88 protein-coding genes (2 of these 88 cut by a window edge) are annotated in these 115,343 nt (G+C 49.1%); 52 read left to right on the top strand and 36 right to left on the bottom strand.

The annotated features are described in order from the left end of the window. The 17 genes from ACN0YH_RS20155 to ACN0YH_RS20235 all read left to right on the top strand — a co-directional run. Nucleotides 1–2,366, top strand: partial view of a glycosyltransferase family 2 protein gene (locus ACN0YH_RS20155; protein WP_417381385.1) — the 3' portion only. Its footprint begins 346 nt before the window's first position; 2,366 of the gene's 2,712 nt are visible here — the last part of the coding sequence; the start codon falls outside the window, past its left edge; the stop codon is at nt 2,364–2,366. Continuing rightward, nucleotides 2,359–3,651: a hypothetical protein gene (locus tag ACN0YH_RS20160; RefSeq protein WP_417381386.1), complete on the top strand. Its 1,293-nt coding sequence runs from the start codon at nt 2,359–2,361 to the stop codon at nt 3,649–3,651. The genes ACN0YH_RS20155 and ACN0YH_RS20160 overlap by 8 nt, the downstream gene beginning before the upstream one ends. A gap of 80 nt (nt 3,652–3,731) precedes the next feature. Further along, nucleotides 3,732–4,646, top strand: a complete 915-nt coding sequence (locus ACN0YH_RS20165) for a glycosyltransferase family 2 protein (protein WP_417381387.1) — start codon at nt 3,732–3,734, stop codon at nt 4,644–4,646. Next, nucleotides 4,646–6,856 carry a hypothetical protein gene (locus tag ACN0YH_RS20170; protein ID WP_417381388.1) on the top strand — a complete coding sequence of 737 codons (2,211 nt, stop codon included), beginning with the start codon at nt 4,646–4,648 and terminating at the stop codon, nt 6,854–6,856. The genes ACN0YH_RS20165 and ACN0YH_RS20170 overlap by 1 nt, the downstream gene beginning before the upstream one ends. A gap of 753 nt (nt 6,857–7,609) precedes the next feature. Continuing rightward, entirely contained in the window at nt 7,610–9,151 is a 1,542-nt protein-coding gene (locus ACN0YH_RS20175; protein WP_417381389.1) for a hypothetical protein, read from the top strand. A gap of 44 nt (nt 9,152–9,195) precedes the next feature. Next, entirely contained in the window at nt 9,196–10,122 is a 927-nt protein-coding gene (locus tag ACN0YH_RS20180; protein ID WP_417381390.1) for a glycosyltransferase family 2 protein, read from the top strand. Nucleotides 10,123–10,731: 609 nt separating this feature from the next. Next, entirely contained in the window at nt 10,732–11,802 is a 1,071-nt protein-coding gene (locus ACN0YH_RS20185) for an NAD-dependent epimerase/dehydratase family protein (RefSeq protein WP_417381391.1), read from the top strand. 94 nt (nt 11,803–11,896) lie between these two features. Continuing rightward, complete coding sequence (locus ACN0YH_RS20190; RefSeq protein WP_417381392.1) at nt 11,897–12,766, top strand: glycosyltransferase family 2 protein; 870 nt, start codon at nt 11,897–11,899, stop codon at nt 12,764–12,766. Between the two features lie 164 nt (nt 12,767–12,930). Then, nucleotides 12,931–13,971, top strand: coding sequence for an NAD-dependent epimerase/dehydratase family protein (locus ACN0YH_RS20195; protein ID WP_417381483.1), 1,041 nt, complete (start codon nt 12,931–12,933; stop codon nt 13,969–13,971). A 170-nt stretch (nt 13,972–14,141) separates the two neighbouring features. Next, the gene (locus ACN0YH_RS20200) at nt 14,142–14,807 is read left to right on the top strand and encodes a class I SAM-dependent methyltransferase (RefSeq protein WP_417381393.1); all 666 of its coding nucleotides are present in this window, start codon (nt 14,142–14,144) and stop codon (nt 14,805–14,807) included. An 867-nt stretch (nt 14,808–15,674) separates the two neighbouring features. Further along, nucleotides 15,675–17,150 (top strand): nicotinate phosphoribosyltransferase, encoded by a 1,476-nt coding sequence (locus tag ACN0YH_RS20205; RefSeq protein ID WP_417381394.1) that lies wholly within the window; start codon nt 15,675–15,677, stop codon nt 17,148–17,150. 44 nt (nt 17,151–17,194) lie between these two features. Continuing rightward, nucleotides 17,195–19,195 (top strand): NAD(+) synthase, encoded by a 2,001-nt coding sequence (gene nadE, locus ACN0YH_RS20210; protein ID WP_417381395.1) that lies wholly within the window; start codon nt 17,195–17,197, stop codon nt 19,193–19,195. Between the two features lie 10 nt (nt 19,196–19,205). Next, nucleotides 19,206–19,895 carry an NUDIX hydrolase gene (locus ACN0YH_RS20215; protein ID WP_417381396.1) on the top strand — a complete coding sequence of 230 codons (690 nt, stop codon included), beginning with the start codon at nt 19,206–19,208 and terminating at the stop codon, nt 19,893–19,895. Nucleotides 19,896–19,908: 13 nt separating this feature from the next. After that, the gene (gene pncA / locus ACN0YH_RS20220) at nt 19,909–20,508 is read left to right on the top strand and encodes a bifunctional nicotinamidase/pyrazinamidase (RefSeq protein WP_417381397.1); all 600 of its coding nucleotides are present in this window, start codon (nt 19,909–19,911) and stop codon (nt 20,506–20,508) included. A gap of 49 nt (nt 20,509–20,557) precedes the next feature. Next, the gene (locus tag ACN0YH_RS20225) at nt 20,558–21,103 is read left to right on the top strand and encodes an RNA 2'-phosphotransferase (protein WP_417381398.1); all 546 of its coding nucleotides are present in this window, start codon (nt 20,558–20,560) and stop codon (nt 21,101–21,103) included. Between the two features lie 174 nt (nt 21,104–21,277). Next, nucleotides 21,278–21,949: a hypothetical protein gene (locus tag ACN0YH_RS20230; RefSeq protein WP_417381399.1), complete on the top strand. Its 672-nt coding sequence runs from the start codon at nt 21,278–21,280 to the stop codon at nt 21,947–21,949. Nucleotides 21,950–22,073: 124 nt separating this feature from the next. Next, a complete protein-coding gene (locus tag ACN0YH_RS20235; protein ID WP_417381400.1) occupies nt 22,074–22,562 on the top strand; it encodes a hypothetical protein in 489 nt (162 codons plus the stop codon). A 13-nt stretch (nt 22,563–22,575) separates the two neighbouring features. On the opposite strand, the gene ACN0YH_RS20240 is transcribed toward ACN0YH_RS20235, so the two are convergent. The 11 genes from ACN0YH_RS20240 to ACN0YH_RS20290 form a co-directional block, all read right to left on the bottom strand. Beyond that, entirely contained in the window at nt 22,576–22,998 is a 423-nt protein-coding gene (locus ACN0YH_RS20240) for a hypothetical protein (RefSeq protein ID WP_417381401.1), read from the bottom strand. 172 nt (nt 22,999–23,170) lie between these two features. Continuing rightward, nucleotides 23,171–23,662 (bottom strand): hypothetical protein, encoded by a 492-nt coding sequence (locus ACN0YH_RS20245; protein ID WP_417381402.1) that lies wholly within the window; start codon nt 23,660–23,662, stop codon nt 23,171–23,173. Between the two features lie 71 nt (nt 23,663–23,733). Beyond that, nucleotides 23,734–24,708 carry a DUF1559 domain-containing protein gene (locus ACN0YH_RS20250; RefSeq protein WP_417381403.1) on the bottom strand — a complete coding sequence of 325 codons (975 nt, stop codon included), beginning with the start codon at nt 24,706–24,708 and terminating at the stop codon, nt 23,734–23,736. Between the two features lie 489 nt (nt 24,709–25,197). Continuing rightward, nucleotides 25,198–26,268: a TRAP transporter substrate-binding protein DctP gene (gene dctP, locus ACN0YH_RS20255; RefSeq protein ID WP_417381404.1), complete on the bottom strand. Its 1,071-nt coding sequence runs from the start codon at nt 26,266–26,268 to the stop codon at nt 25,198–25,200. 17 nt (nt 26,269–26,285) lie between these two features. Next, nucleotides 26,286–27,548, bottom strand: coding sequence for a TRAP transporter large permease (locus ACN0YH_RS20260; RefSeq protein WP_417381484.1), 1,263 nt, complete (start codon nt 27,546–27,548; stop codon nt 26,286–26,288). Between the two features lie 56 nt (nt 27,549–27,604). Continuing rightward, entirely contained in the window at nt 27,605–28,135 is a 531-nt protein-coding gene (locus ACN0YH_RS20265; RefSeq protein WP_417381405.1) for a TRAP transporter small permease, read from the bottom strand. A 175-nt stretch (nt 28,136–28,310) separates the two neighbouring features. Next, the gene (locus tag ACN0YH_RS20270; RefSeq protein WP_417381406.1) at nt 28,311–28,706 is read right to left on the bottom strand and encodes an ectoine synthase; all 396 of its coding nucleotides are present in this window, start codon (nt 28,704–28,706) and stop codon (nt 28,311–28,313) included. A gap of 67 nt (nt 28,707–28,773) precedes the next feature. Next, nucleotides 28,774–30,066 carry a diaminobutyrate--2-oxoglutarate transaminase gene (gene ectB, locus ACN0YH_RS20275; RefSeq protein ID WP_417381407.1) on the bottom strand — a complete coding sequence of 431 codons (1,293 nt, stop codon included), beginning with the start codon at nt 30,064–30,066 and terminating at the stop codon, nt 28,774–28,776. Then, complete coding sequence (ectA, locus tag ACN0YH_RS20280; protein WP_417381408.1) at nt 30,063–30,596, bottom strand: diaminobutyrate acetyltransferase; 534 nt, start codon at nt 30,594–30,596, stop codon at nt 30,063–30,065. The genes ectB and ectA overlap by 4 nt, the downstream gene beginning before the upstream one ends. Before the next feature lie 498 nt (nt 30,597–31,094). Continuing rightward, nucleotides 31,095–31,607 (bottom strand): MarR family winged helix-turn-helix transcriptional regulator, encoded by a 513-nt coding sequence (locus ACN0YH_RS20285; RefSeq protein ID WP_417381409.1) that lies wholly within the window; start codon nt 31,605–31,607, stop codon nt 31,095–31,097. Between the two features lie 148 nt (nt 31,608–31,755). Continuing rightward, nucleotides 31,756–32,583, bottom strand: a complete 828-nt coding sequence (locus ACN0YH_RS20290) for a glycerophosphodiester phosphodiesterase (RefSeq protein ID WP_417381410.1) — start codon at nt 32,581–32,583, stop codon at nt 31,756–31,758. Nucleotides 32,584–32,851: 268 nt separating this feature from the next. Between ACN0YH_RS20290 and ACN0YH_RS20295 the strand changes: the two genes are divergently transcribed. Next, entirely contained in the window at nt 32,852–33,826 is a 975-nt protein-coding gene (locus ACN0YH_RS20295; RefSeq protein ID WP_417381411.1) for a transporter, read from the top strand. A gap of 286 nt (nt 33,827–34,112) precedes the next feature. Here the strand turns inward: ACN0YH_RS20295 and yaaA are convergent, their stop codons facing one another. The 5 genes from yaaA to ACN0YH_RS20320 all read right to left on the bottom strand — a co-directional run bounded on the left by yaaA (nt 34,113) and on the right by ACN0YH_RS20320 (nt 40,433). After that, nucleotides 34,113–34,904, bottom strand: a complete 792-nt coding sequence (gene yaaA / locus ACN0YH_RS20300) for a peroxide stress protein YaaA (RefSeq protein WP_417381412.1) — start codon at nt 34,902–34,904, stop codon at nt 34,113–34,115. A 90-nt stretch (nt 34,905–34,994) separates the two neighbouring features. Then, the gene (locus ACN0YH_RS20305; RefSeq protein WP_417381413.1) at nt 34,995–36,116 is read right to left on the bottom strand and encodes a hypothetical protein; all 1,122 of its coding nucleotides are present in this window, start codon (nt 36,114–36,116) and stop codon (nt 34,995–34,997) included. A gap of 73 nt (nt 36,117–36,189) precedes the next feature. Next, entirely contained in the window at nt 36,190–37,065 is an 876-nt protein-coding gene (locus ACN0YH_RS20310) for a hypothetical protein (protein WP_417381414.1), read from the bottom strand. A 19-nt stretch (nt 37,066–37,084) separates the two neighbouring features. Further along, nucleotides 37,085–39,547 carry a heme-binding protein gene (locus ACN0YH_RS20315; RefSeq protein WP_417381415.1) on the bottom strand — a complete coding sequence of 821 codons (2,463 nt, stop codon included), beginning with the start codon at nt 39,545–39,547 and terminating at the stop codon, nt 37,085–37,087. 52 nt (nt 39,548–39,599) lie between these two features. Continuing rightward, nucleotides 39,600–40,433, bottom strand: a complete 834-nt coding sequence (locus ACN0YH_RS20320; RefSeq protein ID WP_417381416.1) for an endonuclease/exonuclease/phosphatase family protein — start codon at nt 40,431–40,433, stop codon at nt 39,600–39,602. Nucleotides 40,434–41,104: 671 nt separating this feature from the next. Between ACN0YH_RS20320 and ACN0YH_RS20325 the strand changes: the two genes are divergently transcribed. The 3 genes from ACN0YH_RS20325 to ACN0YH_RS20335 all read left to right on the top strand — a co-directional run bounded on the left by ACN0YH_RS20325 (nt 41,105) and on the right by ACN0YH_RS20335 (nt 45,509). Continuing rightward, nucleotides 41,105–42,091, top strand: coding sequence for a DUF1559 domain-containing protein (locus ACN0YH_RS20325; protein WP_417381417.1), 987 nt, complete (start codon nt 41,105–41,107; stop codon nt 42,089–42,091). Between the two features lie 515 nt (nt 42,092–42,606). Continuing rightward, nucleotides 42,607–43,596, top strand: coding sequence for a DUF1559 domain-containing protein (locus tag ACN0YH_RS20330; RefSeq protein WP_417381418.1), 990 nt, complete (start codon nt 42,607–42,609; stop codon nt 43,594–43,596). A 272-nt stretch (nt 43,597–43,868) separates the two neighbouring features. Beyond that, on the top strand, nt 43,869–45,509 hold the full coding sequence (locus tag ACN0YH_RS20335; protein ID WP_417381419.1) for a calcineurin-like phosphoesterase C-terminal domain-containing protein: 1,641 nt from the start codon (nt 43,869–43,871) through the stop codon (nt 45,507–45,509). An 82-nt stretch (nt 45,510–45,591) separates the two neighbouring features. Here the strand turns inward: ACN0YH_RS20335 and ACN0YH_RS20340 are convergent, their stop codons facing one another. Then, nucleotides 45,592–46,050, bottom strand: a complete 459-nt coding sequence (locus ACN0YH_RS20340) for a hypothetical protein (RefSeq protein WP_417381420.1) — start codon at nt 46,048–46,050, stop codon at nt 45,592–45,594. Between the two features lie 257 nt (nt 46,051–46,307). On the opposite strand from ACN0YH_RS20340, the gene ACN0YH_RS20345 reads away from it, so the two are divergent. Then, nucleotides 46,308–47,750 carry a sulfatase-like hydrolase/transferase gene (locus ACN0YH_RS20345; RefSeq protein ID WP_417381421.1) on the top strand — a complete coding sequence of 481 codons (1,443 nt, stop codon included), beginning with the start codon at nt 46,308–46,310 and terminating at the stop codon, nt 47,748–47,750. 10 nt (nt 47,751–47,760) lie between these two features. On the opposite strand, the gene ACN0YH_RS20350 is transcribed toward ACN0YH_RS20345, so the two are convergent. Next, the gene (locus tag ACN0YH_RS20350; RefSeq protein ID WP_417381422.1) at nt 47,761–49,818 is read right to left on the bottom strand and encodes a hypothetical protein; all 2,058 of its coding nucleotides are present in this window, start codon (nt 49,816–49,818) and stop codon (nt 47,761–47,763) included. Between the two features lie 869 nt (nt 49,819–50,687). On the opposite strand from ACN0YH_RS20350, the gene ACN0YH_RS20355 reads away from it, so the two are divergent. The 12 genes from ACN0YH_RS20355 (at nt 50,688) to ACN0YH_RS20410 (ending at nt 59,617) form a co-directional block, all read left to right on the top strand. After that, nucleotides 50,688–51,221 carry a DUF2975 domain-containing protein gene (locus ACN0YH_RS20355; RefSeq protein ID WP_417381423.1) on the top strand — a complete coding sequence of 178 codons (534 nt, stop codon included), beginning with the start codon at nt 50,688–50,690 and terminating at the stop codon, nt 51,219–51,221. A gap of 77 nt (nt 51,222–51,298) precedes the next feature. Continuing rightward, nucleotides 51,299–51,538, top strand: a complete 240-nt coding sequence (locus tag ACN0YH_RS20360) for a helix-turn-helix domain-containing protein (RefSeq protein ID WP_417381424.1) — start codon at nt 51,299–51,301, stop codon at nt 51,536–51,538. A 15-nt stretch (nt 51,539–51,553) separates the two neighbouring features. Next, nucleotides 51,554–51,964 (top strand): VOC family protein, encoded by a 411-nt coding sequence (locus ACN0YH_RS20365; RefSeq protein WP_417381425.1) that lies wholly within the window; start codon nt 51,554–51,556, stop codon nt 51,962–51,964. 540 nt (nt 51,965–52,504) lie between these two features. Further along, nucleotides 52,505–52,807 (top strand): hypothetical protein, encoded by a 303-nt coding sequence (locus tag ACN0YH_RS20370; protein ID WP_417381426.1) that lies wholly within the window; start codon nt 52,505–52,507, stop codon nt 52,805–52,807. A 183-nt stretch (nt 52,808–52,990) separates the two neighbouring features. Continuing rightward, nucleotides 52,991–53,470, top strand: a complete 480-nt coding sequence (locus ACN0YH_RS20375) for a hypothetical protein (RefSeq protein ID WP_417381427.1) — start codon at nt 52,991–52,993, stop codon at nt 53,468–53,470. 157 nt (nt 53,471–53,627) lie between these two features. Further along, complete coding sequence (locus ACN0YH_RS20380) at nt 53,628–54,227, top strand: RES family NAD+ phosphorylase (RefSeq protein WP_417381428.1); 600 nt, start codon at nt 53,628–53,630, stop codon at nt 54,225–54,227. 92 nt (nt 54,228–54,319) lie between these two features. Continuing rightward, complete coding sequence (locus tag ACN0YH_RS20385) at nt 54,320–54,724, top strand: hypothetical protein (RefSeq protein WP_417381429.1); 405 nt, start codon at nt 54,320–54,322, stop codon at nt 54,722–54,724. A 201-nt stretch (nt 54,725–54,925) separates the two neighbouring features. Beyond that, nucleotides 54,926–55,234: a hypothetical protein gene (locus tag ACN0YH_RS20390; protein WP_417381430.1), complete on the top strand. Its 309-nt coding sequence runs from the start codon at nt 54,926–54,928 to the stop codon at nt 55,232–55,234. Nucleotides 55,235–55,396: 162 nt separating this feature from the next. Beyond that, on the top strand, nt 55,397–56,761 hold the full coding sequence (locus ACN0YH_RS20395) for a sulfatase (RefSeq protein ID WP_417381431.1): 1,365 nt from the start codon (nt 55,397–55,399) through the stop codon (nt 56,759–56,761). Next, nucleotides 56,727–58,160: an arylsulfatase gene (locus tag ACN0YH_RS20400; protein ID WP_417381432.1), complete on the top strand. Its 1,434-nt coding sequence runs from the start codon at nt 56,727–56,729 to the stop codon at nt 58,158–58,160. Before ACN0YH_RS20395 ends, ACN0YH_RS20400 begins: the two co-directional genes overlap by 35 nt. Before the next feature lie 13 nt (nt 58,161–58,173). Further along, entirely contained in the window at nt 58,174–58,647 is a 474-nt protein-coding gene (locus tag ACN0YH_RS20405; RefSeq protein WP_417381433.1) for a hypothetical protein, read from the top strand. Between the two features lie 445 nt (nt 58,648–59,092). Next, complete coding sequence (locus tag ACN0YH_RS20410) at nt 59,093–59,617, top strand: hypothetical protein (protein ID WP_417381434.1); 525 nt, start codon at nt 59,093–59,095, stop codon at nt 59,615–59,617. 70 nt (nt 59,618–59,687) lie between these two features. Here the strand turns inward: ACN0YH_RS20410 and ACN0YH_RS20415 are convergent, their stop codons facing one another. The 5 genes from ACN0YH_RS20415 to ACN0YH_RS20435 all read right to left on the bottom strand — a co-directional run bounded on the left by ACN0YH_RS20415 (nt 59,688) and on the right by ACN0YH_RS20435 (nt 66,791). Next, nucleotides 59,688–60,119 carry a hypothetical protein gene (locus ACN0YH_RS20415; RefSeq protein ID WP_417381435.1) on the bottom strand — a complete coding sequence of 144 codons (432 nt, stop codon included), beginning with the start codon at nt 60,117–60,119 and terminating at the stop codon, nt 59,688–59,690. Nucleotides 60,120–60,291: 172 nt separating this feature from the next. Then, nucleotides 60,292–62,964, bottom strand: a complete 2,673-nt coding sequence (locus tag ACN0YH_RS20420) for a cation-translocating P-type ATPase (protein ID WP_417381436.1) — start codon at nt 62,962–62,964, stop codon at nt 60,292–60,294. Nucleotides 62,965–63,161: 197 nt separating this feature from the next. Further along, nucleotides 63,162–63,941, bottom strand: a complete 780-nt coding sequence (locus tag ACN0YH_RS20425) for a class I SAM-dependent methyltransferase (protein ID WP_417381437.1) — start codon at nt 63,939–63,941, stop codon at nt 63,162–63,164. An 81-nt stretch (nt 63,942–64,022) separates the two neighbouring features. Next, a complete protein-coding gene (locus tag ACN0YH_RS20430; protein ID WP_417381438.1) occupies nt 64,023–65,516 on the bottom strand; it encodes a deoxyribodipyrimidine photolyase in 1,494 nt (497 codons plus the stop codon). Between the two features lie 9 nt (nt 65,517–65,525). Next, nucleotides 65,526–66,791, bottom strand: coding sequence for a PQQ-binding-like beta-propeller repeat protein (locus ACN0YH_RS20435; RefSeq protein ID WP_417381439.1), 1,266 nt, complete (start codon nt 66,789–66,791; stop codon nt 65,526–65,528). A gap of 466 nt (nt 66,792–67,257) precedes the next feature. Between ACN0YH_RS20435 and ACN0YH_RS20440 the strand changes: the two genes are divergently transcribed. Beyond that, nucleotides 67,258–69,534, top strand: a complete 2,277-nt coding sequence (locus ACN0YH_RS20440) for a bifunctional SulP family inorganic anion transporter/carbonic anhydrase (protein WP_417381440.1) — start codon at nt 67,258–67,260, stop codon at nt 69,532–69,534. On the opposite strand, the gene ACN0YH_RS20445 is transcribed toward ACN0YH_RS20440, so the two are convergent. From ACN0YH_RS20445 to ACN0YH_RS20455, 3 genes are all read right to left on the bottom strand, one after another. After that, nucleotides 69,520–70,818, bottom strand: coding sequence for a leucine-rich repeat domain-containing protein (locus ACN0YH_RS20445; RefSeq protein ID WP_417381441.1), 1,299 nt, complete (start codon nt 70,816–70,818; stop codon nt 69,520–69,522). The genes ACN0YH_RS20440 and ACN0YH_RS20445 overlap by 15 nt on opposite strands. Nucleotides 70,819–71,160: 342 nt before the next feature. Further along, entirely contained in the window at nt 71,161–71,415 is a 255-nt protein-coding gene (locus tag ACN0YH_RS20450; RefSeq protein ID WP_417381442.1) for a hypothetical protein, read from the bottom strand. A 182-nt stretch (nt 71,416–71,597) separates the two neighbouring features. Continuing rightward, nucleotides 71,598–73,406 carry a DUF3300 domain-containing protein gene (locus ACN0YH_RS20455; protein ID WP_417381443.1) on the bottom strand — a complete coding sequence of 603 codons (1,809 nt, stop codon included), beginning with the start codon at nt 73,404–73,406 and terminating at the stop codon, nt 71,598–71,600. Between the two features lie 664 nt (nt 73,407–74,070). Here ACN0YH_RS20455 and ACN0YH_RS20460 point away from each other — a divergent pair. From ACN0YH_RS20460 to ACN0YH_RS20470, 3 genes are all read left to right on the top strand, one after another. Next, nucleotides 74,071–75,525, top strand: coding sequence for a DUF1501 domain-containing protein (locus tag ACN0YH_RS20460; protein ID WP_417381444.1), 1,455 nt, complete (start codon nt 74,071–74,073; stop codon nt 75,523–75,525). Beyond that, a complete protein-coding gene (locus ACN0YH_RS20465; RefSeq protein WP_417381445.1) occupies nt 75,522–77,474 on the top strand; it encodes a DUF1549 and DUF1553 domain-containing protein in 1,953 nt (650 codons plus the stop codon). The genes ACN0YH_RS20460 and ACN0YH_RS20465 overlap by 4 nt, the downstream gene beginning before the upstream one ends. 137 nt (nt 77,475–77,611) lie before the next feature. Then, on the top strand, nt 77,612–79,267 hold the full coding sequence (locus ACN0YH_RS20470) for a LamG-like jellyroll fold domain-containing protein (RefSeq protein WP_417381446.1): 1,656 nt from the start codon (nt 77,612–77,614) through the stop codon (nt 79,265–79,267). Nucleotides 79,268–79,350: 83 nt separating this feature from the next. Here ACN0YH_RS20470 and ACN0YH_RS20475 read toward each other — a convergent pair whose 3' ends face one another. From ACN0YH_RS20475 to ACN0YH_RS20495, 5 genes are all read right to left on the bottom strand, one after another. Further along, nucleotides 79,351–80,679, bottom strand: a complete 1,329-nt coding sequence (locus ACN0YH_RS20475) for a hypothetical protein (RefSeq protein ID WP_417381447.1) — start codon at nt 80,677–80,679, stop codon at nt 79,351–79,353. Then, the gene (locus tag ACN0YH_RS20480) at nt 80,676–82,472 is read right to left on the bottom strand and encodes an ABC transporter permease (RefSeq protein WP_417381448.1); all 1,797 of its coding nucleotides are present in this window, start codon (nt 82,470–82,472) and stop codon (nt 80,676–80,678) included. The genes ACN0YH_RS20475 and ACN0YH_RS20480 overlap by 4 nt, the downstream gene beginning before the upstream one ends. Before the next feature lie 110 nt (nt 82,473–82,582). Beyond that, entirely contained in the window at nt 82,583–83,488 is a 906-nt protein-coding gene (locus ACN0YH_RS20485; RefSeq protein WP_417381449.1) for an ABC transporter ATP-binding protein, read from the bottom strand. Between the two features lie 375 nt (nt 83,489–83,863). Then, the gene (locus ACN0YH_RS20490) at nt 83,864–83,995 is read right to left on the bottom strand and encodes a hypothetical protein (protein WP_417381450.1); all 132 of its coding nucleotides are present in this window, start codon (nt 83,993–83,995) and stop codon (nt 83,864–83,866) included. 80 nt (nt 83,996–84,075) lie between these two features. After that, nucleotides 84,076–84,972 carry a DUF58 domain-containing protein gene (locus ACN0YH_RS20495; protein WP_417381451.1) on the bottom strand — a complete coding sequence of 299 codons (897 nt, stop codon included), beginning with the start codon at nt 84,970–84,972 and terminating at the stop codon, nt 84,076–84,078. Between the two features lie 557 nt (nt 84,973–85,529). Between ACN0YH_RS20495 and ACN0YH_RS20500 the strand changes: the two genes are divergently transcribed. The 4 genes from ACN0YH_RS20500 to ACN0YH_RS20515 all read left to right on the top strand — a co-directional run bounded on the left by ACN0YH_RS20500 (nt 85,530) and on the right by ACN0YH_RS20515 (nt 92,153). After that, nucleotides 85,530–87,155: a hypothetical protein gene (locus ACN0YH_RS20500; protein ID WP_417381452.1), complete on the top strand. Its 1,626-nt coding sequence runs from the start codon at nt 85,530–85,532 to the stop codon at nt 87,153–87,155. A 452-nt stretch (nt 87,156–87,607) separates the two neighbouring features. Continuing rightward, on the top strand, nt 87,608–89,518 hold the full coding sequence (dnaG, locus tag ACN0YH_RS20505) for a DNA primase (protein WP_417381453.1): 1,911 nt from the start codon (nt 87,608–87,610) through the stop codon (nt 89,516–89,518). Between the two features lie 32 nt (nt 89,519–89,550). Further along, on the top strand, nt 89,551–91,236 hold the full coding sequence (gene rpoD, locus ACN0YH_RS20510; RefSeq protein WP_417381454.1) for an RNA polymerase sigma factor RpoD: 1,686 nt from the start codon (nt 89,551–89,553) through the stop codon (nt 91,234–91,236). A 206-nt stretch (nt 91,237–91,442) separates the two neighbouring features. Beyond that, on the top strand, nt 91,443–92,153 hold the full coding sequence (locus ACN0YH_RS20515; RefSeq protein WP_417381455.1) for a zinc ribbon domain-containing protein: 711 nt from the start codon (nt 91,443–91,445) through the stop codon (nt 92,151–92,153). A gap of 32 nt (nt 92,154–92,185) precedes the next feature. Here ACN0YH_RS20515 and ACN0YH_RS20520 read toward each other — a convergent pair whose 3' ends face one another. Further along, nucleotides 92,186–93,118: a prenyltransferase/squalene oxidase repeat-containing protein gene (locus ACN0YH_RS20520; RefSeq protein ID WP_417381456.1), complete on the bottom strand. Its 933-nt coding sequence runs from the start codon at nt 93,116–93,118 to the stop codon at nt 92,186–92,188. An 818-nt stretch (nt 93,119–93,936) separates the two neighbouring features. Between ACN0YH_RS20520 and ACN0YH_RS20525 the strand changes: the two genes are divergently transcribed. Both ACN0YH_RS20525 and ACN0YH_RS20530 read left to right on the top strand, forming a co-directional pair. After that, entirely contained in the window at nt 93,937–97,779 is a 3,843-nt protein-coding gene (locus tag ACN0YH_RS20525) for a beta strand repeat-containing protein (RefSeq protein WP_417381457.1), read from the top strand. Between the two features lie 71 nt (nt 97,780–97,850). Next, nucleotides 97,851–99,158, top strand: a complete 1,308-nt coding sequence (locus ACN0YH_RS20530; protein WP_417381458.1) for a BBP7 family outer membrane beta-barrel protein — start codon at nt 97,851–97,853, stop codon at nt 99,156–99,158. A gap of 6 nt (nt 99,159–99,164) precedes the next feature. Here the strand turns inward: ACN0YH_RS20530 and ACN0YH_RS20535 are convergent, their stop codons facing one another. Both ACN0YH_RS20535 and ACN0YH_RS20540 read right to left on the bottom strand, forming a co-directional pair. Further along, nucleotides 99,165–100,100, bottom strand: coding sequence for a PmoA family protein (locus ACN0YH_RS20535; RefSeq protein ID WP_417381459.1), 936 nt, complete (start codon nt 100,098–100,100; stop codon nt 99,165–99,167). Nucleotides 100,101–100,204: 104 nt separating this feature from the next. Further along, nucleotides 100,205–101,608 carry a GntP family permease gene (locus tag ACN0YH_RS20540; RefSeq protein ID WP_417381460.1) on the bottom strand — a complete coding sequence of 468 codons (1,404 nt, stop codon included), beginning with the start codon at nt 101,606–101,608 and terminating at the stop codon, nt 100,205–100,207. A 214-nt stretch (nt 101,609–101,822) separates the two neighbouring features. Between ACN0YH_RS20540 and ACN0YH_RS20545 the strand changes: the two genes are divergently transcribed. Continuing rightward, the gene (locus ACN0YH_RS20545) at nt 101,823–103,280 is read left to right on the top strand and encodes a pectate lyase (protein WP_417381461.1); all 1,458 of its coding nucleotides are present in this window, start codon (nt 101,823–101,825) and stop codon (nt 103,278–103,280) included. 46 nt (nt 103,281–103,326) lie between these two features. Here ACN0YH_RS20545 and ACN0YH_RS20550 read toward each other — a convergent pair whose 3' ends face one another. Then, nucleotides 103,327–104,142, bottom strand: a complete 816-nt coding sequence (locus ACN0YH_RS20550) for a sugar phosphate isomerase/epimerase family protein (RefSeq protein ID WP_417381462.1) — start codon at nt 104,140–104,142, stop codon at nt 103,327–103,329. A gap of 250 nt (nt 104,143–104,392) precedes the next feature. Here ACN0YH_RS20550 and ACN0YH_RS20555 point away from each other — a divergent pair, with 250 nt between their 5' ends. The 4 genes from ACN0YH_RS20555 (at nt 104,393) to ACN0YH_RS20570 (ending at nt 109,442) form a co-directional block, all read left to right on the top strand. Then, the gene (locus ACN0YH_RS20555) at nt 104,393–105,967 is read left to right on the top strand and encodes a hypothetical protein (protein WP_417381463.1); all 1,575 of its coding nucleotides are present in this window, start codon (nt 104,393–104,395) and stop codon (nt 105,965–105,967) included. Between the two features lie 83 nt (nt 105,968–106,050). Continuing rightward, nucleotides 106,051–106,956: a sugar phosphate isomerase/epimerase family protein gene (locus tag ACN0YH_RS20560; protein WP_417381464.1), complete on the top strand. Its 906-nt coding sequence runs from the start codon at nt 106,051–106,053 to the stop codon at nt 106,954–106,956. A 153-nt stretch (nt 106,957–107,109) separates the two neighbouring features. Further along, the gene (locus ACN0YH_RS20565) at nt 107,110–108,411 is read left to right on the top strand and encodes a Gfo/Idh/MocA family protein (RefSeq protein WP_417381465.1); all 1,302 of its coding nucleotides are present in this window, start codon (nt 107,110–107,112) and stop codon (nt 108,409–108,411) included. A gap of 128 nt (nt 108,412–108,539) precedes the next feature. After that, entirely contained in the window at nt 108,540–109,442 is a 903-nt protein-coding gene (locus ACN0YH_RS20570) for a hypothetical protein (protein WP_417381466.1), read from the top strand. A gap of 15 nt (nt 109,443–109,457) precedes the next feature. Here the strand turns inward: ACN0YH_RS20570 and ACN0YH_RS20575 are convergent, their stop codons facing one another. Then, the gene (locus tag ACN0YH_RS20575; RefSeq protein WP_417381467.1) at nt 109,458–110,924 is read right to left on the bottom strand and encodes a hypothetical protein; all 1,467 of its coding nucleotides are present in this window, start codon (nt 110,922–110,924) and stop codon (nt 109,458–109,460) included. 455 nt (nt 110,925–111,379) lie between these two features. Here ACN0YH_RS20575 and ACN0YH_RS20580 point away from each other — a divergent pair, with 455 nt between their 5' ends. The 3 genes from ACN0YH_RS20580 to glmS all read left to right on the top strand — a co-directional run. Continuing rightward, complete coding sequence (locus ACN0YH_RS20580) at nt 111,380–112,438, top strand: ATP-grasp domain-containing protein (protein WP_417381468.1); 1,059 nt, start codon at nt 111,380–111,382, stop codon at nt 112,436–112,438. Between the two features lie 14 nt (nt 112,439–112,452). Further along, nucleotides 112,453–113,496, top strand: coding sequence for a hydantoinase/oxoprolinase family protein (locus ACN0YH_RS20585; RefSeq protein WP_417381469.1), 1,044 nt, complete (start codon nt 112,453–112,455; stop codon nt 113,494–113,496). Between the two features lie 283 nt (nt 113,497–113,779). Further along, nucleotides 113,780–115,343 carry the 5' portion of a glutamine--fructose-6-phosphate transaminase (isomerizing) gene (glmS, locus tag ACN0YH_RS20590; RefSeq protein ID WP_417381470.1) on the top strand. Its footprint extends 299 nt past the window's final position, so the window shows 1,564 of its 1,863 coding nt (coding positions 1–1,564); the start codon lies at nt 113,780–113,782; its stop codon lies beyond the right edge, outside the window.

Genomic DNA, 115,343 nt, shown 5'->3' on the forward strand with positions numbered 1-115,343 from the left:
CGCATAAGTCCAGTGATATTATCGCTTCTTTTAATCGCTACTTTCCCTACCTGGAAAACAATGGTGTGTATGTCGCGGAAGACTTGCACTGCAGTTATTGGAATGAATTTGGAGGAGGTTTATTTGACCCCTTTTCCTCCATGGCTTTCTTCAAACGCCTGGCTGATATCATCAATCATGAGAGCTGGGGCATTGATAAAAATCGGGTTGATCTCCTGCAAAGCTTTGAAGAGCATTATCAGCTTTCATTTAGTGAAGACATCCTGAGAACAATCCATTCCATCGAGTTCATGAATTCGATGTGTGTGATTCACAAAGCCTCGCCAGAGCAAAATCTCCTTGGCGAGAGAATCATTACGGGGCAATCGGATGAAGTTCTTTCACTGAGTAATATGCCTCGCGATTTCGAGAATTTTGTGCCGGATGAATCCACCAACAAGTGGTCAACCCTGACACTCGGTATGGAACTGACATTAAGTTCCAAACTAAAAGAGATCGATCAACTGAAGGAAAAAACTTCAACTTATGAAGCAGAAATTGAAAATTTAAAGCAAGCAAATACGGATTTAAATCAATTGGTTCAGAATCTTGTAAGCAGCCATTCCTGGTTGATCACAAGACCACTCAGAGGCTTTGGGCGTGCAGCCCGTTCATTGAAGAAGCTGATCGATCCCCGCAGATATCAGGACATGAGCACTAATTATAATGTATGGAGCAGAGTGACTGGATTGAAAGAAGCCGAGGGAATCCTGTCGCGTCTCCCGGATTTAGAGGCTCCTTTGATTTCAATTATTTTGCCTACCTATAATACGAATGAGAAAATTCTTCGCTCCTGTATCGAGTCTGTTCTGGCACAGACATATTCTAATTGGGAACTTTGTATTGCAGACGATGCGTCGACAAAAAGTCGTGTCCGCGAAGTAATTAATGAATATTCCAAACAGGATTCAAGAATCAAATTCGTATTTAGACCTGAAAATGGCCATATATCAGAGGCGATGATCAGTGCAGCGGAACTGATGGAAGGGGACTATATCTCGTTCCTGGATCACGATGATGAACTCAATAAAAATGCCCTGTTATTCATTGTTGATGCGATAAACCGATCTCCTGAATCAGAGTTCTTTTACTCAGATGAAGATCACATCAATAAACATGGTAAACATCAGAGTCCATTCTTTAAGCCTGACTGGTCTCCCTCTCTACTGTATTCACAAAATTACATTGGCCATTTCTTGTGCTTGTCGAAATCGTTATATGAGCGGATTGGTGGCATTCGAAGAGGCTTTGATGGTGCTCAGGACTATGATCTGGTGTTAAGGGCCGGTGATGCGGCAAAAAATGTGTATCATATTCCTAAGGTACTTTATCATTGGAGAGAGCACGAAAATTCTACTTCAAGCAATTCTGAATGTAAGCCGTACGCACATGAGGCAGGCAAAGCGGCGGTTGCTGATTTTCTCAAACAGAAATACAGTTCCAGACTGATTGATGTCTGTGATGGTGAAGGGCTCTTTACCTATTCACCAAAATTCCGGTTTGACAGCGAACATCGGGTTTCAATTATTATACCAACCAAAGACAAAATTGATTTGCTGGATGACTGTATCGAGTCAATCAGAAGTCGGTCTTCGCATCTCAACTGGGAAATTATTATTGTTGACAACCGCTCGGAAGAAGCTGCGTCCCAAGAATATTTTTCCACAGTTGTGCAGGACAGCAGGATTAATGTCGTACAGGCTGATGTAGAGTTCAACTGGTCGATGATAAATAACATTGGGGCGCAAGCCGCTACCGGTGATGTATTTGTGTTTTTAAATAACGACACATTAGTCATTACATCAGACTGGATCGAAAAACTGGCTTCCTGGGCCAGCTTACCTGAAGTTGGCTTAGTCGGCCCTCAATTACTTTATGAGGACAATACAATTCAACATGCAGGCGTTGTTGTCGGCATGGGAGGTTGGGCCGATCATGTATTCAAGAATCAGCCACCTGTTCATCGTTCAAGTCCGTTTGTTTCTCCTATGCTCAATCGAAATGTGCTGGCTATTACGGGTGCATGCCAGGTAATCGAACGAGCGAAGTTCGAACAACTGGGTGGATTTGATGAACAGTTCATTATCTGTGGCAGTGACGTCGACATCTGCATTCGCGCTCATCAACAGGGGCTACAGACTGTCTACTGTGCTGATGCAGCTTTGCACCACCTGGAATCGAAAAGCCGATCCTCGTTCATTCCCAAACAGGACTTTCTCATGTCCGAAATCAGATATGCTCCCTATCGAAAGGAAAAAGGCGATCCTTATTACAATGAGAATCTCGACTTGATGTCAACAGTGCCCAGGATGCTGACGAATGCTTAAGTGGTTTCTCAAAACAGGCCTGAAGAATAGATATCTCTATGATCTTGCCAAGCAGGTTCACCAGGAATCGTCTACCCGGGTGAGTCTGAATCAGGATATCCAGATTCCCGAAATTACACCGTTTGAATTTCAATCGAGTAAGTTAAAGGGAAAACGAATCAACTTACTGGTACCCGCGCTCTCCGAAAAGCATATTTTCGGCGGGATCGCGACGGCCCTGCGCCTGTTTCGAGAAATGATCAAAGCGTTTCCTTCTGTCAGAATCATCGTTACAGACGAAGCCTCAGTCATACTGCCTGAAAATGAATTCTTTTCAGACTGGACTGTGAAAGAAGTCGATACGGAAGATTCAGAAGGAAACTCAATTGTCGTCTCTGGGAATCGCTACGGAAAAACGCTTCCGATTCGCGAAGAAGATTACTTTGTGGCTACTGCCTGGTGGACTGCCTTCAATGCGTTCAGAGCGATGGAGTGGCAACAGGAAGCATATTCGACACCAAAACGAAAAATGACTTATCTTGTTCAGGACTTCGAACCAGGATTTTATCCCTGGTCGACAAGATTTGCTCTCGCCGATTCCACTTATCGCCATCCGGAACTGACAATTCCGGTTTTCAATACAGGGCTACTGTTCGACTTTTTTAAACAGCAGAATTATCAATTTGAGCAGGCCTATTACTTTGAGCCCAAGTTTAACCCGGTTCTCAATGACTGGAGAGGGAAAAAAGGGGATGCGGCCAAGAAGAAACAAATTCTGGTGTATGGAAGACCCAGTGTTGAACGTAATCTGTTTCCCCTGATTGTGCAGACGATTGCAATCTGGAGTCAAAAATACAGCAACGCAGCCGAGTGGGAAGTGATTTCCGCGGGGGAATGCCACGATGACATTCCTGTGAATGCGACAACAGTACTTAAGTCGGTGGGAAAAGTTTCTTTAGAAGAGTATGCCACTATTTTATCGGAAACTTCCATTGGTGTTTCCCTGATGCTTTCTCCCCACCCGAGTTACCCACCTCTAGAAATGGCCATGTATGGTGTGAAGGTGGTTACCAATAAATATGCCAATAAAGACCTGTCACAGCTCAGCCCACTGATCAAATCCGTTGATTCACTGGATCCGAATGTGCTGGCTGATCAACTGATCGAACTTTGTGAATGCCGATCGACTGAAATCAAGACAGGTCTTGAGTTAAAAGATGCCTGCGATGAGCGATGTGAATCATTATTTAATCAGGGAACCGGTCCCGAGTTCGAATTTGTTCACGAACTGATTCAGCAAATGTAAAAATCAACGGGAAGTGAATTGAGCCGACTGGAAATGAAGTGCTCAATCATTAGCCTGTATCAATTATCGATCGATTACTTATGGCATCGAAATTCGACTCATCTGATTCTGTGGTTTCTATCGTAGTGACCTACTTTCCCGATCCGGGGGGATTGAAAAATCTGTTAGCAGAATTGAGCCATCAAACAGATACCGTCATTACTGTAGATAACAGCAATGACCAGAACACACTGGCCATGATATCTGAGTGTATTCCTGAGAATGGTATATTAATCGATCAGAAAGAAAACTCTGGTATCGCTGCTGCAATTAATTGCGGAATCAGGCAGGCGCAAAAGCAGAACGCCGGCTATGTCGTGTTGTTTGATCAGGACAGTCTGCCCGGCCCGGGGATGATCCAGACCCTGCATTCTGAATTACAGAGACATGCTCAATCGGGTGATAAAATTGCCGCCGTCGGACCGAAATATAATGATATTAAAGGCGAGCTCAAATCGCCTTTTGTCCGACTGGATGGCAGAAAACTGTTAAGGGTAGATTGTGCAGAAGATGAAGTCGTCCAGGTGGATCATCTCATTTCCTCGGGTTGCTTAATTTCGATGGCTGCTTTGCAGGACATCGGCGAGATGGAAGAAGAACTGTTTATCGATTATGTTGACACAGAGTGGTGTTTAAGAGCGATTAACAAAGGTTACTTGCTGTATGGTGTCGGGGCGGCTCAGATGCAACACAGCCTGGGCGATCAATTGACAACATTGTTCGGGCGATCTCATCCAGTACGTGGTTCACTGCGATATTACTATCTGATTCGAAATGGGATCTGGGTTTTACGTCGCCCCTGGATTTCACAATCCTGGCGAATTATGGATCGACGGCGATTGTTGCTTATCTATATCGGTTGTTCATTATTTCTCGGAACTCGATTTGCTAACTGGAAAATGATGACCAAAGGAATCTGGCATTCTTTAACTGGAAAAATGGGGAAGTATCAATAATGATCCTGGCTAACTTTGCGGTAATGAGCGATTCTTTAAAAATTACTCCTTTGAGTAAGAATACGAACTCGATCATTTTATCCAAAAAAACAAAATTCCTGAATCTATATCTTGCGTCTGTTAGTTTGCTGGTTTTTTTAACGACGCTCTGGGGGATATATTCAAATTATTCGCCAGTCCCTTTTTGGGATATGTGGGATGGTGGAATTAATTTTTATTTGCACGTTCTGGATCAGGATCACTCAGTCTGGTTAGCCCAACATCTGGAACACCGAATCTTAATACCAAAGATGTTATTCTGGTTAGACATGAAGTTTTTCAACGGAATAGGTGTGTTTCTGTTGTGGATGCAACTGATTATACAACTTGGAACTGCATCTGTATTTATTGCCGTTGTTTCTAAGAAAATAAAATCAGACCCCAATAAAATAGCAATTTACTCATTCATACTCTGCCTGTTATTTTCATGGGTTCAAAATGAAAATTTTACATGGACTTTTCAGAGCTCATTCTTGTTGGTCTATATGTTTTCAATTTTAGCTTTTGAATGTATGGGAAGATTCTCAAGCTCAAACAATAAGAATTATTTTGTGTGTGCCCTCTTATGTGGATGTGCTGCAACTTTTTCAATGGCAAATGGACTTTTAGTATTTCCCTTATTGTGCATTCAGGCCCTTATTCTACGCGCTTCCAAACTATCGATCCTTGGGATTATTGTATCAGGGGTTTTTGTTACTTCGAGCTATTTTTATGACTACCATAAGATTCAGTGGCAAGAAACTTCTTCATTTGAAAATATCTTAATGCACCCGTTGTTTGTAATTCAGTTTATGCTTACTTATTTAGGTTCACCATTTGCACCCGTATTGAGGAACTTACATTTTGTCACAGCAGCTGGTTTTTTGTTTATGGGTATGACTGTGGCTTCCTTTTATCTTATTGTGAAAAAGCGGAATCTGAATACAGTAAATCTAACACTAGCTGTTTTTCTGCTCTTCATCCTTGGAACCGCATTTGTTACAGCAGCTGGAAGAATCCATTTTGGTCTTGGTGGAGCAGTAGTAAGTCGCTATACAACTCCTGCTTTTCAAGGATGGGTTACTTTAGTTCTGATTGGTTTCCTCAATCGCGCGATACTTCCAAACGTTTTCTTTAGGTTTGTAAAAGGGACTATGATTTGTGCTCCCTTACTATTACTACCTCCGCAATTAACAGCTTTTGACGATCATTCTAAAACGCTTTTTGATCGAAAGATGGTCATTCTAGGTTTGGCACATCAACATTACGATGCTGAATATGTCGAACAGATTTATCCCAATAAAGAAATAATGCTAAATCTCAGGGACCAGTTGGTTGATAAACGTCTTACGGCTTTTTCATCAGATTGGATAAAATATGAGTACGATAAGATCCCTTTAGATTCAATTCAAGTTGAACCATGCATGGGAGATATAGAAGCAACTGAAGTCTTTTATTCAGAAAATTCTTCAGCTTATCGTGTGTATGGTTGGGTGTGGGATCCGAAAACAAAGACCGTTCCTGAAATAATTCTATTGGTAGATGAAGAATTTAATACTGTCGGTTATGGACTCAGTGGGAAACCACGGGTTGACATTGCTTCTACCAATTCAGGGAGCCCTCTTAATACCGGTTGGATCGCATATGTTGACAAACAAAACTATAAAGGGCGGCTTTCCGCATATGCATTGACTGATTTAGGTTTATTACGAATTCCGGGCAACCCAATAAATATAGATGATGTAATCAGAGTGTCGAATGTTTCTAAATGGGACGGCGAGTCACCTTCAGAATATAGACTTGTTAATAATGAATGGAAAGAAGGGGCAGTTCCTCCACAAGCCAGTATCAGTGAAAATCTAAAAGTATATGGCTCTTGGGTGAATGGAGACGAGTCTGAGGGAAAGATTGAACTTGAGATTCAACCTACCAAAGATTCAGTAAATTTAATTTATATGACCGGACCTGATGCAAATTTCCAAGAAATCAGATTTTATAGCAAGGACGAACTTTTACTGGATCGAATTAATTTGCCAGACACGAAGCAGGAGTGGAATAAAATTACTCTGCGATTGAATACAGATGAAATAATCAAAGTTGTCCTTGTTGATGATGGAAACTCCTGGGGGCAATGGTGTGCACTGATGGCTCCCCAAAATGCTGCTTTAGCCACGGGACTTTCTGGTAACTGAGAGAAAAGATCTTATTAACCTCTCAGTTTCTGATGATTAACAAATCGAATCTAAAATCAGCTGATAAAAGGCTCCATCGCTTTCAAATGGATAAGGTGAGAGAAGCACAACAAGGGTCTTCTTTTATTAATGTTGATCGTTACAACTTGTTTTCTTGTTTAAGAAATTCGATGTCTCCCCGTTAAGTACTTCACTATGTTTTTAAAAGAACAATCAAAAATAATAAACTTCTATATATCAGTTGTTGGATTATTCATTTTCATGACAACTCTTTGGGGAGTCTCTACGCATTTCTCCCCGGTTCCTTTCTGGGATATGTGGGACGGATATTTACGGTTCTATTTACAGATCTTGAATCACGATCATTCCGCCTGGTTACAGCAGCATAATGAACACAGAATCTTTATGTCCCGCATTATGTTCTGGATTGATATCAGGTTTTTCAACGGTACTGGGGCTTTTCTTCTGTGTGTCAACTTACTGATCCAGTTGGGAACCGCGTGTGTTTTCTCATCGATTATTTCAAAGAGAATGAAATCGGACCCCTATAAATATGCCATTCACCTTTTTCTGATTTGTCTGCTTTACTCATGGGTCCAGAATAACAATTTTACCTGGGCATTTCAGAGCCAGTTCTTATTCGTTTATATGTTCTCACTATTATCATTCTGGAACCTGGGTCAGTATTCCACTGAGAAGAAAGTGTTTTACCTGGTTTGTTCTCTGCTCTCTGCCTGCTGTGCGGCATTTTCGATGGCAAACGGACTTTTAGTCTTCCCTCTCCTGTTCGTTCAGGCTTTATTTCTCCGCACTTCAAAGCGGTCTCTACTGGCGATCATGGTAGTAGCCCTGGGAATATTTGCAGTTTATTTTAACAATTACCAAAAACCTTCGGGGCACGCCTCTTCGGTAGACAGTCTGTTACAGCACCCGTTTCTGGTAATACAGTTCATGTTTACGTTTTTAGGTTCGCCCTTTAATTCAGCGTTAAAAAATATCCATTGCGTGACAGCCGCTGGTGTTTTGTTGATGTCGGGAGCCGGCAGCTACTTGTATTTCATTATAAAGAAACGCAATCTTGACAGTGTGAATCTGACATTATTTACTTTCCTCCTGTTCATCTTCGGGACAGCTCTTGCGACAGCCACAGGCAGGATCAATTTCGGTCCCCAGGCCGCCATGGAAAGTCGCTATACTACACCTGCATTAATGGGGTGGATCACATTTATTATCATTGGTTTTGTAAACCAGATCACTGTTCCCAAATTCTTCTTCCAGGCGATGAAAGTGGCTTTGATCTGCGTTCCCCTGCTATTACTGCCGCCACAACTAAAAGCGTTTGAAGATTTCTCCGGGACGGCCTTCACTAGAAAACTGGCGGCCTTTGGGTTGGCCCGTCATCACTATGATGAAAGCTATGCCCGGCAGGTGTATCCCTTTAAAGAGGTCTTATTGGACATTGTAGATCAATCACTGGATAAACAGCTATCAGTCTTTGGTACTGACTGGTTCCAATACGACCACGAGAAGCTTTCGACTGATTCCATTTCAAAAAAAAACTGCATGGGCAATATGGAAAGTGTGAGGCCTTTTCAATCAGGTTCTACAATTGCGTATCGAGTCAAAGGCTGGGTCTGGGACCCTCAAACAAAATCGGTTCCTGAATATATTGTTCTGACAGACAGCAGTCATCAGGTTGTGGGGTTGGGAATAAGTGGCGAACCACGCCCCGATGTCACAGCGGCGATAGAAGGCCACCCCACCAATACGGGCTGGCGCGCTTACGTGGACAAGTCCAGTATCAAGGGCCCCATTTATGCTTTTGCGCTAACCGATTCCGGAATACTACCTGTGCCTGGAAAACCGATCGAACTGGCAGAGAATACACTCATCGCAGGTATCTCAGACTGGGATGGCAAACCACCTTCAAAGTTTAAAATTCTGAATTCGGATTGGACCGAAGGAAAGCTGCCGCCGCATGTGAAGGTGGATGATCCAAACCAGGTTTTAACATCCGGAAGTCAGGGTGATGAGTTCGAAGGAAAGGTTGAGATTGAATTTGAACCTGATCACGAACCCATCAATATCACTTACATGACCGGACCAGATTCTACGGCACAGAAAATTCAAGTATTCGATTCCGATGGGAAGTTATTAACACAGTTTGAAATCCCTGAAAGTACGCATCGCTGGTCTAATATCAGATTTGATCTGAATGCTCAGGAAAAAGTCAAGGTAGTCGTATCTGACCAGGGAAAATCCTGGGGGCAATGGTCTGTCCTGTTAATTCCATAAAACCAGAAATCATTGATCACTTTATTTAGAACTTGTGGTACAAAATGATGGGAGAAGTAAACAGCGAGGGCATTTTGGTCTCAGTCATTATCGTCAACTATAACTCGGGTGAGAAATTGGCCCTGTGCGTTGGTTCGATTTTTGAGACCAACTCACATACAGAGGTCGTGATCGTTGATAACGCTTCGTCTGACAACAGTCTTGCAGAGTTGAACTCCCGCTTTCCTGATGACCCCCGCATTCAATTCGTTCAAAATCAGGAGAACCTTGGTTTTGCAGTGGCCTGTAATCAGGGGGCGCGTCTCGCAGGGGGAGAGTATCTGCTGTATCTGAATCCCGACTGTAAGTTGCATGATAATGCGATCACAATCATGATTGATTGCTTAAACGATAATCCCAAAGCCGGAATGGTGGGGGGGCAGATATTGAACAGTGATGGTTCAGAGCAGGTCGGCGGGCGACGCACAGTTCCCACTCCCTGGCGAACCCTCGTCCGTGTCTTCCGATTGTCTTTTCTCTCGAAACGTTACCCCGGCCTTTTTTCTGACTTTAATTTGCATCAACAGCCTTTGCCAGATCAGCCGATTGAAGTGGAAGCCATTTCTGGAGCCTGCATGCTGGTTCCTCGAAAAGTCTACGAACAAGTGGGCGGACTGGATGAGAATTACTTTCTACACTGCGAAGATTTAGACTGGTGTATGAGTTTTCGTCAGCAGGGATGGAACGTGATGTTTGTTCCCGATGCTAAAATATCTCATTTTCAGGGAGCTTGTAGCCGTTCGCGGCGCGTGTTTGTGGAATGGTACAAACACAAAGGGATGCTGCGCTTTTACAGAAAGTATTTTCGCCATCAGTATCCGGGAGTACTGATGTGGCTGATCGCGTTTGGAGTCTGGCTTCGATTCGGTTTGCTCGCCTGCTACTTCTCAATACGACAATTTTTAAGATGGATAAAATATGCCCGGACATGAATCGCTGTCGGTTAGGTTCGTATCAGACATTAAAAGTATCTTTTTATGGCTGGTCGAATCGGAGCAGTAGAGTCTATTTTGCATTTCTAAATCAGGCCGTGAAGAGATTCAATATTCAATATTTCCTTGTCAGGTATTCCCTCTGGAAGTAAGACATTAGAAATATAAAAATCTTCATTTTACTCTAAATCGCTCAGTTGTTTGGCTTTTGGTGCCCGGGTGATTCGAAGTAGGGACAAAAACAAGTATTCTGTCTCGCTCTATAAATCTGAAAATCCTACATGGACTAAAGTGATTCAGTGAACCAACAGCTGGATTTATGCGCGAAGTGAGAAAGATATTGTGTTGTTCGCTTGAATACAGAAATATTTTTCAATCAAAGTAGCCTGAGCCAGAATATGCCTAAATATGAGACCAGAATTGGTCTTTTATGATTTTATTAATATCAGTAATATCCTGACTCAAATGAAATGAATGAGATCTGTTAAACAGATGTCTGTTATCCAAATCAGTTTTCCTTTGAGCTCAAAACTGCTTCTGAGAAACAATTGCTGTTTCTGGAAAATCTAGCGGTTTATGGCTGTATTAAAACGATTTAAATTCTGAATTATGATCGAACACAAAACTATCGTTGTGACTGGTGGTGCCGGCTTTGTTGGCTCCAGCATCATTCATGCCCTGCATCAACAGACGGATTCACGCATTATCGCATTTGATAACTTGCGTCGGCGTGGCAGTGAACTGAACCTGGAACGTTTTAAAGATTTAGGAGTGGAATTTATCCACGGGGATGTGAGACTGCCCAGTGACTGGGAATCTTTACCTGCCTTTGATCTTCTGATTGACTGTTCTGCAGAACCTTCCGTGCATCAGGGAACAACCGGCAGCGGTTGGCCACTCATCGAAAATAATCTGGTTTCTACTGCCCATTGCCTGGAAGCAGCCAGAAAGCATAACGCGGCGCTCATGTTATTGAGCACCAGTCGAATCTATCCCATTGAGACACTGGAAAGCTTAGCCTGGGAAGAACGGGAGACCCGTTACGAATGGTTAGACGACCAGGCGGTTCCAGGCGTCAGTTCCCAAGGGGTGACGGAGTCTTTTCCACTACCAGGGGCACGATCCTTATATGGGGCTACCAAGCTGGCCAGCGAGTATTTACTCCAGGAATATCATTACCTGCACAACATGCCTGTCATGGTCAATCGGTGTGGTGTACTTGCCGGGCCGTGGCAAATGGGCAAGGTCGATCAGGGAGTCGTTTCGCTATGGGTGGCACGACATTATTTTGAAAAGCCACTTTGTTACAAAGGCTTTGGTGGTACAGGGAAGCAGGTTCGTGATGTCTTGCACATTGACGATTTCACAGATCTACTGTTAAAGCAGCTCCAGCACAAAGAGCTGTGGAATGCCAAACCTTACAATGTTGGCGGTGGGCGCGAAGCTTCGACTTCACTACTCGAATTGACAAAACTATGCCAGGAAATTACGGGACGATCAGTCCCCCTCTCAAAAAAGGAAGAAACATCTTCTGTCGATCTCCGTATTTATTTAACTGATAACTCTCGCGTCAATCAGGATTTTAGCTGGAAGCCTCAACGCAAAATGAAGGATACGGTTGAATCGATCTATAACTGGATAGATCAAAGTCCTCCAGGCCTGCAGAAAATATTGGGTTAACCAGTGGCACTCAGATTAAATCTTCTGCTGTATCTCGTATCACCAGTAATCTTTACGCATAAGTGAATAGTCCGTTTTTTCAAGAGGTTTCATTATGTTGCTGTCGGTTGTAATTCCAGCTTATAACGAAGAAAAAAACATTGGCGCGACAATTCACGCATTAGTCAGTGAGTTGGACAGGAATGAGATTTCATTCGAAATAGTTGTCGCCAATGATAACAGTAAGGACCGAACTGAAGCGGTACTGCAGGAACTGTCCGCAGATGACGCACGGGTGCGCTATATCAACTGTTCGCCGCCGAATGGCTTCGGACGCGCGATTCGTACGGGGCTGAGTGCAGCACGCGGAGATTACATTGTGGTCTATATGGCAGACCTGTCCGATCATCCTGATGACGTTGTGGCCTACTACAGAAAACTGGAAGAGGGTTATGACTGTGTCTTTGGATCACGATTCATTGAAGGCAGTAAGGTTGAGGATTATCCTCGCGTTAAATATGTCGTCAACAGGATCGTCAATTATTCACTGAAGTGGTTGTTCTGGTGTAAATACAATGACTTGACCAATGCTTTCAAAGGTTATCGTCGCGAAGTGATTGAAGCCTGCGGACCGTATTGTGCAAGCCACTTTAATATTACAGTTGAGATGTCTCTGTCCGCGCTCGTTAGAAATTACACAATTGCACAGGTGCCCATTAAGTGGTCGGGACGAACATGGGGAGTCTCCAATCTGCGTTTGACTGAAATGGGAAGGCGTTATCTCAGTACCTTTATTAAGATATTTGCAGAACGTATCTTGATTCTGGATGATGTTATTGCTGAGAAACTTGCCTCAAAAAGAACAGTTCTAAAGAACGAAGAAATTCTGAATTATCGACTGTTCAATCTGGAAGGAGAAGTTCAGGAAGTCGCTTCTCGTCTTGAGAAAATTGAAAGAAATGACAAAATCAGGAAGGCGGCCTAATGACTTTCAACCGAAGTTCTCGGAGATGATGAAAGTGAGGCAATCTATGAGGCAGGCATCCTTTTGGTGAAAAAGAATGGGATTCATTCTCTAGCTTCATTGTGTAAAGCAGGAAGCAGATAAGACTGATTAGAATAAAAGAAAGTAGAACCTTGACAAAAAAAATGTTAGTAACAGGATCAAGTGGCCTGATTGGATCAGAGGCCGTTACTTATTTTGACCAGCGAGGATGGGAAGTTGTTGGCGTTGACAACAACATGCGCGCTGAATTTTTTGGGCAGGCGGGTGATACCAGCTGGTCATTAAAACGTTTGCAGGACGGAACTAAAAATTTCCGCCACTTAAATCTCGACATTCGCAATGTTGACAGCATTATGGATCTGTATCAAACAGAAAAGTTCGATGCCACCGTACATTGTGCAGCCCAGCCTTCTCACGATAAAGCGAGAGATTTCCCTTTAACCGACTTTTCCGTCAATGCGGTCGGGACGATTAACCTGCTGGAGGCAAATCGCCTTCACAGTCTGGAAAGTCCCTTTATCACAATGAGTACCAACAAGGTTTATGGCGACGCTCCTAACGAAATCAAACTGAAAGAATTAGAAACCCGCTGGGAATACGATGATCCTGCATTCGCAAATGGAATTGATGAATCAATGCGAATTGACGCATCAAAACACTCTATTTTTGGAGCATCAAAAGTAGCAGCCGACGTGATGGTTCAGGAATATGGCCGCTATTTTGACATGCCTACCTGTTGTCTGCGGGGGGGCTGCCTGACGGGCCCGAATCACTCCGGAGTAGAACTGCACGGCTTCCTCAGTTTTCTCGTAAACTGTAATCTGCAGGAACGGGAATATACTGTATTTGGATACAAGGGCAAGCAGGTGCGGGATAACATCCATTCGCTGGATGTGATCCGCTTTATTGAACAATTCATTGAAAAGCCTCGATCTGCAGCCGTATACAATATTGGTGGTGGAAAACAGAACAGCCTGTCCATCCTGGATGCATTTAATCGTGTCAGTGAATTGACTGGAAAAGAAATGCGCTGGAAATATTCCGACGAAAATCGGTCCGGCGATCATATCTGCTATTATTCTAATCTGGATCACATGAAAAGTGATTATCCGGAATGGGGAATCACAAAATCACTCGATGACATTTTTTCAGAAGTGGTTCAATCCTGGAAGCAGCGCGCGTGAAAGTGATTCCCGATGGGTGGTCATATACCATGTTCTCAGGGGGTATTTCAACCGCTCACCGATATTATGTACAAGAATCTAAAATGGAAAAAAATATATGATTTCCTTTTTGCGATACTAACATTAACTTAGTCTTCTTCCACCCATGGGCAGAATTGGGATATATTTACATGAGCATTACTCCTGAACTACTTCAAAAAGAATATCAATTACGATTCGGAACACTCGGTGAGTATCGTAATGCAGTCTGGAAATTACTATGTACTGAATTCTTCTCGAAATACATTTCACCTGATGCTCGGGTGCTTGACCTTGGAGCAGGTTGGTGTGAATTTATTAATAACGTGAATGTCAGCGAGAAGTATGCAATGGATCTTAATCCTGATACTGAATGGCGACTATCTCCCGGTATTCGTTTTTTACATCAGGACTGTTCGGATGAGTGGGATTTGGAACCTGGATCTCTGGATGTAGTTTTTACGAGTAATTTTCTGGAACATCTACCCGATAAGGCTGGTGTGACACAGACTATTTCTCATGCTTATGAGTGCCTGGCTCCTGGAGGATATTTGATTTGTCTGGGCCCGAATATCAAATACTTGAATGGATCCTACTGGGACTTCTACGATCATTATGTGCCACTCACTGAACTTGCAGTGGAAGAATTGCTCCGATTGGAAGGATTCGATGTTGAGCTGAGTGTTGGTCGATTCTTACCTTACTCAATGTCGCAGGGAAAAACTCCCCCATTATTTCTTTTGCGATTGTATTTGAGATTTGAGTTTCTATGGCGATTTGGTGGCAAACAATTTTTAGTGATAGGTCGAAAGAAATAGTAGATTCTATAATTGAGGACCTGAAGTATGAACTATCCCAGGAATATCGAGTAATCTCTCGTTACCAAGATGAATGAAGCGTAGTGTCATTCATAATAGAAGTTCTAATAGGTATGGCTCTGGTTGACTGCCGATTCTGATCGATTCAGGTGAGTTAGTTTTGCTGGACCATTTATCAAAATAATTGCGATTCAAATTCAGAAATCGCAAGATACGGGATAGTATTATTCGATTGTGCTGGTTCGCTTGCCTGGCGAAGATGTTTCTTCAGGTATCTGTCAGCATCGATGAAGTATCTGTAATGCAGAGTGATGCGTTTAAGTCTAGCCTGACGTTTCATGTGGAAGTCGTCGGATTGCCTTCTCATGACGGGCGCTATTTGAAATCGAATTATTAGAGCAGGGAAAAGTACTCGATTCGCATGAGTCTTTCTATCAGGCGGATGTCAAAATGAATCGTATGCATCTTGACTTAAATCCATACGTAGGCAAATAAATCAGCATTCAACTCTCAAGCTATTCTGATCCTATCGAAAATAAAGACGGGGTCTGCTGTCTGTGGGGCGCTCCCAAAATCGTCTCAGAACCGGTTAGTAATTTGAATGCTGCATTCAGGAATCTGCAGAATATTCGCCCGGCGGGTACCATTCCTGTCTGACGGGCTGCATCGCCGCGAGCGTTGTGTACCCCTCACAAGCCAGACTGCAGTCGGATTCCATTGACACTTGCTATCTGGTAATCAGGGCTTTTCGCCAGCATTGTTTGAGCGAAACGTTCAACTGCCGTGTCAAAAACAATAATAAATCATCAAAGGCTGCTTGATTTTCTCCTAGATAGTGTCGATAATACACTAACGAGGAGAAAAGATATGTCAAAATTATCACAAATCTATCAGACACCTCTGGCTCTGCTGACAGATCTGTATCAGCTGACGATGGCGCAGGGGTACTGGAAATCAGGTCGTTCAGAACAGGAAGCGGTTTTTCATCTGTTCTTTCGTAAAAATCCCTTTCAGGGAGGATTTACGATTGCGGCCGGGCTGGAGTATGTGATCAACTACCTGAATCAGTTTCGATTCACGGACTGTGACGTTGATTATCTAGCCAGTCTAGAGGGCAATGATGGCGCGCCTCTCTTTTCTGCTGAGTTTTTAACTTACCTGACCCGCCTCGAACTCTGCTGCGATCTCGATGCAGTGCCGGAAGGCACAGTCGTCTTTCCTCATGAACCACTGGTGCGGGTGAAAGGGCCCATTCTACAGTGTCAGTTACTGGAAACGGCGCTCCTGAATCTGGTCAATTACCAGTCGCTGATTGCCACCAAGTCCGCCCGTATCTGTGCCGCAGCCGGATCTGACCCGGTGTTGGAGTTCGGCCTGAGACGCGCGCAGGGCATCGATGGCGGACTGGCCGCCAGTCGCGCTGCCTATCTGGGGGGATGTGCCGCCACGTCAAATGTGCTGGCGGGAAAGCTGTTTTCGATTCCCGTCAAAGGCACACACGCTCACAGTTGGGTCATGTCGTTCAATGATGAGCTGGCTGCATTTGAAGAGTATGCGGAGGCGATGCCCAATAATTGTGTCTTCCTGGTAGATACCTATGACACATTAGATGGTGTTCGTAATGCAATTCGTGTTGGGCTCCAGTTACGGGAAGCTGGACATGAGATGGTAGGGATTCGGCTGGACTCGGGAGATTTGGCTTATCTGAGCATCGAAGCGCGGCAGTTACTCGATGATGCCGGGTTAACAAAGGTTGCCATTGTGGCCAGCAATGATCTGGATGAAGGGATCATTACCAGTCTCAAAACCCAGGGAGCAACGATTGCTGTATGGGGCGTGGGGACAAAACTGGTGACCGCTTACGATCAGCCGGCGCTGGGAGGCGTTTACAAACTCGGGGCGATTCAGAGTGAAACCGGGGACTGGGAACGCAAACTTAAGCTCTCTGAACAGGCTATCAAAACATCCACGCCCGGCATACTGCAGGTGCGCCGCTTCTTTAATTCAGAAGGTGCGATTGCAGATATGATCTATGATGAATTAAACCCGCAGCCTGTCAGTGATATTGTGGTGGATCCCCTGGATCCGACACGACGTCGTCTGCTGAGTCGTGATTTGAGAGCAGAAGATCTGCTGATCCCTATCGTCAGGGCGGGACAGGTTGTGAGGGAATGTGAAGCACTCGGTGAGATTCGGCAGCGTGTCCAGCAGCAATTGACACAGTTCCATACCAGTATTCGCCGCCATACGGCTCCCCATCAATACCCCGTGGGACTCGAGCAGGAGCTGCATGATTTTAAAACAGCCGAAATTCTCAGAGCTCGACATCCCCATCCGATGTGACAGAATTGTGAAATATCAAAGTCAATAAAGGGAGATAAGCGGTCATGCAACTGATTCAGGTCGCTGCCGTTGCACTTAACCAGACGCCATTAGACTGGGCAGGTAATACGGAGAATATTCAGGCAGCCATATCCACAGCGCGCGATCAGGGAGCCAGTCTGATCTGTCTACCTGAATTATGTATTACCGGCTATGGTTGTGAAGATGCTTTCTTTTCACCCGATGTTCAACGGAGAGCTCTGCACGCATTGCAGGAAATACTTCCCTTGACGGAAGGGATCATCGTTTCGGTGGGACTTCCCCTGTTCCATGGTGGCGGGCTATATAACTGTGCCTGCCTGATTGCCAATCAACAGATACAGGGCTTTGTGGCTAAAAATCATCTGGCGGGAGACGGAATCCATTACGAACCACGCTGGTTCAAGGCCTGGAATTCACCGCATGTGAGCCAGGTGGAAATCGAAGGTCAATCTTACCCACTCGGAAATCTGATTTTTGATTGTGGAGGAATTCGGATCGGATTTGAAATCTGTGAAGATGCCTGGGCCGCCCGGCGTCCCGGACGGGATCTGTCCCAGGCGGCCGTCGATCTGATTCTGAATCCCAGCGCCAGCCACTTCGCTTTTGACAAGCAGGAAATTCGCCGTCGGCTCGTCCTGGAAAGTTCACGGGCCTATGGGGTCAGCTACATCTATTCCAATTTACTGGGCAACGAAGCCGGTCGCATCATTTATGATGGAGCGGCATTGATTGCCAGTAATGGTTCTCTGCTGGCAGAAGGCCCCCGGCTTTCATTTCAAGATGTCGTGGTGACTTCTGCCGTAATCGATATCGACTTAACACGCATGAATCGTGCCCGCCTGATGAGTTTTCAGCCAGATCAACTCGGGCAGAGCGAAAGCCGAATCGTCGCACTGTTCCGTTTTCCGAAGATTGATCCCCAGTTCGGCACCCGGTCAGCAGAAACCTGGGAGGATTCGAAGGCTATCAAATCAGAAGAGTTTTCCCGGGCAGTCGCCTTGGGCTTGTTTGATTATCTGCGCAAAAGTCGTGCACAAGGTTTTGTGATTTCTCTGAGTGGCGGAGCCGATTCCTCTGCCGTGGCGACGCTGGTCTGGTTACTGGTGAACCTGGGGGTGGCTGAACTGGGTCTTCAAACATTTCAGTCGAAGCTGTCCCATATTCCAGAGCTCTCACAACAGAAAACAGCAGCAGACCTGGTGGCCCGACTTCTGACCTGCGTCTATCAGTCAACACGCAACAGTTCCGAAACTACAGAACAGTCGGCAGCAAAGCTGGCAGCAGCAATTGGCGCGGACTATCGCAAACTGGATGTCGATGCGATCGTCGAGGGTTATGTAGAGCTTGTCTCAAACGCCCTGGGGCGGGAATTGAACTGGAATTCCGACGATATCGCGCTGCAGAATATCCAGGCGCGAGTGCGTGCGCCGGGAGTCTGGATGATCGCAAATATACGGAATGCGCTTCTGCTGGCGACCAGCAACCGTTCCGAAGCCGCAGTCGGTTATACTACGATGGACGGCGATACGTGTGGCGGTCTCTCTCCCATTTCCGGAATTGATAAAGCATTCTTAAGGCAGTGGCTACTCTGGATGGAGAAATCAGGGCCGCCGGGAACCGGAAATCTTCCGGTTCTGCAATTGGTGAATCAACAGGAGCCGACCGCCGAACTGCGTCCTCAGGCTTCTCACCAGACAGACGAAACTGACCTGATGCCTTATAAGCTGCTGGACTGGATTGAGCGGGCTGCCATCAGGGATAAACATGGCCCCGTTGATCTATATCGATTGGCTCAGGTTCGGTTTCCAGCCTATCAATCTACGCAAGTATCTGCCTGGATCATTCGCTTCTTTCAACTCTGGTCACGAAATCAATGGAAGCGTGAGCGGTATGCTCCTTCCTTTCATCTGGACGATGAGAACCTGGACCCCAAAACCTGGTGTCGTTTCCCGATTCTCTCAGGCAGCTATCAGCGTGAACTTGAAGAGCTCCGCGCACTTGTTGACGAGGAAAGTACAAACTGAAGGATTGACAATGAAATTTAGCTATGAATATCCACGAGCAGCATTGACGGTTGACTGTGTCGTGTTTGGCCTCGACGATGAAGATCTGCAGGTGTTGTTGATTCAGCGCGATCTGCCACCGTTTGAAGGGGACTGGGCTTTGCCGGGAGGCTTTGTTCGGCTGGAAGAATCACTGGAAGAAGCCGCCCGCCGGGAACTACAGGAAGAGACGGGCATCGAAAACGTCTACCTGGAACAGCTCTATACGATTGGGGATGTGGATCGTGACCCACGTGAACGAGTCGTCACAGTTGCCTATTATGCATTGGTCAATCTTGCCGATCACCGTGTTCAGGCAGCGACAGACGCCCGGAATGCCGCCTGGTTCGCCTTGGATGATGTGCCCGCGCTCGCATTTGACCATCCGAAGATTTTAGAAATGGCCTACGAACGCCTGCGCGGCAAAGTCCGCTATCAGCCGATCGGATTTGAACTCCTGCCCCCTAAATTCACGCTGCGGCAGATTCAGCATCTGTATGAAGTCATTCTGGATCGTCAGTTGGACAAACGCAACTTCCGCAAAAAAATTCTCAGTATGGGAATTCTGATTGAACTCGATGAAGTGGAGACAGACGTGGCTCATCGAGCTGCCCGACTCTACAAATTCGATCATCGCAAATACAAACGCCTGACAAAACAGGGTTTTCATTTCGAGGTCTGAGAAAGCAGGAACAATGAATGCTTTAATACTGGTTGATTTGCAATATGATTTTATGCCCGGCGGTTCGCTGGCGGTTCCCGAGGGAGACCAGGTGGTGCCGATCGCCAATCAGTTGATGTCTGATTTCGATCTGATCGTCGCGACCCAGGACTGGCATCCGACCGATCATCAGAGTTTTGCCAGCCAGCATCCCGATCGAAAGATCGGAGAGCAGGTTGAACTGGCGGGCCTGGAACAGATCCTCTGGCCCGATCATTGTGTGCAGGGCACGCGTGGCGCGGAATTTCATGCGAATCTGAATCAAGACCAGATCGACAGGATCTTTACCAAGGGGACAGACCGTCTGGTCGATAGTTACAGCGGCTTTTATGATAACGGTCATCAGAAGTCGACTGGTCTGGGAGAGTATTTGCAAGAGCAGCAGGTGAAATCGGTGACAGTACTGGGCCTGGCGGCTGATTACTGTGTGAAATGGACGGCGCTGGATGCTGTGAAACTTGGCTTCGAAACCAGACTAATCCAGCATGCATGTCGAGGCGTCAATCTTTCGCCTGGGGATGTGGATCGCGCCTACCGGGAAATGCAGAACGCGGGTGTGAAAATAATTGAATGAATCAAATTAGAAACAACGGATCTGAAATCCAAAGAACAAAAAAGAAAAAATGAACGAACAAGAATTAAAAAAGAAAAGCAAATTCCTGAGTCTGATTCTCAGGCACCAGCCGGAGACGGTGGGGATCACACTGGACGAGTCAGGCTGGGTCGATGTTAATGTATTACTGGCAGCGATGTCACTGCAGGGAAAAGGCATGTCGCGTGCGACACTCAACACCGTCGTGCAGTCCAATGACAAACAGCGGTTTTCCTTCAACGCAGAAGGTACTCGCATTCGTGCCAACCAGGGGCATTCGATTTCCGTCGATCTGGGATATACCACAGCGGTTCCCCCCGAGATCCTGTTTCATGGCACCCCCGAGAAATTCATCGAACCCATTTCCCGGGAAGGACTCAAAAAAATGAATCGCCATCATGTGCATCTGCACGTGGACGAGCAGACCAGCATCGCCGTCGGCCGCCGACGCGGCAAACCGGTATTGATGAAAATCCGGGCGCGGGAAATGCATCAGGCAGGCTGCAAGTTCTTTGTCACGCCAAACCAGGTCTGGCTGACAGACAGCGTACCCGTTGTGTACATCGACTTTCCTTAAAGGGCCGTCGGCCCTGAGGTGTAAGTCCCGACCGGGCAACAGAATAAACTGATTTCTTGCCTGGGCGAAATGTTTCTGGATGCCGCAAAAACCAGAATATCTCTTAATCCTTCAGAGCATGGGACACGTTTCTTCTCCTACAAAGCATCCAATTCTGTAGGAAAGAAATCAGACGTGAAAAACTCAGCCGCTGAACTGCAGGAATTCAGAGCCAACTTCGAACAGGCTTCATGGGACGAGGAAAAGAAGTCGAAGGGGGCAATTTGTCTGCTCTTCAGTTCATGGCTTTTCGAATTGGCATTGTTCTGGATCTGGATCAAGTACAGTGGGACTCCCACCGATAAATGCATGAGTCCTGTTCAGATCGCAATCTTTATGGCGCTGTATCTGTTACCGGTGATTCTCTTTGTCTGGTATCTCATCAGGTTGAGCAGGAATCCCTGGTTGAAGTGCCCGCTCTGTTTCAAACCATTGAACGTACAGCGGAAGGAGCACCTGTTAACGACGGGAATGTGTCTGCACTGCAGGCAGATCATTATTGCAGGGACTCTGTCTTCTGAAGAAGCAGCACATGAATACTATGCGGAGCAGAAACTAATCAGGGAACGTGAAGACATCAGTACTTCAAAAGAGCTTGCTCGTACCACGTTCTGGATGGCGTTTCTCATTTTACCACTCTCGATTCCCCTGTATTACTGGATGAAAAGTCTGGAAGAAGTGCTGGGGCAGGAGACCTCTTATGGAGGCGTGAAAGCGATTCTCTTTATGTCGGCGGTCTTGATACTTCTGTCCGTCTTTTGCAAAAGATCAGGCAAACGCCGGGAACGAAAGCTGAATGAGCAATGAAAGCAGGAAGCGACTGCCCCTTTTTGGCACTGGTGATCCCGGTCCTGTTGTGGGGGATATCGAAATTCAGCGGTAATGAATATAATAGTGCTGTTCAGTTATTTCATGAAATTGGGAACGAAGTATGACCACCCTCTCACTGTATTATCACCGTCAACGGGCACCGCTCTGTCTGATTTTGTATGGGCTGGCAGTTGCGTTTTTTGTGATTGCCTGGATTGTGCGGACGGTACCACCCCAGTCAACTCTGAGTTTGATCTTCGTGCTGGTGGGGCTGGTGATGTTAATCCTGGCGACAGGCTTTCATCATCTGACGGTGGCCGATGAAATCGATCGCCTGCGGATTTCGTTTGGCCCGCTCCCCCTGTTTCAACGCAGCGTATTGTACGAAGAGGTCCTCCGTGCCGACGTGGATCGGACCACTTTCATGGAAGGCTGGGGAATCCATCTGAGCCCGCGTGGCGGCTGGGTCTGGAATCTCTGGGGCCGCGATTGTGTCACACTGCAAATGAAACATGGCACTTTGCGAATCGGCACCGATGATGCCGAGAACCTGGCTGCGTTCGTGAATGGTCGCGTGGAAGAATTAGGTCTGAATGCTGAAGCACATTAACCACCTGGATCAGTCAATCAAACATCCATTTTTTGCCGACACTCATAAATACCGATGCCATAAGCAGTCCTGCAACGGGTCGTCCCCGCGTCCCATCGGGAGCATCTCCGGCAAAAAACATATAAAAGGCTAAACCTAACATAAATACGCCAACTACCATCGACAGTACGCCAAAGGTTTTTTTGACGATGCCTCCTGCCGAGATGTTGAGCGATTTTCTGGGGGATGACTTTTTCTTTTTTGCTTTGACCGCTTTTTTCTTCCGAGGCTGTGCGATCGGCTCACCATAATCGGCGGACAGGTCTTCCAGTTCCTCTTCCACTGCAGGCACACGCATTTTGCTGCCGCAGGATTTGCATTTCAGAGTCTGTCCTGCGCGTTCATCTTTGACCTGATAGCTTTGAAAACATTCCTCACACTGCACCGATATCGTCATGAATTAAACCTCAAGCATAATGTTGGGAACGAGCTACTTTTCATACTTATGTGAGGACCTTTTTACCGGAAAGGTTCAGTACTTTCCAGTCCTTTATATAAAAATCCCTCTGCCCAGATTAAGAGCAGAGGGATTGATGGAATACAGATTAGAGCTGCTACCTCGAAGCTACTTATTTCTTCAAGGTGAGGTCGTTTGTCGTAGATCCTGAACCGACGACCGCCGTGAGTTTACTGGTTGTGGGGCTTGAGTATTGGTCAGAAAGCAGTTGTTTTGCTCCCTTTTCTTCGGCTTCCGCATCAGACAGTCCTTCCGGTACCGCTGATCCATCTGGGAGTACCAGTTTATGAATGTAGATGCGGTAATTTCCGGGAAGGGCTCCCTGTGAATCTTCGGGTGATTGTCCAGCCAGTTGAGTCTGCAGGGTATACGTACCTGTTTCATCGGTCAGGCCGAAGGCAATCTCTCCCCCCGGCTGGCCTTCCGCGGGAAGGTAATTAATCATGACACCAGACAATGGTTCTCCGTCTAAGGTGACCTTGCCAGTCACAGGAACCAGCTTGGATACAAATTCTGGTTCTGCAGATGTCGAACCACATCCGGAAGCAGTGAATAAAATGGGAGCCAGAAAAATAGCAATGGTTACTTGCAGTAGATGTTTCATTTTAAATGCTTTCAAGAATTTATTTAAAATAATGAGCAGAGAGGGAAGAGAATGTTGAAATAGGTTTCAGCTTACCATTCTCCAACCACATTACCGTCTGCAATGCGGTCCAGATTCAGTCGAATTGAGTAATCCGTATTGTCTCCCATAAATCGTACTGCACCATCACCCAGTAAAACATGAAGTCCGCCGACATGCAGACTGCCTGTGGTATTCCAGTCGCCCAGCCAGGGAGCAAAGTCTTTTGATCCACCGGGATAGCTGGAACTGTTTCGCGTGGTCCGGTTCGGTGTGACACCACTCAGACTCAGACCAATTTGCGTATAACCTCTTCCGCCCCAGTTGGCGTTGGCACCATTTCCGCAACAGGCCTGACGGGTCTCTGCCATCATTGCAGTATTCGACATGCCATCGGTGACATCGCGGGGACGGCATTTGCTGCCATCTTCAAACATGGTGCGCTGACTTGCTGCCCGTGATGTCCAGCCATGACAGTTATTGTAGGTTAATCGATAAACAATAAAGTCGTAGTTGGTGCGATGCTCATTCGAACCGCCGGGGAGCATGTAACTGCTGCTGGCCGGGATTCCCTGTGGACCGGGATCGGAAGGGCAGTTAAAGATCGCCATTCTCCGGTTCACCAGATCCGCGTTGGAAGTCGAACCACCACCGGGGAGAGGTGCACTTCCCGCACCGTAATCATCGAACGCCAGGCTGAAATTGAGTTGATTATACAAGGCACTTTGATCTAAATACGGGAGCAGCAGAACCAGCCCATTACCATTTAACGTGTTGCTGGCGGCAACTCCGGTGGAACAGAGTCCTTTAGCAATGGAACTGGGGGGGAGGACACTGTGCGTTTCCAGATAGTTGTGTAAAGCCAGTCCCAGCTGTTTCATTTTGTTGCGACAGTCAGAACGACGAGCCGCTTCACGCGCCTGTTGGACTGCTGGTAATAGCAATGCGATCAGAATCGCAATAATGGCTATTACGACCAGCAGTTCGATCAGAGTAAATCCCTTGCGGTTTTTGTGTTGGATCAACATGGTGTTCTCTCCTCAGGTAGGGAATCAGGAAGGATGAATGAGCGAGTCTCCAAATTAAATATTTAAGATATTTATTATATAATGTTAAGTAAGTGTAGTTAATGAACAGGGTGGGGATTTCTTATGCGAAAGCTGGAAATTGTTTGCAGAATTGAGGATACGAAATGAGAGTAAGAAGAGCCGAATCGTGTAGACCAATGTACCTGTTTAGGCCAGGGCTGATCTCGCCGATTTGAACCTTCAAAACAAGTTTAAATGTAGATCAAAGCAGGATGGCAATCCGGTATAGCGACCACGATTCAGTCAGATGCCATAGGTATCAGGTTGTCCTGCTACAGCTTGGCGGTATCTATCTGACTGCGAATCAACGCCAGGAAATCGACAGATTTTAGCTGCTGCAGAGACAGAAGTGTGACCGGGAAGATGCAGCAAACTCTTTGCGAAAAGATGAGGTGTCCGAATTTAGAAAGTTGAAAGAACTGATCAAGTTTATCGAGTCTGTTTGTCTTCAAAATCTTTGATCGTCCTTTTGATTTCATCCAGCAGTTTGCGACCATCTTCGCCTGTCATCTCAATGAACTGTTCACGGACGGGCTGACTGGCCTCGCGAAATGCGGCGCGGGCTTCTGGAGTGAGTTGGTCGACAATGTTCAGTTCAGGTCTGTTTTTCCGAATCAGGTCGAGCCGCTCACGATTAAACTTCTTTTGAACGTCGAGGATGTAGCCATTCAAATCGGTAACGACACCTAAAACCAGTTTCTGTCTTTCTGGTGAGAGAGAATGAAAAAACTCACGATTGGTGACTGCCGTTGTGATGAAGGGGGCGTGTCGTGCGAAAATCATCCAGTCGGTCACTTCATAAAAGTTCATTTCCTGAATTGCAAAGACCGGGTTTTCCTGACCGTCAATCATATTCAGTTGAAGGGCAGAATAGACTTCGGAGTAAGGCAGGGGAGTCGGACTGGCACCATAGGCTTCATAGGCGGCCAGTAACAGGGGCGTCGTCATGACCCGCATTTTGACGCCCTGAAAATCATCGGGTGTCTTGATGTCTTTTTTGGTTGTCCAGACCTGCCAGCCTTCAGAAAAGATCGAGAGTAGCTTCAGATCTTTGCGGGCGTAGAGTTCATCGAAAGTCTGTTGCAACTTCGGATCTTCGTTGAGCACTTTGTTATTGATTTCGTCATCATCGGAAAACAGAAAGTGGAGCAGAAAGACCTGAACCTCCGGAATCAGTTTCCCCAGATGTCCCGGTGAAGCCATCGCAAACTGGATCACTCCCATGTCGACGAGTTCGGTAATCTGGTCAGAAGTTCCCAGTGTTCCGTAGGGATAAATCGTTACTTCAATTTTGCCTGCAGACCGTTTTTCAATCAGTTCCTTGAACTTGATGGCGTATTGATGCTGGACGCTGCCGATGGTTTCTTCAATCGCAAATCGCCACTGAATGACTGGCTCTTTTGTCGATGCGGCACCTTTAGACTCACAGGCAGAAGGGAGAATCAGACAGATTAGCAGTCCCACGAACTGAAACATTTTGAAATAATGTGTGCTGTTCATCGTCGATACCTGTCTGATCAGTGAAAGGCCAGATCGCGTAGGAAGAGGGAAATGGCAGGGAAGGCGATCAGTAAGACGCCCGCCAGCAGCAGAATAGCAATGAAGGGGGGCGTCCCCCGAATGACTTCCAGATAAGGGCGTCGGAAAACCGCAATTGCCGTGAAGATATCACAGCCGAACGGCGGAGTGGCCGAGCCAATCGCGACCTGCAGAGTCACCACAATTCCAACCAGCACAGGATCAATCCCGGCGGCAGCGGCAACAGGGTGAAATATCGGAGTCAGGATCAGGATGACCACGATCGGATCAACGAACATACAGCCGATGAAATAGGCGACTGCAATAGTCAACATGATCGTCCAGTAACCGGAATCGGGAGTGAGTCCCAGCCAGTTATTAATGAGTGCATCAGGCAGTTGGGCGAAGGAAATCACCCAGCTGAAGCCAGCACCTGCTCCTACCAGAATGAAGACGACGGCAGTAACCAGTCCGGTTGAAAGTGCAATATCGGGGATGTCTTTCAAAGAAAGATCACGAAAACAGGCGATCTCTAAAATGCCAGCATAAAGTACAGATATGGCCGCTGCTTCCGTCGGGCTGAAGATTCCGGAATAGATACCCCCAATGATGATCAGCGGGAATCCCAAAGGCAGTATGGCACGCTGAATTGCGGTGCGGCGCGTTGTGTGATCCGCTTTGGGTTGCCGGGGAATCTGCATTCGAATGGAAGCGAACCAGCAGTAAACGCAAAACATCAGCAGTACGAGCAGGCCAGGGCCGATTCCGGCAATGAACATCTCCCCAATGGATGTGCCTGAGACAACCCCATATACAATCATGCCGATACTAGGGGGGATTAACAGGGCGATGTCACTGGCATTAATAATCAGAGCGGTCGTGAAGGAGTCGGAGTAACCGGCTTTCAGCAATTGTGGACGGAGTGGACCACCTATCGCAACGACGGTTGCCTGTGTTGATCCGGACATGGCACCAAACAGGGTGCAGCTGATGGCGCTGGCGATTGGTAGCCCGCCGCGCAGGTGACCTACGAAGGCAGTCACCAGGTCCAGTAAACGATTGGCCGAGTTTCCGCGCGTCATAATATCCGCGGCAAAAATAAACATGGGAACCGCGATCAACGCGGCTGGTTTAATCCCCCCGATCATCTGCTGAATCAGAACGGCAGGAGTCACATCTGGATGAAAAACCAGCAGAACGGTCAACGCTGCCACGATGAGGGGTACCTTCATCGGAAAGCCCAGCATTAACAGTACCAGCATGATTCCCAGAATGAGTAATGCTTCCACGCCGTTATCTCCCCGGTGCCTTGATCATTTCAGAGTTCCCCTACCACCGTGGTCTCATATTCGTCCTTCTGGGTATACGAGATATAGACATCCGGGGAAGTCAGGTTCCGCATCACGGTTAAGCCATACTGAATGGCGGTCAACAGCAGGCCCAACGGGACAAATAGATAAACCAGATACAGGGGAACCTGCAGGACAGGAGAGACGGTTTCGAGAAAGCGGACCGTGAAAATATATTCGAATGCGTACCAGGCAAGGACTAACATGAGAAGTGAGGTGAGCCCGCTGATAGCAATCATCAGAATCTTACGCCAGCGCTGGTTTAACTGATCGTAGAACGCTGTCATACGAATGTGGCGGCCGCGACTGGCAGCGTAACTCAAACCCACAAAGGTGACGATGATGATCAGGAACTGGGACAGTTCCCCGGTAAAGGAGACGCTGAAGCCAAGCACAGCGCGGCAGAATACATTCCCGATCGAAAGGGCTGCAATCGCGATAATCGACCAGGCGAGCAGAAAGGCTTCGATTTTCTGAATCAACTGAAAGAGGCGGTTCATCAGCGTCTCTTTCTGAGATTCATTATATGATCAAAGCAGTCGCCTGCAGGTTGACTGGGAATGCGGATTTGTTTTAACGCCATCAAATGAACTCTCTGGGTTTCATTGTATTGCTGAATTCATGTGGGGCGATAAATTCAGGTCGTGGTTTAAAATCCTGGTTACAGCAGACAGGTCAGGCATCGGTTGCAGTGGCAGCCGGATAGACGCCGTTTTCATCATGCACTTCCTGACCCGTCACCGGTGGGTTAAAGACGCAGATCATCCGCAACTGTGTTTTTGCCCGCAACAGGTGGCGGTCATTTTCATTCAGGGCGTACATCATTCCCGGTTGGATGGGATAGGTGGGACCGTCGGGAATCAGTTCGATTTCGCCTTCCCCCTCAATACAGTACACCGCTTCCAGGTGATTCTGGTACCAGATTTCCGTTTCTGTTTCAGGATGAATCAAAGTGTCGTGCAGTGAAAAACCCATTTTTTGACCCGCCAGTAATAAGCGGCGACTGTTCCAGGTTTCTGCATGGACATCCCGGTCTGTTCCAAGAATATCTTCCAGTTGTGTTACAATCATGATCTCACTCTTCTGTCTACAAATTATTAGTCTACGTTGTCTAAATAATATCTGAAAGCAGGCGGCCTCAATTCGAGACCAGGCCCAGTTGCTTAATTACTTTTTCATCGTTGAGAACAATTTTAAAACAGTCGGCAACGATATCCAGGCCTTCCAGCAGCAGGTCATCATCAATCGTCAGAGGCGCCAGAATTTTCAATACATGGCTGTCCGTACCGCTCGTTTCAATAATCAGACCGTGTTTAAATGCTTCGGCACTGATCATATCTGGCAACTGTGGGTATTCCTGACAGGCAAGGCCCCAGATCATACCGCGGCCACGTACTTCCATATCCAATTCAGAAGTCGTGTCGGCAATTGCCTGGAGTCGACTTTCAATCAGTGTCCCTTTACGCTTTACTTCGCGCGTCAGACGGTAATCGCTCCAGTACGTTTCAATCGCTGCCGCTGCGGAGACAAACGCCAGGTTATTTCCGCGGAACGTACCGTTATGCTCACCCGGTTCCCACTGGTCGAGTTCCGATCGCATCAGAACCAGCGACATAGGTAAGCCATAAGCACTCAATGACTTGGAAAGTGTGACGATATCAGGAACGATGCCCGCTTCTTCAAAGCTGAAGAAACTGCCGGTTCGGCCACAGCCCACCTGAATATCATCAATAATCAGCAGCATGCCATGTTCCTGGCAGAGAGTTTCAAGCTGTTGCAGCCATTCTGCACTGGCAACATTGACGCCTCCTTCACCCTGAACTGTTTCCACAATGACAGCTGCCGGTAAATCCAGACCGCTGCTGTTGTCTTTCAGCAGTGCTTCAAAATATTCCAGCGTGTCAATGTTGTCACCCAGGTAGCCGTAATAAGGCATAAAAGTGACATTGTTTAAAGGAGTGCCTGCGGCATCACGAAAATGACTATTCCCTGTCGCAGCGACAGAACCGAGGCTGACGCCGTGAAAACCATTGGTGAAGGAAACGACGTTGGTACGTCCGGTTACTTTGCGAGCCAGCTTAAGTGCCGCTTCGACCGCATTGGTACCGGTAGGGCCGGTGAACTGGACTTTGTAATCAAATTCGAGCGGAGAAAGAATATGTTTTTCAAATACTTCCAGAAATCGTTGTTTGGCGTCAGTGTGCATGTCGAGACCATGCAGCAGGCCATCGCGTTCCAGGAATTCCAGCAGCTTCTCTTTGAAGATCGGGTTGTTATGCCCATAGTTTAATGTACCGGCTCCGGCGAGGAAGTCGATGTATTCGTTTCCTGCTTCATCACTTAAAGTCGCATTCTGGGCTTTCGTGAAAGTTGTCGGGAACGAGCGGCAGTATCCCCGGACATTAGATTCAAGTCGGTTGAATATATTCATAATACTTGTGTTTTCTCTCCATATGAAGGTTTGAGTGTGAATGGACCTAGCTGATATAGTTCTTCGGTTTCGTGTTCTTCAGCTTCACCAAACAGATCCGAAGAAAATCCACTGCACGTTCGGCACTCAGTTTTAAGCCGCTTCGCCAGAGAGCGAAACAGTTTTTGTGACGATTGGTTGGAAGGCGTAATCGTCGTTTCCAGATAGTTGATGTGAGACATGGCGTCTCGTGAAAGCAGGGCATCCAGCATGCGGGAAGCGACTCCGCAGCCACGCATGCTGCTGTCGACGGCTGCCTGCCAGATAAAGATGGTGTTTTCTCGATGAGGGGGGCAATAAGCTGAGAGAAAACCTACGATACGAGAATCATGCTCTGCGAGAACACACGTATCGTGAAAGTCGCGGCAAAGCAGCAGGGAGACGTAATTGGAATTCACGTCCAGGGGGGGGCAGTTCTTCACCAGGTCAGTGATAGCGAGACCGTCTTCCAGAGTGGGCTCGCGAAAAATCAATTGTGTGGCCTTATCCATTTGGCTTTGTTTTACGGGCTTCTGAGCAATCAGCTCTAGTGTATGAAAAAGATTAGACTACAAAATAAAGTCGAATTTTGAGGATGCGATGAATTTGTATCGTTATCAAAGCAGTCGTTCGTGCAACATAACTGTTTTAGCAGCGTTATGTTGATACAGATAAGGAGCTTGGGTAAATGCGAATCACTTTCTGTACCGTGTTTGTAGCTAAAAATGCTTAGTGTGCAATACTTTGTACACAATGGAATATTGGGTGTCAACCCTCTGTTTTTTAATTGCCGGTGAAAATAGTATGAGGTTTACCGTGATCTGATGATTGCGATCCGGCGATCTATCAGGTCGCAGAGGGCAATCAGGTTACATATACAGGTTGATATGAACTTTCTCCTGGTACGAATGCAGAGGGAGAGCGGATCTGTTCGGATGTATTGTCGTATTTACGGTTTTTTTACCCGCGTTCTACTCTTTTCGGGATGAGGAGCAGGTATGGAAGCTGTTTTATTCGTTCAGGAAGCGAGAATCGTGTTCTGCCGGGGTCGAAACTTCTCCTGCAGACAGGACGGGAGAAGCATCAATATCTTCAGCGTCCATCATCGATGCAATGCGTTGCAGGGTAGAAAGCATCTGGGTCTGTTCCCATTCCTGAAGCATGAGGAGTTCGCGGCGGAAGCGGTCCTGTAATAGAGAGGGGGCATTTGTTAGCATCGCCTGACCCGCTTCGGTCAATTCGACGACCACCGTCCGCTTGTCCTGTCCCCTGCGACCACGTGAGACCAGATTTCGGGATTCCAGGCGACTCAGGATCCCGGTCAATGTTGCCTGGCTGAGATGGATTGATTTTGCCAGCGCACCTACCGTAATCGGCTGCATCCGGGCGATCGTCTGGAGCGAGGCTAACTGGGGAGCAGTCAGGCCGATATCGTGCATCAACCCCCGGGAGTGTAAATCAATCGCGCGCGTAATGCGTCGCAATGCGACGATGACTTGGTCCTCAAGACTGAGAGGTGACATAAGGTTCTCGATGTAAGTTGCAGCTGGAAAAACAAAGCGCAGGCGATCCCAGCCAAATATTATGCATACAAAGCAATTATTTTCAACCTCTTGAACAATACATGGCTCAAAGCAGATGGTAGAGGGACTTCGCCGCTGAGAGCCAGAGTCAGTTAGGTGGCGTTTTCGTTTGCTGAAACATGGCTCGCAGGTCGAGTGGGTAATCGGTAAGAATGGCATCAATCCCCGCGTCTGTTGCCCGTTGCCAGTTTTTCGGGACATTTCCACTGACTGTGCCACCAGCGATAAAGGACTTTTTCCCGGCAGCGTGTACCTGTTGCATCTCTAGCCGGGTTGGCAGATACCTCACATAAACCCAGTCTGCATTCGGTTCTGAAAGAGCTGAGGAAAATTCAGCCATATTATTAGCGACAGCTGCAGTTTCTGCTTTAACGGAAGCGCCTTTGATGTTTTTTCTTACCTGTGGTTCCTGGATCGTTCGTCCGATAAAAATAAGTCGCTCCAGGATTCCCTGTTTTATCGCCAGATCGACGACTTCCTGTTCGACGTCTGAATCTTTGAAGTCGACGGCAATGAGAATTTCATGCTGTCGATATTGTGCAGCAAGTTGTAAGACTTCAGTGACGGTGGGCACCTGTTCTCCTTTAAACCGAGGGTCGAACCAGCTGCCGGCATCCAGTTGTTTGATTTCCGACAGCGTCAGATCAGCTACGTTTCCTGAGCCATTGGTTGTTCGATCAAGTGTCTTGTCATGAATGCAGACCAGGTGTCCGTCTTGACTGCGTTGCACATCGAATTCAAATCCCAGTCGCAGTTCCAGGCAGGCTCGAAAATTCGCCAGTGTATTTTCCGGAGCCACCTTGAGTAAGCCACGATGCGCGACGATCAGGGGATCTCCAGCTTTCGCGACGAGACCAGCGGCGGCAGGAAGAATCAGAGAAAAAAGGATTGTCAGCAGGATCTGGCTTCGGTGCATAATTAAGTATCCCGGGTTGATGAAAGCATATTAGAAAGTTTAGCGTACTTGAGTCACTCGATCATTTCTATCTTCAACGTGATCAGAACATTGGGAAAAGGAATATGGCCAAACACAGATGATACGCTGTATCTCTTTTTGTATCGGCATCTTAGTTTAATGTTGCTGGTCAGGCCCATGCAATCTACCTTCATATTCGGCCTAACAGAAATTGATCAGAATTCCGATAAATGTAATATGCCCCGGAATCAATTTCAGAGCAGATATCATGTGTAACTTTTGTTTGCGAGTCTGGCCTGGTCTATTCGTCTACATCGCTTTGTTCTGCTGCGCCGGGAAAACGAATGCTGAAACCGGTGAAACGCTCTTTGATCAAAGTCTGCTCGCATCAGATTTCGTCGAAGCTCACGAGTGTGAATGTGAAGTTCCTCGTTTCCGGCTTCTTAATTTTTCACCCGAATGTGGTACCCTTTTTCAATGGCGTGGCAGTACCGGATGTCAGGGGGGACCGCAGCTCAATCAACCTCTGCAAACGGATCGGCCTAATTTTACTTCCACTTCAGTGACTGTGGGAAAAGGCGTTACCCAACTTGAGTTCGGTTATACGTATCTGGATAGCGAGGAACTGGGAGCGGATGTCAAATACCAGTCATTCGGGGAATTCCTGTATCGGCGGGGGATTGTTGCCGACTGGATGGAATTTCGACTGTCGTTTTCTCCTCTGGAACAAAGTACCGATGCGGGACTCTATCAGAATACGACTTTCGGGAGCCAGGATCTGGGGCTGGCTTTGCAGTTTGCCCTGACTCCGCAGCAGGGAGTTCTGCCTGAAATGGCTTTGATTACTTCGATGAGCGTTCCGACAGGCAGTTCTGCTTTTACTGCGAATCAGGTGGAAACGGGCATTGATCTGGTCTATGCCTGGACGCTTAACGATTTTGTGAACGTCGCGGCCTCTACACAGGGGTATGGCGATATCGATGATTCCGGTGAATCCTTTCTTGAAATCGCGCAATCCTGTTCGGTGGGATATACCCTGACTGAGAAACTGGGAGCCTTCACAGAATGGTTCGTATTGATTCCCAGCGGCGCTCGAACGGCGCGCACCGAACATTATTTTGATGCTGGCTTTACTTATCTGATCACTAATAACCTGCAGCTCGATTTGAGTGCGGGTGTGGGGTTAAATGACGCAGCCTCAGCATACTTCGTTGGCGCCGGTTGCTCGATTCGTTTTCCCTGAATTCGTGTTCGACGAAATTCAGACTTTGACCCCTTCAATGATGCTGAGTTCTGATTCGGTCTGCAAAATGCGTGTCAGTTCGAATCCCGCCTGCCGATAAAGGGCACTGGCGTCCGTGTTTGTAGCGGTTGCCAGTTACTCTGGAGACCCGCGATTAAGAGATCGGTAATTCCCAATTTCGTGGCGGCATAAATACTTTGAGAGACCCTGTAGCCGGTAATCATCTGCTCAAGTTGCTATGGGAGAGTGCTCTCTGGCATTGAATTTGTCTTGACAAAAAGAGAGATTATTTATTTCCGACTGGTGGTGGTTGAGGACGGGAAAATGTCAATTTGTTGTTCGTCGATTCATCGGCCTGATATTGGTAGCCATCCAGATTAAAATCACATAACTGGTCGGGCTCGTCGATGCGGTTCTGAATGATCCAGGCAGCCATCCGTCCGCGGGCCTGTTTTGCGAACAAGGCAATCGTCCGTGATTTGCCAGCTTTGATTTCTTTGAAAACAGGTGTGATCACTTGACCTGCCAGCAGTCGGGGTTTCACAGATTTGAAATATTCATTCGATGCCAGATTGACCAGCTCCGGGTGTTTGTGGGCTTCCAGTTCTGCATTGATGGAACGTGTAATCTTCTCACCCCAGAAATCATATAAGGTGTTCCCGCTGCGCGTGGTCAGGCTGGTTCCCATTTCCAGACGATACGCCTGCATCAGGTCCAGGGGGCGCAACACGCCGTACAGACCGGATAGAATTCGCAGATGATCCTGGGCAAAAGCGAGATCGCGGGCCTTGAACTGTTCCGCCTGCAATCCCTGATAGACGCCGCCATTAAACATCAGGACCGCCTGTTTGGCGTTTTCAGTTGAGAAGGGACGTGACCACTGGTTGAACCGTTCCTGATTCAACTCCGCCAGGTCCTCACTGATTCCCATCAGTTCCCGCAATGATTTTTTCGACATCCGTCGCAGTTTTTTGACGAGGGTTTCCGCGTCATCAAGGAATTCTGGCATGGAGAATTTTGTGGTCTGTTTTTGAGGCTCCAGATTCAGAGATTTAGCGGGAGAGAGTACAGTCAACATATTCGCGATTGATCCTTTAGTGTAAGCAAATGATTCGCTTCGGTTATAGATCGCGCCTCTCGGGTTGTCAACAAAAACAAAACCAGACGTCTACGGGTTGATCGCGCGATAGTATTCGATCATCGCATCTACTTTCTCTGTTTGTGGATGCAGAGAACCCCAGCGAAAGACCATCACCCCGGTCGACGGCTGTCGTGTACCATGATCCAGAACAGAATGAACCTGTTCGACGGGCACCGCTTCGCCCCAGTCCGAGAGTTGGACGATTGGCCAGATTTTGAGCCGATCTCCCGGTTCACCTTTAATATCCAGGTATTTTCCCAGCCAGGTGGTTTGGCGTGAGATCCAGGCAGGATCTTGCGGATGATTGAAGCGAGCGTGATAAGGCATGATGCTGAAGACATCGATATATTTTGCCTGTTTTTTCAGGTCGATAGCCAGTTTGTTTTTGAGCGCCCCGTTGAAATCAGTTTCGGACCAGGGGCAGTGAAATGTTCCCAACAGTGCCTCGGGGCGTGTTTCATTGATGATCGAACGGAATTCGCGGACCCAGTCGGTAAAGACATCACAGCGCCACTGTACCCAAGCTGTCTTCTGTTTTCCCAACAGGATCTGCGAGAGTTCCGGAGTGGAGGCGTCAGGCAGAGACACGTTGGTTTCCTGCTGAAATTGATTCAGGCACCGTTTGCAAAAACAGGTATCAGGCATATCGGGAACAGCACGTTCCCAGCTGGCGTGGCTGTGGTGATAATCAAGCCAGATCCCGTCGATCTCATATTCTTTAAGGACTCTGCGGAAGTCATCCATCCGATATTTACGATAGCCGGGGTGTGTCGGGCAGATACCCTGCCAGCCCTGCGGCGCAGGTGAGATTTTTCCGTTGACGCCAATCGGGGCAGCATCCGGATGGTCTTTGAGATAGTTGGCAACGTGCATCGTATTGAATTCGGCAAAGACTTGTGCGCCCTGTTGTTTCATCTCCGCGATACGCTGATCTGTTAAGCTTCCCGAGCCCATGAAGATGGCATTCACGCCCAGTTCGGGCAGCTTCTTATTTTGTGCCAGCAGTTGTGTCGGCGCACCGCCATAGATGCCCCGGATTTTGATATGCGGTCGTTTTTCAACCTGGGCAAAAGTAGCTTGCAATGGTGAAAGAGCCCCGGCAATGACGACAGTCAATGTGATCAGTGAGTTTGGTAATCGGCTTGACATACGTTTGTTTCCTCTGGATTGGTTGTAGGTCAGATTTCATACGATCATGCTGCAGAATCTGAATAAATCAATATCAGTTTTTGAGACAATCAGCCAGCCATTGGCGGGCCCTGGTACGTTCGGGGATGTCTTTCAGAACCCATTCATCGGAATGATTGGGATAGGGAATTGCCATGAACGTAAACTGTCCTTTGGTATCGGAGTCGTTGAGATAATCTTCTGTGGCGCGGGTTGACTTTTCCTGGGTGATGAATTGCCGTCGGCTATCAAGACGGGCCAGGCGTTTGCGGGCGGAAATGGCATCGCTGTCAGAGTAATTCCATTTTCGCACGCCATCATAGTGACTGTGTGGCAGCATGGCGTTCCAGAGGGCTGCGATTTCCTCGTCACGCAGGCCGATATAATTGCAGGCGATGGCACCGCGGGAGAATCCGGTCAGGATTATATTCTTGGGATCACCGCCGAATTCCCTGCAGATCCGGGCGACGGTCTGTTTACAGTAGTCTGCAGTCGCATCAGGATTGCCCCACCACTTAAGAGCATGTTTGCCAGTCTGGGGGTCGACGAAAGGCAGACTGACCCAGATCATCCCTTTCCCACCGGACAAGCCATATCCCAGTTTACAATCCTGTACCCTTCCTTTGCTGACATCATTCAATGCATTGGAATAGCCGCCGTTCCCCGGGAATTCCACGATCACCGGATATTTATTTTCCGGTTTCCAGTCAGAAGGCAGAAAGAGAGCATGTGCGATTTCAGTCTGTTCGAACCCTGGATTCTGCTGCCAGACCCGTTTACCAGGCTGTGGTTTTTCTTTTGTGACCCGGGGTACCTGCAGGTCATTGGGGATGCTATGAATATTGACCGGTTCTGTGGCCGAAAGTCTACTGGTGACTTCGCATTGCAGCAGTAACAGGACGACTAGTTTGATACATTTATTGACTGACATTCTCAGATCCGATCCTGTGTTAATTCTTTTGAAACGCGGTAGCCTGCGGATCTCCGCCCGCTTTGAGATAAGCCAGCAGATCGAGAATTTCTTCCTGCGTGAGTACATCAATCAGATTCGCGGGCATCGGCGATGTTTTGGAAAGGATCGATTCTTCAATTTCTTCCCGGGCGACAGGAACCGTTGTTTGTCGAATGGGATCAGTTTCCACTGTGATTGTAGTTTTGCTGACACCGACGGGACGCCCGGTCACAATTTTTCCGTTCGTGAGGACATACACGGTATAAAGATATTTTTCGTCCATGATTTTGGAAGGAGTGAGAATCGATTCCAGTATGGCGCGACTGTCAAACCGTTTGCCGACAGTCGTCAGGTCGGGGCCCACCTGTGCGCCGGTCGAACCGATACGATGGCATTTCAGGCAGTTGGCGGCCAGTAACGCCTGGCGTGCACTTTTGAAGGAACGCTTTGACGAAGCCGCAGACAGATGTGGCTCCAGTTTGCTGAGCGTCCATTCCTGTACTACCGGGCGAGCGGGAACCAGTTCTTCTTCAACCAGTGGTTTATCGAGGGCGGCGATCTCTTTGTTGAACTGTTGTCGCTGCTGTTCAGAGAGTGTCTGCAGAAAATCTTCACGGATATCTCTCAGTCGTTCGGTGAGTTGCTTGCCGCCCGTAAATGTGCGGGCGTGGGCCAGCCAGCTGAGAAACTGTTGCCGTTGATCTTGAGTCCAACCTTGTTTTGCATTTGTTAAAGTGCGTGCTGCCCGAATCTGCTCTTCCTGTGTTGAGGAGTCAGTGAGCAGCGTTAATGTCTGCGAAACGGCGTCACTGTCATTTAAATAAATCAGCAGGTCACCAAGCAAATGATTTGCGCTGCTGCTGACATGTGGATAGAGGGGGCTGAGTCGTTTCTGCAGTCCATTTGCCTGGGCTTCGGTGGGAGAACCAAGTCGAACCAAACAGAGCTGGTAAGCTCGCAGCAGGGCGAGCAACTGTTGCTGTTCGAGCAAGCTTAAATCGATGCGGTTCAGTGCCTCCAGGACGGCATCCCGGTCTTCAGCGGTTCCCTGGTGGCATAAGGCGATCAGACCCGCGATGGCAGCAGTGGGATCGGTTTCTGAAGTCGCCCGTGACCGCCAGCGGGAAACATCCTGGTTTTCTATCGCTCGACGCGCAGCAAAGCGAAGCCAGCGATCCTCGCTGCTTAAATGTTTCCAGAGTGTGTCGATCTCAGGGACCGGGTTGGCGAGATATTGTTCCACGTCTCTTCTGAGCTGCCGGGCAGAGGCTGCCTGTTGTGTGATTTGTTCGCTGATATTGGGGGCTTTGGATTTCGTTTTCTGGCTCGGCTGCGGAGTCACACGGTACAGCCCGGATTGTGAACCGCGACCGCCGGTGATGAAGTACAGTGCGCCGTCTGGTCCAAACTGCAGATCACAGACATTGAGCGGGCCACCTTCCAGAAAGACTTCGTACTGGCAAGTATAGGTGGCTCCTGTGGGAATCAGGTCAACCAGCAGGATGCGGCCGTTTTGCCAGTCGGCAATATACATCGCCTGTTGGAAACGGTCGGAGAAACTGCTGTCGGTTCCAAAGACCATTCCTGTCGGAGAACCCAGGCCCGTATTCAGTGTCGAAGGCAGACTATCGGCGTAGTATTCAGGCCATTTGCCGGTTCCCCACCGCCAGCCATATTCTCCGCCGGGAATGATATGATTGATGCGGGTCGGGCGGTACCAGGGTTGCCCGATATCCCATTCCATGTCCGCGTCGTAAGTAAACATTTCCCCTTCCGGGTTAAAAGCGATGTCAACCTGGTTACGAAAGCCGCCCGCAAGAATCTCCCATGTCTTCCCGTCAGGATCGGTTTTCAGAATATAGCCTACACGGTTGTCCTGACCTGCGTCGTGTGGGTTGGGCAGGAGGTGATCGTTCCGGGGATTGCGGTAAGGGGAATCGGGGGAGACACCTTCCGGGAAAGCAACGTCATTGCCGACGACCAGATAGATGTTCTTATCAGGGCCGAGCACGATCTGATTATGTCCATGTCCGAAGCGGCTGCGGTAGTCCATTTTTTTCAGGAGCTGTCTCTGATCAAACTGATCATCGCCGGTGGTATCTTTCAGGCGATGCAGTCCCTGCCCATTGGTTTCACTTACATACAGACTGTTATGGGCATACAGAACGCCGCGCGGGTGTTTGAATGTAGAATCGATTTTTTCGAAGCGGGTTTTCGCTGGATCGTTACTTAACGTGATTCGACCCAGTCCTACATCATCGAGCCCGAGGATGATTCTGCCCTGGTCATCAAAGGTCATGCAGATCCAGGAGCTTTCGTCTTTTTGTGCAGATCGTAACAATTCAACCTGGAAGCCGGGCTGAACACGAATCGAGCTGACAGGAGTGGCCTGTGGCTCTGCAGCATTCAAAAAAGACGGCAATACAAACATCAGCAGGAAAAAGTTAAAACGATGACGCATGGCAGATCTTTCGGTTTATTGTAATGTGAAGTCTGAAATGATCGTCCCGGAATTATTTCTGTTTCCATTTCAAGATGGCGAAGACCGGTCGATGATCGGAAGCCAGGGGTTCGTCGATGACTTTGGTCTCAATCACTTCAAAATCAGCAGCCGGTCGATAAAAAATATAATCGATACGCGACCGGGGTTTGGTAGAAGGAGCCGTGGGTGTGGCTGCTTCATCAATGGCATTGGTCCACTGTTTCAGAAGAATCTGAATCGGTTCCGCGTCGGGAGTGGCGTTCATATCCCCTGCAAGGATAGTGGGGATGTCAGAATCTAAAGTGAAATGCCGGTTGATCGCTTTGGCTTCTTCGATACGGTCTTTCGGCAGATTATGTTGAAAATGCGTGCTGATGAATCGAAGTGGTTTACCATTCTGGCCGCGGACAGTTACGATGATGGCACCTCGCGGGTAGGTCACCAGTTGCGGGGTACTTTCCGTGTAAGGCAATGGCTGGATCATGACATCAAGAATCGGCAGTCGTGTCAGGACGGCATTTCCGAACAACCCGCCTTCGTAATGTTGAGTCGGCCCGAAGCGGACGGCCAGCCCTGTGAGTTCTGCCAGTCGTTGTGCTTCATGGACGCGTCCGGAGCGTTTGACGCCTACGTCGACTTCCTGCAATGCAACCAGATCCGGCTTAGTCTGTTTAATTACTTTTGCCAGCCGGGCAACATCATATTTTCCATCCGTCCCCTGTCCATAATGAATGTTGTAACAGAGAACCCGTAGCGTCTGTGTCTGTTCTGCTGCCGATGATTGCGATGCGAGAAGAGTCAGCACGAGCATACCGAAGCATGCGGTTGACAGCAGCATCAGATTGCGTTTCGGTGGTTTCTGCATACGGGCTGGTTCCTCTCTGAAATTCATTGAGTGATTGGCTCTTTCCAGGGACGGCAGAGCGGTAAGTCGCATTCTTCACTATGAGAAAACCACGGCCTGTCGTCAATCCTTGAGCATCATCTGGTGAATTTTAACCAGTCAGATTCCGCTTTGCCAAAGGGGTGTGTGCCTCAAGCGTTACATGGTTTTTCAGGAAAATATTGGATTTGAACAAAATAATTCAATGTCAGTCCATTCTATTTCCCTGTTGGCCTGCACAGGTAAAAGGTTCATTTTTTCTGATAACAAATTACTTGATAAAATTACGGTAGAAATTCTGGTTAGGAAAGTTTGGACTGTTACCAGTTCCCTGAGTCAGCTTAGTTTGAGTTCAGGGCTCCAAGTAAAATGACTAGAAGCAGCTGAGAAACAGGGGTTCTTCTCAAGAACAATCTCTTAAGTTCATGATCCAATCTGATTCGATTGTGGAACGGCTCAGCGAAGATCGCGAAGAAGATTTCATTTTTCGGTCATGTAATCTTAATAATCCACCGGTAAGATTCTCAAAAATTCGGAGTGCGAAGTCTTCTTCCCCCGAGCCTTGGTCAGTCAAGACCGACACCGGCAGCAAAGTGCCTTGAAACGCTGAATCACTCGATATTTTTCATTCTTCACTTTTGAGGGGATGCTTGATGCTTCTTCGCTTTTCGCGCCTTGCCGGTGCGCGTGCTGTTAAATCAGCACCACGTCGTGGATTTACTCTGATTGAATTACTGGTGGTGATTGCCATCATCGCAATTTTGATTGCGTTACTTTTACCCGCAGTGCAGCAGGCACGTGAAGCCGCCCGTCGCAGCAGTTGCAAAAACAATCTCAAGCAGTTAGGGATTGCGTTACAAAACTATCATGACACACATGGTGTATTTCCTCCCGGTGGTGTCATCGGAACCTGTGCCGGTACGCCTCCGACTAACCTTTCCGGCAGCCAGGAATGCAGCGGACAGAGTATGGGCGGGAACTGGATGGTGTTTATTCTGCCCCAGATGGAGCAGAGTGCTCTGTGGGAAAAAGCGGCTCCCATTTTGAACACAAACAATCCGCTGGATAGCATGAATAACGTCTTTGGACATTTTTCTCCAGTCGCCTATCGTTGCCCCAGTCATCCCTGGGACCGTCGCAGTAATGTGGCATTTCGGGCCCTGGAACACATGTCTCGTGCCAACTATGGTGCCAACTATGGAGCAGGCAATCTGACGGAATCTTACAGCAACCTGACGGGTGGCGTATTCACAATGAACTCTTCTGTGAGTATTCGTGATATCAAGGATGGTACTACCAACACCCTGCTGGTCAGCGAACTGGTCTATGCTAACGATGTGACTGCTGATGCCCGGGGTGCCTGGGTTTATTCCGGTATGGGCGGATCCGCCTTTAGTGCTGGTCGTGGTCCGAACAGTACACTTGCTGATATTCTGGCAAGCTGCACGACCTCGACTGAGCATCCTTGTACCGACGGGAATGATGGCACCCAGATTGCCGCTGCACGCAGCATGCATGATGGTGGTGTGCAGGTCTGTTTTGTTGATGGTTCCGGCCGATTCATTTCGGAAAACATCAGCCAGACAATCTGGAATGCACTGGGATCACGTGCCGGTCGTGAAGTGATTGATAACTTCTAGGCACGAACCTTTGAAGATCTGCCCTCTGCAGTGTGATGTTCAGAGTTGTCACTCACAAAGAGACTGAAACATTCCTGCAGGCAGTATTATCTCTCAGGATTTGTCCTGAAAGACTCACAAGCCTGAGTCGAGGAACGAACTGAAAATCATTCCTCGACCTTTTCTAAATGATTCGATTTTCGGAGAGACTAGAGATGAAAAAATTAATGTTATGTCTGTTTTGTTTGACCTGCCTGGCTCTGACAACTTCAGGTTGCTCAGGAGAATCTGAGGAAGGTGTCACCGGTGACACGACTCCGACTCCCGAATACACAGATCCCTAAGCCTCCGGTAAGTTTTGCTGGATTCTGCTTAGGCTGACTCACTCTACATGTGAAAAAAGTCGTTTTCACTGGCAGAACTGAAAAACTTCAGTCTGTCAGTGATTCTGTTCTTTCAAAAACATTTTTCGAGATCGGGGGAATGTTTTATGAGAACGTTTTTTGTCCTATGTTTTTTTATTTACGAAGGAGAGAATGATGCAACGCTTACTGTCATTAGTTAAGCCTGTGAATCAGACTTCCAGAAAACGCCGTGGCTTTACTTTAATTGAGCTGCTCGTCGTTATCGCCATTATTGCCATTTTAATCGCGTTACTCTTACCCGCCGTGCAGCAGGCTCGTGAAGCAGCCCGTCGCAGCAGCTGTAAAAACAATCTCAAGCAGTTGGGACTGGCGTTACAGAATTACCATGATACGCACAACGTATTTCCTCCGGGTGGAGTGATCGGTCCCTGTGGTGGTACTCCACCGACCAATCTGACAGGACTTCAAGAATGCGGCAGCGGGCAAAGTCTGGGGGGAAACTGGCTGCTTTTCATTTTGCCTCAGATGGAACAAAGCGCTCTGTGGGAAAAAGCTGCCCCTGTTCTTAATGGGCGAGATCCACTGGATTATATGAACAATATCTTTGGGCATTTCTCGCCCGTTGCTTATCGTTGCCCCAGTCACCCCTGGGATCGGCGCAGCAATGTCGCTTTCCGGTCGATTGAGCACATGTCCCGTGGAAACTATGGGGCCAACTATGGTTCAGGAGACCTCACTGCTTCTTATAACAATACCACCGGGGGTGTATTCACAATTAATTCTTCGGTGAATATCCGGGATATTAAAGATGGAACGACCAATACCTTTCTGGTTGGTGAATTAACCTATCTGAACGATGAGACTGCCGATGCTCGTGGTGCCTGGGTTTATTCCGGTATGGGCGGATCCGCCTTCAGTGCAGCTCGCAGCCCGAACAGCAAGACAGCTGATATTCTGAGTAAATGCGTCAATACTACAGAAATGCCTTGTACCGAGGCCAACGATGGAACTCAGATTGCTGCAATGCGAAGTCTGCATGATGGTGGAGTTCAGGTCTGTCTGGTTGATGGCTCCTGCCGTTTCATTTCAGAAAATATCAGTCAGACGATCCTGGAGGCTTTAGGTACCCGGTCGGGTCGTGAAGTCATCGATAATTTTTAATCAGTCTATTTTAAAGGTATGAGTGCAAGCTGTTAGATATCACAACCGGAGAAGGGATCAATCGCCACTCTCCGGTTGTTTTGCTTTCCACTGACGAAGTAATCGCTGTCTGAGTTGTAGTGGAATATCACTCTTGTCACCCGTACAGTGATTCTGTTCCAGTCAGGAAAAATACCTGTTGTGGGTTTAGTCTGCCTGCGCGAGGTCGTACCATGATATTAAATAAATCAGTCCAAGTACTTAAATGATTTTAAAATTACAAGGAAAAGTAGATGAGTCGATTGCTTCTTTCAAGAATCGTACTGGGAGGCCTGCTGATTGGTTCCGTAGGTGGAACAGCAGAGGCTGAATCAAAAACTGGGCAGACCGCTACCGGCTATGTTTTTCAGGATGTCAACCATAACCGGAAACGAGATCCTGGTGAGCAGGGGCTGGCCTGTGTGCGTGTCTCCAATGGTCGTGAAGTCGTCTGTACCGATCAGTCAGGAAAATATGAACTGCCAGTGAGTGATGATACCATCTTGTTTGTCATCAAACCCCAGGGCTGGCGAACCCCTTTGAGTAAAAACCTGACACCCGAGTTTTACTATATTCATAAACCGGCAGGATCCCCGAAATCAAAATACCCGGGTGTCAAGCCGACAGGGCCACTACCAGCTTCAATTGATTTCCCCCTATATCCACAAAAAGAGCCGGAGCAGTTCCGGGCTCTGTTTTTTGGTGATCCCCAACCACGCGACCAGAAGGAAATCGACTACATTGCGCATGATGTCATTGAGGAACTGGTGGGCACAGATGCTTCGTTTGGTGTAACGCTGGGGGATATTTTATTCGACGATCTTTCCCTGTTTGAATCGCAGGCCCGGGGCGTCGCCTTACTGGGGATTCCCTGGTATAACGTGATCGGAAACCATGACATCAACTATGATGCCCCCAATGATAAGCTGAGTGATGAGACCTTTGAACGTGCTTTTGGTCCAGCTTATTATTCGTTTGACTATGGACAGGTGCACTTTATCGTGCTGGATGATATCGAATGGATCGTTCCAGAAGAAAACAAAACAAAAGAGATGAAAAAGAAAGGTCATTATGAAGGCGGACTCGGAAAAGAACAGATCGAGTTTGTCAAAAATGACCTGCAGCAGATTCCCGCAGATCAACTGGTGGTTTTGATGATGCATATTCCACTGGTAGATGTGGAAGATCGTCAGGACCTGTATCGTTTAATTGAAAAACGACCGTTCTGCATGTCGATCTCCGGTCACACGCACCATCATGAGCATCGCTTTATTACTAAAGAAGATGGCTGGCGTGGCCCAAAACCACATCATCATATTATCAATGTGACTGTCAGTGGCAGCTGGTGGTCGGGCTCACCAGATGAGCGGGGAATTCCCCATACAATGATGGCGGACGGCGCCCCAAACGGATATTCAATTATTTCGTTTGACGGTTCCGAATACGATCTGGATTTTCGGGCCGCCGGTCGCGCTGCCAGTTATCAGATGAATATCCTGGCACCCGAAGAGGTTACTGCAGATCAGACGGCTGAGACCGAGATCTTTGCTAATATTTTCAATGGTTCAGAACGCTCCAAGGTGGAAATGCTGATTGGAGAATCCGGTAGCTGGACGACCATGGAACACATTGACGCAATCGATCCCAGCTTCAAAAAACTGTCTGAAGCAGAGAATGCATTGGAAGGTAAGAAATATCGTGATCTGCCCAAAGCAAAAAAATCAACCCATCTCTGGCGGACCAGGTTGCCCTCAGGCTTAAAGCCGGGAACACATCTGATCCGGATTCGTACAGTGGAAATGGATGGTGACCAGCATCAGAGCGGACGCGTGATTCGTGTTCTACCTGCGAAGCCGGCAGAAAAGACGGCTTCGACGACTGTCACTGAAAAATAACAGAGTCATGCTGAATTTAAAGTAACAGGGGAATGCGATTTTGTTTCGCATTCCCCTGTTTGTGTATTAACTCTCGGGAGTGTTAACGCTGGGAGACCATGACCTTATTGACTTTTTTGTGACAGGCGATGCAGGTCATCGTTAAATGCAGATAACTGAGCGAAGCACCATCCAGGTTTTTCTCTTTGGCAAATTTGATCACTTCTTTTGCAGATGAGCGGAATTCTTCACTCTGTCTGGCAAAAATGGGACCTTCAATAACCTGCCACTCGGTAGCATTGCTCATCTCAATCATCCGCTTGGCTCCTTTCTGCATCAGGTCGTAGTCTTCTACCATCAACCCCTCCAGAACCTGTTGCGAACTGGTCAGCTTCTCACGCATGAATTTACTGAGTCGTTTTTCTCCTTCTGTTTCCTTATCATCACCTTCCTGATCGCATTGATCTGGTGCAAAGGCATGCGCTACCCGAATTTCTTCAGAACCGATTCCTGCGACCATCAGTAAAAATCCACCAACCAGATAACGGAGAGTTTTGGACATAGCTTGGGCCTTTTATTACAGTTGAAAGTGAAGGGGATTACCAAATAATATAATCGGATCGCTTAGTCTTTTATTGTACTGGAAAGACTCTCATTTTTTCAATGCTGTTTTAACAAAGCAGGAAATGGATTCTGCCATCAATCTGTTCTGCAGGTCTGCTAACATCGCAGCGTGTGTTTGTGCCGTGTTCGTAATATACTCATACTAAAGTAGAACTGATTACAGAATCATCACCCGTGAAGCTTAAGGACCTTGTGATGAAACAAAAAGACAAGCTGCTCAGTGGAATGTTCATTCTGGCTTTTCTCGGCATCACCTGCCTGGCGAATCGTGTGGATGCGGCTGACCGTCAACCGGGTGATCACCCCAATTTGATTGTGATCATGGTGGATGATATGGGGTACGCCGGCGTGAGCTGTTTTGGGAATCCTTATTTCAAAACGCCCGAGATTGATCGCCTCGCTGCAGAAGGGATGAAGTTCACCGACTTTCATTCTTCGGGCACCGTCTGCTCTCCCACGAGGGCCGGCTTGTTAACAGGCCGCTACCAGCAGCGTGCAGGGATTGAAGCGGTCATTCACCCGGTCAGCGAGCACCCCGAACATCGTAAAGGTCTGCGCAGGAGTGAGAATACATTCGCCGAACTCTTAAAGCAGGCGGGGTACCGAACGGGCCTGGTCGGAAAATGGCATCAGGGATATCCCCATAATTCCGCGGAATTCCATCCCGATAACCATGGCTTCGATACCTTCGTCGGGTACCACAGTGGCAATATCGATTTTATCAGCCATGTCGGAGATCACGTCAAGCACGACTGGTGGCATGGACGCAAGGAAACACAGGAAGCAGGGTACTCGACTCATCTGATCAATCAGTACGCGCTGCAGTTTATCAAAGAGAACCGGGATCAGCCGTTCTGTCTCTATCTGGCACATGAAGCCATTCATAATCCCGTGCAGGTCCCCGGCGATCCGGTGCGCCGTAGTGAAGCCGAAGGCTGGAAACGCTGGAAACCAGCCAGTGAAGCTGAACGCATTGAGAAATATCGAGGCATGACACTGCCCGTGGATGAAGGCGTCGGCCAGATCCGCGAGTTTCTGGTCGAGTCCGGCCTGGATAAAAATACGTTCGTGCTGTTCTTCTCGGACAATGGCCCTTCGCGTGACTTTCCCAGTGGCAGTCCGAAGTGGCGGGGAGGCAAAGGCTCGGTCTATGAAGGCGGACATCGGGTGCCCGCCATCGCCTGGTGGCCGGGAAAAATTCAGGCAGGAACCGAGACCGATATACCTGCGATCAGCCTGGATGTCATGCCAACCTTACTGGGAATCGCACACGTGGAAATGCCGAAGAATCGTCCCCTGGATGGCGTAGATCTTTCTTCGGTCCTGTTTCAACAAAAACGTGTTGCCGAACGTCCGCTGTTCTGGGCATCATTGTCGAATAACGGCAGTCGTTCCGAAGCCATGCGCGAAGGACCGTGGAAGCTCATCGTGCAGCATCCCCGCGCGTCGCCGGGTACTTTTGAAAATGAAAAAGTCGAACTCTATCGGCTGGATCAGGATCCCGGAGAGAAAAAGAATTTGAGTAAGGCTGAATCGCAGCGCGCCTCCCGCATGCTGAAACAGCTTAAAGACTGGTATCAGGACACCCAGAACACGGCCACATCCCAACCGGGAGGCTGGTTGAAACAGGGGAGTTAAACGTTTCTCATTATTCCGGCAGTGTAATTTCAAAAGGCAGCATTTTCAGTTTGTCGTCTTTAGGAATAAAATAGGGAATGAACTCCGCCAGCAGTCGACTCTGCAGGTTCTCAAACATCTTAGTGCGTGCAGCCTCTGCTGTAGCATTTTTCAGAAAGAGTACACTGGGATTAATCGCGACTTTATTTGACCAGAGTGTTTTCTGTGTTTCCTGATCAATCCACGATAGTTCGAACAGGGCAGCAGTCGTTTCCAGTGTTTGCCCCGTAGCGACCTGCCCCAGCGGATTCTCTGCAGTTCGTTTAACATTTTTGGCAAGTTGTAATGTATTTCCCGCCTGTTCCTGGTATTCGATCTTGAACACAATCGGTTGGTCGGCGGCGACTTGAAAGCCCTCCGTTTTCAGTCGCTGGGTGATGACGTCACTGAGGATCGATTTAACTTCATCCGGTTTTCCAAACTTGATGTTACCGACATTCACTTCCAGGCTGACCTGCTGACCGGCACCGAGATATGCTGCAGTCTCACTGTCATAGGCAGACAGTGATTGCTGGATCTCATGCTCGGGCAAGGGAACTGATACCAGGAATGGTTTTCGATCCAATAGGAGTTTGCCATTCGCATCTTGCAGAGCGCTCTCTGTTTGTGCAATCAGGGAATCCTTTGTGAGAATGACCGGGCGGCGTCTGATGACATTCGGTACCGGTTTGAGAGCCCATGTGACTTTTTTTCGCTGGCGGTCAACAAATAAGGCTCCATATAGCAACCAGCCATCACCGGCAGGATTCCACTCCAGCTTATTACCTTCATAGTCAGGGTCGCTGAGTGCGCCTTGCAGATTGCCGGGCATATAAAACTCGTTCGAGACTGTTCCATCTTTCAGGTTGAGCGTCCAGATTGAAACTCCCTCTATATTATGCATCAATAAGGCCAGTTCAGTGCCGTCATTCGAGATACTTTTTCCTGATATCGTGAGGAAACTATCTGTAATATTCGATGGGTCTGCCGCTTTGAGGAGTGGAGGCAATTCAATTTTTCTCACCTGTTCCAGCGATTTTAAATCATAGACAGTTATATTCCGAAACTTCGCTGTGATGAGATATTTTCCACCGGGTGTGATTTGATAGTTGTAGGAAATGAAATCATTGACGTTGGGTTTAGCAAGGTCTTCTTTTTTGATTTGTTTTCCAGAATGGAAATCCCATAATCCGATTTTTGTGTTAAAAGAATTATTTTCTTTGGTCGAGACTTTTGCAAACACCGTTGAGGGACCGCAGAATTCGTATTCTGAAACTATCGCTCCAGCTGGTCCGGCCTCCCATTCAGCAATCACTTTGCCGCTTGAAACATTGTAACTTGCCAACTTTGGGATATCGGTTTTTGTGTTATTGATTCCTGCCAGTATGAATTTCGCATCGGGGCTGAGCTTGATCTGATGGTCATAATATATATTTTCACCTGGTACTTCGAGGCTCAATGTATTCACCTCTTTTCCGGTCGCCAGATTCCAGACTGAAATTAATGGGATGGGTTGTCCTCTGGATTTCAACCCTACATAAGGAGAATGAACGTAGGGGACAATGAATTTGTCATCTAGATCTTTCAGATCAATCGAAAGCTGAGGATCAGCAGTCCAGTTGGTGGATTTGCGGGGTGGGTCTACCAGCGAAACCCAACCACCAGATGCAGCAGTTCCGGTCTCTGCGCTCCCGCCCTCGACATTTCCAGCACCTCCGTTTCCCGCCACATTGTTCTGCCCGGGATCTTTACCTCGGAACAGCAGGAGCCCCAGACCGATGACTACAAGTAGCCCGACTCCCGCGCCGATCGCGTAGATGGTGGTGTTCGAACCCCCTTTTGACTTCTTCTGCTTCGAGGACCCGGTGTTTTTTTTGCGTCGGGGGCGAACAGGCTCGACATATTCTTCCTCGAAATCTTCTGAGTCTCCCGCTCCAGCGGCTGGGACCCGCATCCTGCTGCCACACGATTTGCATTTCAGTGTCTGTCCCGCTCTGTCGTCACGTACTTTATATTCCTGGAAACAGGTTTCACAGTCGAATTGGATCATGCTGTTAATTTCTAATGGATTTTATCAGGAGCGATGTGAGATTATATTTTGTGAGCATATAAAATTATGGGAGATTATTTCTTGAACTCAAGTTTAAAATCGAAATTGAAATCTCCGTTTTCCTTAAAATATTGTGAGTCTCTCTGACTTCCGTCTCCCATCAGCGACTCAGTCACTGATCAGATTCGACTTGACACCCGCCTGCCGCTGCCGAGGATATGCGCCAAAGTGAGTCGCGCGCGTGCCCAGTTTACAGAGCACTGAAACACGGGCCACTTGTTCTGACTCTTCACTAGAAATGAGCCTGTTTTTTCCAGATTTCCACTGGCTGAAACGACACCAGTTCGTGATGTATGCCTGCGGGTCGCCGCACATCGGAGTCTTTCACCATGGCACCACCACTGCTCACACCAGTATCGTGCCCCTGTCAACAAACATCGCCACCCGATTCTATTCATCTCCCTTGACCTCCACGCGCCTCTGCATAAGATTTTACTTCGATCAATGAAAACAGACTGATCCTGGTACCAGCGATCACAAATGACTCATCAGAGAATAAAATATTGAAAACATCCATTACTCTAACGAGTTCCCCATTCTGAAGTCCCACACAATAATTTCGTGTTTTTTCATACTTTTCGTGGTAGCAAAAAACATTTCACCGTGTGCCCGCTGACGGCTGGCCCGACCGTACCTGCTCTTCCAGGCACAACACACATTTCATTTTATCCCAATACAGCTTTTCAACCTCAGATAAACAATCTGAACCAGTCTTCTAAAATTCGCACGAAACTGGGATTGCAGTGTTTATCGTAAAACGATAAAAGTTCGCCGTCTTACATTAAAACCCTTTGGAAAGGATTCCTGAGATGGCTCGAAAAGATCGTACCAGTGTCATTTGCCGCATCCTGTATTATCTGTGTGCGCTCTCACTCTGGCTGCTGCCTGCATTTTTACTCTGGGTCTGGTTTTGTGCCGACCGGATCGCCGCGCAGAACGGGATGATTCCGGTGAAAGCCATTCCACTGCCGCTCCCGGTTTCTACCAAGGTGGGTATGGTTCTGGTCTCTGTCTTGCTGCTCGCACCCACTTACTGGGGCCTGTTCGCGCTACACCGTTTTCTTAAAGCCTGTTGTGCCGAAGATTACCTGGGTACGCAGAACAGCCGCCTGCTCAAGCGCTTTGCCCTGGGGCTGATGGGCACCGCTTTTCTTTCTCCTGTCTGTGGCGCTGCTCTGAGCGTCTTATTGACGATGCATAATCCACCCGGTCAGAGAATGCTGGCAATCAATCTCAGTTCGAATCAGATCGTCCTGGCGGCAGTCGGAGCACTGATCTTTCTGCTGGCAAATCTGTTAAAGCGGGCCAGCCTGATCGCGGAAGAACATGCCCAGATTGTTTGACCGCTGGTCTGATCTGGGACATTCAGTTATAGTGGAATGAGAGAACGCTACTGCTTCGGAAAGTTAATCAAGATATCATGCGAATTTATATTACCCTGGATGTAATGCTGGCGAAACGCAAGGTGACTTCCCGCGATCTCGCGAAGCACGTGGGAATCACCGAACAGAACCTGTCGCTGCTGAAGTCGGGAAAAGTAAAAGGAATTCGCTTTGCGACGTTGGAAAAGATTTGCGAGTTTCTGGAATGCCAGCCAGGCGATATCCTGCAGTATTCAGCAGCAGAAGAAGAACAACAAACAACAGGCCAGGCAGCCTGAGCAGGAGAATGATTTGTGAAAGTGCACGGCGTGCTGGAAACAGCCATTTACGTTGATGATCTGCAGGTCGCCATCGACTTTTATCAGCGGCTGTTTGAATTTGAAATCATGGCAGAAGACCAGCGGTTTTGTGCCATGAATGCCGGCGATCGCAGTGTGTTCCTGATCTTCAAACGGGGCGCGACGCACACTGCCGCTCATCTGGAAGGGGGCGTCATTCCACCTCACGACGGGGATGGCCCTGTGCATTTCGCCTTCGCCATTGAACGTGACGACTTCGAAAAATGGGAAGCCCGCCTGGTAGCCGACGGCGTCGAAATCGAGAGCCGCGTCAGTTGGCCCCGCGGCGGAGAAAGCCTCTACTTCCGCGACCCTGACAACCACGTCCTCGAACTCGCTACCCCCGGCATCTGGCCCATTTATTGATGTCAGCTGCTGGAATATTAACGATTTTATGATGAAATTCGATTTTGAAGAGAACACGAAAAGCACGAAAGACACGAGATTACTTGCTGGATCTGGATTGTGTTGTAGTGTTCCGTGGGTGGTCCCGAATGGAATTCGGGATTGCTGCAGGCAACAGGAAGTGGCAGTGCTCTTGGTGTCTGTTTCTGGGACGTGCCTCATCTTCTCAGAATGCTCATTTCTGGATGGAATGTGTGAATAACAACCTTCTTCTCATCGTGATCGGCCCTCTGTAAGGAAATCGAATGCCGGTTCAGCTCGCTGGTTTATAAAGTCTCGTTCGGGATTTCTCTCGATCTCTTCCAGATTTGTTGCTATACTAAAGTTCTGCAGCATTGTCATCCGTTCGTGTGCGAATATTTCAGGAGAGAGGCGATGAAAGCCCGGTTCTTTGCGATTCTCATGCTTCTCTGTTTTGCATGCAGTTCTGTTGTTGCAGACGATGTGATTTATCGAGTCACAAAACATAAATTAAAAGTAAATCCGATTAGGATATCGGATGTGCAAAATCGTCATCAACCGATTGTGACCAATAAATTCGTCGGTGCAAATCAACGGACAGCTGTGAAGGTTGTCCCAAAAGTACCCGCACAGATCTTTCCCGCTCAATCACACCAGCAAACATCTCGTCTCCGCAAATCTGCAGGCTATGATCCCGATTTTCAATATCGCTGTCCCTGGGCCTGGTCAGAATTGCGTCGCGAAATCAGCAATGCCGCGAAATACGAGCGGCGTCCGTCGCAGACACAAAATCAACTCCCCCTGCATGGCGGCGCGTTGAATGTTAGTGCGTCTCATAATTAACCAAAGCGCCTCTCAATCTATTATATCCGGTCCAAATGACTCTGGAGACGCTACACTAAAACTGGACACAGTCTGAACTGGTGAAATAGGGTACAAATCATCTGGACAGAAATCGTGTTTTCTGTTACATCACGGCTCCGAATGGCGTTCTTTTTCAGGCCCGATGATTTCAGGAGGCTTACGATGCTCAAACCGTTTTTGACAGTCGTTTTCTGCTGTGCATGTTCGTCTCTGTTCGCAGAGGATGTGCCTCAAAGCGTTTACGAAATGGATTCCTTCGAGACTCCCGTTTTACAAACGGTCGTAGAATCTCTGATTCCCTTTCCCGAACAACAGATTGCTGAAACGACCCGCGCGCGGACTGATGGGGACGCCAGTCTGCTCTTTCAGGCGCAGTCTGTCCCGCTTCTCCCCTTCTATGAGTCATACGATGCCAGTCAGTTCTACGACCGGATGCGCCGCCAGTTGAATACGGTACACGAATATTTCAATCCTGGTACTCCGCAGGAAAACAAAAAGCTCGCCGCAGCGGCCGGAGCCTTCACCATTTCAAAAAAACTCGAAGCAGCCTGGGAACGTTTGAAATCCGACTACCAGGAATCCGAAGAGAAGTATCGCCTCCTCAATCTCTACTATGGGGCGCGATACGTCGATCGACCTTAAGCTCTCTCCCGTTCATGCTTGAGATGGAATACCTGTCTCCGCATGCTGGGGTTCAATTGGAAACACACACACGCAGGCCGATTAATCAGTGTGATTCCAGAACTGAGTTCAAATCTGTCAGTAACGTGAAACCGGTTTTGCAGGGAGACAGACAACCTTGCCTGAAGAAGCACCCGGGGTACAGGATTTATTTGATCGTATTGAAAAAATACGTCCTCATGCGATTGCGAAAAAAGAGATCGCTTTTCGATCGGCTGGGGTGAAATATGCGAATAAAGCGGATCTCATTTCAGGTAATGGTGCCAGTTACTTCGGAGGAAGATGGAACCCTCAGAGCTTGAGAGCAATCTATGGATCTCTTAGCGTGCAAACTGCGGTCAGCGAGAGTTACCAGACGTTTAACAAATTTGGATTTGATAAACAGAGTATTCGCCCGCGTGTCATAGCGGGGTTCGAAATTAAAGTGAAGTCTCTTTTAGATCTGACAGACGCTTCGGTTCGCCGAAAACTTGGATTTTCGCTTACCGAGTTGCTGGAAGAAGATTGGCAGGCAATTCAAGACCAGGGAGAGGAATCATGGACGCAGGCGATAGGTCGTGGTGCGTATCTTTCGGGCTTTCAGGGATTGCTGGTACCATCTGCACAAGATCGCGGGGGACAAAATGTCGTTATTTATCCTGATGCCGTCGTTTCTCCGAATTATATCAGGTTGATAGCAGAAGATGATTTACCACCTCACCCCTCTGACTGGCCATGATCGTGCAATAATGCATGCAAAAGTGCTTGTCAGGTTCTCGGGTAACGATATAATAGCTTTAGAGCTGTTTGAGCAAGGGAAAAGGTAATTTGATGACTATCAGATCAAAAAAAGCACCAAAAAAACAATACTATAATATTCCTGGGTTGTTTGGCATTCGCGTGATCGTATTTCAAAATGAAAACAAACTCGAGCTGCGTCATATGTTAGGTCTACCAAGAGACAAGTTTTCCCGTCTGGTCAATGTTTCTGTAAGAGCAATCGCCAAGGTCGAGTCTAATAAAGAGAAAGTAGAAAAACTTCAGCGTAACTATATAGAAGTGAAGCGACTGTGCCAGGCATTGAGTGAAGTGGTGAACCCGGATTGTCTGGGGGATTGGTTTTATACTCCCAATGAAGCGTTTCAATCTCGAAAGCCGGTAGAGGTTATTGAACATGGTGAGATCGACAGGCTCTGGGATATGGTTTATCGGCTGAGTTCCGGAATTCCTGGCTAACGCTCGGTTAGTTTATTGTCATCGATCGCCCTTAAGCACTCTTCTGTTCATGTCTGTGATTGTATACCTGTCTACGAATGCTGGGGGTCAATTGGAAACGCGCACGCAGGCTGACTTTCAGTACAATTCAAATGTAAAATTTCGGTTTACTAATCGAAATTCTCAGTGAAGTTTAAGACCTGGAATAGAAGGAAATGTTAGATGCGATATTCTAAAACACTCGCCTGGCTCTGTGTCTGTGTGCTGTGCATCAGCTTGCTTTCCACTTCACAAGGGAACCAGTCTCCCCAGTTACCGAAAGAAATTGCCACGTTGAGTGTCATTCAAACTCCTGAGGGGCCTCAATTGAAAATTAAAGTGGGTGACCTGGTCTGCACAACTTCGCAACTGACGGTAAGCCGCAAACAGGAAGAGCCGTGGACCGTTAAACCAGTCAATGGCCAGGTCGAAATGCGACGCGGCGAGTCGGTCACGAAAGGCCCGTTCATCAAAGCATTAATACAATTCTGATTATCACCACCAACTCACTCACCAGCGGCGACTCAGAATTCATGACCGTTATCTGAGTTTGTGGAATCACATTTTAAGTTGTGATTGACGACCACTACCGGCTATAGTGAAAAAAACTGATAATCAAACCAGCGCTCTCTTTTCATGGAATCACCGGCCCTCATGCGTTCCCCCCTTCTGATGACTCTACAAATCACCGTCTGTTGCCTGCTGGCGTGTTCGTCTTCTGTAGCTGCAGAGCAACAACCGCCGAACATTATCCTGATCATGGCCGACGACCTTGGGTATGGTGACCTGGGCTGTTATGGAAACAAACACGTCAAGACGCCCCACATTGATCGGCTGTCTGCCGCCAGCTTGAAGTTCACCGACTTCCATTCCGCCGGCGCGATGTGCACGCCCACCAGGGCCGCGATGCTCACGGGGCAGTACCAGCAGCGTTTCGGGCGACACTTTGAAGCAGCTCTGTCAGGGAAATCAAATCACGATATCGGACTGCCGCATCAGGCGGTGACCATGGCGGAACTGCTCAAGCAACAGGGCTACGCGACCGCCTGTTTCGGAAAGTGGCATCTGGGCTATCAGCCCCCCTGGCTGCCCACAAATCAGGGCTTTGATTTGTTTCGCGGCCTGACCTCGGGAGATGGCGACCACCACACTCACGTCGATCGCTCCGGTAACGAGGACTGGTGGCATAACAATGAAATCAGCATGGAGAAAGGTTACACCGCCGATCTGTTGAGCAAATACAGTGCGGAATTTATGGAAGCCAACCGCGAACGTCCCTTCTTTCTCTATGTGCCACACCTGGCGATCCATTTCCCCTGGCAGGGACCCCACGATCCACCACATCGCAAAGCAGGACAGGATTACCACGCTGACAAATGGGGCATCATTCCCGATCCCAACAATGTCAGCCCCCACACCACGGCCATGATTGAGTCGCTGGATCAGAGCGTGGGAGAAATTCTGTCTGCCCTGCGGCGTCTGGATCTGGAGCAGAACACGCTGGTGATCTTCACTTCCGACAATGGCGGTTATCTTAACTATGGAAAACAGTTTCAGAGCATCTCCAGCAATGGTCCCTTGCGCGGACAGAAAGCAACCCTGTATGAAGGCGGGCATCGTGTGCCCTGTCTGATTTCCTGGCCGGGAAACATTACCGCTGGTATGACCGACCAGACCGCCCATTCGGTGGATCTGCTTCCCACCCTGGCGCAGGCAGCGGGAATATCAGCGACCAACTTCCAGACCGACGGTCTCGACCTGTCACCACTCTGGCAACCGGGACGTACTTTAGCAGACCGCGACCTGTTCTGGCGGATGGGGAACAACAGCGCTGTCCGCCGCGGGCAGTGGAAACTCTGTCTCAAAAACAACCGCAGTGAACTTTTTAATCTGGAAACGGATCTCGGCGAACAACAGAACCTGTCGGCGGAGCACCCTGAAATTGTCAAATCACTGAGTCAGGCCTTGAAGGAATGGGAAGAAGATGTCGACAACAGCGCTAAGAAGTACAGCAACTAAACTCGGCGGCGGACCACATATCACTTCACGTCTACGCGTGTTCTGGTTGATCGTCTCGCTGATCTGCCTGCCTGCGTCGGTGCAGGCCGCGGAAGGGAAACGACCCAATATCATTTTCATCATGGCCGATGATCTGGGTTACGGTGACCTGGGTTGTTACGGCCAGAAGCTGATGAAAACGCCTCACATCGACCAGTTAGCCGCCCAGGGGACGCGGTTCACACAAGCCTACGCGGGCGGTTCCGTCTGTACGGCTTCGCGGGCGGTGTTGCTGACCGGACTCCACAACGGGCACGCTCCCGCACGGGACAATATTCCTCATTACCCGACCTATCTACAGGAAAGTGATGTGACCATCGCGGAGGTCCTGCAAAAGTCTGGTTACCGCTGTGGTGGCGTGGGAAAATGGTCGCTGGGAGATGCCGGCACGGTCGGACGGGCCACGAACCAGGGTTTCGACATGTGGTTCGGCTATCTGAATCAGGATCACGCGCATTATTACTTTACCGAATACCTGGACGACAACGAAGACCGCCTGGAACTGACGGGGAACACCAAATCCCGTCAGCAATACAGTCATGATCTGCTGACCGACCGCGCGTTGACATTCATTCGCGATTCCGCCGCCCAGCCCTTCTTTCTGTACGCGGCTTACACGCTGCCTCACTTTTCCGCGAAAGCAGAAGACCCGCACGGCCTGGCGGTACCCGACACGGAACCTTATTCCGACTGGGACTGGGACGAGAAATCGAAAAAATACGCCGCGATGATTCACAGGCTGGACCGCGATGTGGGACGGATTATGTCCCTGGTGAATGAGCTTCAGCTAAGCAAGCGGACGCTGATCATTTTCACCAGCGATAACGGCGGCCACAGAGGCGTTCCCGCGCAACTCCACACGAACGGCCCCCTGCGCGGTTTTAAACGCGATCTCACCGAAGGGGGAATCCGTGTCCCGTTCATCGCGCGCTGGACCGGCACCATTCCCGCAGGCAAAGTAAGCGACGAAGTCATCGCCTTCCAGGACATGCTGCCCACCTTTGCCGAACTGGCGGGCGCACAGGTTCCCGCAGATCGGGATGGCGTCTCCATACTGCCTGCCTTGCGAGGCGAGCCTCTCAAAGTCAAACACGACTATCTCTACTGGGACTACGGCCACTGCCGCGCCCGCTACGACCAGGCAGTGCGCTGGAACAACTGGAAAGGCATCCGCCACGGCCAGCAGGAAGAGATCGCCCTTTACAATTTAGACCAGGATCTGAACGAATCCAGAGACGTCGCCGACAAACATCCCGAGGTGGTCCAGCGAATCGCAGAAATCATGCAAACAGCAGCAGTCCCCAACCCCCGCTACCCCATCGGCACAAAATACAAAGGCAAAGCACTGTGGCATCCGTGAGTGTGGGGTGTGTATGCTTTCGCTGGGAAGCAAAGATCAAAACTTGTACCAGGATTGGGTATTGAAGATGAGAAACTACATTATCGATTTGGTAGTATTGCTGATCGTTCTTGCTGGAATGATCGGGGGAGCTTTCCTGGCTGGTCAACTTACATTCATTATTTGTACTGTTGTTGCCTGGTCTCTTTTAGGCTTGCGAATTGGTTTTCGATTACAAAATAAATTCGTTTTCTACAACTGTTTAAATTACACGATGATGTTCGGTGTGTTAGGGGCTTTTATTGCACAGGCGGTGTCCCCAATTATTTCTGGTGGCAATTGGCTGGATCGCTACCCCTTCTTTATCCTGGTCTTGGCAGGGTTTCTCGGGTTGGGACTTAGTATTATTTTGAAAAGAAAATACCCACCTGAAACATTCGAAAAAATTGCTCGCATGGCTTTCTTTGTTGCAATGGCAGCAATTGTGTACAAGCTGGTCTTCTTATAGTCGATTCCATTCGCCATATGTATAAAAAGTAAGTGGATTCGGAGGGCTGACCACTTTTGATTATCCAACATCAGCCGAACGGCGTTAGCCGCGGTTCATGCAAATCCGGGTATAAAAACCGGCTCTAACGCCCTGCGGCTAATCAGGACTGTTCTATAGTTAAAAGCGAACGATGGGGAAGAGAGGCTCGGGGGCTGTCCCTTTTAAGTTCTCAACGAAAACGCCATAAATTAATTCACTTAAAGGGATTCGGCTCACCTTTCGATTTTACAGAGCTGCTACTTTCGTTGCCAATGCATTTGTGTAGAAAAGTGCATCGCTGGTCCATCAGCCCGGTTATCTCGGTCATTATCTGACAGAAATTGAAATTGAGTGGAACAAAACTATTTCTGCCGCGTCTTCTCAGCACACGACCGCTTACCGTACCCCAAAATGGAGAATTGATATGCTGCGACCACTGTTCTTCGCATTCGTTTTTGCGTGCTTCACCCAGACCGCGTCCGCTATTACGTTACACATCGACGTGACTCCAGAGCTTGCAGGCAGTAAAGGCGTCACTATGCAGGCGCTCGATAAGAACACGACCCGCTTCACTATTTGTGTCAGCACGAAGGCTGACCCCGCTGTGGTCGATCCACGGTTTCCTTTCATTCGCACAGGCAGGCTCGAAGTAGAGGGAGAGCAGGGGCCCCTACTCCGCTGTCGTATCCAGCCAACAGAAGCAGGCCATGATCTGTTCTACACATTCGACCTGGAAAACGAACATGCAAAAATTTCACGGTTTGTGTTGGTGGAGCAGATCGCTAATGGACAGGTTGGTGGAGGCAAAGTGTTTTCGTACCGACTCATCGACTTTATTGATCCTGACTACCGCGCGAAGGAATTCCTGCAGAATCTTGAACCTGTGAAGCTTCCCGAAATCGATTTCTCTAAGCTCCCCTTACCCCCTGACACGGACCCACCGAAGTAATATAAACGATGAAAGCAGATTCAGGGCCGCCCCCTTTGCCTCAATTCGGTAATGAAAAAATGAGCCCCCTTCAGAGTCTCTCACTTTCCAGTGGAGAGGCAGCACGTCTATGAAACCGAACTGCCAACACTATCAGCCAGGGACAAAGGGACAAAGCAAGCGTGGCGAAAATCTGTGTCTGCTTGCGAGTCATCGTCCTCTTGTGAGGCGGATTCGACATGGAAGTGGAAATGTCGTCCGAATCGTAGCCGTCTGCTGGTGAAGCCCCGTTTGAGCCGTGCGAAGTGACGACCATCACATTAGCTGGCGTGTGTTGAATTTCGAATTTCTGACCCCACGGATCTAACGTATCGGGAGGTAATTCTCCGGTTTTGATTTGTTGAGCCAGCTTGAAGGCCAGGAAGTTGCGCGCCTCTTGACGGCTTTCCTCGACATTGGGCATGCCAAACAGGATGATCAGCAGGGACAGAGAGACCAGCAGAATGACCACGACGATTTTCATCACGACACTGACTGAACGGTTGGAATGTTACTTTGTCGAATAATGGATAGGCAGACTTTTGAATCTGTCTGAATCTATCAGGATGATTGTCTCTCAGCAATTGATTTCTTTCAGTTCCTGCATGCTCTTCATCCTCGCATGTTCGTCCCGACCTTATTGAGAGTAATCAACTCTACTGCCGCATTCGTTTCCAGGCTTTTTCGACTTCGACGGCGATGAATACGATTGATGACAGGGCAAGGGTGATGGCAAGTTCTCCCGCCGTCAGGGGGACGGTTTTGAAAATGCGGTTCAGGACAGGGACATAAAGGGTGGCCATCTGCAGTACGAAGGTCAGCAGCACGGCTGCCAGCAGTGGTTTATTCGTAAACGGACCTTGTGAGAAGAACGATTCCCGTTCCGAGCGGATGGCCAGAACATGTCCCATCTGGCTCAGGCAGAGGACCGTGAAGACCATCGACTGCCAGTGCGCCTGGCTGCGATCAATGAACCAGGCCTGTGTCACCACCGAGACCGCTCCCATCAGCAGGCCGACCCAGATGATATGCGTCCCCAGGCCATGGGCGAAAATATTCTCTTTCGGATCGCGGGGCGGCCGCTGCATCAGGTTCTTTTCTCCGGGTTCAGCCGTGAGTGCCAGTCCGGGAACACCATCGGTGACGAGATTGATCCACAGAATATGAATCGGCAGCAGCGGGATGGGCAGGCCCAGCAGCGGCGCCAGGAAGATCGTCCAGATCTCACCCAGGTTACTGGTCATTGTGTATTTGATAAATTTGCGAATGTTATCGAAGATCCGCCGGCCTTCCCTGACGGTCTTGACGATCGTCGCGAAATTGTCGTCCAGCAGAATCATATGCGCTGCTTCCCGGGAGACGTCCGTGCCGGTCACGCCCATTGCGATTCCGATGTCGGCCCGTTTCAATGCCGGCGCATCATTCACGCCGTCCCCGGTCATCGCGACAAAATGTCCCCGGTCCTGCAGGGCCTGCACGATTTTCAGTTTCTGTTGCGGAGAGACACGGGCATAAACTTGAACTTTTTCAACCTGGCATTTCAGCTCTGCCTGGGACAGCTGTGCGAGCTCCCGACCTGTGAGCACGGCGCCTGCCTCCTGTTCAGCGAGAATCCCCACCCGCCGGGCAATCATTTCCGCGGTCAGGGGATGATCGCCGGTAATCATCACCGGATGGATGCCGGCCGAGCGACAGAGGGCCACCGACTCTGCTGCTTCCGGCCGGGGAGGATCCAGCATCCCGATCAGCCCGGCCAGGGTTAATTCGGATTCCACCTCTTCCGAGATGAGCGGTTCCGGAACGGAGTCCCAGATGCGCAGTCCGAAGCCCAGCGTTCTCAGGCCTTCTCCGGCAATCTGTTCCGCAGTATTCTGGAGCTGTTCCTGGTTGATCTCGATCTGTTCCGCCGGGGAATGCTCATGCGTGGAGCGGGCCACGATTTCTTCAGCAGCCCCTTTCGTAATGGAAACAACCTTCCCCTCACTCCAGGGATGAAAGGTGGTCATCAGCTTACGCTCGGCATCGAAGGGGATCTCGGCCAGACGGGGAAATGTTTTTTCCAGGGACTCGCGCAAAAAGCCTTTCTCCCGCGCCAGTTCAAACAGAGCCGTTTCGGTCGGATCGCCGACGGCTTCGTCATCTCCGTCCAGGCGGGTGTCGTTACAGAGGGACAGCGCACAGAGCAGCAGTTCGGGATGGGAAAGCTCTGTGAGACTCCGCTGGGTCTGGGATTCCTCAATTGTTACTGGGAGTTTGTCCGGAGCGACGAGTTCGCCGTTGAGGTAAACCTGTTCGACAGTCATCCGGTTCTGTGTGAGGGTTCCGGTTTTATCGGTGCAGATATAAGAAACCGACCCCAGCGTTTCGACGGCAGGAAGTTTGCGGATGAGCGCGTGTTGCTTAACCAGCTTTCGTGCTCCCAGCGCCAGTGAAATGGTAATCACCGCGGGCAGTGCTTCCGGGATCGCAGCGACCGCCAGGGAGATCGACGTCAGCAACATCAGCAGCGGCGGTTCGCCTCGGAACAGACCAGCGATAAAGACAATTGCGCAGATCGCCAGGATCACATATGCGAGTTTCTGGCCGAACGTGGCCAGGCGTTTCTGCAGGGGGGTGCGGCCTTCTTCCTGGTCCTGAAGCAGTGTGGCGATTTGTCCCAGTTGTGTCTGCATGCCTGTTTCGGTCACGATTCCCTGGCCGCGACCTTTGGTAATCAGGGTACCTTTAAAGGCAAGATTTTTCCGATCGCCCAGGGGGAGATCGGCTTCGGAAAGGACCTGTGTGATCTTTTCGACAGTCAACGATTCACCCGTTAAGGCAGCTTCATTGATCTGTAACTGGACCGCTTCTGTCAGTCGCAAATCCGCGGGCACAATGTTGCCTGCCTCCAGAAGCACGCGGTCGCCGGGGACGAGTTGTCCTACCGGAACGGTCACGACTTTGTCGTCTCGCACCACGTTTGCAGAAGGAGCCGCCATTTTCTTCAAAGCCGCCATGGCTTTCTCAGCCCGGTATTCCTGGATGAAGCCCAGGATCGCGTTGAGCAGCACGATGACTGTAATCGCGATGGTGTCGGCAACTTCTCCGATCACCCCCGAAACCACCGCGGCGGCGATCAGAATCAAAATCATAAAATCCTTGAACTGATCCAGGAACATCATCCAGATGGATTTATGCTGTTTTTCGATCAGTTCATTCAGTCCAACTTCCGCGCGGCGGGTTTCCACTTCAGAGAGCGTCAGCCCCTGGTCAGGCGATTGCAACCGTTCCGCGACTTGATGGAGATCGAGCTGATACCAGGTGAGAGAGTTGTTATCCTTGGGAGCCATCAGGTACCTGTTCATTACAGTAGATACGAAGCACTTCAGCGGGTTAATAAGTTCCGGTTCTGGAGCACGCCAGGTGGGGAACACACCTTTGATTCTAGTGGATCATACCTGTTTCAGCTATGGGGTAAATAATAACTTCCGTTGAGGAGGCTGGTGTGATTCGGATGATTAAAAGGAGCCAGCATGAGTTTATGACGTTATTCGGCGATTGCAAGCAGCGCGTAAAATGTCATCTGTTCCTGGTAGACGCCGCTGGGATTGTAGTTGAGCAGAGTGGCTCGCAGGTCGGCTTCGAAGTCCGCTCGCTTCTCGCCCAGAACGGCGGGGGACGCGAAGGACGTCGAGTACAGGTTGCCCAGCAGATCGTCCAGTGTCCAGGCCTGCGGATGCTGGAATTTGATTTCTTCCAGCTGGTAACCGGCGTCGAGTAAGACCAGTTCATGTGGTCCTGCGAGTTCGTTGAATTCACCCGTGCCGGCCCGCCGTTTTTCACCCAGCCAGCGTTTGACGACATCGCGAACCAGGGGATGCCAGTCGGCGTTGCCGCTCCAGATGCTGGTGTATCCCAATATGACCAGGGGCTGCTGCGGCTGGAGCCAGCTACGGATGCGGGGTGCCATGCTGGGACGATCCATCCAGTGGAAGGCGGCACCGATCGTGACCAACTCGAACGAATTCGGCTCTGCGGAAAACCGCTCTGCGCTTTGATGAAGCCATTGAATGTTGGTGACCTGGTTCTCGTGTGCTTTCTGTTGTGCGGCTGCGAGCATCTCTGCATCGGGGTCGACAGCGGTCACTTCCTGAAACCGGGGAGACAGACGGATCGCGAGTTCACCCGTGCCACACCCCAGGTCCAGCAGTCTGCCTGCGCCTGTCAACTGTGCCTGCTCGCATACCTGTGACAGGAGTGCCTGCGGATAAGGAACGCGGTAACGCGCGTAGTAGGGGACCGTTCCCTGGAATAGATGTCTGTTCAAAACCGATGTTCCCATTAAGCCGACCGTCACCTGAATACATTATTACTGGAGAGTCAGTTTAAACGTTCCAGCGATGTGACTTCAATCGAACAGCGAGCCTTGCCGCTTTTCTTTGCTGAAACGTTCCAGGTAGCCATCCACGCTGAATTTGCGGGCCGTGTTTTCGCTGGTCATGTAGCGGATTTTTCCGAAGATCGGGCGTTCGGGGCCCCAGGCGCGATCGTAGCGACCCAGGCACCAGAAGATACCCGAGTAAGAATTGGGATTTCGACCATCGACGGCGTATTTGTTATTGAGGTGCATCATAATCTCCAGTGCCGCCTGGGGAGATTCCGACCAGTGCAGAATTTTTTTACCCCAGAGCATCCGCATGTAATTATGCATGCGTCCTTCCGTAACCATTTGTGTCTGGGCAGCGTTCCAGAGTTCATCATGGGTACGGGCCTGTTCGAATTCGTCCAGCGTGTAACTGGGGTCGCGCTTGTCAGAGGCATGTTCTTCGAGTGTGGTCCGTGCCCAGTCGGGCAGCGACTCATACTGGTCATAGTCGTCGCGCTGCCAGCACATGTTATAACCCAGTTCGCGCCAGGTGATCAGTTCGTCCAGAAATCCCTCGGCGGTTTCACTCATCTGCCACCAGCCGGACCGTTTGCCGGTTGCTTTCTGTTCCATTACTTTTGCAGCATTCCATTGTTCCCGATTGGCGACGCGTTTGAAAACTTCATGCACTGAGATATGACCAAAATGCAGATAGGGGGAGAGGCCGCTGGTGACTTCTTCTTCCGGCAGATTGCGTTCCTCCGCGTACCGTTCAAAACGCACATCGAGAAACTGTTTGAGCGTTTTGCCGGCTGCGTTCATCCCTCCATCAAAGTCAACCGGGCCGACCTGATGATCGAGGGGGAGATCAGCCAGGGATTCGGGAGTCGCCTGTAATAATTGATCCGATGCCATCGGCCAGCGTTCCAGGATTTCATTCGGTACGGAGGAGAATGCAGGAAGCTCAATGTGGGACATCGGGTTGATCTTAGGAGTCTGATCCAGATGATCTGGCAGCGTTTTGTGCAGAAAGCGACGGAATGCGTACGCCGTCGGATAAATCTGCGAAGCGGCTCGCATCGGCAGGAGACCGTTGGAATCGATGGCTTCCAGTCGTACTGATAATCGGGGGGCGATCGACTTCAGCATCTGGGGAATGAAAAAGCAGGGAAAGTCATCGGTAATCACGGCACAGGCGTTCGTGGACAACGCTGCCAACAGTCCCGACCCATGGCCGGCTTTGGGTTCCACGTAACAGTAATAGCCCACGGAACTGTCTTGTAAACTGTCCCGATTATCTGCCATGCCCTGCAGGATAAATCGATGCAGGCGGTCGCTGGCCCATTCGTAGCCGCAACGCAGTGCTTCGAAGACGAGCAGTGGTTTATTGAGTTCTTTGCTGAGTTCCACAGCCCGCTGCAGACTGAAATTAGAGCGGGTCCGCCGATTGGCGATCATCCAGTACAGAACGTAATCGCCGTCCCTTTGCAGTGGGCACTGGTTGAGTTCGCGAATGCGGATTTCTGGAACTGTCATTTTCGATGGTTAGTTTTCGGTGTCAGAAGTATTCCAGCGATAAACGGCGAGGTGATCCAGGGCGCGAATGAAGAGTTCATTGTCGCTGACAGCCAGGTGTGCCCAGGAATCTTCAGCCACTTTACGTCTGTCGAGCAGTTCAAACTTTTCCGGATTTGCCTGGATCAACAGCAGATCGCCAGTCTGATCGAGTGCCAGTATTTTATCACCATCAGTGACCATGCTCCAGTATTTCCCGTAAGGTGTAGTGGTCCAGCGGGTTTCACCTGTCTTGAGATCGATACAGGTAAAACGCTGATTACGCAGATGCAGGTATATCGAACCGTCAATGATCAGAGGAGAGGACATATAACCCTGGGCTTTGTTAGTCCAGATTTCCTGGGGGGCTGCCGAGTCGCCTGACTTGTCGGGAGTATAAAGAAAAGACTTGCCGCCATAACTGCTGGTGAATACGGAATTCTCGTGGACGGTGGGAGTCAGAATATTCATGCCTCGAAAGGCGGGGATGTCCTGTTTCCAGTAGACCGACCCATCTACAGGATTGAGGCCCGTGAGCGTGGTGCGCGTCTGGACGATCAACTGGGGAACTCCATTTAAGGTGGCATAATAAGGTGAAGAAAACGCACTGCCAAACATGCCACCCCCATCTTCAAGTGCCCGCCATTCAATTTCCCCGGTCAGCTTATCGACCTTACACAATCCACCACCCGCCTGGACATACAGAGCATCGCCGACGATGAGCGGTGAAGAGGCAAAGCCGAAAGCGGGGGGAGGCGTTTTGAGTTTTTCCACGAAATCAAGACGCCAGAGTACTTCGCCGCTGTCTGCATCCAGACAGACGAGTACATCGCGAATACCGGCAACGTACAGTCGTGCGCCATCGAAAGCGGGAGTCGCTCGAATCCAGTCTCCATTCGCTTTAGCAAAGAAGGGAACACTCATGGCACCGGGCCATTCCTGTTTCCAGATGAGTTTGCCAGTCGCGCGATCCAGTGCGCGCACGACTTCGTTTTTTTTGTCGACGGTTTCCGTTACGAACACACGATCCGCAGTGACAATGGGGCCCGAGTAACCTGGACCAAGCGGGATTTTCCAGACCTGAGTCAGAGATTGTTCGGACAGCTTGCCAGGGAACTCAATTCCCTTGATTGCACCATCCCGGTTCGGTCCCCGCCATTGTGACCAGTCCGATTGCCCGGGATCTGCGGAGAGAGTCACAGCAGTTATTAATGCGAGAATCAAACTCGCCAGCTTGATGGGGAAATGAGATGCCATGGATAGCTTCTTTCGTTTTTCGACACATTCAACATTGGGGCGTTCGTGGATCCTATCGGTACAAATAGATCTACAGGTCTGCAATAGTCGTCTGTTATTGTAGATTTAAGGTGTCCAGTCAGGAATGACAAAAACTGTTTGGTAATTTCCCCTGATCGGTTATAGTCAGAGTGTCTTTTTTAGAAGTAGAAAAAATCTGGTAAGAAATCAAATTGCTAAAAAAATTGTAAAAGCAGATTGTAAAACGAGATATGGTTTTATAATACTGTGCCCGAGGTCTGGAGTTCACGAAGAGCGACCCGTAAGAACCATCTGATGATTCAGATAGTTCGGGTTTTGGAAGTCCTCAGGACCTGATATTAAGTTCAGACTCTATTCCAATGACTGATTCTTCACGGAGATCATAATTGGATTACAGATACTGAAAGTTACCCGCCAAACTAAAAATATGATTGAGTGAGTAGACATGAACGACGCACGTCTTTCGGGCTATCCCCTTACGTACCTGCCACGCGACCTGACATCTGGTCTGGTGGTATTTCTTGTTGCACTTCCTCTCTGCCTGGGAATTGCCCTGGCTTCCGGGGCCCCGCTGTTTGCGGGCTTAGTCTCGGGAATCATCGGCGGGATTGTGGTGGGGTCGATCAGTGGATCGAGTACCAGTGTGAGCGGCCCGGCCGCCGGCTTGACGGCAATTGTGATTGCGCAAATTGCTACCCTGGGTTCATTTGAAGCGTTCCTGCTCGCAGTCATGCTGGGCGGGGTGATCCAGATCGGCCTGGGAATTGTGCGAGCCGGTTCCCTCTCCGCGTTTTTTCCTTCCAGTGTGATCAAAGGTCTGCTGGCCGCTATTGGTGTGATTCTGATTCTGAAACAGATTCCCCACGTGTTTGGGCACGATTCCGACCCGGAAGGGGAAATGTCATTCACTCAGCCTGATAAACAAAACACGTTTTCAGAAATCCTGACGGTCTTTGAAGGCGATATCCATTTTGGTGCTGCCGTCGTGGGGATCTCCTCGATTGCACTACTGGTGTTCTGGAACCGGATCAAACTGTTGAAAAATTCCGTGGTTCCCGGTCCCCTGATCGTCGTATTACTGGGGGTGATGCTGCATATCCTGTTTCAACGGTTGGGGGGACACTGGGCCATTGAAGCCAGCCACCTCGTACAGATTCCCGTCGCGGAATCCGCCAGCGATCTTTTGTCCTTTCTGAAATCTCCGGACTTTTCTCAGTGGGCCAATCCGGCCATCTATGTTGCCGCCGTAACCATCGCGATTGTGGCTTCGCTGGAAACCCTGTTGAACCTCGAAGCCGTCGACAAGCTTGATCCCGAAAATCGAAATTCTCCCCCCAGTCGCGAGTTGATTGCTCAGGGCGTGGGTAATATCACCGCAGGCCTTATTGGAGGCCTGCCTGTCACATCGGTGATTGTGCGTGGTTCAGTGAATGTTAATTCAGGAGCGAAGACGAAACTCTCGTGTATTTTTCACGGGATTCTGCTACTGGTATCAGTCGCGTTGATTCCCGTGTATATGAATATGATTCCATTGGCGGCCTTGGCGGCAATTCTGCTGGTGACCGGTTTCAAACTGGCGAGTCCGGCTCTATTTCGGCAGATGTGGCGCGAGGGACGTTACCAGTTTCTGCCGTTCATGATTACGCTGCTGTCTATTGTGTTTACCGACCTGTTAGTCGGAATTTTGATTGGCCTGGGTGTAAGTCTGCTGTTTATTCTAAACAGTAACCTGCGGCAACCGATCCGCCGGATTATAGAGACACACGCCGGGGGAGAGGTTCTGCATATTGAACTGGCGAATCAGGTCAGTTTTCTAAACCGGGCCGCGCTGGATCAAGTATTCAACGATGCGACTCCCGGAACAAACATGCTGATTGATGCTACCAGCACAGACTATATCGACCCTGATATTCTGAGCCTGATTCAGGAGTTCAAGGATATAATCGGTCCCGCGCGGGGTATGAAGGTCAGTTTGCGCGGTTTCCGGACAAAGTATCAGTTAAACGATGAGATTCAGTTCGCCGACTATTCCACGCGAGAACTGAAAGACCGGATAACACCAGAACAGGTCCTGCAGATTTTAAAGGATGGAAACGAGCGGTTCTACTCGCACAACCGACTCTCACGCGACCTGGGTCGTCAGGTTAATGCCACTGCCGGCGAACAGAATCCCCTGGCCGTGGTTTTAAGTTGTATCGATTCTCGTGTCCCCGCAGAACTGGTACTAGACCTCGGGATTGGCGATATCTTCAGTGTGCGTGTCGCCGGAAATGTGATTGGTAACAAATCACTGGGCAGTATTGAATATGGTGTCGCGGTGGTCGGCGTAAAGCTGGTCTTGGTGCTGGGGCATACCCGTTGTGGTGCCGTCACTTCTACCGTGCAGCTGATGAGCGATCATAACAACGCGTCACAGGCTACGGGCTGTTCTCACCTGGATTCGATTGTCGATGAGATTGTTCCCTGTGTCGATGAAGAATCCTGTTCTGGACTGAACGAGATGAGCGAGGAAGATAAGGAACGATTTGTCGACGAGACGGCGCGACGTAACGTCTATCGCAGCGTTCACGAGATAAAGTCCCGCAGCGAAGTCATTCGAAATCTGGTGGATGCCGGCAAGGTGATGGTGGTCGGGGCGCTCTATGATGTGAAGAGCGGCAAAATGGAATTTTTCACAGAACAGACGACGGAGCAGGAAGTCGCGGAATCACCGCAGGCTTGATTGAGTCGGGTGAGCCTTCTCTTTTTGATTATTTCGAACCCTTAAAGTGCGTGATCTTTCCATTTTGAGATATTTTTGATGAGTCAGATCTGTCTTGTCCCTCCAGTCGAACGAAATCCAGATTAAGGAATCATGATCGTGATAGATTTGCAGAGCCTGTGGTCCAGACAGTTGAGTGCCTTTTAGCCTCAGGTTAACCAGGTTTGCCGGCCACTGCTTTGATGCCGAAAAAGCGTTGATGGAAATCTGGCATCGGTTGAGATTAACTCCTTTGAGGTTGGGACATCCTTTGAGAAGTGCCTGGACGCCACTGTCTGTAATGGGGGTCTGATTGAGATTTAAGTATATCAAACTGTTGATTTTCGCAACCTGACGGCACACTTCGTCTCCTACGTTCGTTCTGCTGAGATTCAATTGCTGTATTGCTTTCATGTTCTTCAGGTAAGGTGCCGCCCGGTCGTCTACTGGTGTCCTTCTAAGTATGAGTTCTTTTAAGTTGATTTTTGAAAGCTGGTTACATACTTCAGCTCCGACTTTTGTTTTACCGAGATCCAGTTTTTGCAGCGTGTTCAGTTTCTTCAGGTAAGGCGCCGCCTGGTCATCCACCCGTGTTCCTTCAAGTATAAGCTCATCTAAACGGGAAAGATTTACGAGAGATTGCAGGTCCGATGACCGGATGTTGGAATTGAACAGATTAAGCTTTTCAAGTTTTTTCAGCGCTGCCAATTGCTGGTACGTTTCAGGACTGAGTTCAGAATTGTGGAGAGTCAGTTTCCACAATTCCGGGTAGTTCTGCAACCAGTCAACCTTGCTGTCTGATATCTGAAGATCATAAATGGTAAGCGATCCAAGTTCTTTGATCTTCGATAAAGCCACGATTCCCGATTCCGTCAATTCAGAACCGTTCAGACTTACATATCGTAAATATGGCATTTGACCCAGGGCGATTACATCCTGGTCAGTGAAGACGGCACCGTCGATTTCCACACCTCTAATTAAGGGTGCCAGTATTTTTAGATCCTCAATAAACTCAGATGCCCTGCGAGAGTCAAAAGTTTTGACCTGGGATATCCTGAGCTCTTCTGTGTCAAATACGTATTCCAGTTTGAAGGTTGACTCGCGGATGGGAGAAAAACGATAGATTTCCTGGACAGATAATCCTTGGGAACGCAGCCGTTGTTTGGCGAATTCGATCTTCTGTTTTTCCGAGTACATTATGAGCCAGAGTACATACCCGGTTAATACTGGAATTAGAAGCCATTTGCCTATACGCGAGAATTGCATATCAATCTTCCCCGTCAATCTGAATCGGGTACTTTTAGACTATGTCCCGTTTTACTGTAGTGTCTCCAGAGGCTATTGGGTCAAGCATCATAGTACGCGAGATACGATGCTAAAATGTGATTAGATCTAGATAGTATATCAGGCAGAGGAAACATGTATACATGCGAATTTTAAAAATGGTCCACTGGTATTTCCGGAACAATGACAGTCGAAAACGAAACCGGTCTGCTTCCGAGATTTCCCGTTCCACTACAGATGGCAGCCTGTTTAAGGCACTCTGCAGCAGTCGGATAAAATCTTTCTCAGACGGACTGCTGACTTCAAATGTGTGCAGGGGGATTTTCATGATGAATTCACGGAGATACTTTCCGTTTTTTTCCAGGCGCGAAAACAGATCAGTACAGCAAGGATTGAGAGACTAATCACGGTCCAGTAAAAAAAAGACGACATATTACCAAATCCAAATACCGCATAGCCCTGGGCGACGTAATGTCTCTGCGAGGCGTTTCCCACCATCTGGTAGCGGGGCGTTGAGGAAACCAGCAGTAAGATCGTCAAAGCCAACCAGAAGTTAGTCGCAATAAAGTAACGGAGCATGTTTCTTTATCTGTCTTGTGAAAAGATGGGATGAACTGAGTTCGGTTTTTATACCAATTCATTCTAAACGCAAAAACTTGAGAATGGAAAGAAAAAATCGTTTTGGGCAGGAATTGAAAAACGCCTCTTTTCAATGAGGAAAAGAGGCGTGTAATCTGGATTTACTTCTAGAAGCAGCGAGCCTATCTCCGCCCGCCACGTCCGCCACCGGAACGACCTGAAGAGCCGCGACTGCTGCTGCCCCGTGAGGAACTGCCACGTGAATAACCTGAACTGCCTCGCGAATAAGAGGGGGTTCGGCTGCTGGAGTAGGAGGGGCTCAAGCTGGAGCCACGTGAGTAAGCAGACGGAGAACGCTGCTGCGAATACGAATGCCCCCCCTGGCGAGACTTGGCAGCAGCCTGGGACGAACGGTTCATCTGCTGGCTGAGCTGTCCCCAGTTTTTCTGCATACTCTGCAGGCCGGAAGAAATCTGCTGGCTCGATGATTTACTGTAACGGGAATTTGAGGCTGTCGACTGGCGGCTGGAACGGTACGAACCTTTCTGGCTGCTGCTGCGGGCCGCCTGCTGGCTGCCTGTGGACTGTCGACTGCGGGTCGAAGACGAACTTTGCCCGACCTGACCATCGCCGAGCGTTCCCGTTGTGGAACCATTTTGTGTGGTAACGGTTGAAGAAACCTGTCCATTCCCGGCAGTTGTATCCACCGAGGCAGAACCTTTGCTGGAATCGATGGTCGTAGAACCGTTGTAGGTCCCGTTGCCATTTCCGGTCGCCGTGCCGGAACTGTTATGCTGCACGTCGGCATAACCCCTGGTTCCTTGAACGGAAGTGGAAGACGAGCGAACGCCACTGACAGAACCGTCGGCGTTCTGGTTCACACTGCCATTCGTGTTTCTGCTGCCATAGGCGTTTACGCCGGTATTCGTCGCGACCGAACCACTGGCCTGGGTATTGTAGTTGGCTCCGGTTTGTGTCTGTTGAACAGAACCGGTTACCTGACCCGCGCCGGCAGCCGACAGTCCATTCGAGGTGTTGACGGTTCCGCCGCCTGCTGCGCCGAAGTAAGTTGTATCACCGGCTGTCGTCGTACCGGCAATACCGGCACCTGTCGCAGTGGCTGAATTTCCCTGGGGACCTGTGACCGTCGTGGTAGCGGCACCCGCGCCAACTGTAGTAGCGCCATTCTGATAGACAACGCTACCTCCCTGGGTGGCTCCGGTTACCGTATTGCCATTCGGACCTGTGTAAGTTGTTGCGCTGTTGCCTGTGGATGCCGTTGCGTGACCGTAGGGACCCGTTGTGGTCGTTTGTGTGGCGGCGCCGTTCACGTTTTCACCGTGGTAGGTGGTAGTGGTCGTTGTCTGATGTGGATACGCATACGCGGTGTAAAGTTCAGAAACCGTCGCGGGAACGAAGTAACGACCGGCGACATAACCGGCGGCTGCCACGTAAGCGGCCTGACCAGTTAACGGAACGCCGCTGTCATCGACGAACTGTTCAGGCTGCTCTTGCAACGCAGTATCGACTTCTGCCCTGAGTTGATCAATGGCCCGCCAGACGTCATCTGGCTGTGACTGATATGCCCGCCCCAATAAGGTGGTGGTGGCAATGTTGTCACTCAGTTGCGCCAGGATCTCCGGATATTGTTTCAGCTTTTCGACATTCGGATCATTCGCCTTGTTAAACTGTTGCACGCGTTGCGCGAAACGACCGCCATTGAAACGGGCAGCCGGTTTGTCAGAAGCCTGGCGGATTGCCAGTGGATGCTGTGCTGCTTCCAGGATCGTTTCGACCAGGTCATCAGGATAGAAGGCAATTCCGGTGACCAGGCTTTCCAATGCCCGCGGCGATAAGTTTTTCTGTGGCAGTTTCTGTTGCATGATGCCGCCGGGCTGCTGTGCATTGCTGATACCTGGCTGCAGAATGAAACAGGCTCCGATTGTGAGGGCGAGGAATCCATTCAAATAGTTCTGTGAAGTAGCAGTCATTGATCTCCCCATCTTTTTTTCTGAGATTGTGAAAACGGTCTCTCGTGATTCACATCTTGCCTTCTCTGATGTTTCTCGACCTGGTGTTGCGCTGGTCACTATTCATATAGCTTAGTTTTGATGAGTCGACGGAAATGCTTTTCAAAAAATCAGGATTTCCGGGAACTCTTTTTTTCTAACCATGCAACAGGCCGGGAAACGATGTTCACAGGCAACATGTTGTCAAAAAGAAACATCACATGGCCTCATTCAAAACCATGTTATTAACCCCGCGGGTAGCATACTCAAGCCGCTCAAACATGGTTTCAAAAACAACAGAAAATGTGAGAGAAAAAATGAATCACTGGAAAATTAATCAGAAAAAAAATCGGAACAAAACAGGAGGGAATGGGTTTGATATAGATCATCAAAGAGAGTGCGCTTGAAGCAGGCTGCTTTTGTATTGCTCTGCGCATTTTTTATTTTTCCTGGATGTCTTCACTCCTTGCAGACAAGCTGATTGATGTAGACGGAGTGTTTTTCTCTGGTGAGCGTTCCTGTCTGTTACGACGCATTTCTGTCAATTTCAGACAAATCAAAAAACGTTGATGAATTCAGTCGAGCTGACTGCCGATCCCTGATATATTAATGTCATTCCAATATGACCTGAGGGAGAGAATGCAGCATGCAGGTGAATCGATCCGGCCACGATACGATTACGGGTAACTGGGGGGAGGATCTGTTCAATCGCCGCGAAATGTTGCGGACTGCGGGTGGCGGAATCGGACTGATGGCCCTCAATACGCTTTTAAGTTCTGACAAGAGTGCGCAGGCTGCCTCAAGTTCATTAACACCGAAGATGCCTGATTTTCAACCGCGTGCCAAGCGCATGATCTGGCTGTTTATGCATGGCGGTCCGAGTCACGTCGATCTGTGGGATCCCAAACCGGATCTGGTGAAGTATTCCGGAAAACCTTTGCCTGACAGTTTCGGCGAAGTGATGACGCGGCGCAAGGTCGCAAAAAATCCGTTGCTCGCGCCCATTAAGCCGTTTCGCAAACGCGGGGAATCGGGGCTCGAAGTCAGTGATTTTCTCCCGCATACCGGTGCGCTCGTGGATGATCTGTGCGTCGTTCGCTCGCTGCATGGTGACAGTGTGAATCATCCGCAGTCGGTCTATCAGATGAATACCGGCAGTACCCTGATGGGCCATCCCAGCGTAGGCAGTTGGGTTGCCTATGGTCTGGGTTCTGAGAATGCAGATATGCCTGCGTTTGTAGTGATGCCTGATCCGGGAGGTGGCGTCAAAGGAGGACCTCCCGCGTGGGGTAGTGGATATCTCCCCGCGACGTTTCAGGGAACGACGATGCGCGCAGGGAAGACGCCGATTCTGAATTTGAAACCGCCCGCGTCGATCTCTTCGCAGCAACAACGGGCGACCCTGGATCTGATTCAATCCATGAACCGCCGCCACCAGGAAGCACGCGACTTGGATGACGAACTGGCGGCGCGCATTTCTGCCTACGAGCTGGCGTTCCGCATGCAGACGGCGGCTCCGGAAATCGTCGATCTTACCCAGGAGACACAGGACACGCATTCCATGTACGGACTCAACGATCCCAAGACGCGGGATTTTGGTGAGCGTTGTCTGTTGGCGCGGCGGATGATCGAGCGGGGCATACGCTTCGTGCAGCTTTATTCCGGAGACACCGTTGGCTGGGATGCACACAGTGATGTGACTAAAAATCATACCACCTATTGTCAAAAAACTGATCAGCCTGTTGCCGCTCTGCTGAAAGACCTCAAACAGCGGGGGCTGCTGGAAGACACGCTCGTGGTCTGGTGTGGTGAATTTGGTCGCATGCCGATGAGCGAGCAGGGCAGGGGACGTGATCATAACCCCTGGGGGTATTCAGGCTGGCTGGCCGGAGCCGGGATTACCGGGGGACGGTCTTACGGTGCCACCGATGCCATCGGCCTGCGTTCGGTACAGGACAAAGTGCACGTCAATGAATTTCACGCCACACTACTGCATCTGATGGGGTTGGATCATGAATCCCTCACCTATTTCCATAACGGTCTGGATGAACGTCTGACAGGACCTGCCGAAGTGAAGATTGTGAAAGGACTGCTCACATGATTCCATCCCCTATGAGGTACCTGATCGTTACGGCAACATTGATGTTCACTTGCTGTGCGTCTTCTGGAAATGCTGAGGAAGAAAAGAAACTTTCTGAAGAACCGATTACGGAATCAGACCGGGATCACTGGTCATTTCAGCCGATACGACGGCCTGTATTGCCAGTTGTAAAAAATAAAGAATGGTCGCGGACTCCCATTGATCATTTTATTCTGGCCCGACTGGAAGAGAACGGCCTGCAACCCGCGGCAGAGGCCAGTCGCACCACACTGATCCGCCGGCTTTATTTTGATGTCATCGGTCTGCCCCCTCTACCTGAAGATGTGGATGCGTTTCTCGCTGATGACTCAGCCGACGCTTATGAAAAACTTGTGGATCGTCTGCTGGCATCAAAGCAGTATGGAGCACGCTGGGCACAGCACTGGCTGGATCTGGCCCGCTTCGCGGAGACTGATGGGTATGAGCATGATAAGGTCCGACCTGATGCCTGGAAGTACCGGGACTGGGTCATCAAAGCGTTGAATGAGGATATGCCCTACGATCAGTTTGTCCGCTGGCAACTGGCGGGCGATGTGATCGCGCCGGAGAATCCGGATGCGAAGATCGCGACTGCGTTCTGCCTCTCCGGTCCGGATATGCCTGATATCAATTCCCAGGAAGAACGCAGGCATACGCTGCTGAATGAAATGACCTCCACCGTCGGCTCCGCCTTCATGGCGCTGCAGATGGGATGTGCCCAGTGTCATGATCATAAATACGATCCGATCAGCACCATTGATTTTTACCGCATGCGTGCTTTTTTTGAGCCAGCGGTCAAACCGGTCAAAAACAGATCGGTCACGATGCTGGCTTCCATCGGAAAACCGACGGCACCCAGTCGCGTGATGATTCGTGGTGACTGGCGGCAGCCCGGCCCGCGAGTGCAACCGGCATTTTTAAGAGTCGCGAATCTCCAGGAGCAGGCTGTCGACGCCGATGACTCACGCCAGCAGCGCCGCGAATTTGCTTTCTGGCTGACGCAGAAAAATCACCCGTTGACATCGCGAGTGATTGTGAACCGCATCTGGCAGCATCATTTCGGACGCGGTCTGTCTGCCACGCCCAGCGATTTTGGTGTGATGGGCGATCTGCCGACGCATCCGGAACTGCTGGACTGGCTGGCTGCCGAACTGATGTCGTCTGGCTGGAAAATGAAATCGCTGCATCGTCTGATTCTGATATCAAGCGTATATCGACAGGCGGGGAAGTTTGACGGAAATCCAGCAGCAGAGCTTGCCTGGAAAAAATCCCTCAAGGAAGATTCGGACGCATCCCTGTTATCTCGCTTTCCACGTCAGCGACTGGATGCGGAGGTGATTCGTGACGCGATGTTATCAGTCAGCGGCAAGCTTTCTGATAAAACGGGAGGACGAGGCGTGATGCCACCACTGCCACGCGAGTTACGGGCAACATTGCTCAAAGATCAGTGGAAGACCAGTGCCAATACCGAAGATCATTATCGGCGGAGTATTTATGTCTTCGCCCGACGAAACTTACGATATCCGTTGTTTGATGTGTTTGATCGTCCGGATGCGAATACCAGTTGTTCCCGTCGTGGCAATTCGACGACGGCACCACAATCGCTGTTGATGTTGAACTCGGAGAGTTCCCTGAAGTGTGCGCAGGAGCTGGCAGGTCTGGTCTGGGATCAGGCGGGTGAAGATCAGGGGCAACAGGTTACGGTGATTTTCCGTCGTGCCCTGGGACGTACGCCAACTGAAAGCGAGTTGACGGAACTCAAGCTTTTTCTAAGTACACAGCAGGTAATATTGACTAAGGAACAACGATCTGCCAAAGAATTGCTGTTACCCTTAAGCGAGACGCCAGTCAACAATCCTTATGCCGGCGCTGCTTTAACGGATCTGTGTCTGGCGATTTTCAATACCAGCGAATTCCTGTACGTGGATTAAACACTTTCCATCGACATACCGCTGCTTCATCACAGTGATTGATTCGCAGGATTTTTTTTAAACGTCGAATTTGTTAGATTTATTAAGAATGGATCTGTGTAGAGACTGTTCTCTTTTCTGAATTAAGAAGGTGAAAGATGATGATACGACCTGGAATCTATTTGCTGCTGATATTGTTTGGAAGTATGACGGGGCTTGAATATTCGGCATTGAAAGCAGAAGACGCTGCTTTGCTGGGAGACTGGCGGTTGCAGGGGGACTCAAAAGATCGGAGTTCATTGCAGTTGAATACAAATAACCAGGGGGTTGTCTTGAAGCCAGATCAGCCGGCAGTTTTTGACGGAAGAAAAGCGTTTCTGGAGGTACCACACACGAAAGCGTTGTCGCTGGGTACGGGGGAGTTCTCGATTTCGCTGACCGTGCATACCAGTGCTGAGCTGGATGATGTGCTGGGCACTCTGCTCAGTAAATACGATCGAAATACCCGGCGTGGATTTCAGTTGAGCATCAAGAATCATGCCGGCGTGACCAGCAGTCAATCGAATGATCGGCATCTGCAGTTTGGAATCGACAATGGCAGAATCGATGCCGAGTGGACCGATCACGGACAACTGGGGAATGCCGTGTTGATTTACAGCATGGCCGTTTATGACGGGAATCTGTTTGCCGGTACCTGTGTGCCAGGTGAATCAGCTGCCGGTCATGTGTATCGTTTAGATCAAGGGAAAAAATGGATTGATTGCGGCGCCCCCGATTTATGCAATGCGGTTTCCTCACTGGCGGTTTACCAGGGGAAATTGTACGCGGGGACGGGCAAGTATCGGTTGAAAGGTTCATCGCTTTCGGAGTCAGATAATCCGCATCTGGGAGGTAATGTTTATCGCTATGAAGGCGACGGCAAGTGGGAACACTGCGGCAAGCTGCCTGAAGTAGAAGCGATCAATGGAATGGTCGTGTATCGGGGAAAACTGTACGCTTCCTCCATGTATAAACCGGCTGCCTTTTACCGTTATGACGGTGGCAAACAGTGGACGTCGTGTGGTGTGCCTGATGGAAAACGTGTGGAATCACTGGCCGTCTATAACGGCGATCTGTATGCATCGGGTTATGATGAAGGAGCCGTCTATCGCTTTGACGGAACGAACTGGTCCCCTGCCGGGAAGGTGGGAGAGTCGACACAAACCTATGGCTTCACTGTTTACGAGGGAGACTTGTATGTGAGTGAGTGGCCACATGCAGAGGTGTACCGCTACGCAGGGAAGAATCAATGGAACCTGGCAGGGCGACTGGGAGAGGAGAAAGAGAGTATGCCTCTGGCCGTGTATAACGGGGCCATGTATTCCGGCTCATTGCCGCTGGCAGAAGTGTATCGGTATAACGGCAGCGTCGACTGGACCAACACGGGACGACTGGACTGGACTCCCGATGTGCGATATCGACGCGTCTGGTCGATGGCTGTTTTTCAGGGGAGACTGTTTGCCGGGACTTTACCGGCTGGACACGTGCATTCCATCGAAGCCGGGAAGAGCGTGACATATGACACGGCACTGAAGCCCGGCTGGCGACAGATTGTGGCGGTGAAGGAAACAGATCGCCTTAAGCTGTATGTGGATGGCAAGCTGGTGGCGAGTTCAACTCAGTTTGATCCGGCGGACTATGATTTGACTACTGCGGAACCGTTGAAGATCGGCTTTGGTGCCCACGATTACTTCAACGGGAAAATGAAAGATCTGAAACTCTATCGCCGTGCCTTATCCGCGGATGAGGTTCAGAAAGCGTTTACTGCGGACTGATCAGATCACCGCTGCGACAAAAAAAGAGCCATCTGATGATTTTCAGATGGCTCTTGTCGTTTGGTTAAATCACTGGCTGGAATTTACTGAATTCCGTGACTGCGACGCAGGTCGTTTTCGAGTTCCGGAACCCGGCCCTGTTCTTTCAGCCATAATTGTTTGAGGGGGAAACTGGTGGGTACCTGCAGACCTTTGAGCTCATGGATGTAACGCCAGAGAATCACTGCCCGGAGCCCTTCCTCAATGGCCAGGTCTTCTGACAACAGGCTGGGGTACTTATTCAGAACGGCAGCATACAAAGCCATTCCTTCTTCCAGTTTCGTTTTTGCTTCATTAAGTTTGTTTTTGAATACGAGCTGTTCACCCTCATAAAGATCTTGGTGAGCCTTGATCGTTTCATCCTGGGATTCTGAAAGTGCCCGCGTTCGCCAGAAGCGATAGTTGGAAGTATCCTGGTAGCGACCAGTCCAATTACGCACATCTTCCTCTGTAATCGATTCATCACGAGCTGCCAGGGCTTTGATATCATCCTCGGTCCATTCCAGAACAATCGGCCCCTTGGGGGTGATGAACTCTTCACGACCGTAAATCTCGGTCCATTCATCAAAACCCTGTTTCCAGGCATCGGTGCGCTGTTTGCCGAAGATGCCTTCACGCTGCATGGCATTGGCGTAGTCGAATTGAGCGTGCCAGGGAGAGCCGCGGAACAGCATCCGCATCTGCAGGTGTTGTTTGTGTTTGAGCTCTTTGTCATTGGCAATCAGGAAATGTTCTTTAGCCACCTGGTAGTTATCAAGGCGATCCGGGTTGATTTCCGGATCCGGGCCCCCCTCGTAGCGGTCGGTATCAGGGTCAACTTTATAGAAGCGACGGAACTGGCGCCATTCGTCGGAGCGTCCCACTTTCTGACCATGCAGGTTGCCGACCTTCCAGTCCAGTTCCGGAAACCGCTCGTTCCGGGTGACACCTTCATTCAGAAATTTAATGCCTTCTTTAACCCAGAAGTAGCGGTCTTCAACGGCATCCCACTCAGCGGAAACATTATAAGCCAGATTCCAGCCCTGGAAATCCCAGACTTTCATGTAATGCGGCTGCAGCAGGATGATGGAATCGACGGTTGATCGGAGTTTTCCCCATTCCTTTTTCTTCTGATATTCATTGGCATCGATCCAGAGCAGGTTGGTAGCAATGCCACGCAGTCCCAGCAGGACGAAGTTCATGGAGGCACTTGAGGGATCGACGTCACCCAGGGTGCTTTCGCCCAGTTCATGTTTGACACGTAGCTGAGCCAGTTTTCCACCAGAACCTTCATCACCCGAGGAAGGCATACCCAGCCAGATCACCGGGATCAGCAGGACAATAATGGCAATAACGTATGCCAGCTTACGATGTTTGGAAGTGAGGTTGTTCATTTCGCCTCCAATTCGCGAAGTTTCAAGCTATAGAATGACACGATTAAACAGGGAAGAATATAAGCCGCGGTCGTAGCGATCCCAGGCAGCAGGGCTGCACTCCAGGAGATATCAAAACCTTTAATGACATATTCACGCATGTTGGAAAAGATTCCAAAATTGGGGATAACCTGCTGGCAGAGCCAGAGGAAGTTAATGATACCGGCATCAATCACTCCGATTATCACTTTTACGGGACCCGGGGGTAATTCTGTTTGAGAATTCATATGGGTAATCAGTCGATACCAGGCTTCAATCGCTCCTGATGCTTCCATTTTGCCGCTTAATATTTCATTCATGTACTCTTTGGACATGAATCCAACCAACACGACTGTTAACGTCGTGAGGATCGCAACGGGGCCTTTCACGAAGCAACTGATGGTCACGCCGAGCATGATGACGAGCACCATAGGCATCCAGATTCCGAAAACTGCTTTTGAGTAGCCCACGATGAAGGGGCGGTCGGGTGTGCGGATGAAGAGGTCGGACCGGGCCATTCCGAGTAATTGACCTGCTTCCTGGCAGTGGACTTCTACGGTCAGGTTGCCGTCCTGATCTACCAGATCATCAAAAATATCTAATTCCACATCTTCTGTGCCGTCGTAATTTTTCTGTACGATTTTCCGGTTGATTACCATTCTGTTGTCAGAATATTCCTTATTCACAAACGGCTGGGAATCAACTCGCAGATCTTTGTCTTCATTTACGAAGGTAAGCTGAAAAAGAATCCCCCCCATTTCCATATTCCCTTTATGGGTTCGGAACGCTTCGAATGATGACTGCAGAACCAGGTCGTCGTCAATCGCATCACTTGCATCGACTCCCTTGAACTTGTAGATGGCGCTGGCTTTCGTCGCTCCTTCAATATAGCTGCGGTGCATCCAGACATCTCCGACATTCACTCCTGCCTGCGCGGGGGCTCCTTCACGGTCGGTGAAAGAGATATCGCCGTACAAGGGAACTTTGGAAACCAATAGAGAGGCTGTCGGTTCCTGTTTTTCTCCATCCAGCTTGTCTTCTTCCGATTCCAGCTGATCAACGGCAGAGGGAACCGACTTGTTTTTTGCCAAGTCCGGGACCTGACGATTAATCCAGATATATCCGACAGTCCCCATCACCAGCAGAATGACAGTTCCCAGCAGGGTAAAGCCCAGCATTCTTCCGAGTACGATTTCGATCCGGTGCGCGGGTTTGGTGACCACGGTATGAATGGTTCTTAAACGAATGTCTTCGGGTAAAGACCAGCAGGCCAGCAGCAGCATGATGGGGATGACGAGCCAGCTGATGGCTTTCAAAACGAAGTCGATGTAGGACTGTACCTGCAGGTCAGGTCTGTCTGCAGTTCCGGACAGGAACCAGCCGGCAAACATGAACAGGACTGCGAAAATGATGAAGACATACAAAATTTTCTGACGGAGCGATTCACGGATGGTAAGAGAACTCAGTGCCCAGATACGGCGACAGGAAAGGTGAATGAGTTGGGCAAAGAAATCCCCGATTGCCAACAGGATATTAGTGAAAGAAGCCACGGCAGAAGAAATGGTGTATTTAATGGCATTGAAAAAAGGGATTTTCTTGACTTTCGTCAAGAATGTCCCCGCACCTGAAAAGTATCCGAAGAACCCACCGGCGATTCGAGTGAGAAAATCTAAGAGGAAGCAGAACAGGACCGCGAGTAACATGGAGCTGCCAAACACCAGCAGAAAGTGAATGAGAGCAGCTGACTTGTCATAAGGAATCGGATCAAAAGACATAATGATTTACTTCTGTGAATAACATCTCAGCGGAAATGATGTCTGCTGATTTCTGCAGCAGAGCCAGAGTCAATGATCGTGAGTAGCAAAATGCTCAGAATGCATCCTGCTTACTCGGCTGTTTTTTTCTCTTCCGTTTCGGGAACGAAGCGCTGACCGGGCCGGTCTTTACTTTCCTGTACCGTTTTCAGGAACAGAGATTCCAGAGTCGCCGTTGGATGGTCGATCGTATCAACCTTCCCATGGTGTTTGGCAACAACCTGTTCAATTTCCTTGATGGCTTCATCGCTCAGTTTCGACGTCAGGATTTGTGTTTCTTCCTGTTCCTTGAGCAGGTCGTCCACGCGTCCCATCACCTTGAGTTCGCCGCCGTACAGAATCGCGATGCGGTCACAGACGTCTTGAACATCTGCCAGCAGGTGGCTGCACATCAGCACGGTTTTACCCTGCTCCTTGAGCTCCACAATCATGCGTTTCATATCGTCTGTTCCCAGCGGGTCGAGACCACTGGTTGGTTCGTCCAGCATGACCAGGTCGGGATTGTTGATCAACGCCTGGGCCAGACCAATACGGCGTGTCATCCCTTTGGAATATTCTTTCAACTGGCGTCGCTTGGCATGACCTAAGCCGACTTTTTCGATCAGCTCGGCTGATCGCTCGCGGCGTTCCTTGGCTGACATCTTGAAGAGACGCCCGTAGAAGTCGAGCGTTTCTTCTGCATTCAGGAATCGGTACAGATACGATTCTTCAGGCAGATAGCCAATGCGTTCGTTCTTTTCCACATTGGAGGCAGGCTGACCGAGAACCTTAATTTCACCTTCAGAAGGGAAGAGCAGGCCCAGGAGCAGTTTCAGAGTAGTTGTTTTACCAGAGCCATTCGGACCCAGCAGACCAAAGATCTCTCCCTTTTTAACTTCCATACTTAATGAATTGAGTGCGCGAACTTTTTTGCGGCCCCAGAAATCACGATAGATCTTTGTCAGATTGCTAATCTGAATCACTGACTCATTGTCCATTGGCGGTTCTCAGCTCCACTGTTGTAGTTAGAATATGACCAGTATAAGAACGGTGTCTCAGTCCTAAAAAAGAACCAACGAATACTAACGCTAGAAAATCTGCGAGTTTACTACGATTTGTATCGCTGCTCTGTTGGTAAAAATTTCAACTTCCTGATCAGGAAACGAAAAAACAGAGCAGGTAGCAGATCAATGTGTGGCCAGCATCCGTGACAGGGGCCAGAAGCTCAGGAATCCATTCGTAAACAATGATCCAAAGTGAATAACACTCTAAAATTGCGGAGCGGCTCTTGCAAGCTATTTGAGAGGCATACTGGGTTAAGATTTCAAGAACATGGTCACTGTAACCTGTATACAACTACGAATCCGCATAACTTAACCCCAGGCAGTGAGGAAGGCGGTTACAAATGATAATGCCTTGTGTTCATGCGGATAGGAAGAACCGTCAGCCAGCCGGAAGCGCATCAGGCGGTAGAGCAAATAACTCAATTCCAAGGCACGTCGCATTTCACGATAGCGTCTCTCAATCTATTATACCCGGGCCAAACAGCCCTGGAGAGGCTACAGTCAAATTGGCCACACTCTATTCAGAAGCGGGCTTTGCGCTGGGAGAGATATTCAATCAGCGCTTTGTCGAAGGGCATGCTGGTGTCGAGGGGGACATAATCAACGCCCATCGCGCGCAGCTTTTCCTGATAGGTCCCTCGGAGTTCATTCACCGCCTCCAGATAGTCGGCTTTCATGCCTTCCGCGTCGAGAACCAGGGAGTCTCCTCCTTCAGGCTCTTTCAGGTCGACCATGCCTTCAAAAGGAAAATAGACTTCTGCTTCATCGAGAATATGAAACAGGATGACATCATGACCTGCATATCTCAATCTCTGCAGACTGTCCAGAACACTTTTCTGATCGGTGAGCAGGTCTGAAAAAATCATCAGCAGGCTGCGATGTTTGACCATCGAGGCGATCTGCTGGATATTCTGTCCGATTTCAGTAGTCCCGCTGGGTTGTGAGTTGGCCAGCATTGCCAGAATATTACCTAACTGCCCCCGTTTACTGCGGGCCGGCAGAAAGTTTTTAATCCGATCTCCAAATGTGATCAGGCCGACCGGGTCTTGCTGATGAATCATCATATAAGCCATCGAGGCGGCCAGACAGATCCCATAATCAAACTTGGAAAGCTGCTGGCGATAGGTATAAGCCATGCTTTCAGAGAGGTCGAGAATCAGGTATCCGGTGAGATTGGTTTCGGCCTGATATTTCTTGATGTAGAACCGATCTGTTTTGGCATAGACCTGCCAGTCGATATCACGGGGGTCATCTCCCTGGGAATAGCGACGATGTTCGCTGAATTCGACGCTGAAACCATGATACGGGCTGGCATGCAGACCGCTCAGGAAACCTTCGACGATGAATTTGGCTCTCAGATCCAGCCGCGCCACCGTCTGAATGACTTCCGGTTTCAGGTATTGTTCCGCATTTGGCATGGGAGGGACGATCTCAGACAGTTGAGGTTTACGAAAAACAAATGTTATCTGGCCAGTGACATACTGTTGGCTGGGGCCGATTTTTTGAACTGATGCAGAATCGATTACTCGTGTTACAGGGCTTAGTTAGGTCAATTATATATACTCTTGAACATTCTGTTTAGATTGATTAAGGTATTAAATGATTCAGATGAATGGAAACAGGATCTTCATCTTGATTTCGAGTTGGAATAAACTAGGTTTATGATAACCGTTCTTAATATGCCCGCGACCTTTTTTTCGAAAAGGGGTGGTCTGGAGTCTGGTAAAACATAATATTGTTAAAAGCGGAAAACATTACTGCATTTAGCCTATGGCTATGCTAATCTGTAATATGCGCTTGTTTCTAAGCTCGATAATCAGGTTTACTATACTTTTTCCTTATTAAATTTCCAGACCTGCAATGTGCTTCTGATAAATCTTAATCTTTGCGAATACTGATCTTAATTCATTTGCAGAAGCACTAAACATTTTATCCGTTTTTCTAATCTTACTATTTATCCTAACAGGGATTTATTATGTCAAATGGCATAACTCCGGATGAGCAGAATAATAATCCTTCGGAAATACCGTGTCCGCTGTGTAATGAAATGGTTCGTACAGGACTGGTCCGCTGCTGGAATTGTGGTTCCTTTATGCGGGAAGACATAGCAGAAGCCTATCGGAAAATGCAGGAGAACCCGGCGCCGATGATCTTCAGTCCGTTACCTGAAGAATCAGATCAATCGGAAGAGCAGGAGTCCCATAGTTCTACAGCGACAATGACCGGATATTCTGATTCGGATGACGACGACTTCGAGCTGGATAAAAGTATTGCCGTCACGGAATATGAAGCCAGTGATGATGATTTCCAACTGGACGGCGAGATGGAATCCAGCCAGGATGATCAAACGACGATTCCCCTGGCGCGTGAAGAATCCGAGGTAGAAGCCAGACAACATGCAGAGCCGGAAGCGGAATCAGAGGCACCTGCGTCAGAAGAAAAAGCGAAACAGATCAAAGAGGCTCCTGCAGAAGATCATTCCGTAGCAACCGGGGGTGATGTCCTGTTTAACGTTGCCATTGAAGAAGAAAAAGAAGAGAAAAAACGGCGCAAAGGAGGCGGTCGTCGTCGACGACGAAGAGGCGGAAAAGTAGAGGGGGGGATTGTTGTTTATTGTCCGAACGGTCATCGCATTCGAGTTCGTGAAGAATATCGAGGTGCGGCTGGAAAATGTCCTGCTTGCAATGTGATGTACCTGGTGCCCCAGGCAGTTCCCAGCGAGGAAGAAGCAGAACAGACAGAGACTTCAGATGCACAGGCGGAAGCAGGGGGTTCAGAAGCCTTCAATGCCGGTGCTTACACACACTGGCTCAAGGATGTCAAACTGCATGCGATTGACCCTACCAAGCTGAAGTTGAAACCAAACAGTCTGGAAAAGACGTTTACTACAGTCGATCTGGCGATTTCTCCGGAAAAAATGTTGGTGCTGGTAGTCGCCAAAGCCGGTCTGCTCGGCAGTGGATCGAAAGACAAACTGGACAAAGCCAGGGAAGAAATTGCAGCCCATCTTCGCGAAGAGAAAGATGAGGCTGAAATTCCAGCTGCCAGTATGCAAACCGTCACGGCAGAACAGATTCCCAAACTGCGCGTGGTCTTTCCGACCATGTACGACCATGAATCCGTGTTTGCAGGGGTTCCCGTGTTTGGTAAAGGTCGGATTGCGATTGCCCTGCCGAAACAGCAAGATTCCAAAGAAAATCAGTATCTGACATTCTCCCTGAGCGAATATCGCAAGCTGACAGAAGCACTTTCAGAATTCTTTGGTATCGATCAACTGGGGCAGGATTCAGGAATTCCCTTGACTGATCAGATGCAACAGGTGACCTGCCATTACAGCGAGGAATCGTTTGAAGTTCTGGATAATGAAAATCTGGAATTTTACGAGGCAGATCCTGAAATCGAACTGACTCTGGCAGGCAGACAATGCCAGGGATGTCAGTTGATTGTCAGTGAGGATTCCCGCAAGAAAGAGCGAATTGGTGGCAAAGCTGGTAAAGCGATTGCCAAAACCAAATGCCCGAAATGCAATGAAAAATTCGGCAACATCTCGCTCTATCAGCTCGTGAAAACCGAAGTTCCCGCAGAAGCTGCCACCGAATAGCAGTCCTGTACCGAGTCTCCTCAATGGTGAATCCGACGGGAGCTGCGCGCACGGTGGTTTTTTTGTGACGCGGTGATTGCAGAGTTTGAGGTGGCAGCTATAATATGATTAATTCATACAAACCAACTGTCTAGCCTTGTCTGCTCACATCCGAACGCGGACACTGAGAATTCCGGTTATGTCAGTGACAAAAGCGTGGTTTGGTTTATGGTTTTACAGCTACCTGAATGATTAGGTGTTTTTGTAACATTATATAAATTTTGAGCTTAAGAGTCGATCAGAGTTGGAAATCGCGAATCGGAAATTCTTGACCAACTCAATCTATGGAGTAGAATTAAGCAAGCAAAGCTGAGCAGGGAAGCACTCTTGTGACATGTTTGTATGTTCACTTTTCACTCTGAGACGAAAAGTGACATCGAGGGGCTGCTTTTTAAACTGTTCAGGAGAAACTGGTGTCGCCAGGATTTGATCAAAATTTCAAAGAACTGGTCCGCCAGAGAACGAATCTGGTCGAGTTGGTATCCGAGTCAGTTCAACTGACTCCCAGCGGCCGAGATTTCAAGTGTCTCTGCCCTTTTCATAATGATCACAATCCCTCACTGGTGGTCTATCCTGATCGCGGAACCTGGCGCTGCTGGGTCTGTAATACCGGGGGAGACTGTTTTGGCTGGGTCGAGAAATACGACGATGTCGGCTTTTTTGAAGCATTGAAGATTCTGGCCGAGCGTGTTCATCTGGAAATGCCTCAGTTTTCTCAGCAGTCAAACAGCGCCCCACGATCCAATATTGTTGAGAAGACCTCATTATTTGATGTAATGAAATGGGCGGAACAACAGTTTTATGACTGCCTGATGAATACCAGTGAAGGGGAAATGGCCCGCCGCTATCTGATGGAAGACCGAGGCTATACGGAAGAAACAATTCAGCAGTTCCGCCTGGGCTTTCATCCGAATGACTGGCAATGGCTGGTAAATCGGTCCCGGGGACAATATCCGGAAAGCCTGCTCTCGGAAGCCAGGCTGATCTTTAAAAAGGAAGGTCAGTCCCGCTATTCCGATTATTTCGTAAATCGGGTCATGTTTCCTGTTCGCGACGAGCGAAAACGCGTTGTTGCATTTGGGGGACGCATCCTGCCAGGCTCCGGAGCGGAGGGGATTGCCAAATACTTTAACAGCCCTGAAAGCATTATTTTCACTAAGAGTAAGCTGTTATTCGGTTTGGACGAGGCACGCCAGACCATCCGTGAAACGGAAACGGTCGTTGTCGTCGAAGGGTACACTGATTGCATTACAGCACACCAGTTTGGTGTGACGAATGCAGTGGCCACATTAGGAACCGCATTGACAGAAACTCATGTTTCCTATCTCAAACGTCTGGCGCGAAAAGTCGTATTAGTTTTTGACGGCGATAATGCGGGGCAACAGGCCGCGGAGCGATCTTTAACAAAATTTATCGCCCAGGAAGTTGATTTACGAATTTTAACACTGCCTGCAGGTAAAGATCCTGCTGAATTTTTGGAAGAACAGGGAGCAGAGCAGTTGAAGCAGTTGATCGTGGATGCTCCTGAGGCCTGGAATTTTAAATTGAATGTTTGTGTCCAGAAATTTGGACTGGAGTCAATTGATGGTCAACACCGAATTTTAGAAGAGATGCTGGAGTTACTGGCGTCAAGCCCCAACCTAACCGGCAAAATTCGTGAAGACATCATATTAAGAAAGTTGGCAGATAGACTGGGTTTAAACGAATCAGTTGTCCGAAAACGACTGAGTGAAGTCAAACAGAAAAAAAGCCCGAGTCTGAATGCGAATCTCTCCTCCAGCGAATCCTACTCGACTCCGAGAACGACCGACACTTCCGGAAACAACCAGGAAGCAGACAATTCAACGAAAGATAATCAACTTGAGAGCGAACTTCTTGAAATTATTTTTGTGTATCCCGAGTGTGTCTCCCGGATTCTACAGCATATCTCCCCCGAAAACTTGAAAAACCCCCAGTTACGTTCCCTGTTTCAGTTAAGTATCGATTTGACTGAAGAGGGGGTTCTACCAGATATCAATCACATTCTGGATCGCATTGCTGATCCAGATCTGAAACAGCTGGTTGTCAAAATTGACGCCCATGCCCGTGAAAAAGCAGTTCACGACAAGTTGTTTGATGATCCGGCACCGCTTGAGGGAATTCCCCATTTCTTGAAGCATTCCATCAAGAATATCCAATGGCGGGAAGAACGGGAACACCACGAAAAAACGAAAGGGCTGCTGTTCCAGAATGCCCAGAGTAAGAGCTTGAATTCTGATGCAAAAGACCTGTTAAGAAAAGCATCTGAGTTTCATCAAAAACGAAACATTAAAAAAATCCACTAGAGAATCTAACCAGACTGATTGGGAGAAGCAACGTGCACCGACTCGACGCCCGATTGAATGAACTAATTGAAAACGGCAAAAAGCAGGGTTACCTGACCTACGATCAGGTAAGTGCCTATCTGCCTGATGAAGCGCTGAATCCCGAGAAGCTGGATAATCTCCTGCTGACAATTGAGGAGATTGAGTTAGACATCATTCCGGATCAGATTATTACGATCTTACAGCCGGAAAAGGCCAAAGGACGTTCCCGGTCTACCGATGATCTCTCCCGTCGGATTGATGATCCCGTGCGGATGTACCTGACGCAGATGGGGGAAATTCCCCTGCTGACACGAGATGAAGAAATCCGACTGGCGAAGAAGATTGAAATCACCCGCCGTCGCTTCCGTCGTGAATTATTGAGCAGCGACTATGCAATGCGTCAGGCCATTGAAATCCTGGATAAAGTCCATAAATCAGAACTGCCTTTCGACAGGACGATCAAAGTTTCCGTGACAGAAGGGCTGGAGAAGACCCAGATTTTGGGACGGATGCCTCACAATCTCAAGACACTCGAGTATCTGAGTCAGAAAAACGCAAGTGATTTTCAGCAGTTTGTCAATCCGGAGTTGAGCAAGAGCGAACGCACGAATGCTTATGCTTCGCTGCAGAAACGTCGTCGTAAGATGGCCACTCTGATTGAAGAACTAAGCCTGCGGACGCAACGCCTGCAGATTGGCATGAAACGCCTGGAGCAGATTTCCCACCGGATGACGGAACTGGAAGATCAGATTCGCGATATGGGTGATTTGCGAATCAAAAACTCCAAAGATGACCGAGCCAACCTGGAGCGAGAACTGCAGGATCTGGTGGCAATGACAATGGAAACGCCCGAAACACTAAGGGAGCGTGTCAAAGCAGTCAAGCAGCGTTACCTGGACTACGAAACGGCAATGCGTGAGCTTTCCGGCGGTAACCTGCGACTGGTGGTTTCGATTGCCAAGAAATATCGTAATCGTGGCTTAAGCTTTCTGGATCTGATCCAGGAAGGGAATACCGGTCTGATGCGTGCTGTTGATAAGTATGAGTATCGGCGTGGTTATAAATTCTCGACCTATGCGACCTGGTGGATTCGTCAGGCCATTACCCGTGCAATTGCCGACCAGGCCCGTACGATCCGGATTCCCGTGCATATGATCGAGACCATGTCGAAATTACGAAAGGTCAGTAAACAGCTGCTGCAGGAAAATGGCAGAGAGCCCACGATGGAAGAAACCGCTGAAGTCGCTGGTATCAGTCTGGAAGAGACGCGACGCGTACTGAAAATTTCGCGGCATCCCATCAGTCTGGATCGACCTGTGGGAGAAAGCGAAGACAGTTACTTCGGTGATTTCATTGAAGATTCTGATTCAGACAGCCCGGTGAATACTGCCAGCCAGGAAATGCTCAAGGATAAAATTGATCATGTCCTGAAGACGTTGACCTATCGAGAACGCGAAATCATTAAACTCCGATTCGGCCTGGGGGATGGTTACACTTATACTCTGGAAGAAGTCGGTCGGATTTTTAAAGTGACCCGTGAGCGTGTGCGACAGATCGAAGCCAAAGCAGTCAGGAAATTACAGCATCCTGTTCGCAGCAAACAGCTGCAGGGATTCATAGAAGGTCTGGTTCCCGAATGGGGGCAGTCCGAAACCGAAGAAGAGACGGCGGATGCCACTGCATCAGCCAGCATTTGAATTTCAAACGCCGATCAATTCTGATCGGCGTTTTTTTTTTGTTCAGAATCGTACTGAAATCGTGATTTCCGGGCGGAGGCTAAGAAGATCGATCAGTTTTACAGCGTATGTCTGGCTATTTAGAACAAAAATCTTTATAACAAAGTAAAAGCACTGAGGCGCTACCTTAATTGCCTCAAAAATGAGCGTTTCTGGAGTTCTTTAACATGTCGACGACTGCTGCCAGTTTGAAAGCTTTACATCATTTGTATCTGAGATTGCATGATGTAAATCAGAAATTAGAACAGGGACCCAAGCGAATTAAACTGAAGGAACAGTTCGCATTGGTGCAGGAAGACAAGCTCAAAGCGGTGCAGGATCAGGTGATTCAGCTGAAGAAGCAGGTCCACCAGAAGAACCTGGATCTGCAAACCAATGAAGCAAAAATTCTGAGCCTCAAAGGAAAACTCAACACTGCTTCCTCCAACAAAGAGTTTGATATTATCAAAGGTCAGATTGAAGCTGACCAGATGGCCAACAGTGTGCTGGAAGATGAAATTCTGGAACTGATGGATAAAATTGATGCCACTGAAACGGAAGTTCAGGAGTGGGTCAAGAAAAAAGATACCGCACACGCCGATGCCCAAAAAATGGAAAAAGATTTTGAGTCGATGCGTGCTTCGCTCGATGAAGAGATCAAAGAGTGTAACGCGGCGATCTCGGAAGCAGAACAGATCATTCCTGACAGTATTAAAGTCCAATTTGCACGACTCGTACGATCTCATGGAGCCGGGGCACTGGCGTTTGTTGCAGGCAGATTCTGTTCTGCCTGTAATGTCATGATAGAACCTCAGTTACGCGTCGAACTGAATTCGGGTCGACTCGTGTTCTGCAAGTCTTGTGGGCGTCTGCTGTATATAGAAGAGAACTCCGAATAATCCCGGCGTGGTCTGGTTTTTTTTCAGACGTCTCAACGCCCCAGCAGAGCCAGTACACCCAGTCCATAAAACGTGTATTCCACGTCTGCCTGCTCATCCCAACTGGCGCCCCGAAATCCACCTGTGGGAAATTCCAGCCATTCGGTCATGAATTTCTGTACCTGATCCAGGTCAATCAATGAATCCAGTTCCAGGTCCTGTGCTGTCAATAAGCCGGTAAATGTAGATAAACCATCTGCAAAAGGAATCCGGGTATTGGCCTGAAAGCCGCCTTCGGAACTTTTGACCTGTTTCAGGAAGTCCTGAACATCATTTTTGAGTTCGTCATCCATGCTGTTCAGTATAATTAATGTCGCGACTGCCGCTGCTGTAGGGTTCGTACCACTCCGTTTCATCGGAGAAATCTCGACAAAACCCCCGTCGTCACGCTGTCTGTCATAGAGGAACTGGATCAAATTATTCCGTTCAGGAAGCTCCAGGCCGATCAATTGATAAATCAGCACAACGAGAAAGCTATGGTAAGTGCTGCCCAGTGCCCCCTGTTCCGATTTCGCGTAACCTCCATCTGCGGTTCGTAGCCGTTCCAGGGAACTGGATATTTCTGAATTCCAGTTCGCAGGAGCTGTTTGCAGCAGGTCGTCTCCGCCTGAAGCCTGGACAATCAATGCACAGTAGAGCCAGCTTAACAGGTCAATGGTAGACAGTTTTTCAATTTGAAACTGCCTGAGATAGTGACTGATCTTGTCGCATTCGTCCGGTTTTACTCCGCCTAATATTCCCAGGCTACGGACTGCAAAGCCTGTGTAGTAGAGATCTGACTCTCCCTCTCTCCCGGAAAAACCGCCATCAGGCTGCTGTTGCGCCAAAATAAACTGGCGATGTTTTTCCAGAGATGACGCGGGCCACTTCTCCAGACCTTCCGCCAGGCGGAGTGCTAATTTCAGTAAATAGGGCTGGTGATTCATAAATATTTGCAGGCCTTAGGCGGAAATTATAGAGGACAGGCAGGAAGGTGAAGCGATATTCTGCGGGCTATTTTGAAAATTGTCACAAATTTCTTGCGGGAAATGTCAAATTCGTCTTTCACCGGATCAGAATTTAGAATATGTTCCCGCCCAACATCTCTAAAACTCAAAGAATCATTCTCTCTCCAGACTGTAAAACAAGTAAACCATTCGGAACTCTCTTCTTTTACTGTCTAACCGGATCTGTCTGAACTTCAGGCGGATCAACGATTCTTCCGAGTCACAATTCACATTAAAAACAACCAGTTAACTAATCAAATAACCGTAACACGTTTCCGTGAAAAAGCTGATTTTTCCCGGATTGTGTCACAACATATCCAAAATCAGGATGACCAGTGCCTCATTCGAGGAAACTGTCATGATCACAGCCTCTCTCTTGATCTTGATTCACCGGTCGAACTGAACCCACTCCTGTAAACCAATCCATTTTAAATAAAACTTCAATAACAGACGTGTCTCCGCGTGGGGACTGTTTCTGCCTGTGGCGGAATTATCTGTCATTGAATGTGCGTGTGTAGCGTAGATACGACTTGATAAAGCGAGTCTGTGGAGAATTCTCCCTGGCTCATTCCCGAATTCAGAAGATTACTAGTTGAGATAATCTCATGGATTTTCCTGAAAATATTGTCATAGATCAAAACAAATTCATGACAGATCAAAATAAAACAGACCGGGACGAAAACGCCAAAATGCACTCAGCGTGCTTTGCCGAGGTGAAACAGATGCCTGTGTTGACATCAAGCCATTCTGGACGATTTATGAAAATTGCATTTCGCCTGATTGCCGGCGTAATCGTTCTGGCGATCTCCGCCATGTCAGGAACATTATTAGCCCAGGATGAAGTCGAATTTTCGACGATCATCGCGGACGAATCAGAAACAACGGATACCCTGGATGGCATTTCTTCGGTCGTGCCGGGTAACGGAATGGGAACACTCTTTCGGGCCGGCCATCAGGCAGGTAAAACCGTTGGGCTGGACGAATCGATCTCACACATTGAAGCCATGCCTTACCTGTTCACTCATACCAAAAACCCGGATGATGCCGGGATGTTGTTTGGTAACTTTCGGCTGTGGCGAACAAATCGTGGTAACCTTGGCGGTGGCGCAGGTCTAGGCTATCGTTTTTACAATTATGATAGCGACCGGATCTTCGGTGCCAGTTTTTACTATGACCGTGACGATTCGACAAATAAAATTTTCCAGCAGTTAGCACTGAATGTGGAAACCATGGGGCGTTACTGGGATGCAAACGGAAACTTTTATCTGCCGATCGGGAATCGTCGTCAACAGTTGAACCTGGAGTTTAATGAAGGCAGCCAGCGATTCTCTGGTTTTAATGTACTCTATGATCAGACGCGGACCATTGGAAAAGCAATGCGAGGTTTCGATGCGGAAATCGGGGTTCCCATCTGGGGGGAACTGGCGCAGCAGTTTCAGGCACGTGCTTACGCAGGTACATATGGATTTCAAGCTTCAGATAGTGCAGATGTCTGGGGTTGGCGCGGCCGGCTGCAGGCAAATCCGTTACCCAATGTTCTGACAGAACTTAGTATTACCAGCGATGATACATTTAATACAAATGTCTTTTTCAATGTTACCTGGACCTTCGCCGGTCGTCCTGAGTGGAACGAGATGGAAAAATCCACCCAGATGTATCGTATGGCTGAACGGGTTCGCAAAAACTACAATGTTGTGGTCGAACAGAGTAAAGTCGTTGATGTCGGACTGGTTGCAATCAACCCGGCAACCGGCCTGCCCTGGACGATTTCTCATGTGGACTCTTACGCGGGACTGGGGGGAACCGGTTCTGTACTGGATCCTTATCAGACAATCCCGGAAGCACAAGCAGGGCCAGACAGAGATATTATCTTTACTCATGCTGGCAGCGAATATAATAATGCTGCACCAATCACCCTGGTCGCCGGTGATCGCATTCTCGGTGAAGGACAGGGCGTAGAACACTACTTCGATATTGATGGATTCGGATCAAAGTTATTACCGAATTCTCCACTCTACGGAAGTCCTCTCAGGCCCGACAGTCTCGTCAGGCCTACCTTTAACGATACCGTGGGCGATGGTGTAATCCTGGCATCCGACAGTGAGTTCTCCGGCTTCATCCTGAATAATCCTAGCGCTCGCGGTGTGGTCGGTATCGGAGTTTCAGAAACTACCGTGAATTATGTTGATGTTAATAACGCTGTTGACGAAGGGCTTTATCTGAATAGTACCTCAGGCAGCCTGGCCTTTGATACCACCAATATTACCAACTCCGCAGGAGATGCTTTTGTCGTCGATGGCGGTGACCCCCTGGTCCGCTTCCAGGCAGGTTCCATCACAAACACGGGAGCAGGCCGCGCCGTGCTGATCCAGAATACTACCGGTGGTTCAATTAACATGACGGAATCTTCAATCACTGACACGAGTAGTCAGGGGGTTCTGATCAATAATATCGCCGGTGGTGCTGTCTTAGATAATGTGACGATTACAGGCAGCACGAATGAAGGGATTCATGTGACCGGGGGTAGTGCCAATGCCATCGTCACCGTCAGAAATACAGCTCAGGCGGCAACGATTATTGATACTGCCACCGATGCAAGTATCTTCGTAGAAGATTACCTGGGTGTCTTCCAGATGCAGGATGTCGACATTGTGAATCGAAGTGGAGCCGGTATCCTGATAGAAAATCTGACAGGCAATATGGCGGTTGTTGGCAATGTCACCATCGCCGATGGCGCTTCAGCAGCCACAGATCATGGTATTGATGTCAACAATACCTCCGGAAATATCTCGTTCGGCGGAAGCCTGGGAATCACTGGGAGTTCCGGCCAGGGGATCTCGTTCGATAATGGCGGCAACACGGGTACTTTCAGTGTGTCTGGTACGACGACGATTTCCGACACAGCAAATGAAGCCTTTATTGTACGCGACGACAGTCCTCTGATCCGCATGGGCACGACCGTGCTTTCAAACAACAGCTTTAACAATTCAGTACTATTGCTCGATAATGCAGGTCAGGGGGGAACGACGGGCACGGTATCATTCGGCAATACTACTGCGAATGGAACCTTCGCGACTGATGCACCGGTAGTCAACATTCTGAATTCAACCGCAGCGATCAGCTTTTCCTCGCTGAATGTGAATGCAGACAGTGCCATCTATACTGGCATCGCCAATCCGGCTGTGGGTGTCTATGTGCTCGATAACCCGGGAAATGTTAGTTTTGGTGTGTTAAATATTACAGCGTTCGATAACCTGGCTCTGATTGCCAATAATAACGCAGGTACAATCAGTTCCACCAGCGGTAACATTACCGTCACGGATGCTGCTGCGATTGATATTGAAGACTCCAATATTTCATTGAATCTGACATCCGTGACTGCCAGTAATACCACGGGACCTGCCCTGACTCCTGGAGGGGCAGCCGGTGATGCTGAGTTTTATCTGAACAGTGCCGGTATCCGACTCGTGCGAACTCCCGGGTTGTTCGGGATTACCGGGGATGGAAATACGATTGATTCCGGTGGAACGATTCTTGATGCCCAGCATGGTGTCTGGATGGAGGATATCGGGCGTGTGAATCTCGATGGCCTGGAAATCCAGATCCCGCTCACATCGGGTATCGAATGGCATGAAACAACGGTTGCAGATGGCCCCGAGGTCAATCTGACAAGAGTACGTGTTGAAGATTCACTCGGCTACGGTATCCGGGTTGTCAACGGTCGCACATTCCAGATGTCTGATTCCGAACTCCTGGACAACGGTACTAACGCTGCCGAACATTCGCTGGAATACACCGCGAACATAGAACTTGATGATACGGACAACGATTCCTTTAGTATTGTCCTCGAGGACAATACGATCACGGATGACAGTTCCGATGCGATCGTGATTGAGTCAGGCGGTCTACTAGATGATTCTCTGTTGAGCTACGTAATGCAACGCAATACGATTACAAACAGTATCTCTAATACATCAAACCTGAGTGTCGACTGGGAAGGGCCAATGAGCCTGTTTATCAATGACGCCAACAACTTTGTGGGAACAGGGGCGGTAGGAAACATTGGTATTGAAGTTGACGCGACAAGTACTGATCTTGCAGACCTGATGACGTTAACCGTAACGAATAATAACTCCTTTACCTTCGCGGGAGGAGTCAGTAGAGGTATGGAGATTTCAACCGAAGGGCCTTCCAATATCCTGATTGCCGGGAACAACGCCCAGGGATTTGTGATGGGCGGAGCGGATTCCTATGGGATTCGTTTTCTTGACCTGGCGGCAAACTCCAATGTGCAAATTGATTCCAACCTGATCAATATGACCGGCTTGAGTGCCCGCGGAATCTTCTTTGATCTGATTGATGCCACGTCCTCTTCCGTGATCATTGATAACAACCAGATTGGACTGTTCGATGGCGATTTCTTCATCGATACGGCTGTAGGGTTCAATGCGATGACAAACGGTCCTCTGACATTGGGCACCGGTGTTAATAATATCGTGAATATCACTTCTGTCGGGAATAATAACAGCTTCCTGTTATTCAATCCTGGTGGTGGGACCTTTAACGGCCAGATTAGCCTGAATGGCTTCCTGCTTCCATAGTCGAAATAAGAATGTCTCGTTTAAATAACACTCTGGTGTGTTTTGATCCAAATATTGTAAGGTTTTAATCGATGAGTCGCACATCCTGGAAAGTAATGATGATTACTCCATTCAGACTGAGTGCACTACTGGTGTTGCTGTGCTCAACCGGCTTACCTGTCGGGATGCATGAAGTAGCAGCAGCCGATGATGGCACGACCGAATTTGTCATGCACGGCGATGCCGATGTGGTGGATGAAGAAATTGTTGATAATTCCGGACTGTTCTCGGGAGTCAACACTTATTCCAGATCACTGGTTCGGCAGTTGCCCGTTGACCGGGGGTGGACCTACGACTCTCCGATTGATAAGTCGATCAAAGGTATGTTTCGTTCGAGTTCTCTCAAACTGGAATATCTGCACTGGTCAATCGAAGGGCCTGATAATATTTTATTGAGCGCACCATTTCTGGGTAATGTGGACCCGACAGAGCCTGCACCGGTCTTTGACCGCTCAACTGGTATTGCACGAGGCGATGGTGTCGCTGTGAATTATATAGATCGCTCAATGGATACGAACGGGATGCGGGCTACATTAGCATTTCCAGTACCAGATGCGACCATCGAGTGGAACGCATGGGGAATTTTCAAGAATGAGTCGACCCGTCCGACTGCTTCTATCTACGCGACACAGTCAAATTCAATCCCTGATGACGATCTGGTCGTTGTTACTAACTTCAAGGTGAATGATGCCCTGGCTTCCAATACGAATGTGTACGATACCAGTTTTGACGTGAATCTCGATACAGAAATGTTCGGTACTGGCGTAAATTATCTTCTGGATCCCTATCTTCCAGGAGAAGGATTTCGGATGCAGCCTCTGTTTGGATTTCGTTTCATCAGTCTGCGGGAAACAATGAATCAGGTAGGCGTGGATTCGGGCGGAGGAATCGGAACACCTCGTACGACAACCATTTATTCGAAAGTTGAAAACCGTGTATTCGGTCCCAGTATTGGTGCCCGGGCAGAATACAGGCGCAGTCGCTTTACCATCGGGGCCGAGCCTAAGTTTACCTTCGGGTTCAACCGCGATACCGATCAGGTTAGAACCGATCAGTTGTTTGTCGCCACTGACCCGACCATTGTTTCTGTTCAAAAAAACAATGAGTTCTCTCCGACCTTTCAGGTTTCCGTTTATGCCAAGTTGAATGTGAATGAGCATATTCGCTGTTTTGTCGGCTACGATTACCTGTTTATTGGTCAGGTCTCTCGCGCTTACGATATCATTGATTACAATGAAGACCGGACCGCTGCCAATCCTGCAACCGGTACCAAGGTCCGCGAACAGCATTCCAAGTTCTCTGCCGATGGTATTACTGCCGGTCTTGAGTTTATCTGGTAAGCCGGTCTATCGAGAAGTTCTTCGACTGGCAGTTGCGCTGGTATGTCTCTTTTCCGGCTTCCGCAACTGATAAGACAGGCTCTCCGAGAACTGTTGATAGACCTTGTTTGCCTGGCCATGATTGACCTCTCCTGCATGAGCGTGCAGCAGGAACCTGAATGTCAACGGTTTCTTTCGCGTCGTTTCCAAAGGGCCATGCATGCAGGGAGATGCTCCCATCCAGCCGTCTTCGCGGACATGCCACGAGACATGGTCCTCATCTGCAGCGATGGGGTTTTCGGGATGATAAAAATATGTGATCCCTTCCGTGAGTTCAGGAGTGACAGGGCCTGAATAGTCCATCCATTCAGACGGTTTTCCGAAGATGTTTTTTTCACCAGTCTGCTGCCGGCTGTTGGTGATTTTTCCCCCGCCAAAATAACTGGAAATCGATTTTGCGACACGCACCGCCAGAAAACCAAAATTCGTTTTCTGAAATTCCAAAGATTCCGCTGTGGGATAAAATGTGGTCTGCAATTCCAGAAACAGTTCCTGTTTTTCATTAGTACGTATTGCGGAGATTAATTCCTGACGCAGCAGAGGCTGTGGATCATGTCCGTCCCGCCATTCCAGTTCTACTGCCAGAATCGCTTCGTCATCAGTTTCATCGAGGGAAAGCCAGCGTTTCTGTGTGATTGTCGCTCCCGTATTCTCAGCCCAGAAGTTGATTCCCAGTACCTGGTGGTGCGCAAACCAGATTGATCGATGATGGTCATGGTTGGGCGCCCCTGGATGTCCGATCCGAGTTAACGGGATACCCGAGGGGCCGGTTAAGGGATAGAAAAAAGGGCGGGAATAATGCTGCCCAAAATGCCAGCGCAACCGCTCTCTGCCCTGAATACGAAATGAGAATTGAGAATCGGGCTGTGGAATAATTTCACACTGTGGAAACAGGGTGCTCATCTCCGGACTCCTCTCAAGCGGGATTTCTGAGTCAGATGTTTTTGGGGACTTCTATTCAGAGTAACCCTGATTTCGGCAATGTAAAGTAAAGCATCAGAAATGCGTTATGACATCGGCCAGACAATTGAGAGCAGGATGGTGGTCGTCATACTCGTACATCCCATCACAAATAACAGTGGTGTCCAGGATTTGAGGGCTTCAGCCTCGGTCAAACCGCTCATCTTACAGAAAATCCAGAAACCACTGTCATTCATCCAGGAGCCAATCAAGGAACCGGCGCCAATGGCGGTCGCCAGATATACAGGATCAAAACCAAGCGGATTGGAATCCATATTCATCGTACTGAGCATGGCTGACAGCATGGCAGAAGTGGTGATCATCGCGACGGTGCTGGAACCCTGTGCCACTTTCAACAGGGCGGCAATGCCAAAGCCCAGAAACAGAAAGCTCAACCCTGTTCCACCAGAGTCAGTGCTGAACTCCGCCTGGATGGCAGGTCCAATTTTAGCGACCGTGAGCATTTTTCCAAACGCACCGCCGCCCGCGGTAATCAGAATGATCACGCCACCGCTCATTAAAGCCTGTTCCACTGATGCGCTTAATTGAAGAAGTGTCAAACCGCGCTGCCGCAACAGGATGAGTAAGGAGATCGCAGTCGCGAACAGGAGTGCAAAGTTGGCATCGCCGATGATGGAAGTATAGGGACCGATGCTGGTTAAAAACTTCTGAGGCCCGATATTTGCATCGACAAGAGAATTGACAAGGGTATTGGACGTAATCATCAACACCGGCAGTACAATCGGAAGCAGCGAAACAATCAGTGAGGGAAGTTCATGGTCCTCAAGAGGATCGGGATCTTTATGCTCGGCGACGTCCCGCATGGGGATATCCATTAAGTGATTGGCAAACTTCGCATACAGTATGCCGACAAAAGCCGCCGGTAAAGCGACCAGAACGCCGACAAAAATCATTTTCCCCAGGTCAACACCCAGATATTCCGCCATCGCCAGCGGACCTGGTGTCGGCGGAACCAGGGTATGAGTTATCGCGCCACCGGCGGCAATCGCCATGATATACATCAGGTAGTTGCGCTGAGTGCTGCGGTAGAGCGATCGTGCCAAGGGGATCAACAGATAGAAAACTGTATCGAAAAAGACTGGGACAGCGAGGACGAAACCACTTCCCATCAGCGCAAAAGAAGCATTTTTTTCACCGAGCGCACTGAGAAACGTACGCACAATTCTGTCAGCAGCGCCGCTGTCCATCATACATTTCCCGATGATTGCTGCCAGCGCGATCACGATTCCAATCCCGGATACAGAATCACCAAACGCAATGGCGACCCGTTTGATCCGATTGATTCCATCAACTGACTCAGGTCCCAGCAGACTGACGGCCATCGCGGCTGTGATCAGTGCCAGAAACGCATTGATCTTCAGAAAAATAATCATGCCGATGACAATGGCAATCCCGATGCCAAGTATCACAAAAGGATAGTTTTCCAACATAAGCGCTTCTCCGGGAAAATCTTAGGTGAATTTTTTGATTGGGTATGAGCATTACATAGAATTGTCGCTGACGCAACCCATCGCGCCGTAGAAATTGGCGACCGTATTTCTGAAGGAAGTTAAAAAATGCGTTGCTTTCGTTCAATCTGTGTTTGCTGTAGGATAAATTTTATTACTTAACCACAACAGCTATTGAGAAAAGGATCTATGGTTCATGTCTGAATCGCGCCAAATTCTGAGCCCGTGTTTGTTGTTCTGTATCAGTTCCGTTTTTGTCTTTAGCTCCGCCGATGATCTTCTGAGTGCAGAAGTAACGGACACGGCTGCCCGCAAGGCAATGAAGAAAGCGACTGATTATTTTACGAGCCAGGTTTCCACCGAAGGTGGTTATCTCTGGAAGTACAGCCAGGATCTTAAAGATCGGGAAGGGGAAAATCAGGCGCCTGCTTCCCGTGTCTGGGTGCAGCCTCCCGGAACCCCGAGTGTCGGTGAAGCTTATCTCAAAGCCTATCAGAAAACGGGAGAGCCTTCTTTACTGAACGCAGCAAAAGCAGCCGCCTATGCACTGGTAAATGGACAACTGAAATCGGGGGGCTGGAACTATTATATCGATTTTGAAGATCGAAAATCTTATCAGTATCGTGTGAATGGCGGCGGTCCCAAGGCACGTAATACAACTACACTGGATGATAATACCACACAGTCTGCAGTGCAGTTTCTGATTCAAATCGACCAGGAACTGAAATTTCAGGATGAATCAATTCATGAAGCGACGATGTATGCGTTGAACGCGTTATTGAAAGCACAGTATCCCAATGGAGGCTGGCCACAGCGTTTCGACAGTGCGCCCGATCCCAAAGAGTATCCTGTGATCAAAGCGAATTATCCGGAAAGCTGGCCGCGGGAGTTTCCTAAGAAAAAATATCTCAATTACTACACGCTCAACGACAATCTGATTGAAGATCTGGTGGGCGTGATGTTTCTGGCACATCATGTGTACCAGGATGAACGTTATCGAAGGGCCGCTCTGAAAGCGGGTGACTTCATCATTCTGGCACAGATGCCCGTGCCACAACCCGCCTGGGCACAGCAGTATAACAGTCAGATGCAACCTGCCTGGGCCCGGAAGTTCGAACCCCCTTCCGTGACCGGTGGCGAGTCGCAAGGCATCATCAAGACCCTGATGCAGATCTATATCTATTCCGGTGATAAAAAATATCTGAAACCGATTCCACCTGCTCTGGCCTATTTAAAGAAGTCGGAACTTCCCAGCGGAAAGCTGGCTCGATTTTATGAGTTGAAAACCAATCGTCCCCTGTATTTTACGAGAAAGTATCAGTTGACCTATCAGGACAATGATCTGCCTACGCATTACAGCTTCATTATCAACTCCAGTGTCGATTCGCTGGAGAGCCGATATCGCAGGTTGCTGGACGATTCTCCTGAGAAACTGGCTTCCATGAGGTTTCCCACACGCCGGGTTCGCCTGACTCCTTCGTTGACGGCGAAGGCGAAATCTGCCATCGAGTCACTGAACTCACAAGGTGCCTGGATCAAACAAGGTGATCTCAAAGCATCGGGTAAGGAGAATCTGCGCACGATTGACACACGTGTTTTTATTCAGAACCTGACGACTCTGGCCGATTTTGTCGCTGCCAAGCAGAAGGACTGATCAGATCGCATCGTGTAACGGATTAATAACAGATTAATCAGACAGATCAGGCATTGTCTGCAATCGACCGCATGCGTTCCAGTCCGAGCGTGGCGACGCTGAGTGGATCCTGCTGCCAGAGATCGTCGCGGAAGAGTTCCAGTGAAAGCCAGCCATCATAGCCAATCTGTTTCAAGAGCTGGCAGTAGCGCGTCAGGTCGAGGTGACCGTCGCCGGGGAGAACACGGTCCGGGTCCATCTGCTGTTCCCGGGGAACCGTATCGACAGCATCGTTGAAATGGGAAATCGCAATCTGAGTTGGTTTGAGTTTTGCGATTGTTTCCATGGTGCCACCGCCGCGAAAGACATGAAACGGATCAAGGACGAGAGTGGCTTGGGAATGTCCCGATTTTTCGACGACCTGTAGTGCGTCTTCAATTTTAGTAACCGCTTCTACAAATCCCAGAAATTCGACTGCTGGTTTGGCCCCCGCTTTAATGCCTGCTTCGAGCAGTTGTCGATATCGTAATCCACCAAGATCATAGTCAGGGACTTCACGATGCGGGCAGGCGATGACATATTCTGCTCCGAGTTCGGCAGCGATTCTGATGCGTTTCAGGCAGGTCTCAAAGACGGCCGGGTATTCTTCTTCTGAGGCTGACCACCAGTCGCGCAACATGATCATCGTGGGAATGGCCAGGCCGGATTCTTCAATCGCTGCTGAAATCGTTTCCAATGTTCCACCAGTGGCCAGGAATTCTTCGACTTCATCAAACCAGAGTTCGATTCCTTCATAGCCTGCTTCTGCAGTCACGCTGATTTTTTCAAGCAGAGGAGTGGTACGGATTGTGCTGGCATTCAGACTGTAACGGAAAGCGCTCATAGAGCTGATCCTCTGTAAGAAAAACTAGGAAAACGATTCACTATTCGGCACTGAGCTTACGTAAGATAAGATACAGTTGCTGTTTCAGCCATCAGGAACTGTTCTGCTCATTCTGCAATAATTGATCCAATTGATCAACTCAGGCACTCATGGAAAAGGTTCCTCGACTCCAGCCGCATAATCAGTCACAATGGACAGGTCGATCAGCGTTGATTCAAATCAGGTACATGAACTGAACACTGTAGATAATATGAATAGATTTGCTTCCATGTGGGACAGTATCAGAGGAACATTTAATTGCTGGCTGGTTGTATCAGGCTGTCTGCTCACAGCATGCAGTTCTGAAAAAGCGCCTCTGCAAGCTGCTGATGAAAACGTGGTGATTGAAGCAAGTGAACCAGTCAAAGCCGCGGTAAATGATATCAATGATAACTCTGAAACGCGAAAGCCGGTTAAACAAAATTCCACTCAATCGAACAGTCCACCTGTTACTACAGCCAATGCCAGACCCGTTCTTCCGAAACCGGACAAGACCAGATACCGTCCCAGTGATCAGAGACCCGTTCACAATAATCAACGACTGGAGTTGCTGGGGATTCGCTGTTATGAATCTCCGCGGCTCAAACTGTACACGGATATTGACCCCAAGTTTGCGGTCACGCTGCCGGCCGTAATCGATCAGGCGTATGTCGCGCTGGCTGACTATTTTGGTCCGCTGCCTCCCGATCGAGAAGGGACCGAGTTTCAGGTCACCGGTTATATTATGCAGAACCGGGCCCTGTTCAAGGAAGCGGGGGTGATCCTGGATTCACTGCCGACGATTGTGAATGGTCGGCATCAGGGCGCGCAGTTCTGGATGGACGCTCAGACGCAGCCTTATTACCTGAAGCATCTGATGCTGCATGAATACACGCACTGCTACAGCATGATCATGGGGGAGATTGGTGCTCCGGTCTGGTACCTGGAGGGCATCGCGGAATCCATGGCAACGCATACTACGGATTCAAGTGGTAAGATTCAGTTAAACGTGATGCCTCATAATAAAAATGATTTTGGTGGACTGGGACGAATTACACTGATTGAAGAAGCTGTGGAACAGTCACCTCCCAAGCCGCTTCAGGAAGTCATGCAGTTTCGTCCTGCTGATTTTGTAAGTGACAATAAAGCGTATGCCTGGTCCTGGGCTTTATGTCAGTATTTTGACAAGCATCCTGACTATGGGAAACCATTTCGCGAGCTGGCACATCACATGCAGGGCAGAGTGTTTTCGCAAAAAATTCAGGAAATGCTGGGCGATGATTATGCCAAAGTGAATGATGGCTGGATGCTGTTTGCGCGGAACCTGCAACCGGGCTACGATTCCCAAAACGCAGCGGTGACGTTTACTGAAGGCATTTCTCTGCCACCCAATACAAGTGCAACAGCAACAATCAACAGCCAACAGGGCTGGCAGTCGAGTGGTGTTCGTGTGACGCAGGGTGCTGTATATGACGTCACTGCTACCGGTCGTTTTACGCTGGCGCAAGTACCAAAACCGTGGGAGAGTACCGCCGACGGGATCAGTTTTCAGTACTTCAAGGGACAGCCACTGGGGCGATTGATCATGATGATTCAGCCTGATCCAGACATGAAACTGACCCATCCCAATTCGATCATGAAAGAATACCCGATCGGTGCGCAGGCCAGCTGGATGGCTCCCGTGAGCGGGACCGTTTATTTCCGTTTAAACGATGCCTGGAATGCACTGGCAGATAACAGCGGAGAAATCGAAGTCACACTGCTGCAAAAGTCAAATTCGAATGCAGGAAAAGACTCGGAACAGTAAACAGAGTTGTGCGCTGCAGCCAGGACCGATATTCTCAATATCAGCGTGGTCAGCAGCTTGAATCCAAACAGGGGAGCAGCAGCATGTTAAATCAGGAGTGGGAATACAGGGGATTGTCGCATCAGACCTCCCGCAGAATGTTTCTGAAACAGACTTCGGCTGCATTGCTGGCAGGTACACTGTCGCAAACAGAAGTTGTATCTGCTGAGAAATCGGCAGCAGCGAAATCAAAAGCGGGTATCAAAAAAGCGGTGAAGTATCAGATGATTACGGAACCCGTTTCCGTGCTCGATAAATTCAAAATGCTGAAGGATCTGGGCTTTGCTGGGACTGAAATTCATTATCGGACCAAAGTAGATCCCAAAGAAGTAAGGCGTGCCATTGATGCAACGGGAGTGCAGGTCCACGGGTTTCTGAACAGCAGTCGCGATGAGCTGAAAGATTCGATCGATCAGGCAAAATATTACGGAGGCACAAGCGTTCTGGTCGTGGCGGGCCGCGTTGATGACAAGCATCCATATGATGTGGTCTATCAACAGCAGCAGGCCAAGCTGCGAAAGCATTTGCCGTATGCAGAACAGCAGGGTATTAAACTCCTGGTAGAGAATGTCTGGAATAATTTTCTGTTGAGTCCACTGGAGATGGCACGTTTCATTGATGAACTGGAAAGCCCGGCGGCGGGTGTCTATTTCGATGTCGGTAACGTAGTCAGGTTTGGCTGGCCCGAACACTGGATTCGGATTCTGGGCCCGCGTATTGTCAAGCTTGATATTAAGGAATACAGTCGACAGAAACAGAAGGAGGAAGGACTCTGGAAGGGATTTCAGGTTGAAATTACTGAAGGAGACTGCAACTGGGCTGAGGTAGGTAAAGCATTGAATGACATCGGTTACACACAAGGTTGGGCAACTGCGGAAGTCAAGGGCGGAGATCGACAAAGATTGCAGGATATCTCGGAACGCATGGATCGTGCTCTTGATCTTGCCTGAAGGAGAGTTGATAATAAATAAAGGTCTTTAAATAGCCATGTTGGTTAAGGGCCGTCCTCTTTTTATCCTGCCTGCAGTTAGCTCTTCAACAATAAATTGCGTAGTAGATACAGAATCTGAAACTGTCTACCATCTGAATGAAAGGTCTTTTCCATGTCCGAAAATGCATCTGAACAACAGCCGAGCCAGAGCCGTCGTAAATTTATGAAACAGTCTTTGACCACGCTGGCAACAACGGGGCTGGTCGTAAATCCGGCGTTGACTTCTGGTGCTTTTGCTACCAGTTCTGAATTGATCAAAGTCGGACTGGTTGGCTGTGGCGGTCGAGGAACCGGGGCGGCAGCACAGACACTGCGGGCGGATTCCAATGTTGAACTGGTTGCGATGGCGGATGCGTTTGGTGATCATCTTGAAAAAAGTTACCAGAACCTGAAAAAGACGGAAGTTCAAAATCGGGTCAAAGTTGACGCCGATCACAAGTTTGTCGGGTTCGACGCCTTTCAGAAACTGATTGATTCTGGTGTTGACCTCGTGATTTTAGCGACGCCTCCTCATTTCCGACCACAGCAGTTGCAGGCCTGTATCGATGCCGGCAAACATGTGTTCTGCGAAAAGCCGGTTGCCGTCGATGCACCAGGGATTCGCTCCGTACTGAAAACAACTGCCGAAGCCAAAAAGAAAAACCTGACCCTCGTTTCCGGTCTCTGCTGGCGTTATGAGCCTGGTATGCAACAAATGGTCGATAAAATTCATGAAGGGGGAATTGGTGATATCGTGGCCATGCACAGCACCCGCTATCTGGGTGGTGTTGCCAAAATGGTGAAACGCAAACCGGAATGGTCAGACATGGAATACCAGATGCGAAACTGGTATTACTACACCTGGCTGTCGGGCGACTTCAATACCGAGCAGTTCGTGCATGAGCTGGATAAACAGTCGTGGGTGATGGGAGAATATCCTGTCCGCTGCTACAGCACAGGCGGACGTGAGACACGAACCGGTGAAGATTATGGTCAGATCTTTGATCACTTCAGTACTGTGTACGAGTATGCCAATGGTGCGAAATTTGTCGCGTCCACTCGACATCAGCAGGGATGCAGCTCCCTGTTTGTTGATACTGTGTCAGGCACTGAGGGAACAGCCACGCTGATGAAGTACCAGATCGAAGGCAAGAATCCCTGGAAAGGCGCCCGCCGTCGTGCCAACATGCATCAGTTGGAACATGACGCGATGTACAAGGCCCTCAGAAATGGTGAAGTCATCAATAACGGGGATTACATGGCAAACAGTTCCATGATGGGCATTATCGCCCGTATGTCAGCCTATACGGGTAAGACGCTCACCTGGGAACAGGCCATGAATTCCCAGGAAGACCTGTCTCCCGAGAAATATGACATGACCATGTCACTGCCCGAACCCAAAGTGGCGACACCCGGCGTGACTCCCTTTGTATAAAAAGTGTTCGACAATCGAATTTAAATTGACAACCGGAGTGTGGTTTACACTTCGGTTGTTTTTCTATCGTGATATTAAAAGGATGATCTTTCAGTTATCCACAATGAAAATGAAAACCGGAGGAAGTGATGAAGTCGCTCGCGAATTCGCTTTTGCTGCTGGGAGTTCTGATGGGGACCTGCCTGTGTTTTACTGATTCCTCCTGCCGGGGGAGTGAAAAAACAACAGGTTCGAAAATAGAAAAACCGCGTCTGACGCTTTCGCGTGAAAAAAATATGTTATTGATTCACGGCGATCATATTCCAGGGGGAAAGATTCCCATTAATTATCTGGAAGCCTACTGTCGCGCGAATTCGACTGATGCCGACTGGGGAAAGCATACGGTAGTTAAGCATGAAACACAGACTCTCTCCCTGAACGAAGACCAGACCATTCTGAAGCTGAAATGCACGGTTGCCGATGGCGTTACTGTGCAACATACCATCACCGCAAAAGAGGATGAGGTCGACTTTCAACTGGTGGCCCACAACCCGACTGATCGACGCTCCGAAGTTCACTGGGCACAACCCTGTATCCGCGTGGGTGAATTTGCCGGCCTGGGTGCTTCCACGACTGATGATAAATATGCTTATATCAAAAAATCGTTCGTCTTTCTGGATGGCAAGCCAGCGTTCATGCCCACCCGTAACTGGGCGACCAAAGCACGCTATGTTCCCGGACAGGTCTGGTGTCCGGTGAATGTTCCTCGTTCCGATGTGAATCCCCGACCGTTAAGCAGTGAAGTGCCCAGTAACGGCTTGATTGGCTGTTATAGTGGCGATGGTCAGTGGATATTTGCCACCGCGTTTGAACCATACCAGGAATTGTTTCAGGGGGTGATTCGCTGCCTGCATGCCGATTTCCGCTTAGGCGGTCTGAAACCGGGAGAGACAAAAACGATTCGCGGGAAAATCTATATCGTTCCCGCTGATATGGATGCGCTGGTGAAACGTTACGAACGGGATTTTCCAGGGCAGATTCAAAAGAAATGACGAGCGCCGTGTCGGTTAACGGTTTACCGTCGTGATTTCGGTTACCTGCGTTTCCAGCTTAGAAGCATCCGCACCGGTAATCGTGACATTCAATTCGCCATCACCAGAGCCAATTGCTTTGACGAGAATCGTATATCGTAAAAAGGCATCGGCGGGAAGTTCACGAACGGGAGAGACACGCAGGATATCCTGATTCACTTCCGGCCTCAGATTGAGCTTCTGATTTCCCTGGTGCGCTTCGACAGAGACGACACGAAACATACGCGGGATTTTAGCCTGAAGCACGATGTCTCTCGCTGGTTGGAGCCCCCGGTTCTCGATGCTGACTTCGTAAACCGTCTCTTCGCCGCGGGCAATGGGGTCTTTGGTGTCGCGGACCTGCACGTCCAGCACACCTGATGCTGGGGTGACTTTCAGGCAGGCAGAAACCTGTTCGTTGGGTAGTTCCCGGCTGGTGACATTCACGCGCATGCAGGCATGTTCGGCGGCAACTTCGCATTCGAATTCCACCTGTAGTTGTACCCCTTCGCCACTACGAATTGTATCCAGAGACCAGGTCAACTGGTCAGCTTCCCGGGTGGAACCTATGGACGCTTCGCGCGGGATCAATGCGGAATCGTAAGAGATAGCGACCTGGATATTATTCAGATCGACACCTGCCACATTGGAAAGTTTCACGATGTACTCTGCCCGACTGCCGATGCTCCGGGAAGAAGGGCCAATGACAGACAGGTCCAACTGTTTCTTTTCATATTCAACACAGACCGATTTCCAGACCAGTTCATCCCCATCAGCCAAAGCCCGGAAGCGGCAGCAGTGGCTGCCTAGAACATCACTATAAAGCGTCAGTGAGATTTCTTTTGATTCGCCGGGTTGCAATGTTCCCAGACGCTGTCCAATTTTCTTTTCACGGCGACCGGGGAACATCATGGCAGCGTCAAATTCGCATTCCAGCAGAACATTTCTGACGGAGCGATCACTGGTGTTTTTGATGATCAGATAGAATGTGGCACCACTTCCCAGCTGGCGTTTGGGGATCACGTCAACCGTCATCTCCAGCGGTCCTGCTGTCGCAGGGGCAGTCATCATCGGCCCTGTTGGCTGTTTTGGTATGGCTTCCGGCTTTGATCTGCTTTGAAGATCGGGTGCTCTCAACTGGGGGCGAGGCATGACCTGCTCAGGCAGATCGCGCGGTTGAAGAGGCTGATTTCGGTTGAGCGATTCCGGTACCGCAAACAGATCTTCTTCAGGTTGAGGGGGAGTCGGTTGTCTTTGTGGAATCGTCTGTGGACTGGTGCGTGGAATTGATTGTGGATTTACACGTTGCGTTTCACGTGACTGGGGAGCCGTTTGTGGGACAGGGCTGTTCAATGACTGATTCTGGGGATCCAGAGGAGGCGGATCAGTCAGTTTCCAGGAGGAACGTTGACTGGGCGCAAGGGCAGAGCAGGCTGCTGTCGAGAGTGTCAACAGCAGCAGCAATATAGATATGGTTCCTGATAGGGGCCGAATTCTGCTACCCGGCATGGGAAATTCCTGACATTAAAAACAAAACGATACACTGAAAGTTTATCACGAAATCTTGAGTGCAACAGGGAGAGATTTGCAGGAAATTGATAATAGTAATTGCGCGATTCCAGATGGAAATCAAACGATTATCTTTAATGTATTGACCACGGTGGCTCTGTGATTTCTAACAGTGATGATTGCAATCCATTCAACAGAATCATTGCAGAGAGGCTGAAATGGGAAACTGAAGAAAAACAGACTAAAAACCTCGAGATCATCAGTCAGAACAATTAACAAAGCAGAGTCGAGTTTCTAGACTGAACCTGCTTTAAGTGTCGTATGATTGATACCAGCTGTACTGAATTTAATACTGAAAGGCGGGTTCCACTGAGCCTGTTTCGGTAATCAAATCGTGGCAAGGACCCACTTTGAACATCTTTGTGACTGAATATCTCTGTAGTGGTGCCTGTGAACTGACCGAAGCGGAATCCGGCTTACTCACAGAGGGAACTGCGATGCTGGAAGCAATCATTATTGATCTGCTTGCGCTTCCATACATTCGCGTAATGACGGGCCTGAAGCAGACGCTCTCGCTGAACGCTCCGATTTTCAAAGAGGCGATCCGCGGGGAACGGTTACAAATCTTCCGTGTCAATACACCAGAGCAGGAAAGTGAGAGCTTCAAGACAGCCTGTCAAATGGCCGATTGCGCGTTCATCATCGCGCCCGAGTTTGAGGATCTGCTGTCCAGTCGAACGCAGCTGGCTTTGGATAGTGGCGCAGTTGTTGCTGGTTCAGATCTCAATACAATCCAGTTAACAGCCGACAAGTGGCGGTTTTATGAACTGATGCAGGAGAACTCGATTCCCGTGATTCCGACTCAGTTCCTGTCAGGAGAACTTCCTCCATCTGCGGTTTCGTTTCCCTGTCTGATCAAACATCGTTTTGGAGCAGGAGGTCTCGGATTGGAAACGTTCGACAATGAGGTCGCTATACAGAAACACTGGACTCAACTGAAGCCGCCAGAAAGAACATTTCTGTTACAGCCTTTCCTGACAGGCAAGCCACTTTCGACCGTGGCGCTGATCAGAGCAGGACACAGGGAGTTTTTTCCGGTGGGTGAGCAGCAGATCAGTTGGAAGCAGGGTTTTCAGTATCAGGGAGGAACAATTCCTGCGGACGTGAATGAAAGGGTGTCGCAAAGCATTTATGATTTAATGAATCGTGTCTGTGATTTACTGCCGGGACTTGCGGGATATGTGGGCTTTGATATTCTTTTGCCAGATGACGCTCCAAATGAACCCGTGCTGGTGGAAATCAATCCGAGACTGACGACCAGTTACACTGGTTATCGCCGGTTGACACATGATAATCTGGCAGCGCGGCTCATTGATTCAACTACAGATTTTCCTCCCATCAACTGGAATCGGGGAGAAACGGTCCGGTTTCATACTGATGGAAGTTCTGCACTGCTACCACAATCTTAATCGAGAAACTCAACATGTATGTCATTGGCCTGGATATTGGCGGCGCGAACCTCAAGACAGCAGACAGCGATGGTGCTGCCAGATCGATGTCCTTTGAACTCTGGAAAACTCCTGAGTTGTTACAGTCGACATTACAGGGGATGCTGGCTTCCTACCCGAAGCCCGATCTGATTGCGGTCACAATGACGGGGGAGTTGGCAGACTGTTTTCAGACGAAGGCTGACGGGGTCAATCATATTCTGACTGCCGTCGAACAGGCGGTGCCGGGCGTGCCTGTGCTGGTCTGGCAGACCGGTGCAGAATTTCTGACTACAGAGATCGCGCGGGAATTTCCTTTATTGGCTGCTGCTGCCAACTGGCATGCGCTGGCAACCTGGCTGGGGCGGATGATTCCTGATCAGAGTAGCCTCTTGATCGATATCGGCTCAACGACTACAGATCTGATACCGCTTAAGAATGGGTTGCCGGTTACCGAGGGTTTAACGGATGTCGAACGATTACTGTCGGGGGAACTGGTTTATACCGGTGGTCGTCGGACTCCGCTGGCGATGTTGGAGAAAAGTGTACCTTTGCGCGGTCAGAATTGTCCTCTGGCGGCGGAATGTTTTGCGACGACTGCGGATCTTTATCTGATGCTTGGAGAGATCCCCGAATCTCCCGAGGATGTCGATACGGCAGACGGCAGGCCTGCGATGCGGGCGAATGCATTTGCCCGTATTGCCCGTTCTGTCTGTTGTGATACTACGGGACTGAGTGAAGCCGAGGCGGTCGAGATATCCGGATGGCTGGCGGTGCGACAGCAGTCACAGATTACCGAGTCGTTGAATCAGGTCCTGAGGCAAATGGATGACCTTCCCCACACGATCTTGATCAGTGGCAGTTCCGTATTTCTCGCGGAAAAAATAGTTCGTTCTCATCCGCAACTTGCTCAGGCAACGACTACGAATGTCGCTGAGATCTTTGATCGATCCATTTCAGATTCCGCCTGTGCCTATGCCGTTGCGCGACTGGCTGCAGAACGGGTTCGGTTCTCCCCGGATGTCAATCGAAGTCAATGAAAGACATGTCTGTAAGTGTATATGTTACAACATTTTAATAGTTGCAAAATGAGACTGTGTTCAAATGAACTATGCAGAATCGCAGTTGACTTCTTTTCGGATCTTGTGGTATCTTCCCGCGCTTATAACTGTTTAGCAGCAGGCAATTTCAAGACTTAAGAGCTTCCCACTTTTATCTCAGCGTTCCGGTAACATGAACAAGGATGACAGGTTACCAGAATGACGGGGGAATGCGCTAAGTCCTCAAAATATTTTTCCCTCATCCAGCGATGGAGCGCGAAACATGTGTGGAATCGTCGGGTATATCGGTCATCGACAGGCCGGGCCCATTCTGATCAAAGGTTTGCAGAAACTGGAATATCGAGGTTATGACAGCGCCGGTGTCGCTGTTCATGATGGCTCTTCAATCCAGATTCGAAAGAAAAAAGGACGTGTCCTTGAGATGGCGTCCCTCTACAAGTCGAGTCCGGTTTCCGGCACGGTAGGGATCGGACACACCCGCTGGGCGACACATGGAGAAACCAACGATCAGAATTCGCATCCCCATGTGGGGGGAAATGATGATGTTGTCATCGTCCATAATGGAGTGATCGAAAATTATACTTCACTGCGGAAGCAGTTGCAGGGACTGGGGTACGTTTTTCGCACGACGACTGATACCGAGTCTGTGGCGCATCTGCTGTCACATCACCTGGAAGAACAAATCAAATTTGGTTCTGACCCGGAAGAGTTGGCTACCTATCTGAAAGCAGTCGAAATCACCCTGACGAAACTCAAGGGAACCTACGGCCTGGTGGTGATGTTCCGGGACCTCCCGGACACGATCATTGCCGCACGACTGGGGAGCCCGCTGGTGATCGGTGTCGGCAAAGGCGAACATTTTATCGCCAGTGATGCAACCCCCCTGGCCGGTTATACCGACGAAGTGATTTACCTTGCCGATCACGAAATGGCTGTCATCACGCGTGATGAGATTGAAATCTTTCACCGTGATGAAGGCCAGCAGAAGCTTTCAATTCAGACCCTTGATCAGGTGAGCGTTGAAGCAGAGCTGGGTGACTTTGAACATTACATGCTGAAAGAAATATTCGAACAACCGCAGGCACTGGAAAACGCCATGCGTGGTCGCCTGGATGAAGATGAAGCGACCGCCAAATTTGGCGGTTTGAATTTAAGCGCGCAACAGCTGCGAAAAATTGATCGCGTTGTACTGACAGCCTGTGGAACCAGTTGGCATTCCGGCCTGGTGGGTGAATATCTGCTGGAAGAGTTTGCCCGGATTCCAACGGAGGTCGAATATGCGAGCGAATTGCGCTATCGCAACCCTCCGATTTCAAACAGTACGATGATTTTCGCGATTACTCAAAGTGGTGAAACTGCTGACACACTGGCAGCAATGCGCGAATGCAAGCGGAAAGGCCATCCGACACTGGCGATCTGTAATGTGGTCGGTTCAACAATTGCCCGGGAAGCGGATGGCGGAATTTATTTACACGCCGGTCAGGAAGTGGGAGTTGCTTCAACGAAAGCATTCACTTCGCAGGTCATGGTTTTAATTCAGTTAGCATTATTTCTGGGGCGGATGCGACATCTGTCCTATCCAGCCGGCCGCAGAATTATCGATGCCATCCATAAGGTTCCCGACCAGATCCGGAAATGCCTGGAATGCAACGAGCAGGTGAAGGACATTGCATTAAAGTACTGTAACTTCAATAACTTTTTGTATCTGGGACGCCTGTATAATTTTCCTGGTGCGCTGGAAGGGGCATTAAAACTCAAAGAGATCAGTTATATCCACGCAGAGGGATATCCGGCTGCGGAAATGAAGCATGGTCCGATCGCGCTTG

Origin of the sequence: Gimesia sp., from assembly GCF_048262075.1 — a bacterium.
Taxonomy (GTDB): Bacteria; Planctomycetota; Planctomycetia; order Planctomycetales; family Planctomycetaceae; genus Gimesia.

Bases quoted from the DNA above. Each gene is read 5' to 3' on its own strand.
- ACN0YH_RS20310 (WP_417381414.1), bottom strand. From the start codon at position 37,065: ATGTCAGTCAATAAATGTATCAAACTAGTCGTCCTGTTACTGCTGCAA.
- ACN0YH_RS20500 (WP_417381452.1), top strand. From the start codon at position 85,530: ATGTCAAATGGCATAACTCCGGATGAGCAGAATAATAATCCTTCGGAA.
- ACN0YH_RS20460 (WP_417381444.1), top strand. From the start codon at position 74,071: ATGCAGGTGAATCGATCCGGCCACGATACGATTACGGGTAACTGGGGG.
- ACN0YH_RS20435 (WP_417381439.1), bottom strand. From the start codon at position 66,791: ATGGCATCTCATTTCCCCATCAAGCTGGCGAGTTTGATTCTCGCATTA.
- ACN0YH_RS20375 (WP_417381427.1), top strand. From the start codon at position 52,991: ATGCTCAAACCGTTTTTGACAGTCGTTTTCTGCTGTGCATGTTCGTCT.
- ACN0YH_RS20385 (WP_417381429.1), top strand. From the start codon at position 54,320: ATGACTATCAGATCAAAAAAAGCACCAAAAAAACAATACTATAATATT.
- ACN0YH_RS20320 (WP_417381416.1), bottom strand. From the start codon at position 40,433: ATGCAGAAACCACCGAAACGCAATCTGATGCTGCTGTCAACCGCATGC.
- ACN0YH_RS20290 (WP_417381410.1), bottom strand. From the start codon at position 32,583: ATGCACCGAAGCCAGATCCTGCTGACAATCCTTTTTTCTCTGATTCTT.
- ACN0YH_RS20325 (WP_417381417.1), top strand. From the start codon at position 41,105: ATGCTTCTTCGCTTTTCGCGCCTTGCCGGTGCGCGTGCTGTTAAATCA.
- dctP (WP_417381404.1), bottom strand. From the start codon at position 26,268: ATGAACAGCACACATTATTTCAAAATGTTTCAGTTCGTGGGACTGCTA.
- ACN0YH_RS20455 (WP_417381443.1), bottom strand. From the start codon at position 73,406: ATGACTGCTACTTCACAGAACTATTTGAATGGATTCCTCGCCCTCACA.
- ACN0YH_RS20180 (WP_417381390.1), top strand. From the start codon at position 9,196: ATGATGGGAGAAGTAAACAGCGAGGGCATTTTGGTCTCAGTCATTATC.
- pncA (WP_417381397.1), top strand. From the start codon at position 19,909: ATGAATGCTTTAATACTGGTTGATTTGCAATATGATTTTATGCCCGGC.
- ACN0YH_RS20525 (WP_417381457.1), top strand. From the start codon at position 93,937: ATGAAAATTGCATTTCGCCTGATTGCCGGCGTAATCGTTCTGGCGATC.
- ACN0YH_RS20350 (WP_417381422.1), bottom strand. From the start codon at position 49,818: ATGATCCAATTCGACTGTGAAACCTGTTTCCAGGAATATAAAGTACGT.
- ACN0YH_RS20185 (WP_417381391.1), top strand. From the start codon at position 10,732: ATGATCGAACACAAAACTATCGTTGTGACTGGTGGTGCCGGCTTTGTT.
- ACN0YH_RS20410 (WP_417381434.1), top strand. From the start codon at position 59,093: ATGCTGCGACCACTGTTCTTCGCATTCGTTTTTGCGTGCTTCACCCAG.
- ACN0YH_RS20465 (WP_417381445.1), top strand. From the start codon at position 75,522: ATGATTCCATCCCCTATGAGGTACCTGATCGTTACGGCAACATTGATG.
- ACN0YH_RS20560 (WP_417381464.1), top strand. From the start codon at position 106,051: ATGTTAAATCAGGAGTGGGAATACAGGGGATTGTCGCATCAGACCTCC.
- ACN0YH_RS20420 (WP_417381436.1), bottom strand. From the start codon at position 62,964: ATGGCTCCCAAGGATAACAACTCTCTCACCTGGTATCAGCTCGATCTC.
- ACN0YH_RS20335 (WP_417381419.1), top strand. From the start codon at position 43,869: ATGAGTCGATTGCTTCTTTCAAGAATCGTACTGGGAGGCCTGCTGATT.
- ACN0YH_RS20250 (WP_417381403.1), bottom strand. From the start codon at position 24,708: ATGTTGATCCAACACAAAAACCGCAAGGGATTTACTCTGATCGAACTG.
- ACN0YH_RS20195 (WP_417381483.1), top strand. From the start codon at position 12,931: ATGTTAGTAACAGGATCAAGTGGCCTGATTGGATCAGAGGCCGTTACT.
- ACN0YH_RS20295 (WP_417381411.1), top strand. From the start codon at position 32,852: ATGTGTAACTTTTGTTTGCGAGTCTGGCCTGGTCTATTCGTCTACATC.
- ACN0YH_RS20565 (WP_417381465.1), top strand. From the start codon at position 107,110: ATGTCCGAAAATGCATCTGAACAACAGCCGAGCCAGAGCCGTCGTAAA.
- nadE (WP_417381395.1), top strand. From the start codon at position 17,195: ATGCAACTGATTCAGGTCGCTGCCGTTGCACTTAACCAGACGCCATTA.
- ACN0YH_RS20445 (WP_417381441.1), bottom strand. From the start codon at position 70,818: ATGCAATTCTCGCGTATAGGCAAATGGCTTCTAATTCCAGTATTAACC.
- ACN0YH_RS20160 (WP_417381386.1), top strand. From the start codon at position 2,359: ATGCTTAAGTGGTTTCTCAAAACAGGCCTGAAGAATAGATATCTCTAT.
- ACN0YH_RS20520 (WP_417381456.1), bottom strand. From the start codon at position 93,118: ATGAATCACCAGCCCTATTTACTGAAATTAGCACTCCGCCTGGCGGAA.
- ACN0YH_RS20570 (WP_417381466.1), top strand. From the start codon at position 108,540: ATGAAGTCGCTCGCGAATTCGCTTTTGCTGCTGGGAGTTCTGATGGGG.
- ACN0YH_RS20535 (WP_417381459.1), bottom strand. From the start codon at position 100,100: ATGAGCACCCTGTTTCCACAGTGTGAAATTATTCCACAGCCCGATTCT.
- ACN0YH_RS20245 (WP_417381402.1), bottom strand. From the start codon at position 23,662: ATGAAACATCTACTGCAAGTAACCATTGCTATTTTTCTGGCTCCCATT.
- ACN0YH_RS20165 (WP_417381387.1), top strand. From the start codon at position 3,732: ATGGCATCGAAATTCGACTCATCTGATTCTGTGGTTTCTATCGTAGTG.
- ACN0YH_RS20175 (WP_417381389.1), top strand. From the start codon at position 7,610: ATGGCAAACGGACTTTTAGTCTTCCCTCTCCTGTTCGTTCAGGCTTTA.
- ACN0YH_RS20515 (WP_417381455.1), top strand. From the start codon at position 91,443: ATGTCGACGACTGCTGCCAGTTTGAAAGCTTTACATCATTTGTATCTG.
- ACN0YH_RS20400 (WP_417381432.1), top strand. From the start codon at position 56,727: ATGTCGACAACAGCGCTAAGAAGTACAGCAACTAAACTCGGCGGCGGA.
- ACN0YH_RS20240 (WP_417381401.1), bottom strand. From the start codon at position 22,998: ATGACGATATCGGTGCAGTGTGAGGAATGTTTTCAAAGCTATCAGGTC.
- ACN0YH_RS20585 (WP_417381469.1), top strand. From the start codon at position 112,453: ATGTATGTCATTGGCCTGGATATTGGCGGCGCGAACCTCAAGACAGCA.
- ACN0YH_RS20225 (WP_417381398.1), top strand. From the start codon at position 20,558: ATGAACGAACAAGAATTAAAAAAGAAAAGCAAATTCCTGAGTCTGATT.
- ACN0YH_RS20215 (WP_417381396.1), top strand. From the start codon at position 19,206: ATGAAATTTAGCTATGAATATCCACGAGCAGCATTGACGGTTGACTGT.
- ACN0YH_RS20550 (WP_417381462.1), bottom strand. From the start codon at position 104,142: ATGAGCGCTTTCCGTTACAGTCTGAATGCCAGCACAATCCGTACCACT.
- ACN0YH_RS20315 (WP_417381415.1), bottom strand. From the start codon at position 39,547: ATGCGTCATCGTTTTAACTTTTTCCTGCTGATGTTTGTATTGCCGTCT.
- ACN0YH_RS20440 (WP_417381440.1), top strand. From the start codon at position 67,258: ATGAACGACGCACGTCTTTCGGGCTATCCCCTTACGTACCTGCCACGC.
- ACN0YH_RS20545 (WP_417381461.1), top strand. From the start codon at position 101,823: ATGTCTGAATCGCGCCAAATTCTGAGCCCGTGTTTGTTGTTCTGTATC.
- ACN0YH_RS20360 (WP_417381424.1), top strand. From the start codon at position 51,299: ATGCGAATTTATATTACCCTGGATGTAATGCTGGCGAAACGCAAGGTG.
- ACN0YH_RS20330 (WP_417381418.1), top strand. From the start codon at position 42,607: ATGATGCAACGCTTACTGTCATTAGTTAAGCCTGTGAATCAGACTTCC.
- yaaA (WP_417381412.1), bottom strand. From the start codon at position 34,904: ATGTTGACTGTACTCTCTCCCGCTAAATCTCTGAATCTGGAGCCTCAA.
- ACN0YH_RS20170 (WP_417381388.1), top strand. From the start codon at position 4,646: ATGATCCTGGCTAACTTTGCGGTAATGAGCGATTCTTTAAAAATTACT.
- ACN0YH_RS20305 (WP_417381413.1), bottom strand. From the start codon at position 36,116: ATGTCAAGCCGATTACCAAACTCACTGATCACATTGACTGTCGTCATT.
- ACN0YH_RS20430 (WP_417381438.1), bottom strand. From the start codon at position 65,516: ATGACAGTTCCAGAAATCCGCATTCGCGAACTCAACCAGTGCCCACTG.
- ACN0YH_RS20270 (WP_417381406.1), bottom strand. From the start codon at position 28,706: ATGATTGTAACACAACTGGAAGATATTCTTGGAACAGACCGGGATGTC.
- ectB (WP_417381407.1), bottom strand. From the start codon at position 30,066: ATGAATATATTCAACCGACTTGAATCTAATGTCCGGGGATACTGCCGC.
- ACN0YH_RS20205 (WP_417381394.1), top strand. From the start codon at position 15,675: ATGTCAAAATTATCACAAATCTATCAGACACCTCTGGCTCTGCTGACA.
- ACN0YH_RS20265 (WP_417381405.1), bottom strand. From the start codon at position 28,135: ATGAACCGCCTCTTTCAGTTGATTCAGAAAATCGAAGCCTTTCTGCTC.
- ACN0YH_RS20405 (WP_417381433.1), top strand. From the start codon at position 58,174: ATGCTTTCGCTGGGAAGCAAAGATCAAAACTTGTACCAGGATTGGGTA.
- ACN0YH_RS20555 (WP_417381463.1), top strand. From the start codon at position 104,393: ATGAATAGATTTGCTTCCATGTGGGACAGTATCAGAGGAACATTTAAT.
- ACN0YH_RS20190 (WP_417381392.1), top strand. From the start codon at position 11,897: ATGTTGCTGTCGGTTGTAATTCCAGCTTATAACGAAGAAAAAAACATT.
- ACN0YH_RS20495 (WP_417381451.1), bottom strand. From the start codon at position 84,972: ATGCCAAATGCGGAACAATACCTGAAACCGGAAGTCATTCAGACGGTG.
- ACN0YH_RS20480 (WP_417381448.1), bottom strand. From the start codon at position 82,472: ATGTCTTTTGATCCGATTCCTTATGACAAGTCAGCTGCTCTCATTCAC.
- ACN0YH_RS20490 (WP_417381450.1), bottom strand. From the start codon at position 83,995: ATGCGACGTGCCTTGGAATTGAGTTATTTGCTCTACCGCCTGATGCGC.
- ACN0YH_RS20485 (WP_417381449.1), bottom strand. From the start codon at position 83,488: ATGGACAATGAGTCAGTGATTCAGATTAGCAATCTGACAAAGATCTAT.
- ACN0YH_RS20260 (WP_417381484.1), bottom strand. From the start codon at position 27,548: ATGCTGGTACTGTTAATGCTGGGCTTTCCGATGAAGGTACCCCTCATC.
- ACN0YH_RS20530 (WP_417381458.1), top strand. From the start codon at position 97,851: ATGAGTCGCACATCCTGGAAAGTAATGATGATTACTCCATTCAGACTG.
- ACN0YH_RS20540 (WP_417381460.1), bottom strand. From the start codon at position 101,608: ATGTTGGAAAACTATCCTTTTGTGATACTTGGCATCGGGATTGCCATT.
- ACN0YH_RS20340 (WP_417381420.1), bottom strand. From the start codon at position 46,050: ATGTCCAAAACTCTCCGTTATCTGGTTGGTGGATTTTTACTGATGGTC.
- ACN0YH_RS20450 (WP_417381442.1), bottom strand. From the start codon at position 71,415: ATGCTCCGTTACTTTATTGCGACTAACTTCTGGTTGGCTTTGACGATC.
- ACN0YH_RS20355 (WP_417381423.1), top strand. From the start codon at position 50,688: ATGGCTCGAAAAGATCGTACCAGTGTCATTTGCCGCATCCTGTATTAT.
- ACN0YH_RS20395 (WP_417381431.1), top strand. From the start codon at position 55,397: ATGCGTTCCCCCCTTCTGATGACTCTACAAATCACCGTCTGTTGCCTG.
- ACN0YH_RS20345 (WP_417381421.1), top strand. From the start codon at position 46,308: ATGAAACAAAAAGACAAGCTGCTCAGTGGAATGTTCATTCTGGCTTTT.
- ACN0YH_RS20235 (WP_417381400.1), top strand. From the start codon at position 22,074: ATGACCACCCTCTCACTGTATTATCACCGTCAACGGGCACCGCTCTGT.
- ACN0YH_RS20390 (WP_417381430.1), top strand. From the start codon at position 54,926: ATGCGATATTCTAAAACACTCGCCTGGCTCTGTGTCTGTGTGCTGTGC.
- ACN0YH_RS20285 (WP_417381409.1), bottom strand. From the start codon at position 31,607: ATGTCACCTCTCAGTCTTGAGGACCAAGTCATCGTCGCATTGCGACGC.
- ACN0YH_RS20470 (WP_417381446.1), top strand. From the start codon at position 77,612: ATGATGATACGACCTGGAATCTATTTGCTGCTGATATTGTTTGGAAGT.
- ACN0YH_RS20415 (WP_417381435.1), bottom strand. From the start codon at position 60,119: ATGAAAATCGTCGTGGTCATTCTGCTGGTCTCTCTGTCCCTGCTGATC.
- ACN0YH_RS20475 (WP_417381447.1), bottom strand. From the start codon at position 80,679: ATGAACAACCTCACTTCCAAACATCGTAAGCTGGCATACGTTATTGCC.
- ectA (WP_417381408.1), bottom strand. From the start codon at position 30,596: ATGGATAAGGCCACACAATTGATTTTTCGCGAGCCCACTCTGGAAGAC.
- ACN0YH_RS20200 (WP_417381393.1), top strand. From the start codon at position 14,142: ATGAGCATTACTCCTGAACTACTTCAAAAAGAATATCAATTACGATTC.